The sequence below is a fragment of the Ramlibacter agri genome (genome assembly GCF_012927085.1).
GTDB lineage: Bacteria > Pseudomonadota > Gammaproteobacteria > Burkholderiales > Burkholderiaceae_C > Ramlibacter > Ramlibacter agri.
This window is the reverse complement of sequence record NZ_JABBFX010000002.1, coordinates 563473-677024: the sequence shown is the minus strand read 5'-3', so window position 1 is coordinate 677024 and position 113552 is coordinate 563473. Positions and strand designations below refer to the sequence as shown.

The 113552-nt window shown below is 69.0% G+C and carries 103 protein-coding genes (2 of these 103 only partly in view); 50 read left to right on the top strand and 53 right to left on the bottom strand.

Annotated elements, in window-relative coordinates:
* Both HHL11_RS21680 and tsaE read right to left on the bottom strand, forming a co-directional pair.
* A protein-coding gene (locus HHL11_RS21680) for an N-acetylmuramoyl-L-alanine amidase (protein ID WP_169420642.1) crosses the window boundary here: on the bottom strand, positions 1–1213 show its 5' portion. 140 nt of this gene lie to the left of the window's left edge; 1213 of the gene's 1353 nt are visible here — the first part of the coding sequence; its start codon is at positions 1211–1213; the stop codon falls past the left edge of the window.
* Positions 1210–1701 (bottom strand): tRNA (adenosine(37)-N6)-threonylcarbamoyltransferase complex ATPase subunit type 1 TsaE, encoded by a 492-nt coding sequence (gene tsaE / locus HHL11_RS21675; protein ID WP_425355223.1) that lies wholly within the window; start codon positions 1699–1701, stop codon positions 1210–1212. The genes HHL11_RS21680 and tsaE overlap by 4 nt, the downstream gene beginning before the upstream one ends.
* Between tsaE and queG the strand changes: the two genes are divergently transcribed.
* From queG to HHL11_RS21660, 3 genes are all read left to right on the top strand, one after another.
* The gene (gene queG, locus HHL11_RS21670; RefSeq protein ID WP_205964599.1) at positions 1684–2787 is read left to right on the top strand and encodes a tRNA epoxyqueuosine(34) reductase QueG; all 1104 of its coding nucleotides are present in this window, start codon (positions 1684–1686) and stop codon (positions 2785–2787) included. The genes tsaE and queG overlap by 18 nt on opposite strands.
* A gap of 149 nt (positions 2788–2936) precedes the next feature.
* Entirely contained in the window at positions 2937–3251 is a 315-nt protein-coding gene (locus HHL11_RS21665) for a helix-turn-helix domain-containing protein (RefSeq protein WP_169420639.1), read from the top strand.
* A gap of 103 nt (positions 3252–3354) precedes the next feature.
* Positions 3355–5163, top strand: a complete 1809-nt coding sequence (locus HHL11_RS21660) for a hypothetical protein (RefSeq protein WP_169420638.1) — start codon at positions 3355–3357, stop codon at positions 5161–5163.
* Here the strand turns inward: HHL11_RS21660 and HHL11_RS21655 are convergent, their stop codons facing one another.
* On the bottom strand, positions 5164–6066 hold the full coding sequence (locus HHL11_RS21655; RefSeq protein ID WP_169420637.1) for an AEC family transporter: 903 nt from the start codon (positions 6064–6066) through the stop codon (positions 5164–5166).
* A 56-nt stretch (positions 6067–6122) separates the two neighbouring features.
* On the opposite strand from HHL11_RS21655, the gene HHL11_RS21650 reads away from it, so the two are divergent.
* Genes HHL11_RS21650 through HHL11_RS21640 form a run of 3 tightly spaced genes read left to right on the top strand, consistent with a single transcriptional unit; the run spans position 6123 to position 8985 of the window.
* Positions 6123–7097 carry a tripartite tricarboxylate transporter substrate binding protein BugE gene (locus HHL11_RS21650; protein ID WP_169420636.1) on the top strand — a complete coding sequence of 325 codons (975 nt, stop codon included), beginning with the start codon at positions 6123–6125 and terminating at the stop codon, positions 7095–7097.
* On the top strand, positions 7094–7978 hold the full coding sequence (gene xerD / locus HHL11_RS21645) for a site-specific tyrosine recombinase XerD (RefSeq protein ID WP_169420635.1): 885 nt from the start codon (positions 7094–7096) through the stop codon (positions 7976–7978). The genes HHL11_RS21650 and xerD overlap by 4 nt, the downstream gene beginning before the upstream one ends.
* Before the next feature lie 29 nt (positions 7979–8007).
* The gene (locus HHL11_RS21640) at positions 8008–8985 is read left to right on the top strand and encodes a Bug family tripartite tricarboxylate transporter substrate binding protein (protein WP_169420634.1); all 978 of its coding nucleotides are present in this window, start codon (positions 8008–8010) and stop codon (positions 8983–8985) included.
* On the opposite strand, the gene HHL11_RS21635 is transcribed toward HHL11_RS21640, so the two are convergent.
* From HHL11_RS21635 to HHL11_RS21625, 3 genes are read right to left on the bottom strand one after another with little or no spacing between them, the layout of a single operon-like run.
* Positions 8982–9275, bottom strand: coding sequence for a hypothetical protein (locus HHL11_RS21635; protein ID WP_240980358.1), 294 nt, complete (start codon positions 9273–9275; stop codon positions 8982–8984). The two genes, HHL11_RS21640 and HHL11_RS21635, sit on opposite strands and share 4 nt — an antisense overlap.
* Positions 9276–9324: 49 nt before the next feature.
* Positions 9325–9612 carry a hypothetical protein gene (locus HHL11_RS21630; RefSeq protein WP_169420633.1) on the bottom strand — a complete coding sequence of 96 codons (288 nt, stop codon included), beginning with the start codon at positions 9610–9612 and terminating at the stop codon, positions 9325–9327.
* Between the two features lie 2 nt (positions 9613–9614).
* Positions 9615–10415: a ferritin-like domain-containing protein gene (locus tag HHL11_RS21625; RefSeq protein ID WP_169420632.1), complete on the bottom strand. Its 801-nt coding sequence runs from the start codon at positions 10413–10415 to the stop codon at positions 9615–9617.
* Between the two features lie 35 nt (positions 10416–10450).
* Here HHL11_RS21625 and HHL11_RS21620 point away from each other — a divergent pair, with 35 nt between their 5' ends.
* Together HHL11_RS21620 and hslO are read left to right on the top strand one after the other, a co-directional pair.
* Positions 10451–10978 carry a gamma carbonic anhydrase family protein gene (locus HHL11_RS21620; RefSeq protein WP_169420631.1) on the top strand — a complete coding sequence of 176 codons (528 nt, stop codon included), beginning with the start codon at positions 10451–10453 and terminating at the stop codon, positions 10976–10978.
* Complete coding sequence (hslO, locus tag HHL11_RS21615) at positions 10978–11940, top strand: Hsp33 family molecular chaperone HslO (RefSeq protein ID WP_169420630.1); 963 nt, start codon at positions 10978–10980, stop codon at positions 11938–11940. Before HHL11_RS21620 ends, hslO begins: the two co-directional genes overlap by 1 nt.
* Before the next feature lie 34 nt (positions 11941–11974).
* On the opposite strand, the gene HHL11_RS21610 is transcribed toward hslO, so the two are convergent.
* The 6 genes from HHL11_RS21610 to HHL11_RS21585 all read right to left on the bottom strand — a co-directional run bounded on the left by HHL11_RS21610 (position 11975) and on the right by HHL11_RS21585 (position 17455).
* Positions 11975–13096 (bottom strand): DUF6242 domain-containing protein, encoded by a 1122-nt coding sequence (locus tag HHL11_RS21610; RefSeq protein ID WP_169420629.1) that lies wholly within the window; start codon positions 13094–13096, stop codon positions 11975–11977.
* 291 nt (positions 13097–13387) lie between these two features.
* Positions 13388–13756, bottom strand: a complete 369-nt coding sequence (locus tag HHL11_RS21605) for a P-loop NTPase family protein (RefSeq protein WP_169420628.1) — start codon at positions 13754–13756, stop codon at positions 13388–13390.
* The gene (gene ftsB / locus HHL11_RS21600) at positions 13753–14004 is read right to left on the bottom strand and encodes a cell division protein FtsB (RefSeq protein WP_205964596.1); all 252 of its coding nucleotides are present in this window, start codon (positions 14002–14004) and stop codon (positions 13753–13755) included. The genes HHL11_RS21605 and ftsB overlap by 4 nt, the downstream gene beginning before the upstream one ends.
* Positions 14005–14036: 32 nt before the next feature.
* Positions 14037–15329 carry a phosphopyruvate hydratase gene (gene eno / locus HHL11_RS21595; protein ID WP_169420626.1) on the bottom strand — a complete coding sequence of 431 codons (1293 nt, stop codon included), beginning with the start codon at positions 15327–15329 and terminating at the stop codon, positions 14037–14039.
* 153 nt (positions 15330–15482) lie between these two features.
* A complete protein-coding gene (locus HHL11_RS21590) occupies positions 15483–15773 on the bottom strand; it encodes a DUF1330 domain-containing protein (RefSeq protein ID WP_169420625.1) in 291 nt (96 codons plus the stop codon).
* Entirely contained in the window at positions 15773–17455 is a 1683-nt protein-coding gene (locus tag HHL11_RS21585) for a CTP synthase (RefSeq protein ID WP_169420624.1), read from the bottom strand. The genes HHL11_RS21590 and HHL11_RS21585 overlap by 1 nt, the downstream gene beginning before the upstream one ends.
* Positions 17456–17534: 79 nt before the next feature.
* On the opposite strand from HHL11_RS21585, the gene coaBC reads away from it, so the two are divergent.
* From coaBC to HHL11_RS21570, 3 genes are all read left to right on the top strand, one after another.
* Positions 17535–18755: a bifunctional phosphopantothenoylcysteine decarboxylase/phosphopantothenate--cysteine ligase CoaBC gene (gene coaBC, locus HHL11_RS21580; RefSeq protein WP_169420623.1), complete on the top strand. Its 1221-nt coding sequence runs from the start codon at positions 17535–17537 to the stop codon at positions 18753–18755.
* A 31-nt stretch (positions 18756–18786) separates the two neighbouring features.
* Entirely contained in the window at positions 18787–19233 is a 447-nt protein-coding gene (gene dut / locus HHL11_RS21575) for a dUTP diphosphatase (RefSeq protein WP_169420622.1), read from the top strand.
* 173 nt (positions 19234–19406) lie between these two features.
* Positions 19407–19937, top strand: a complete 531-nt coding sequence (locus HHL11_RS21570) for an outer membrane lipoprotein (RefSeq protein ID WP_169420621.1) — start codon at positions 19407–19409, stop codon at positions 19935–19937.
* Between the two features lie 85 nt (positions 19938–20022).
* On the opposite strand, the gene HHL11_RS21565 is transcribed toward HHL11_RS21570, so the two are convergent.
* Entirely contained in the window at positions 20023–20514 is a 492-nt protein-coding gene (locus tag HHL11_RS21565; protein ID WP_169420620.1) for an FKBP-type peptidyl-prolyl cis-trans isomerase, read from the bottom strand.
* A gap of 19 nt (positions 20515–20533) precedes the next feature.
* On the opposite strand from HHL11_RS21565, the gene HHL11_RS21560 reads away from it, so the two are divergent.
* The 3 genes from HHL11_RS21560 to HHL11_RS21550 all read left to right on the top strand — a co-directional run bounded on the left by HHL11_RS21560 (position 20534) and on the right by HHL11_RS21550 (position 25352).
* Positions 20534–21661: a cupin domain-containing protein gene (locus HHL11_RS21560; RefSeq protein WP_169420619.1), complete on the top strand. Its 1128-nt coding sequence runs from the start codon at positions 20534–20536 to the stop codon at positions 21659–21661.
* Entirely contained in the window at positions 21658–22152 is a 495-nt protein-coding gene (locus tag HHL11_RS21555; protein WP_169420618.1) for a hypothetical protein, read from the top strand. The genes HHL11_RS21560 and HHL11_RS21555 overlap by 4 nt, the downstream gene beginning before the upstream one ends.
* 656 nt (positions 22153–22808) lie before the next feature.
* Entirely contained in the window at positions 22809–25352 is a 2544-nt protein-coding gene (locus HHL11_RS21550; RefSeq protein WP_169420617.1) for a two-partner secretion domain-containing protein, read from the top strand.
* Here HHL11_RS21550 and HHL11_RS21545 read toward each other — a convergent pair whose 3' ends face one another.
* The 6 genes from HHL11_RS21545 to HHL11_RS21520 form a co-directional block, all read right to left on the bottom strand.
* Entirely contained in the window at positions 25353–26129 is a 777-nt protein-coding gene (locus tag HHL11_RS21545) for an MBL fold metallo-hydrolase (RefSeq protein ID WP_169420616.1), read from the bottom strand. It abuts the gene before it with no gap.
* Entirely contained in the window at positions 26126–27202 is a 1077-nt protein-coding gene (bamC, locus tag HHL11_RS21540) for an outer membrane protein assembly factor BamC (RefSeq protein ID WP_169420615.1), read from the bottom strand. Before bamC ends, HHL11_RS21545 begins: the two co-directional genes overlap by 4 nt.
* A 24-nt stretch (positions 27203–27226) precedes the next feature.
* Positions 27227–28114 carry a 4-hydroxy-tetrahydrodipicolinate synthase gene (gene dapA, locus HHL11_RS21535; RefSeq protein WP_169420614.1) on the bottom strand — a complete coding sequence of 296 codons (888 nt, stop codon included), beginning with the start codon at positions 28112–28114 and terminating at the stop codon, positions 27227–27229.
* A 31-nt stretch (positions 28115–28145) separates the two neighbouring features.
* Positions 28146–28682 (bottom strand): class I SAM-dependent methyltransferase, encoded by a 537-nt coding sequence (locus HHL11_RS21530; RefSeq protein WP_169420613.1) that lies wholly within the window; start codon positions 28680–28682, stop codon positions 28146–28148.
* A gap of 2 nt (positions 28683–28684) precedes the next feature.
* Positions 28685–29491 (bottom strand): SDR family oxidoreductase, encoded by an 807-nt coding sequence (locus HHL11_RS21525; RefSeq protein ID WP_169420612.1) that lies wholly within the window; start codon positions 29489–29491, stop codon positions 28685–28687.
* Between the two features lie 167 nt (positions 29492–29658).
* The gene (locus tag HHL11_RS21520) at positions 29659–30882 is read right to left on the bottom strand and encodes an MFS transporter (protein ID WP_169420611.1); all 1224 of its coding nucleotides are present in this window, start codon (positions 30880–30882) and stop codon (positions 29659–29661) included.
* 160 nt (positions 30883–31042) lie between these two features.
* Here HHL11_RS21520 and HHL11_RS21515 point away from each other — a divergent pair, with 160 nt between their 5' ends.
* From HHL11_RS21515 to HHL11_RS21475, 9 genes are all read left to right on the top strand, one after another.
* Positions 31043–33007, top strand: coding sequence for a DNA topoisomerase IV subunit B (locus tag HHL11_RS21515; protein WP_169420610.1), 1965 nt, complete (start codon positions 31043–31045; stop codon positions 33005–33007).
* A gap of 1 nt (position 33008) precedes the next feature.
* Positions 33009–33560 (top strand): GNAT family N-acetyltransferase, encoded by a 552-nt coding sequence (locus tag HHL11_RS21510; RefSeq protein WP_169420609.1) that lies wholly within the window; start codon positions 33009–33011, stop codon positions 33558–33560.
* Entirely contained in the window at positions 33557–34411 is an 855-nt protein-coding gene (locus tag HHL11_RS21505; protein WP_169420608.1) for a lytic transglycosylase domain-containing protein, read from the top strand. Before HHL11_RS21510 ends, HHL11_RS21505 begins: the two co-directional genes overlap by 4 nt.
* A complete protein-coding gene (locus HHL11_RS21500) occupies positions 34408–35565 on the top strand; it encodes a GGDEF domain-containing protein (RefSeq protein ID WP_169420607.1) in 1158 nt (385 codons plus the stop codon). The genes HHL11_RS21505 and HHL11_RS21500 overlap by 4 nt, the downstream gene beginning before the upstream one ends.
* Positions 35566–35569: 4 nt before the next feature.
* Positions 35570–37903, top strand: coding sequence for a DNA topoisomerase IV subunit A (parC, locus tag HHL11_RS21495; protein WP_169420606.1), 2334 nt, complete (start codon positions 35570–35572; stop codon positions 37901–37903).
* A gap of 30 nt (positions 37904–37933) precedes the next feature.
* Positions 37934–38728 (top strand): SDR family NAD(P)-dependent oxidoreductase, encoded by a 795-nt coding sequence (locus HHL11_RS21490; RefSeq protein WP_169420605.1) that lies wholly within the window; start codon positions 37934–37936, stop codon positions 38726–38728.
* Positions 38729–39352 carry a class I SAM-dependent methyltransferase gene (locus tag HHL11_RS21485; RefSeq protein WP_169420604.1) on the top strand — a complete coding sequence of 208 codons (624 nt, stop codon included), beginning with the start codon at positions 38729–38731 and terminating at the stop codon, positions 39350–39352.
* 234 nt (positions 39353–39586) lie between these two features.
* The gene (locus tag HHL11_RS21480) at positions 39587–39982 is read left to right on the top strand and encodes a GreA/GreB family elongation factor (RefSeq protein WP_169420603.1); all 396 of its coding nucleotides are present in this window, start codon (positions 39587–39589) and stop codon (positions 39980–39982) included.
* Positions 39979–40860: a universal stress protein gene (locus HHL11_RS21475; RefSeq protein WP_169420602.1), complete on the top strand. Its 882-nt coding sequence runs from the start codon at positions 39979–39981 to the stop codon at positions 40858–40860. Before HHL11_RS21480 ends, HHL11_RS21475 begins: the two co-directional genes overlap by 4 nt.
* On the opposite strand, the gene HHL11_RS21470 is transcribed toward HHL11_RS21475, so the two are convergent.
* The 4 genes from HHL11_RS21470 to HHL11_RS21455 are packed head-to-tail and all read right to left on the bottom strand — an operon-like array spanning position 40857 to position 45667.
* Positions 40857–41309 (bottom strand): RidA family protein, encoded by a 453-nt coding sequence (locus HHL11_RS21470; protein WP_169420601.1) that lies wholly within the window; start codon positions 41307–41309, stop codon positions 40857–40859. The two genes, HHL11_RS21475 and HHL11_RS21470, sit on opposite strands and share 4 nt — an antisense overlap.
* A 26-nt stretch (positions 41310–41335) precedes the next feature.
* Positions 41336–42235, bottom strand: a complete 900-nt coding sequence (locus tag HHL11_RS21465; protein WP_169420600.1) for a transglutaminase family protein — start codon at positions 42233–42235, stop codon at positions 41336–41338.
* Positions 42235–44850: a circularly permuted type 2 ATP-grasp protein gene (locus HHL11_RS21460; protein WP_169420599.1), complete on the bottom strand. Its 2616-nt coding sequence runs from the start codon at positions 44848–44850 to the stop codon at positions 42235–42237. Before HHL11_RS21460 ends, HHL11_RS21465 begins: the two co-directional genes overlap by 1 nt.
* Before the next feature lie 52 nt (positions 44851–44902).
* Positions 44903–45667, bottom strand: coding sequence for a metallophosphoesterase (locus HHL11_RS21455; protein WP_169421215.1), 765 nt, complete (start codon positions 45665–45667; stop codon positions 44903–44905).
* A 45-nt stretch (positions 45668–45712) separates the two neighbouring features.
* Here HHL11_RS21455 and HHL11_RS21450 point away from each other — a divergent pair, with 45 nt between their 5' ends.
* Positions 45713–46144, top strand: a complete 432-nt coding sequence (locus HHL11_RS21450) for a PAS domain S-box protein (protein WP_240980357.1) — start codon at positions 45713–45715, stop codon at positions 46142–46144.
* Here the strand turns inward: HHL11_RS21450 and HHL11_RS21445 are convergent.
* Complete coding sequence (locus tag HHL11_RS21445) at positions 46116–49550, bottom strand: transglutaminase family protein (protein WP_169420598.1); 3435 nt, start codon at positions 49548–49550, stop codon at positions 46116–46118. The genes HHL11_RS21450 and HHL11_RS21445 overlap by 29 nt on opposite strands.
* A 248-nt stretch (positions 49551–49798) precedes the next feature.
* Here HHL11_RS21445 and HHL11_RS21440 point away from each other — a divergent pair, with 248 nt between their 5' ends.
* The 18 genes from HHL11_RS21440 to HHL11_RS21355 all read left to right on the top strand — a co-directional run bounded on the left by HHL11_RS21440 (position 49799) and on the right by HHL11_RS21355 (position 71709).
* A complete protein-coding gene (locus HHL11_RS21440; RefSeq protein WP_169420597.1) occupies positions 49799–51400 on the top strand; it encodes a protein kinase domain-containing protein in 1602 nt (533 codons plus the stop codon).
* Positions 51400–52344: a serine/threonine-protein kinase gene (locus HHL11_RS21435; RefSeq protein WP_169420596.1), complete on the top strand. Its 945-nt coding sequence runs from the start codon at positions 51400–51402 to the stop codon at positions 52342–52344. The genes HHL11_RS21440 and HHL11_RS21435 overlap by 1 nt, the downstream gene beginning before the upstream one ends.
* Entirely contained in the window at positions 52331–53215 is an 885-nt protein-coding gene (locus HHL11_RS21430; RefSeq protein WP_169420595.1) for a response regulator, read from the top strand. The genes HHL11_RS21435 and HHL11_RS21430 overlap by 14 nt, the downstream gene beginning before the upstream one ends.
* Entirely contained in the window at positions 53212–53574 is a 363-nt protein-coding gene (locus HHL11_RS21425) for a response regulator (RefSeq protein ID WP_169420594.1), read from the top strand. Before HHL11_RS21430 ends, HHL11_RS21425 begins: the two co-directional genes overlap by 4 nt.
* A 13-nt stretch (positions 53575–53587) precedes the next feature.
* On the top strand, positions 53588–55888 hold the full coding sequence (locus tag HHL11_RS21420; protein ID WP_169420593.1) for a chemotaxis protein CheA: 2301 nt from the start codon (positions 53588–53590) through the stop codon (positions 55886–55888).
* Between the two features lie 187 nt (positions 55889–56075).
* Positions 56076–56834: a substrate-binding domain-containing protein gene (locus HHL11_RS21415; RefSeq protein WP_169420592.1), complete on the top strand. Its 759-nt coding sequence runs from the start codon at positions 56076–56078 to the stop codon at positions 56832–56834.
* Between the two features lie 15 nt (positions 56835–56849).
* Entirely contained in the window at positions 56850–58433 is a 1584-nt protein-coding gene (locus tag HHL11_RS21410) for a methyl-accepting chemotaxis protein (RefSeq protein ID WP_169420591.1), read from the top strand.
* Positions 58434–58631: 198 nt separating this feature from the next.
* Positions 58632–59141 carry a chemotaxis protein CheW gene (locus HHL11_RS21405; protein WP_169420590.1) on the top strand — a complete coding sequence of 170 codons (510 nt, stop codon included), beginning with the start codon at positions 58632–58634 and terminating at the stop codon, positions 59139–59141.
* 28 nt (positions 59142–59169) lie between these two features.
* Positions 59170–60363 carry a methyl-accepting chemotaxis protein gene (locus tag HHL11_RS21400; protein ID WP_169420589.1) on the top strand — a complete coding sequence of 398 codons (1194 nt, stop codon included), beginning with the start codon at positions 59170–59172 and terminating at the stop codon, positions 60361–60363.
* 61 nt (positions 60364–60424) lie between these two features.
* Entirely contained in the window at positions 60425–62143 is a 1719-nt protein-coding gene (locus tag HHL11_RS21395) for a methyl-accepting chemotaxis protein (RefSeq protein WP_169420588.1), read from the top strand.
* Between the two features lie 2 nt (positions 62144–62145).
* Positions 62146–63024 (top strand): CheR family methyltransferase, encoded by an 879-nt coding sequence (locus tag HHL11_RS21390; protein WP_342593256.1) that lies wholly within the window; start codon positions 62146–62148, stop codon positions 63022–63024.
* 7 nt (positions 63025–63031) lie between these two features.
* Positions 63032–63643 carry a chemoreceptor glutamine deamidase CheD gene (gene cheD / locus HHL11_RS21385; protein ID WP_169420587.1) on the top strand — a complete coding sequence of 204 codons (612 nt, stop codon included), beginning with the start codon at positions 63032–63034 and terminating at the stop codon, positions 63641–63643.
* The gene (locus HHL11_RS21380) at positions 63640–64680 is read left to right on the top strand and encodes a protein-glutamate methylesterase/protein-glutamine glutaminase (protein ID WP_169420586.1); all 1041 of its coding nucleotides are present in this window, start codon (positions 63640–63642) and stop codon (positions 64678–64680) included. Before cheD ends, HHL11_RS21380 begins: the two co-directional genes overlap by 4 nt.
* Before the next feature lie 118 nt (positions 64681–64798).
* Positions 64799–67195, top strand: a complete 2397-nt coding sequence (locus HHL11_RS21375) for a DNA internalization-related competence protein ComEC/Rec2 (protein WP_342593255.1) — start codon at positions 64799–64801, stop codon at positions 67193–67195.
* Between the two features lie 128 nt (positions 67196–67323).
* The gene (locus HHL11_RS21370) at positions 67324–68751 is read left to right on the top strand and encodes a circularly permuted type 2 ATP-grasp protein (protein WP_425355222.1); all 1428 of its coding nucleotides are present in this window, start codon (positions 67324–67326) and stop codon (positions 68749–68751) included.
* A 5-nt stretch (positions 68752–68756) separates the two neighbouring features.
* Positions 68757–69710 carry an alpha-E domain-containing protein gene (locus tag HHL11_RS21365; protein WP_169420584.1) on the top strand — a complete coding sequence of 318 codons (954 nt, stop codon included), beginning with the start codon at positions 68757–68759 and terminating at the stop codon, positions 69708–69710.
* Positions 69707–71221 carry a tetratricopeptide repeat protein gene (locus HHL11_RS21360; protein ID WP_169420583.1) on the top strand — a complete coding sequence of 505 codons (1515 nt, stop codon included), beginning with the start codon at positions 69707–69709 and terminating at the stop codon, positions 71219–71221. The genes HHL11_RS21365 and HHL11_RS21360 overlap by 4 nt, the downstream gene beginning before the upstream one ends.
* 122 nt (positions 71222–71343) lie before the next feature.
* Positions 71344–71709: a hypothetical protein gene (locus tag HHL11_RS21355; protein ID WP_169420582.1), complete on the top strand. Its 366-nt coding sequence runs from the start codon at positions 71344–71346 to the stop codon at positions 71707–71709.
* A 30-nt stretch (positions 71710–71739) separates the two neighbouring features.
* On the opposite strand, the gene HHL11_RS21350 is transcribed toward HHL11_RS21355, so the two are convergent.
* From HHL11_RS21350 to HHL11_RS21330, 5 genes are read right to left on the bottom strand one after another with little or no spacing between them, the layout of a single operon-like run.
* A complete protein-coding gene (locus tag HHL11_RS21350) occupies positions 71740–72363 on the bottom strand; it encodes an HD domain-containing protein (RefSeq protein WP_169420581.1) in 624 nt (207 codons plus the stop codon).
* A complete protein-coding gene (gene mltB / locus HHL11_RS21345; protein ID WP_169420580.1) occupies positions 72360–73463 on the bottom strand; it encodes a lytic murein transglycosylase B in 1104 nt (367 codons plus the stop codon). Before mltB ends, HHL11_RS21350 begins: the two co-directional genes overlap by 4 nt.
* 4 nt (positions 73464–73467) lie before the next feature.
* The gene (locus tag HHL11_RS21340; RefSeq protein WP_169420579.1) at positions 73468–75477 is read right to left on the bottom strand and encodes a transglutaminase TgpA family protein; all 2010 of its coding nucleotides are present in this window, start codon (positions 75475–75477) and stop codon (positions 73468–73470) included.
* Positions 75471–76448, bottom strand: a complete 978-nt coding sequence (locus HHL11_RS21335; RefSeq protein WP_169420578.1) for a DUF58 domain-containing protein — start codon at positions 76446–76448, stop codon at positions 75471–75473. The genes HHL11_RS21340 and HHL11_RS21335 overlap by 7 nt, the downstream gene beginning before the upstream one ends.
* A gap of 9 nt (positions 76449–76457) precedes the next feature.
* A complete protein-coding gene (locus HHL11_RS21330; protein ID WP_169420577.1) occupies positions 76458–77378 on the bottom strand; it encodes an AAA family ATPase in 921 nt (306 codons plus the stop codon).
* Between the two features lie 47 nt (positions 77379–77425).
* Here HHL11_RS21330 and HHL11_RS21325 point away from each other — a divergent pair, with 47 nt between their 5' ends.
* From HHL11_RS21325 to HHL11_RS21315, 3 genes are read left to right on the top strand one after another with little or no spacing between them, the layout of a single operon-like run.
* The gene (locus tag HHL11_RS21325) at positions 77426–78379 is read left to right on the top strand and encodes a histone deacetylase family protein (protein WP_169420576.1); all 954 of its coding nucleotides are present in this window, start codon (positions 77426–77428) and stop codon (positions 78377–78379) included.
* 11 nt (positions 78380–78390) lie between these two features.
* Positions 78391–79170: an enoyl-CoA hydratase gene (locus HHL11_RS21320; RefSeq protein WP_169420575.1), complete on the top strand. Its 780-nt coding sequence runs from the start codon at positions 78391–78393 to the stop codon at positions 79168–79170.
* Positions 79167–80474: a mechanosensitive ion channel family protein gene (locus tag HHL11_RS21315; RefSeq protein ID WP_342593254.1), complete on the top strand. Its 1308-nt coding sequence runs from the start codon at positions 79167–79169 to the stop codon at positions 80472–80474. Before HHL11_RS21320 ends, HHL11_RS21315 begins: the two co-directional genes overlap by 4 nt.
* On the opposite strand, the gene HHL11_RS21310 is transcribed toward HHL11_RS21315, so the two are convergent.
* From HHL11_RS21310 to HHL11_RS21285, 6 genes are all read right to left on the bottom strand, one after another.
* A complete protein-coding gene (locus tag HHL11_RS21310; RefSeq protein WP_169420574.1) occupies positions 80458–82659 on the bottom strand; it encodes a S8/S53 family peptidase in 2202 nt (733 codons plus the stop codon). The two genes, HHL11_RS21315 and HHL11_RS21310, sit on opposite strands and share 17 nt — an antisense overlap.
* Before the next feature lie 24 nt (positions 82660–82683).
* The gene (locus HHL11_RS21305; protein ID WP_169420573.1) at positions 82684–83703 is read right to left on the bottom strand and encodes a phosphatase PAP2 family protein; all 1020 of its coding nucleotides are present in this window, start codon (positions 83701–83703) and stop codon (positions 82684–82686) included.
* A 139-nt stretch (positions 83704–83842) separates the two neighbouring features.
* A complete protein-coding gene (locus tag HHL11_RS21300) occupies positions 83843–85630 on the bottom strand; it encodes an adenylate/guanylate cyclase domain-containing protein (RefSeq protein ID WP_169420572.1) in 1788 nt (595 codons plus the stop codon).
* Positions 85631–85705: 75 nt separating this feature from the next.
* Complete coding sequence (locus HHL11_RS21295) at positions 85706–86998, bottom strand: TRAP transporter large permease subunit (RefSeq protein ID WP_169420571.1); 1293 nt, start codon at positions 86996–86998, stop codon at positions 85706–85708.
* Positions 86995–87480, bottom strand: a complete 486-nt coding sequence (locus HHL11_RS21290; RefSeq protein WP_240980356.1) for a TRAP transporter small permease — start codon at positions 87478–87480, stop codon at positions 86995–86997. The genes HHL11_RS21295 and HHL11_RS21290 overlap by 4 nt, the downstream gene beginning before the upstream one ends.
* 7 nt (positions 87481–87487) lie before the next feature.
* The gene (locus HHL11_RS21285; protein ID WP_169420570.1) at positions 87488–88501 is read right to left on the bottom strand and encodes a TRAP transporter substrate-binding protein; all 1014 of its coding nucleotides are present in this window, start codon (positions 88499–88501) and stop codon (positions 87488–87490) included.
* 239 nt (positions 88502–88740) lie between these two features.
* On the opposite strand from HHL11_RS21285, the gene HHL11_RS21280 reads away from it, so the two are divergent.
* From HHL11_RS21280 to HHL11_RS21265, 4 genes are all read left to right on the top strand, one after another.
* The gene (locus tag HHL11_RS21280; RefSeq protein WP_169420569.1) at positions 88741–89490 is read left to right on the top strand and encodes an electron transfer flavoprotein subunit beta/FixA family protein; all 750 of its coding nucleotides are present in this window, start codon (positions 88741–88743) and stop codon (positions 89488–89490) included.
* Positions 89490–90422 (top strand): electron transfer flavoprotein subunit alpha/FixB family protein, encoded by a 933-nt coding sequence (locus HHL11_RS21275; protein ID WP_169420568.1) that lies wholly within the window; start codon positions 89490–89492, stop codon positions 90420–90422. Before HHL11_RS21280 ends, HHL11_RS21275 begins: the two co-directional genes overlap by 1 nt.
* Positions 90423–90515: 93 nt before the next feature.
* Complete coding sequence (locus tag HHL11_RS21270) at positions 90516–92306, top strand: acyl-CoA dehydrogenase (RefSeq protein ID WP_169420567.1); 1791 nt, start codon at positions 90516–90518, stop codon at positions 92304–92306.
* 50 nt (positions 92307–92356) lie between these two features.
* A complete protein-coding gene (locus HHL11_RS21265; protein WP_169420566.1) occupies positions 92357–93328 on the top strand; it encodes an NAD(P)H-dependent flavin oxidoreductase in 972 nt (323 codons plus the stop codon).
* On the opposite strand, the gene HHL11_RS21260 is transcribed toward HHL11_RS21265, so the two are convergent.
* Together HHL11_RS21260 and HHL11_RS21255 are read right to left on the bottom strand one after the other, a co-directional pair.
* Complete coding sequence (locus tag HHL11_RS21260; protein WP_169420565.1) at positions 93310–94323, bottom strand: cytochrome d ubiquinol oxidase subunit II; 1014 nt, start codon at positions 94321–94323, stop codon at positions 93310–93312. The genes HHL11_RS21265 and HHL11_RS21260 overlap by 19 nt on opposite strands.
* 10 nt (positions 94324–94333) lie before the next feature.
* Positions 94334–95698 carry a cytochrome ubiquinol oxidase subunit I gene (locus tag HHL11_RS21255; protein WP_169420564.1) on the bottom strand — a complete coding sequence of 455 codons (1365 nt, stop codon included), beginning with the start codon at positions 95696–95698 and terminating at the stop codon, positions 94334–94336.
* A gap of 78 nt (positions 95699–95776) precedes the next feature.
* Here HHL11_RS21255 and HHL11_RS21250 point away from each other — a divergent pair, with 78 nt between their 5' ends.
* Positions 95777–96901, top strand: a complete 1125-nt coding sequence (locus tag HHL11_RS21250) for a PA0069 family radical SAM protein (protein ID WP_205964511.1) — start codon at positions 95777–95779, stop codon at positions 96899–96901.
* Here the strand turns inward: HHL11_RS21250 and HHL11_RS21245 are convergent.
* The 16 genes from HHL11_RS21245 to HHL11_RS21170 form a co-directional block, all read right to left on the bottom strand.
* A complete protein-coding gene (locus HHL11_RS21245) occupies positions 96898–97443 on the bottom strand; it encodes a hypothetical protein (protein ID WP_169420563.1) in 546 nt (181 codons plus the stop codon). The two genes, HHL11_RS21250 and HHL11_RS21245, sit on opposite strands and share 4 nt — an antisense overlap.
* 177 nt (positions 97444–97620) lie before the next feature.
* A complete protein-coding gene (gene dnaJ / locus HHL11_RS21240) occupies positions 97621–98769 on the bottom strand; it encodes a molecular chaperone DnaJ (protein WP_169420562.1) in 1149 nt (382 codons plus the stop codon).
* Positions 98770–98843: 74 nt separating this feature from the next.
* Positions 98844–100787, bottom strand: coding sequence for a molecular chaperone DnaK (dnaK, locus tag HHL11_RS21235; protein WP_169420561.1), 1944 nt, complete (start codon positions 100785–100787; stop codon positions 98844–98846).
* Between the two features lie 97 nt (positions 100788–100884).
* A complete protein-coding gene (grpE, locus tag HHL11_RS21230) occupies positions 100885–101448 on the bottom strand; it encodes a nucleotide exchange factor GrpE (RefSeq protein WP_169420560.1) in 564 nt (187 codons plus the stop codon).
* A gap of 180 nt (positions 101449–101628) precedes the next feature.
* Positions 101629–101979, bottom strand: coding sequence for an FKBP-type peptidyl-prolyl cis-trans isomerase (locus HHL11_RS21225; RefSeq protein ID WP_169420559.1), 351 nt, complete (start codon positions 101977–101979; stop codon positions 101629–101631).
* A 20-nt stretch (positions 101980–101999) separates the two neighbouring features.
* Complete coding sequence (locus HHL11_RS21220; protein WP_169420558.1) at positions 102000–103166, bottom strand: fumarylacetoacetate hydrolase family protein; 1167 nt, start codon at positions 103164–103166, stop codon at positions 102000–102002.
* On the bottom strand, positions 103163–103486 hold the full coding sequence (locus HHL11_RS21215; protein ID WP_169420557.1) for a winged helix-turn-helix transcriptional regulator: 324 nt from the start codon (positions 103484–103486) through the stop codon (positions 103163–103165). Before HHL11_RS21215 ends, HHL11_RS21220 begins: the two co-directional genes overlap by 4 nt.
* A 95-nt stretch (positions 103487–103581) precedes the next feature.
* Positions 103582–104073 carry a MarR family winged helix-turn-helix transcriptional regulator gene (locus tag HHL11_RS21210; protein ID WP_169420556.1) on the bottom strand — a complete coding sequence of 164 codons (492 nt, stop codon included), beginning with the start codon at positions 104071–104073 and terminating at the stop codon, positions 103582–103584.
* Between the two features lie 3 nt (positions 104074–104076).
* Positions 104077–105768 carry an acyl-CoA dehydrogenase family protein gene (locus HHL11_RS21205; protein WP_169420555.1) on the bottom strand — a complete coding sequence of 564 codons (1692 nt, stop codon included), beginning with the start codon at positions 105766–105768 and terminating at the stop codon, positions 104077–104079.
* A 4-nt stretch (positions 105769–105772) separates the two neighbouring features.
* Positions 105773–106507: an ABC transporter ATP-binding protein gene (locus HHL11_RS21200; RefSeq protein ID WP_169420554.1), complete on the bottom strand. Its 735-nt coding sequence runs from the start codon at positions 106505–106507 to the stop codon at positions 105773–105775.
* 1 nt (position 106508) lies between these two features.
* A complete protein-coding gene (locus HHL11_RS21195) occupies positions 106509–108269 on the bottom strand; it encodes a branched-chain amino acid ABC transporter ATP-binding protein/permease (RefSeq protein ID WP_169420553.1) in 1761 nt (586 codons plus the stop codon).
* Position 108270: 1 nt separating this feature from the next.
* Positions 108271–109335, bottom strand: a complete 1065-nt coding sequence (locus HHL11_RS21190) for a branched-chain amino acid ABC transporter permease (RefSeq protein ID WP_169420552.1) — start codon at positions 109333–109335, stop codon at positions 108271–108273.
* A 120-nt stretch (positions 109336–109455) separates the two neighbouring features.
* On the bottom strand, positions 109456–110592 hold the full coding sequence (locus HHL11_RS21185) for an ABC transporter substrate-binding protein (RefSeq protein ID WP_169420551.1): 1137 nt from the start codon (positions 110590–110592) through the stop codon (positions 109456–109458).
* Between the two features lie 25 nt (positions 110593–110617).
* On the bottom strand, positions 110618–111382 hold the full coding sequence (locus HHL11_RS21180; RefSeq protein ID WP_169420550.1) for an SDR family NAD(P)-dependent oxidoreductase: 765 nt from the start codon (positions 111380–111382) through the stop codon (positions 110618–110620).
* Complete coding sequence (locus tag HHL11_RS21175; RefSeq protein WP_169420549.1) at positions 111379–113250, bottom strand: feruloyl-CoA synthase; 1872 nt, start codon at positions 113248–113250, stop codon at positions 111379–111381. Before HHL11_RS21175 ends, HHL11_RS21180 begins: the two co-directional genes overlap by 4 nt.
* Positions 113247–113552 carry the 3' end of a crotonase/enoyl-CoA hydratase family protein gene (locus tag HHL11_RS21170; RefSeq protein ID WP_169420548.1) on the bottom strand. It continues 471 nt past the right edge of the window, so the window shows 306 of its 777 coding nt (coding positions 472–777); the start codon falls outside the window, past its right edge — the gene reads right to left on this strand; its stop codon occupies positions 113247–113249. Before HHL11_RS21170 ends, HHL11_RS21175 begins: the two co-directional genes overlap by 4 nt.

Genomic DNA, 113552 nt, shown 5'->3' with positions numbered 1-113552 from the left:
TTTCCACCAGCACGCTGGGGATGTCCGGCGCCTTCAGCACCGCGAAGCCGGCCTGTTCCACCGAGCCCTTGTGCAGGCGGCCCACGGTGCCCATTTCGCCGAGCAGGGCGCTCCCCAGCTTGAGGCTGTCGTTGATCTGCGCGGTGGTGCTCATATCGAGCATCGCGCGCATCACGTGCTGGTCCTGCGCCTTGATGTTCAGGCCGCCCACCAGGTCCGCCTTGTTCTCCTTGTCCGCCATCCAGCGCGCCGCGCTGCTGGAGGCGCCGGACTGGCTCAGCGCGAACACGCTGGCGCCGCGCGCCGTGGGCGTCATGAAGGCGTCGGCGTGGATGCTGACGAACAGGTCGGCCTGCACGCGCCGCGCCTTGTCCACCCGCGTGCCCAGGGGCACGAAGAAATCGGCATCGCGCGTGAGGAAGGCCCGCATCGGGTTGCCGTTGATGCTCATGTTGTTGATGCGCTCGCGCAGCAGGTGCGCGATCTGCAGCACCACGTCCTTCTCGCGCGTGCCGCCCGGGCCGATGGCGCCCGGGTCCTCGCCACCGTGGCCCGGGTCCAGCGCCACGATGATCAGGCGGTCGGTCTTGGCATTGGCGAGCGCGGGGACCGCGGGCTTCGCCACTTCGGAGGCGGGGACCTGCACGGCGGCGCGCGGCGGACGCTGCGTCTGCTGCGCGATGAGCTCGCCCAGCGGATCGGGCACGGGCGCGGCGGCGATTGCAGGGGCCGGTGCCGGCGCGATGGCCAGCGGCTTGTCCTGCTCCTTCATGCGCTCGGCGATCAGCGCTTCCAGCGGGTCCACCGGCCTGGGCGGATAGAAGTCCACCACCAGCCGGTGCTGGTAGGCGGCCACCGGCTGCAGCTGGAAGACCTGCGGCAGCGCCGCCTGCTTCAGCGCGATGGTGAGGCGCACGGTGTTCGGGCCGGCCTGGGCGATGCGGATGCCGGCGATGAAGGGATCGTCGGCCTTCACCTTGCCCACCAGCTCGCGCAGGGCCGGGTCGAGCGCGATGCCTTCCAGGTCCAGCGTCATGCGGTCCGCCGCCACCTGCTGCTTGCTGGCCAGCAGGGTGTCGGACTCGATGGTCAGGCGCGTGTAGTCGGGGGCTGGCCACAGGCGCACGGCGACGATGCCGGCGCCCCGGGCGATCTGCTGGGCGCCGAGCAGCAGCACCAGGGTGCCGGCGTTGAGGATGGAGCGCCGCTTCATGCCAGCAGCTCCAGTCCGCGTTCCGTGTTCGGCGTGACGGTGACGAGGCGGTGCGCGTCGTCGTCGTCCAGCACCACGTGCACGTCGAGGTCCGGCGTGGGCAGCACGGCCGCGGCCTTGTCGGGCCACTCGGCGATCTTCAGGCCAGGGCCGGCGAAGATGTCGCGGAAGCCCGCGTCCTCCCACTCGCGCGGGTCGTCGAAGCGGTAGAAATCGAAGTGCCAGGCCGGGAACTGCGGCAGCACATAGGGCTCCACCACGGCATAGGTCGGCGACTTGATGCGGCCCTGCGCACCCAGTGCGCGCAGCAGGTGGCGCACCAGGGTGGTCTTGCCGGCGCCCAGGTCGCCATGCAGCGCGATGAAGGCGCCGGCCAGCGCCGGGCTGCGGGCCAGCCTTTCGGCGAAGGCCCGCGTATCCTCCTCGTCCGCCCAGCGCATGCGGGTGGGCGTTCCTACAATCGAAGCGTGATGTCCAACGGCGCTCAGAGCGACGGTCCTTTCCTGGTGGCCCAGATCCGGCAATGGGCCAGTGAGCTCGGATTTTCCCAAATCGGCGTGGCCGGCGTCGACCTTTCCGCAGCCGAACCCGGGCTTCTTGCGTGGCTGTCCAACGGATTCCACGGCGAAATGGCCTACATGGCAAGCCATGGCGTGCGCCGCGCACGCCCCGCGGAACTGGTGCCGGGCACGACAAGCGTGATTACCGCACGCATGGATTACCTTCCCGCCACAACGCCCCAGGGCTGGCAGGCCATCGAATTCGATCGCCTCGCGCGTCCGCAGGAGGCGATCGTCTCGCTTTACGCGCGGGGCCGCGACTACCACAAGGTGCTGCGCTCGCGGCTGCAGAAACTCAGTGAGCGCATCGCGCAGGCGGTGGGCCCCTTTGGCCATCGCGTCTTTACAGACTCGGCGCCGGTGCTGGAAGTGGAGCTCGCCGCGCGCAGCGGGCAGGGCTGGCGCGGGCGCCACACCCTGGTCCTCAACCGCGAAGGCGGCTCGATGTTCTTCCTGGGCGAGATTTACGTGGACTTTGCATTGCCGCCGACCGAAGCGGCCGGCGACCACTGCGGCACTTGCACGGCCTGCCTGGATGCCTGCCCCACGGGCGCCATCGTCGCGCCCTACCGGCTGGATGCGCGGCGCTGCATCTCCTATCTCACCATCGAGCATCCCGGCGCCATCCCCGAGGAGCTGCGGCCCCTCATGGGCAACCGCATCTACGGCTGCGACGACTGCCAGCTGGCCTGCCCCTGGAACAAGTTCGCGGGCCGCGCGGAGCTGCCGGATTTCGAGGCCCGCCCGGCCCTGGTGGGCCGCCAGCTCGTCGAACTGTTCGCGTGGAGCGAGGACGAGTTCCTGCGCCACACGGAAGGCAGCCCGATCCGCCGCATCGGGCACGAGCGCTGGCTGCGCAACATCGCGGTAGCGCTGGGCAATGCGCTGCGCCAGGCCGACGACCCGGCCCTGCGAGCGGCCTTGCAGGCGAGGCTCTCCCATCCCTCTCCGGTGGTACGCGAGCACGTGGAGTGGGCGTTGCGCGCACCGAAGCTTGGTGGTAACGTGAAGTAACGGGAGGCAACGAGGTTCGATTTCGTTCGGAGGGACCGCCCATGGTTGCTCGCGATGTATCGGGTATCGAAATTTCGATCCAGGCGCCGCCTCCCCACCCCCGAGCCGCCGGGCGCTCCTGTGCGCTCGCGCCGCGCACCTTGCGCAAGGTGCAGGACTTCATCCACGCCAACCTTGCCGCGGACTTCGCCATCGAGGACATCGCGCGCGCGGCCTTCCTCAGCCCGCACCACCTCAATCGCGGCTACCACCGGACGACCGGCCAGAGCCTCTGGCAATACGTGCTGCGGGCGCGGGTGCAGATGGCCCGCGACATGATCGCCGCCGAAGCGCAGGCCACGCTGGCGGAGATTGCGGAGCGTTCCGGCTTCGGCAGCTACGGCCAGTTCATCGCCGCTTTCCGCAAGGCCTTCGGCCAGACCCCGGGCGACTACCGCCGCCAGCTCGAGTACACGCTGCAATAAGCGCGGGATTCGCAAGCGCGGCGCACGATTCCGCAGTCGGCCCGCCGCGGGCCGGGCATAGATTCGCGAACTGACGCATCGCATCGTGCCCGGAGGTAGTGCCATGAGAGAAGCCACGCGGTCCCCGTCTCCCAAGTCCCTGCGCCTCGCGCTGCTCTTTTCGCTGGCCCTGGCCGGCACGCTCGCCGCGTGCGGCGGTGGCGGTGGCGGCGGCGGCGATTCGGCGGCACCCGCTCCAGCGCCCGCGCCGGCGCCTTCACCCGCGCCCGCGCCGTCCGCCACGGTCAGCGGCACCGCCGCCAGCGGCGCGCCGCTGGCCAACCAGCTGGTCACGCTGAAGGACAGCGCCAACAAGACCGCGACGGCGACCACCAGCGTCAGCGGCAACTTCACGCTGGACACGTCGAGCCTCGCGCCGCCCTTCCTGCTGCAGGTGGGCAACCTGCTGAGCGCGAGCACCGACGCGAACCGCAGCGCCACGGTGAACGTCACACCGCTCACCGACCTGGTGGTGCGCTCGTACTACAAGGTGCAAGGCCAGTCGGCCGATGGCAGTTTCGCCAACCCGGTAAGCGTGCCGGCGCCGACGCGGCGGCAGCTGCAGTCCGTGGGTGACACGCTGTTCCCGCTGCTGCAGCTGGCCATCGGCGCCAACGGCTCGCCGGTCGGCAAGACCTTCGACCTGTTCTCGATGCCGTTCCGGGCCGACGGCAGCGGCACCGACAAGTTGCTGGACCACACCCGCGTGAGCTACGGGACGGTCAACGTGGTGCTGGTGCTCGACGCCGGCGCCGCCACCCAGACCACGGCGCTCTCGTTCCTCACGGCGACCAGCTCGATCACGGCAAGCTCCACGACCACCAATGGGACGGTGACGACCACGGCTTCCAGCACCTCGGTGGCGGCGGTCAGCAACGCGCAGATCGCCGCCGTCGATGGCATCAACGCGACGCTGTCCGCCTTCGCTTCGGTCGTCAACAGCAAGTCCAGCACGCTGACCGCCAGCGACATCGTCTCGTTCTTCGATCCGAACCTGCTGAATGAGGGCCTGAACCGCGACCAGTTCCTCGCCGGCGTGGTGCAGCAGTTCCAGGGGCTGAGCGTCGCGCTGTCGGTCGACAAGCTGCTCGCGCTCGATCCGGGGGCCGGCACGGCGCAGGTCCAGCTCAAGTTCGTCGCCACGCAGAACGGCCAGACGCAGATCGAGCGCAACACCTTCAATTTCCGCCTCTCGGGCAGCAACTGGCTGCTGGCCGGCGATGGCCGCATCGCATCGCTCTCGGTGCAGGCCGAAGGCCGCAGCAACCAGGGCACCTTCACCGGCATGAACGGCCCGGCCGTGAACCTCGACGTCAGGCCGGTGCATGGAGCCGTGGCTTCGGTGACGGCCACCGCCAGCTTCGGCATTCCGGCCTTCACGCAAGGCGCCACCGACGTGCGCCCGGGCGGCGTGCAGCTGGACGCCTTCTTCTCCAACACCGGCCCGCTGGCGCCGCCGCTGCCCGCGGCCGGCACGCCCGTGACGATCACGCTGCAGAAGACGGCAGGCGGCTCGGTGGCCTACACGCTGCCGCTGAATGCCTTCACCACCGAGTTGATCCACGTGAGCAGCCCCACGGCCACCAGCCTGCGCTTCGGCACGGTGACGGTGAGCTGGAACCAGCCGACCACCTATTCGGTGGAGCGCACGCAGCTGTCGGTGATCGTCTTCACCGACGACCCGTCCCTGAGCACCGGCTTCCAGTGCGTGGATGACGGCGGTGTGCTGGCGCCGACGGCCACATCGGGCACCGTCAACATCGCCTCCACCTGCAACGGCCAGCCGGTGCGCTTTGCCAACATCAACGTCAGCACCAACGGCCCCAACGGGGAACGTTCGCAGGTGATCTACCAGGTGACGGCGGGGCCGTGATCAGCGCAGCACGCCCAGCGCGAAGGGCAGGCTCGCCAGCCCCAGGACCGTCGACAAGGTGACCAGCCCCGCGACCAGCGCGCCGTTGTAGCCCATGCGCGAGGCCAGCACGTAGCAACTGCTGGCCGTCGGCAGCGCCGAGAAGGCAAGCAGCACGGCGCGCTGCGTGGGATCCAGCCGCAAGGCGAAGCCCAGGCCGGCCGCCACCAGCGGCAGCAGCAGGTGCCGGATCGCGAGCACGCCCACGGCCAGCGCTTTCGCCTGCGCCAGGTGGCCGAACTGCATGCCGGCGCCGGCCGCCATCAGGCCCAGGGCCAGCGAGGCGGCGCCGATGCGGTTCAGCGTCGGGTCCAGCCAGCCCGGCACGTGCAGCCCCAGCAGGTTGCACGCCAGGCCCGCGAAGGTGGCGATGATCAGCGGGTTGCGCACCAGCGCGGCGAAGAAGCCGGTCTGCGCATGGCGGGCCATCGGCCACACCGCGCCGATGTTGAACAACGGCACGCACACGCCAATGAGCACCGCGATCAGCTGCAGGCCCTGCGCGCCCGCCAGCCGCTCCGACAGCGCGAGCGCGATGAAGGAGTTGAAGCGGAAGGCCACCTGCGCGCTGGCGGCGTGTTCGCGCCGGTCGACGTGCCGCAGACCCGGCCACCAGGGCAGGCTGTAGGCGAGGGTGATGCCCGCCAACCCCAGCAGCAGGCCGGCCGCCGCGAGGCCGGACACGGCGCCCACGTCCAGTGGCGTCCGGGCGATGGACTGGAACAGCAGCACCGGGAACAGGAAGAAGTAGACCAGGGTCTCCACCTGGTCCCACGTGGGACGGGCGAGCGGGGTGAAGCGGCACAGCAGGTAACCGCAAAGGATCAAGGAGAAGTCGGGAAGCAGGAGTTGCGCAAAATTCACGCGCCCGAGGATATAGGATGCTTGGGTTTGCGACCCTCAATCAAATGGAGACACGAATGCATCGCCGTACCTGGATCGCCGCTTCCGCGGGCCTGTTCGCCGCGCTGGCCGCTCCCGCCTTTGCCCAGGGCTACCCGGGCAACAAGACCATCCGCCTGACCGTCCCGTTCGCGCCGGGCGGCACCACGGACATCATCGCCCGCGTGATGGCCGAGCCCCTGGGCAAGGCCCTGGGCACCACCGTGATCGTCGAGAACAAGGCAGGTGGCGGCGGTGTCGTCGGCGCCGCCGATACGGCGCGTGCCGCGCCGGACGGCTACACGCTGGGCATCGCCACCGTGTCGACCACCGCGGCCAACCCGGCGATCAACCCGAAGACGCCGTACAACCCGGTCACCGATTTCACGCCCATCGTCAACATCGCGGCCACGCCCAACGTGCTGGCCGTCAACCCCCACTTCCCGGCCAAGGACTACAAGGCCTTCCTGGAGGAGGTGAAGAAGAACCCGGGCAAGTACTCGTTCTCCTCCTCCGGCACCGGCGGCATCGGCCACCTGCAGATGGAGCTGTTCAAGGCGATGTCGGGCACCTTCATCACCCACATTCCCTACCGCGGCGCCGGCCCGGCCCTGAACGACACGGTGGCGGGGCAAGTGCCGATGATCTTCGACAACCTGCCGTCCGCGCTGCCCTTCATCAAGGAAGGGCGCCTGGTGCCGATCGTGGTCGCCGCGCCCCAGCGCCTGAAGGAACTGCCCAACGTGCCGACCTTCAAGGAAGTGGGCCTGGAGCCGGTGAACCGCCTGGCCTACTACGGCATCGTCGGCCCCAAGGGCATGCCCAAGGACGTGGTCGAGAAGATCCACGCCGCCGCCGTCAAGGCGCTGCAGGACCCGGCCGTGCGCAAGCGCATCGAGGACACCGGCTCCATCATCATCGGCAACACGCCCGAGCAGTTCTCCGAGCAGATCAAGGCGGAGTTCGACGTGTACAAGAAGGTGGTGGAGAAGGCCGGCCTGAAGCTGGATTGAGCGACGACGCCATCGACGCCTTCGTCGACGCCCTTTGGCTCGAGGAAGGCCTCTCGCGCAACACGCTGGCGGCGTACCGGCGCGACCTCGCGCTGTATGCCCGCTGGCTGGCGGAGCGGGGCAAGCGCCTGCCGGCCACCGACGAGGCGGACCTGCAGGGCTACTTCGCCGCCCGCCATGCGCAGACCAAGGCGACTTCGGCCAACCGCCGGTTGACCGTCTTCAAGCGCTACTTCCGCTGGGCGCTGCGCGAGCGCCTGATCACCGATGACCCGACCCTGCGCCTGCAGTCGGCCAGGCAGCCGCTGCGGGTGCCCAAGACGCTGACCGAAGCCCAGGTCGAGGCGCTGCTGGACGCGCCTGACGACGAGACGCCGCTGGGCCTGCGGGACCGCACGATGCTGGAGCTGATGTACGCCAGCGGCCTGCGGGTGAGCGAGCTGGTGGGCTTGCGCGTGTTCGAGCTGAGCCTGAACGAAGGCATCCTGCGCGTCACCGGCAAGGGCAGCAAGGAGCGCCTGGTGCCCTTCGGGCAGGTGGCGCGCGACTGGATCGTGCGCTACCTCGCCGAAGCGCGGCCCGCCATCCTGGCCGGCCAGCAGACCGAGGACCTGTTCGTCACGGCGCGCGGCCATGGCATGACGCGCGCGATGTTCTGGGTGCTGGTGAAGAAGTACGCCGCGGCCGCCGGAATCCGGGTGCCGCTGTCACCGCATACACTCCGGCATGCCTTTGCCACGCACCTGCTGAACCACGGCGCCGACCTGCGCGCGGTCCAGATGCTGCTTGGCCATGCCGACATCTCCACCACGACGATCTACACCCACGTCGCCCGCGAAAGGCTGAAGGTGCTGCACGCGCAGCACCATCCGCGCGGCTGACGGGGGGAGTCGAGAACCCTCAGGACCTTATGCAAACGACCCGACGCGCGCTGCTGCTGTCCGGCGCGGCATCCGCTGCCGCCCTGGCGCTGCCCGCCTTCGCGCAGAACTACCCCACCAAGCCGATCCGCATCCTCGTGGCCTACCCGGCCGGCGGCGTCAGCGACGCCATCGCCCGCACGCTGGGCGACCGCCTCTCGGTCCAGATGGGCCAGCCGGTGGTGGTGGAGAACAAGGCCGGCGCCGCCGGCATCATCGGCATGGAAGCCGTCGCCAAGGCGCAGCCGGACGGCTACACGATCGGCTTCTCGGCGATCAGCCCGCTGGTGCTGAGCCCGCACCTGCAGAAGGTGCCCTACAACCCCGACGCGGACCTGGCGCCGGTGGCCAGCGTGTTCTATTCGCCGGTGCTGCTGCTCGCCACGCCGGCCAGCCGCGCGCATGACTTCCGCGACCTCCTGGGCGGCGCCAAGGACCGCCCCGGCTCCGTGCGCTGGGCTACGTCGGGCAACGGCTCGCTGGGCCACCTGATGCTGGAGCAGCTGATGGCGCAGGCCAAGGTGCAGATGGTGCACATCCCCTACAAGGGCGGCGGCCAGCAGCTGACGGACGCCCTGAGCGGCCAGTTCGAGATCCTGTCCACCAACGCCGGCCCGACGCTGACCGACCACATCCGCACCGGCAAGCTGCGGCCGCTGGCGGTGGGCGCGCCCAAGCGCCTGGACTCGCTGCCCATGGTGCCGACGCTGGCCGAACTGGGTTACCCGCGCGCCAACATGTCCTCGCTGTTCGGCGTGTTCGCGCCGGGCAAGACGCCGCAGCGGATCATCGACCGGCTGAACACCGAGGTGAACGAGGCGCTGAAGACGCCGGAACTGCGCAACCGCCTGCTGTCCACCGACAACGTGCCCACGGGCGGCAGCGCGCAGGATTTCGCCAAGGAGATCGACCGCGAGTCGGTGGCGAACGCGGCGATCATCAAGGCGGTGGGGATCAAGGGCGACTAGGGCTGATCGGGCTCGCGGTCCGGGCCCGAAGGGCGTCCCAGCTTGATCGCGGGGTCGATGCGCCGCTTGTAATGGGCGTAGTCGGCCGGGGCGTCGGCCACGCCGGCCGCGCCCACGTTCTGCGGCAGCTCCGACTGGATGGTGACGTGGCTCAGGGGCTCGCCGGCATTGCGGCGCGCCCGCAGCTGCTCGGCGAAGCGCAATGCCTCCGAAAGCTGGTCAGAAGGGAAGCACTCGCTGCGCGCGAGCGGCTGTTCGCCGGCATGCTCCAGCCAGAAGACGGCGATCATCGGGCAGGAAGGGGAGGGGTGTGTTCCACCCCACCAGTATGACGCAGCGCTAGTGCCGACAGGCTTCTACCGCTTCCTCCAGCACCTGCTTGCCGCCCTCGAAAGCCTGCACCTGCACGCGGCCGCAGCCGGGCGCCGTCTCGGCCGTGCGCCGGGTGACGATGCGCAGGCCGCGCGGATCGATGCCGCTGGATTCTCCGTAGATCAGCGCGAGCTGGACGACGCGGTCCTGGAAGGCCTTGGCCTCGGAAGAAGCGAGCCAGCGCTCGAGCGGCTGGACCGGCTGCGCCAGGGCCGCCGTGCAGGCGCAGCTTGCGGCGAGCCAGGCCGCGCGCACCTTCAGTCCTTCCCCGCCGCCAGCAGCGCGAGCTCGTCCAGCGTGAAGCCCGCGCGGCGCCGCGCCTCTTCGTTGAAGGGCGGATACAGCCGCGGCGCGGCGTAGCGCTCGACCAAAACGCCGTAGTGGGCCAGCGGGTCCAGGCCCTCGCGTTCGCAGAGGACGCGGTACCAGTGGTTGCCGATGGCGACGTGGCCGACCTCGTCGCGCAGGATCACGTCGAGAATGTCCACGGCCCGCAGCGCAGCGGGCGAGCCCACCTGGCGCAGCTTCTGCTGGATCTGCGGGGTGGCGTCGAGGCCGCGTGCCTCCAGCGTGCGGGGCACCAGGGCCATCCGGGCCACGATGTCGCCAGCCGTCTTCTCGCACATGATCCACAAGCCGTCGTGGGCCTGGAAGTCGCCATAGGCGTGGCCCAGCGTGCCGAGATGGTCCGCCAGCAGGCTGAAGTGGTACGACTCCTCGGCCGCGACCCGCAGCCAGTCCTCGTGGAATTCGCGCGGCATGCCTTCGAAGCGCCAGGCGGCGTCCAGCGCGAGGTTGATCGCGTTGAATTCGATGTGCGCGATGGCGTGCAGCAGGGCCGCCAGGCCCTCGGGCTTGGCCGGCGAGCGCCTCGGCACCCGGGCGGGATGGACCAGCTCCGGCCGCGCCGGACGGCCGGGCAGCGGCTGCTCAGGGATGGGGGCAGTGGGGGAAAGGCTGCATTGCCCGACATTTGCATGCAGCGCGGTCGCGAGCGCCGCCTTCTGGCGGGGATCGGCGCAGCAGAGGGCCTGCAGAGCCTGCTGGCGAAGGTCCATCCCTAGAATTGTAGTTTTTGGCAAGAACGAGAACGATGGCCATTTACGAATTGGACGGCAAGGCTCCCAAGCTGGGCCCGGGAGCCTGGGTCGCCGACAGCGCACAGGTGATCGGCGAAGTCGAACTGGGGGCCAACGCCAGCATCTGGTACGGCGCCGTGGTCCGCGGCGACACCGGCGAACTGATCCAGGTCGGCGACAACAGCAACATCCAGGACGGCTCGGTGCTGCATGCCGACTTCGGCTGGCCGCTGATCGTGGGCAACAACGTCACGGTGGGCCACCAGGTGATGCTGCATGGCTGCACCATCGGCGACGGTTCGCTGGTCGGCATCCAGGCGGTGGTCTTGAATGGGGCGAAGATCGGCCGCAACTGCGTGGTTGGCGCCGGCGCGGTCGTCACCGAAGGCAAGGAGTTCCCGGACAACTCGCTGATCGTGGGCGCACCGGCCAAGGCCATCCGCACGCTGGATGCAGCGGCGGTCGCGAAGTTCGCGCCGCTGGCGCCGCACTACGTGGAAAACGCCCGACGCCACGCCAAGGGCCTGAAGAAGATCGCCTGATGTCCGAATTGCACAAGTTCCTGTTCGACGGGATACCCGTCCGCGGCATGGTCGTGCGTCTCACCGACGCCTGGACCGAAATCCTGCAACGCCGCCGCGCCGACGATGCGGCCAGCACCTGGCCCTGGCCGGTGATGGAGATGATGGGCGAGATGGCCGCGGCCGGCGCCCTGATGCAGGCCAACATCAAGTTCAACGGCGCGCTGATCATGCAGATCTTCGGCGAAGGCCCGGTGAAGGTGGCGGTGGCCGAAGTGCAGCCGGACCTGAGCCTGCGCGTCACCGCCAAGGTGGTGGGCGAGGTGGCGGCCGACGCCCACCTGCAGGAGCTGGTGAACGTCAACGGCCGCGGACGCTGCGCCATCACGCTGGATCCCAAGGACAAGCTGCCGGGCCAGCAGGCCTACCAGGGCGTGGTGCCGCTCAACGCCTCGCACGGCCACGAGCGGCCGCGCCTGGCCGACGTGCTGGAACACTACATGCGGCAATCCGAGCAGCTCGATACCAGGCTGGTGCTGGCGGCCAACGAGTCGGTCGCCGCGGGCCTGCTGATCCAGCGCCTGCCGGCCGAAGGCGAGGGCAACATCGGCGGCCAGAAGATGGAGCTGGAAGAGCAGCTGGAGCACTTCAACCGCATCGCCACGCTGGCGGGCAGCCTGTCCGGCGACGAACTGCTGTCGCTGGATGTCGAGACCATCCTGCGGCGCCTGTTCTGGCAGGAGAAGCTGTTGCGCTTCGACGCGATGACGCCGCGCTTCGCCTGCACCTGCAGCCGCGAGCGCGTGGCCGGCATGATCCGCGGCCTGGGCCAGGAGGAGGCCGGCAGCATCCTCGCCGAGCGCGGCGAGATCGACGTGTCCTGCGATTTCTGCGGCGTGCACTACCGCTTCGACTCGGTGGACTCGGCGCAGCTGTTCATGGCGGCCGGGGACCGGCCGCCGGGGTCGTCGACGATGCAGTGAGGGCGCGGCGCGTTTGCGCCGCGCCGTGGCACGGTCAGGGGATCGTGCGCACCACCTTGCGCTGCGAGGTGCCCGAGCCCGCGGTGACGTACATCCGGCCGTCCACGACCACGCCACCGGCGGTCAGGGTCATCAAGTCGATCTTGTGTGGCTCATAGGACCAGGTGATGCCGTCGCTGCTGGACACCGTATTCGAGGCGCCGGTCAAGGCGGGGCCGTCACCGGCGAACACGATGCGACCGTTCAGCAAGGCGCAGGCTCCGGATTGCGTCTGGTTGGCGGTCCTCAGCGGCGAATTCTCATCGACAGGCAGGCGGGTCCAGGACGTGCCATCGGTGGACCGATACACGGAGATCCGGTCCACGCTGACGTTGTGGCCGCCCGTCACGATCATGGCGCCGCTGGCATCCGCGACGGCGCAGAAGTCATAGCGATTCTCGAATCCGTGTGCCGACGCGAGCGTCCAGGTCACGCCCCCATCGGTGGAGCGCCAGGTGTCGTCGTACCAGGTCATGCCGAGGCGTCCTCCCAGCACGTAGAGAGCGCCGTTGCTCCAGAGCATTTCGTGGCTTTCGCGGCCCGGGAAGGGCGCCGCCGCGGTGCGTTGCGTCCAGGTCGTGCCGTCGAAGTACCACACCGCGGGGCTGGCCGCGCCCGTGGCGTCCGTGCCGCCGGACAGGTAGATGCCCACGCCGTCGGAGGCGAGCGCGAAGCGGCGCAGATCACCGGTCGGCCCCGCGCCGGGCACGAGCGTCCAGCCGGCGCCGCCGTTGGTGGATGCCCAGGTTTCCACCGTGTGGCTGTTGTAGCCCCGGGTGATGACGTAGACGGTGTGACCGATGCCGCCGACGCGGAAGTCCTGGAGGAAGGGCGCCGTGGTCGTCATGAGCTCCCAGCCCGAAAAGCTGAAGGCAGCCGGGTCGGTGACGATAGGCATGAGGCCCGAAGCGTAGGAATAGCTGGTTCCCTCCACGCGCATGCGCGCCTGGAAAAGATACGATCCGGCCTTGGTCAAGGTGCCCGAGAGCACGCCGCTGGCAGGATCCATCGAGATGCCGGGCGGCAGGCTGCCAGATTCGATCGCGAAACGGACGGAACTGGCGCACGCCGCCGGAACGCCGCTGATCGTGGGCGTGACGACGCGCGCGGACCCCACGGGACCGTCCAGGGCGCCGTCATAGCTGTAAGAGACGCGCAGGGTGTCCTGCGTGCACGGAGCGGCCGGCGGTTGCGTGGTGGTGGTGCCATTGCCGCCGCCCGCTGACGGATCGGTTGCGCTGCTGCCTCCGCTGCCACCGCCGCCACATGCGGCCAGTAAAAGGACCAGTGCGCTGCATGCGGCGCTTCGAAGCGAATTCAAAATTTTCCCCTCCCGTGGGAATACGTGCAAAACGTCAATTGTCGAGCGGGGCAGCTGGCGTGCCCATCCCTCAAGTGGAGTGCATGCTCAGAAGAGGCGCCGGAACAGGCGGTGCTCGCACTCCGGGTCGCTGCATTTTTCGCAGGACCATTGCCAGTTGCCGGTGGGAGCTGCGGGTGGGCGGCCAAGGGCCGCGAGCGCGCTTTGCAGGCGTTGCGGACCGAGCCCGTAGACCACCTGGTAAACAGTGCCCGCCTCGTGCAAGGCGTTGCGCAAGTGCGCGTCTTCGGCGGCGTGGACTTGCGAGCCCGGAAGGTCGAGGCCCATGACGAGCACGATGTCGCCTTGCCGGGGAGCGCCTTCGGAAACCAGGAAATCGGGGAAATGCGCAGCGAGCTCGCGCGCCAATTGCGTCTTGCCGGTGCCTTGCGCACCGACGACACGGACGGTCTTCACTTCACGATCTGGACGTAGACCTCGTTGGGCTTGACCATGCCCAGCTCGGAGCGGGCCTTCTCCTCCACGGTCTCCAGCCCTTCCTTCAGGTCGCGCACCTCCGCGCGCAGGCGCTCGTTGCCTTGTTGCGCGGCGGTGTTCCTGGCCTTCTGGTCTTCCAGCTTCTGCTGCATCTGGCGGACCTCGGAGACGGAGCCACGGCCGAACCAGAGCTGGCCCTGCACCACGCCCAGCAGGGCGATCAACAGGACTGCAACGATCCGGCCGTTCACCTGTGGGCCTAGGCCTTGCGCAGGTTGTAGAAGGCGGAGCGGCCGGGGTACTGCGCCACGTCGCCCAGGTCTTCCTCGATGCGCAGCAGCTGGTTGTACTTGGCCATGCGGTCCGAGCGCGAGAGCGAGCCGGTCTTGATCTGGCCGGCGTTGGTGCCCACGGCGATGTCGGCGATCGTGGAGTCTTCGGTCTCGCCCGAGCGGTGCGAGATGACGGCCGTGTAGTTGGCGCGCTTGGCCATCTCGATCGCGGCGAAGGTTTCCGTCAGCGTGCCGATCTGGTTGATCTTGATCAGGATCGAGTTGGCGATGTTCTTCTCGATGCCTTCCTTCAGGATCCTGGTGTTGGTGACGAACAGGTCGTCGCCCACCAGCTGCACGCGCCGGCCCAGGCGCTCGGTCAGGGCCTTCCAGCCGTCCCAGTCGCTTTCGCCCATGCCGTCCTCGATGCTGATGATCGGGTACTTGCCGACCCAGCTCTCCAGCGTGTCGATCCACTCGCCGGCGGAAAGCTTGCGGCCTTCGGAGCCGGACAGGTCGTACAGGCCTTCCTTGTGGAACTCGCTGGCGGCGCAGTCCAGGCCCAGGGCGATCTGCTCGCCGGGCGTGTAGCCGGCCTTTTCGATGGCCTGCAGGATCATCTGGATGGCTGCTTCGTGGTTCTCCACGTTGGGCGCGAAGCCGCCTTCGTCACCGACGGCGACGCTCATGCCCTTGTCGTGCAGGATCTTCTTCAGCGCGTGGAACACCTCGGCGCCGTAGCGCAGCGCCTCGCGGAAGCTGGGCGCCCCCACGGGGATGATCATCAGCTCCTGCAGGTCGAGGTTGTTGTTGGCGTGCGCTCCGCCGTTCACCACGTTCATCATCGGCACCGGCAGCTGGCAGCCGTTCATGCCGCCGAAGTAGCGGTACAGGGGCAGGCCGGACTCTTCGGCCGCGGCGCGGGCGACGGCCATCGAGACGGCCAGCATCGAGTTGGCGCCCAGGCGGCTCTTGTTCTCGGTGCCGTCCAGGTCGATCAGCGTCTTGTCCAGGAAGTTCTGCTCGGAGGCATCGAGGCCCAGCACCGCTTCGGAGATCTCGGTGTTGATGTGCTCCACGGCCTTCAGCACGCCCTTGCCCAGGTAGCGCTTCGGGTCGCCGTCGCGCAGCTCGATGGCTTCGCGCGAGCCGGTGGAGGCGCCGGACGGCACCGCCGCGCGGCCCATGGTGCCGGACTCCAGCAGGACGTCGCATTCCACGGTGGGGTTGCCGCGCGAGTCCAGGATCTCGCGGCCGACGATGTCAACGATTGCGCTCATTCAAGTTTCTCTCTTGGTTTTCAAAACAGCCGGACTGCCGGACGCAAAAGACGCAAAGGTTGCGCAAAGGTCGCAAAGAGACAAAAGACCTTTTCATGAATTCTTTTGCGGCTTTTGCGTACTTTGGCGACCTTTGCGTCCGGAAGTCCGTTTTCAGACGCCCTCGATCAGCACCATGCGCATCACGGCGGCGCCTTCGCGGGCCTGCTTGGCGGCTTCGTATTCGGTGGAGTCGTAGAAGGCGCGCGCCTTCTCGACGGAGGGGAATTTCAGCAGCACCACGCGCTTGGGCGACCAGTCGCCCTCCAGCACGTGCACCGCGCCGCCGCGCACGCACACCTCGGCGCCATGCACCTGCATGGCGATGGTGGACAGCTTCTTGTACTGCTCGTACTGCTGCGGGTCGGTGACTTCGACGTTGGCAAGGACGTAGGCGCTGGCCATTACGCGACCACCTTCAGGGGCTTGTTGCCCTTGTTCGTGACGCCGGCCTGGTGTTCGCAGGCGGCGCGGATGAAGGCGTTGAACAGCGGATGGCCGTCCCAGGGCGTGGACTTGAACTCGGGGTGGAACTGCACGCCCATGAACCAGGGGTGCACCGCGCGCGGCAGCTCCACGATCTCGGTCAGGTGCTCGCGCTGCGTCAGCGCGGAGATCACCAGGCCGGCGGCGCGCAGCTGGTCCAGGTACTGCACGTTGGCTTCGTAGCGGTGGCGGTGGCGCTCGGTCACGACGTCGCCATAGATCTCGTGGGCCAGCGTGCCAGGCGCGACGTCGGAGCTTTGCGCGCCCAGGCGCATGGTGCCGCCCAGGTCGGACTGGGCGTTGCGCGTCTTGACGGTGCCGTCGGCGTCCTTCCACTCGGTGATCAGCGCGATCACGGGGTAGGGCGTGTTGGGCTCGAACTCGGTGCTGTTGGCGTCCTTGAGGCCGGCGACATCACGCGCGTACTCGATGGTCGCGACCTGCATGCCCAGGCAGATGCCCAGGTACGGCGTCTTGTGCTCGCGGGCGAAGCGGGCGGCGGCGATCTTGCCTTCGACGCCGCGCTTGCCGAAGCCGCCCGGCACCAGCACGGCGTCGTACTTGGCGAGCGAGTTCACCGCTTCCGGCGTGATGGTCTCGGAGTCGAGGTAGTCCACCTTCACCCGCACGTGGTTCTTCAGGCCGGCGTGGCGCAGCGCCTCGTTCAGCGACTTGTAGCTGTCCGACAGGTCGACGTACTTGCCGACCATGGCGACGTTCACTTCGCCCTTCGGGTGCTCCACCTCGTACACCAGGTCGTCCCAGCGCTTCAGGTTGGCCGGCGGCGTGTTCAGGCGCAGCTTGTCGCAGATCAGGCCGTCCAGGCCCTGCTCGTGCAGCACGCGCGGCACCTTGTAGATGGTGTCCACGTCGGGCATCGAGATGACGCCCCACTTCGGCACGTTGGTGAACAGGCTGATCTTCTCGGCTTCGTCTTCGGGGATGACGCGGTCGGCGCGGCACAGCAGGGCGTCCGGCTGGATGCCGATCTCGCGCATCTTCTGCACGGTGTGCTGCGTCGGCTTGGTCTTCAGCTCGCCGGCGGCCTGGATGAAGGGCACGTAGGTGAGGTGGACGAAGGCGGCGTTGTTCTGGCCCAGCTTCAGGGCCATCTGGCGGGTGGCTTCCAGGAAGGGCAGCGACTCGATGTCGCCCACGGTGCCGCCGATTTCGACGATCGCCACGTCCACTTCGCTGGGCGTGCCGATGCCGGCGCCGCGCCGGATGAATTCCTGGATCTCGTTGGTGACGTGGGGGATGACCTGCACGGTCTTGCCCAGGTAGTCGCCGCGGCGTTCCTTCTCCAGCACCGACTTGTAGATCTGGCCGGTGGTGAAGTTGTTGGCCTTGCGCATTCGCGTGGTGACGAAGCGCTCGTAGTGCCCGAGGTCGAGGTCGGTCTCGGCGCCGTCGTCGGTGACGAACACCTCGCCGTGCTGGAACGGCGACATCGTGCCCGGATCCACGTTGATGTAGGGATCGAGCTTGATGAGGGTGACTTTGAGGCCCCGCGACTCCAGGATCGCTGCGAGGGAGGCTGAGGCGATTCCCTTGCCCAGGGAGGACACCACACCGCCGGTGACGAAGACGAATTTGGTCATGTCAGGTCGGGAGGTGCGCTCCCGAGGAGGTGGTAAAGCGAGATTATAGAGGTGCCCGGCCTCGTTACACTCCAGCACCATGAATGACCTGGCTGGCAAGCACATCGTCCTGGGGCTCACCGGCGGCATCGCCTGCTACAAGTCGGCGGAGCTGACGCGCCTGCTGGTGAAGGAAGGCGCCACCGTGCAAGTGGTGATGACGGAGGCGAGTGAGCAATTCATCACGCCCGTGACCATGCAGGCGCTGTCCGGCCGGCCGGTCCATTCCTCGCAGTGGGACGCGCGCGAGCCGAACAACATGCCGCACATCAACCTGTCGCGGCAAGCCGACGCCATCCTCATCGCGCCCTGCAGCGCGGACTTCATCGCCCGCCTGGTGCAGGGCCGTTCGGACGAATTGCTCAGCCTGCTGTGCCTGGCGCGGCCCATCGACAAGGTGCCGCTGCTGGTGGCGCCCGCCATGAACCGCGAGATGTGGGCCCACCCGGCCACCCAGCGGAACATGGAGCAGCTGGCCGAAGACGGCGCGCGCATCCTGGGCGTGGGCAGCGGCCTGCAGGCCTGCGGCGAGACCGGCGACGGCCGCATGCTGGAGCCGCAGCAGATCCTGGAGGACCTGGTCACCTTCTTCCAGCCCAAGCTGCTGGCCGGCAAGCGCGTGGTTGTCACGGCCGGCCCCACCTTCGAGGCGCTGGACCCGATCCGCGGCATCACCAACCATTCCAGCGGCAAGATGGGTTTCGCCATCGCGCGCGCCGCGCACGAGGCGGGCGCCGAGGTCACGCTGGTGTCCGGGCCCGTCAGCCTGCAGACGCCGCGCGGCGTGCTGCGCGTGGACGTGAAGTCGGCGCGCGATATGCTGGCCGCCACGCTGGCCGAAGTGCCGGCGGCGGACATCTTCGTCGCCACGGCCGCCGTGGCCGACTGGCGCCCGGCCACCAGCGCCGAACAGAAGATCAAGAAGGACGGCACCGGCGCCGCGCCCACCGTGGCCTTTACCGAGAACCCCGACATCCTCGCGACCGTGGCGAAGGACGAACGTGCCAAAAGCGGCCGCCTGTTCTGCGTCGGCTTCGCCGCCGAAAGCCACGACCTCGCCAACCACGCCAAGGCCAAGCGCGAACGCAAGGGCATTCCGCTGCTGGTGGGCAACATCGGCCCGCTCACTTTCGGCCAGGACGACAACCAGATGATGCTGGTGGACGCCAACGGCGTGCAGGAGCTGCCGCGCGCGCCCAAGCTGGAACTGGCCCGCAAGCTGGTCGGCGAGATCGCGCGCCGCCTGCCCGCCCAACGCTGAACTCTCAACGCTTAACGCTTAACGCACGCGCATGCAGATCGACGTCAAGATCCTCGACCCGCGCCTGGTCGACAACCTGCCCACTTACGCCACCCCCGGCAGCGCCGGCCTGGACCTGCGCGCCTGCCTCGATGCGCCGCTGGTGCTGGAGCCCAATGCCTGGCAACTGGTGCCCACCGGCATCGCGATCTGGCTGAAGGACCCGGGCTATGCCGCGATGATCCTGCCGCGCTCGGGGCTGGGCCACAAGCACGGCATCGTGCTGGGCAACCTGGTGGGCCTGATCGACAGCGACTACCAGGGCCAGCTGATGGTGAGCGCCTGGAACCGCAGCGACACCGCGTTCACGCTGCAGCCGATGGAGCGGCTGGCCCAACTCGTCATCGTTCCGGTGCTGCAGGCGCAGTTCAACGTGGTCCAGGAGTTTCCCGCGACCGAGCGGGGTGCGGGCGGTTACGGCTCGACGGGCAAGCACTAGTTCACACTGGTTCGGCACGGGTCGGACGCGGCCGACATACTGTCCATCTGTCTCCTACGGCAAGGCGCGCGGATGCCTGCAATGCATCGCGACCTTGGCCAGCTTCAATGAAGCCACACAAGGCCGCCCGCATGAGCAGGCGTCCGGTGCCGTTTCAAACCAAGGAGAAGATCATGTCCAAGCTCACCCGTGTTTCCGCCCTGGTGGTCAGTGCCGGAGCCGTTGCCATGCTGGCGGCCTGCGCCGACTACCCGACCTACGGCTACAACAGCGGCCCGGCCTATACCGCGACGACGACCACCACGACCTACCCGGTCGGCCAGTATCCGGTGCAGCAATATCCGGTGGCCGGCATTGAATACGGCCGCATTTCCAGCATCGAGTACATGCCGGTCGGCACGCGCGCGTCGGCGGGCCCGAACATCCTGGGCGCCGTGGTGGGCGGCCTGGCGGGTGCGGCCCTGGGCAGCACGATCGGTGGCGGCGCGGGGCGTACGGCGGCGACGGTGCTGGGCGGCGTGGCCGGTGCGGCCATCGGCAACCAGGTCCAGCGCAACCACGAGGGCTACACCACGACGGCGGGCTATCGCATCGTCATGCAGTCCGACGCCGGCGTGATCCGCACGTTCGAGGTGCCGGCCACGGGCGACCTGCACGTGGGCGACCGCGTGCGCGTGGACAACGGCGTGATCTATCGCGCGTAAGCAGCCGGGGCAATGAGAAACGCGGCCGATGGCCGCGTTTTCTTTGGGCGCCCTGGTTTCCCGCCTTCGCGGGAATGACGAAGCGTCAACCGATGCGGAAGAAGCCCGTCCCGACCGTCCCCGCGCCGGTCTCCTCTTCGGTCGCCTCGCGCACCGCCTCCACCTTCAGGTGCAGGCGCAGCGCGATGCCGGCGAGCGGATGATTGCCATCGAGCACCACGTGCTCGGGGTAGACCTCGGTGACCGTGTACATCAGGTCCTTCGGCGCGTCCGCACTGGTGGCGCCGGGCGGCAGGCCTTCGTAGGTCATGCCTTCCTCGACTTCGGCGGGGAAGAGGTCGCGCGGTTCCAGGAACACCTTCTGTTCGTCGTAGTCGCCGAAGGCGTCCTCCGGTTCCAGGTGCAGGTCGAGGCGGGCGCCGGGCTCGTGGCCTTGCAGCGCCTCCTCGATCTTGGCGAGCAGGTCCTTGCCGCCCACGAGGAATTCCACCGGTTCGTCCAGGCGATCGAGCTCCTCGCCCAGGGTGTCCTTCAGCGTCCAGGTCAGCGCGACGACGCAGTGCGAGGTGATTTCCATAGGAGAATTGTCCCACCGAATGGACATCGACAGCCCCCTCACCCTGCTCGGCGGGCTCACGCCGGCGCAGTTCATGAAACGCCACTGGCAGAAGAAGCCCCTGCTGGTGCGCGGAGCCATCCCCGGCTTCCAACCCTTGCTGGCGCGCAAGCAGCTGTTCGAGCTTGCCGGCCGCGACGAAGTGGAGTCGCGCCTGGTCGCGCGCGAAGGCCGCTCATGGCGCCTGCAGCGCGGGCCCTTCACGCGCCGTGCCTTGCCGCCGCTGGACCAGCCCGCGTGGACGCTGCTGGTGCAGGGCGTGGACCTGCATGCCGCCTCCGCCCACGAACTGCTGCAGCGCTTCACGTTCGTCCCCGCCGCGCGGCTGGACGACCTGATGATCAGCTGGGCCAGCGACGGCGGCGGCGTCGGCCCGCACTTCGACAGCTACGACGTGTTCCTGCTGCAGGCGCAGGGACAGCGCCGCTGGCGCATCGGCCGCCAGCAGGACCTGTCGCTGCGCGACGACCTGCCGCTGAAGATCCTCGCGAACTTCGAGCCCGAAGCGGAGTACGTGCTGGAACCCGGCGACATGCTGTACCTGCCGCCTCGCTACGCGCACGATGGCATCGCCGAAGGCGAGTGCCAGACCTGTTCGATCGGCTTCCGCGCGCCCGCGAAGGCGGAACTCGCGCGCGAGCTGCTGCAGCGCATTGCGGACGAGGCCGGTGAGCTCGAAGAGCGCATCTACCGCGATCCCGCGCAGCCGGCCACGGCGGCCGCGGGCGCCATCCCGGAAGGCCTGCGCGCTTTCGCGCAGGACGCATTGGCCGCGGCCTTGAAGGACTCGTCGGCCCTGGACCGCGCGCTCGGCGAATACCTCACCGAGCCCAAGGCGAACGTGTGGTTCGAAGCGGGCAGCGTGCCGCGCAAGCTGCAGGCGGTGGTGCTGGATGCGAAGACGCGCATGCTGCATGACGCGCAGCACGTGTTCGTCAACGGCGAGTCGTGGCGCGCCGCCGGCCGCGACGCCACGCTGATGCGCAAGCTGGCGGACCGCCGCCGCCTCGAGCGCGCCGAAGTCGAAGGCGCGAGCGAAGGCGCGCGCGAACTGCTGCGCGCGTGGTGCGAAGCCGGCTGGGCCCATGCGCAGGGGAGTGCACGATGAACGACGAAAGCAAGCTGCCATCACGGCGCTTCGAAGGGCGCGAGGATTTCCGCCAGCTCGTTCGCGATGCGCTTGCATGCGCCGCGCGCGAGGGCTGGACCGAGATCATCCTCAGCGACGCGAATTTCGAGGACTGGCCGCTCGGCGAACGCGCGGTGGCCGAGGCGTTGCAGGCCTGGTCGCGCACGGGCCGCCACATGGTGCTGCTCGCGAAGAACTACGAGCACGTGGTGCGGCAGCACGCGCGCTTCGTGCAGTGGCGCGGCCTGTGGTCGCACGTCGTCACGGCGTATGCGTGTCCCTCGGCGGATGCATTGGAAGTGCCCAGTGCGCTCTGGAGTCCCGCGTGGGTGCTCGAAAGGCGCGACCCCGAACGAAGCAACGGCTACTGCGGCAGCGAGGCGGACAGACGCGTACTTTTGCGCGAATCGCTCAACGAATGGCTGAGGCAATCGAGCCCCGCTTTCCCTTCGACCACGCTGGGACTGTAGAGTCTCGGGGTAATCCCCGATAAATCTTTCACAAGTAGCTATAATGGCTGGCTGAGCTGGAAAGCGCTCGAGCCTTTTCCACTCGGTCACTAGCGGCGTCAACAGCCGCCGGGACACTTTCCGGAAAATCTGACCCATCCCCTGAAGGAAACCTGAAATGAAGAAATCGCTCGTTCTGGCCACGCTGGTTGCCGCCGCTGCACTCGCCGCTTGCGGCAAGAAGGAAGAGCCGGCTCCTGCTCCGGCTCCGGCTCCCGCCGCTGCTCCCGCTCCGGCTCCGGAACCCGCGCCGGCTCCCGCCGCCGCTGCTCCGGCTGCTGCCGACGCCGCCGCTGGTGCTGCTTCCGCCGCTGCTGGTGCTGCCTCCGCTGCCGCGGGCGCCGCTTCCGCTGCTGCCAGCGCCGCCAAGTAAGCCCTCCGGCTTCTCGGATCAAAGCCGCCTTCGGGCGGCTTTTTTCATGGGCGCATGCACGCAGAAGTTCCCGGCCCAGTGCGGGTGTAGTCATCGTCCGACACGCAGTCGCGCCTTCGCGCCGTCCAGGCAGCGGGGGCGCGCGCGAACACTCTTCCCATTGCCAGACGTTGCGATGGGAAAGAGGATGTTTCGCAGGCCCTGTTCTTCCCGGCTGTTCGCACGGCGCGCACTCGCAGGCGCGGTGGCAGCTGCATTCGGCACCGTCTCGCTGGCGCAACCCGTCGGGATGAGCGTGCTCCACGGCACGGCAACGCTCCAGCAGGACGGCGCGCACACCACCATCACGACCGGCAATGGAGCCGGCACGCGCCACTCGGCCATCGACTGGCGCAGCTTCTCCGTACCCGCCCAAGGCAAGGTCTACTTCGCGCAACCGGACGCGCTGAGCACCTCCATCAATCGCGTCACGGGGCCCGACCCGAGCAGCATCCTCGGCACGCTGGGCTCCAACGGCAGGCTCGTGCTGGTGAACCCGGCCGGCATCGCCGTGGGACCGGGCGCGGTAGTGGACACGGCCGGCTTCACCGCATCCACGCTGCCCATGTCTACCGCGGACATGATCGCGGGCCGGCTGAACTTCGGCGCCGGCGACACGGCTGGCGCCGGCGGCGGCAAGCTCTCCGTGGAGGGCCAGGTGCTGGCGAAGAATGGCGACGTGGTGCTGATCGGCCCGCAGGTGCAGGTGGGCGCGCCTGCCGTCGTGCGAGCGCAGGGCGGTGACGTCATCCTGGCCGCGGGCCGCAAGGTGTACCTGACCGGACGCGGACTGGAGGGCATCCGCTTCGAAGTGCGCGCACCCAGCGACCGCGCCATCAACCTCGGGCGGCTGGAGGGCGACTCGGTCGCCATCTTCGCGAGCCTGCTGCAGCACAGCGGCTCGATCAGCGCGCAAGGCGCCCAGGCCGAGAGCGGCAAGGTGGTGCTGCAGGGCGGCGCGCAAGCGGAGATTGCGGGCAGCATCCGGGCCACTGCGCCGGCACAAGGCGGCAGCGTGCTGGCGAGCGCGGAGCGCCTCGTGTTGAAGTCCTCGACGTCCATCGACGTGAGCCACGCCAACGGCGGCGGCGAGATCCTGCTGGGCGGCGGCTGGCAGGGCGGCGACGCGCGCATCCGCAACGCGCAGACGGTCGACGTGGAAGAGGGCGCGCTGCTCAAGGCCGATGCCACGCTGCACGGGCCTGGCGGTACGGTGGTGGCCTGGAGCGAGGACACGACGCGCTTCGGCGGCACGCTGAGCGCGCTCGGCGCGGGGCCGGGCGGCGCCGGCGGGCGCGCGGAAGTGTCGGGGCGGCGGCAGCTGGTCTTCCGCGGCAAGGTGGACCTGGGCGCGGCCGACGGGCCCAAGGGCAGGCTGCTGCTGGATCCCGACGACGTGACCATCCAGGGCGGCAACGACCCGCTGCCACTGCTCGACCCGCTCGGCGACCTCGCCGCGCAGGTGACCGGCGCCTACACGGTCTACCAGGGCGACCTGCAGGCCCTGAACGCGAACGTGGACATCCAGGCGAACAAGAGCATCAAGGCGAACGGCAGCTTCACCAGCAACGAGCTGCTGATCGCGCCCGACCGCGACCTGCGCCTGGAAATCGTGGGCTCGGGCGGCGGCAGCGGCATCCAGCTCGCGGGCATGCCGATCCGCACCCAGGGCAGCGGCAAGGTGGAGCTCGTCACCGCGGGCAACGGCCACAACATCGACACGGACCGCATCACGACGGCGGGCGGCACGATCACGCTGAGCGCCGCGGGCTCCAATGTGCACGTGAACGCGGCACTGGCATCGGCGGGCGGGGCGATCAGCATCGCGGGCAAGAACGTGAACCTGTCAGGCAGCCAGGTGTTCGGGGCCGGCACGCAGGTGGACATCAGCGCCAGCGGCAAGATCGACAGCGATGCGGCCATCGTCCTCGGCGCGGGGGCCGTGCTCGCGACCGGCAGCTCGGACCTGCACAACCTCGCCTCGGGTTCGCTCGCGGGCAGCGGGACCCTGGCCCTGGGCGGCGGCAAGCTGCAGAACGACGGTGCGCTGCGGCCCGGTGGCCCGGGCGCGGTCGGCGACCTGCGGGTGCTCGGTGATCTCGACATCACGCCGGCGACGCAACTGGAGATCGACGTGGCGGGCCCCGGCAGCTACGACCGCTTGCTGGTGAGCGGCAATGCCAAGCTGGATGGCATGCTGTCGCTCAACCCGCTGGGCGGCTACGCGCCCGCCGCGGGCGACGGTTACGGCGTGCTGCAGGCAGCGGCGATCACGGGCCGCTTCAGCCGGTTCACCGCGCCGGCTTTCCCGGGCTTCAACTGGCAGGCCCAGGGAACGCAGGTGCTGGTGGGGGCGGGAGCGCCAGCGCCAGCACCAGCTACTGGTGACTTATCCGCTGGTCCGGGCAACGGCAACGGCAATGGCCAAGGCAACGGCAACGGCAACGGCCAAAGCAGCGCCAACGCCAACGGCCAGGGCAACGGCCAGTCCGGCAACGGCGCCGGCCAGTCCACCGGCGGAAAGCCGAACAAGCAGGAAGGCGGCGCCGGCGACCTGGCGCCCGTCGCCGCCGCGCCTCTCGCGCAGCAGCCCGAGCCGGTGCAAGCGGCCATCCGCGAACCGCTGGCGGCCACGCAGGAATACCTCGCGGCCGCAGCGAACGCTCAGCCCCTGAGTTCCAGCCTGGAGACGCAGGACCGCGGCAAGCGCCGCGTGGTGCTCACGCCCGTGGCGTGCCGCACGGAATGATCAGGCGGTGAGCCAGCCGCTGCCGGTGGCGCCGTCGGCGACGTAGATGTCGTCCGCACCGCAGGCCAGGGCCTCGGCCAGCGCGGCGCGCACCAGCTCCGGCTTGTTGTTCTGCTCGCTCAGGTGCGCCGCCACCACCTGCTGCAAGCCGCTGGAGAGCAGCCCCTGCGCGATCAGCGCGGCGGCGCTGTTGGCCAGGTGGCCCCAGGCGCCGGCCACGCGGCGCTTCAGGAAAGGCGGATAAGGGCCATCCATCAGCATGGCTTCGTCGTGGTTGCACTCCAGCAGCATGGTGCGGCAGCCGGCCAGCTCCTGCATCACGTGCGCGCTCGCGTGGCCCAGGTCGGTCAGCACGCCCAGGCGCGTGTCGCCGTCGGTGCAGGTGAGCTGCAGCGGTTCGCGGGCGTCGTGCGGTACGGTGAAGGGCCGCACCTGCAGCGCGCCGATGGCGATGGCCTGGCCGTCGCGCGCGATATGCAGCAGCCCGTCGAGGTCCGGCTCGCGCACGCCGGCGTAGGTGCCGGCGCTCATGTAGACGGGAATGCGCTCGCGCAGCGCGAGCCGCTGCGCGCAGCCGATGTGGTCGGCGTGTTCGTGGGTGATGAAGATGGCGTCGATCTGTTCGGCCATCATGCCGGCGGCGCCCAGGCGCTTGTCCAGCTCGCGGATGCCCAGCCCGCAGTCCACCAGCAGGTGGACCAGCTGGGTGCCGCAGCGAGCCTGGATCACCGTGGCATTGCCTGAGCTGCCACTCCCCAGGCTCTTGAAGCGGATCACTTCAAGTCGTCGGCGATGACCTGGACGATGCGCTGCGCATTGGCCGAGGTCTCCGGCGCCCCGCTGGCGTTCAGCACGGACACCGTGGTCTTTTCGCCCTCGGTCTTCAGTGCGATGCGGTACTTCAGCGGCTGCTCCGTCTTGCTGCTGCTGAACAGCTTGCCGAAGAAGCCCGGGTCCTTCTTGTCCGCGTTCGGCGGCACGTAGCGCACGAAGTACGTGCCCTGGCTGCGGTCGCGGTCTTCCACTGTGAAGCCGGTGCGGTCCAGCGCCAGGCCGACGCGGCGCCAGGCGCGGTCGAAGCCTTCGTCCACCACCACCACTGGCTGGTTGTTCACGGTTGCCACGCGCGAGGTCGGCTTGTCCGGCGAGCTGGCGGCGGCGGCGGCCACCTGCTGCTGCGGCACGCCCAGCTTGACCATCAGGCGGCGCAGGAACTCGGCTTCCAGCTCGGGGTCGCTCGCGCGCGGCTGCCAGACGGTCTGGTCCTTCTGGTTGTTGCTGTAGACCTCGACCATGCCGCGGTGGCTGATGAAGATCTCGGTGCCGCCGTTGGCGGAACGCTCGAAGCGGGTGCGGAACTTGTCGCGCTCGGAGGTGGAATACAGCGAGTCGAGCATCTTGCCCAGCGACTGGCGGATGAAGTCCTGCGGGAGCTTGGCGCGGTTCTCGGCCCAGTCCGTTTCCATGATGCCCAGGTTCGGCTGGTCCATCGCCAGCAGGAAGCCGTTCTCCTGCCAGAAGTCGCGCACCGGGCCCCACAGCTGGTCGGCCGGGCGGTTCACCACCAGCCAGCGCTGGTTGCCGTCACGCTCCACGCGCACGTCGCCGATGGCTGTGGCGGCCGTCGGCAGGTTGGGCACGGAGGTGCCGACCTGGTAGGCGTTCGCAGAGACCGCGCCGCCGGGCACGACGTAGCGCGACTCGCGCGACAACTGCGTCAGGTCGGGCGGCACTTCGAGCGACACGCCCTTGCCCGCGCTCTTGTAATCGACCTTGTCGCCTTCCAGCGAGGAGCAGGCGGCGAGGGTGGCAACCAGGGCCAGCAGGCCCAACTTCAACTGAAACTTCACGTTCGGAATCCTTCCAGGTCTTGCTCAGGCCAGCACGCCGGCGGCGCGCAGCGCGCCTTCGACGACGGCCTCGTTGGCCTTGGCCAGCGGCGTCATCGGCAGGCGAATGGCGCCGCCCATGAGGCCCATGCGGGCCATGGCCCACTTCACGGGAATCGGGTTCGCCTCGACGAACAAATGCTTGTGCAGCGGCATCAGCTGGAACTGGATCTCCATCGCCCGCTTGCGGTCGCCGGCGATGGCGGCCTTGCACAGCTCGTGCATCTGGCGCGGCGCCACGTTGGCCGTCACGCTGATGTTGCCCTGGCCGCCGCACAGCATCAGCGCCACGGCGGTCGGGTCGTCCCCGGAATAGATGGCGAAGCCCTGGGGGGCTTCGCGGATCAGCCACTGCGCACGCTCGATGTTGCCGGTGGCTTCCTTGATGCCGACGATGCCGGGCACCTGCGCCAGGCGCAGCACGGTGTCGTGCTGCATGTCCGCCACGGTGCGGCCGGGAACGTTGTAAAGCACCATGGGCAGGTCGCCGGTCGCTTCGGCGATCGCCTTGAAGTGCTGGTACTGGCCTTCCTGCGTGGGCTTGTTGTAGTAGGGCACGACCTGCAGTTGGCAGTCGGCGCCGACCTTGCGCGCATATTTCGCGAGCGCGATGGCTTCCGCGGTGCTGTTGGCGCCGCAGCCGGCCATGATCGGAACGCGGCCCTTGGCCTGCTCCACGGAGACGCGGATGATCTCCTGGTGTTCCTCGACGTCGACGGTGGGCGACTCGCCGGTGGTGCCGACCACGCCGATGCAGTCGGTCCCTTCGGCGATGTGCCAGTCGACGAGCTTGCGCAGCGCCGGATAGTCGACGCTGCCGTCCTCGTGCATCGGCGTCACGAGGGCCACGATGCTGCCTGTAATCGGAGTCATTAACGGTTCCCGGGGAATGCGCGATTGTAGGCTAGAGCATGTATCGGCCCGGTGTAGCCCCGGGGACGGCGCGGACGGCGGCGATCCGCTGGACGAAGCGGTCCGGGGCGGCCAGGAAGCCGCCCTCGTAGGCGACTACCCGCAGGCCCTGGCAGGCCTGCAGCAGCTCGCCCGGAGCCAGCAGGAAATCCGGGCGGCTCGGCTTGCCGACGGTCTCGTTGCCCCGGGCGAAGGTCTCGTAGACCAGGACGCCGCCCGGGGCGACGGCGGCCACGATGTCCGGAAGGCGCGGGCGCCACAGGTAATTCGTCACGACCACGCCGGCGAAGCTGCGGCCGGCGAAAGGCCAGGGGCCGTCCTCGATGTCGGCCAGCACGGCTTCGCCGGTGTCGCGCACCGCTTCGATCGCGTCCGGGTCGCGGTCGACGCCGGTGACGGGATGGCCTTGCTGCGCGAACCAGCGCATGTGGCGGCCGCGCCCGCAGGCGACGTCCAGCACGGCGCCGCCCGCGGGGACCAGATGGGTCCAGCGGCGGACCCAGGCCGAGGCTTCTTCGGTCCCGTGCATGCTCAATGCGGCCTGACTTCCTGCTTCAGCGCCTGCAGCGCGATGCCTTCCACCACGCCCGGCACCAGCAGCTTCATGAAGCGCCCCAGCTTGCCCTTGGCGGTCATCACCACTTCGCGCCGGCGCTGCTCCATGCCGTCGACGATCAGGCGCGCGCATTCCTCCACGCTCATCGCGCCTTCTTCCTTCAGGCCGCTGGAGCCGGCGGCCTGGCCCTGGGCGTTGTAGCCGCGGTAGCGGATCTGGGTGGCGACGACGCCGGGGTAGGCCGTGGTCACGCTGACGCCGGCGCTTTTCAGCTCCGCCCGCAGCGCCTCGAAGAAGCCGGTCATGGCGAACTTGCTGGCGCTGTAGGCGGTGCGCCCCGGCACGCCCACCAGGCCGGCCAGCGAACCGACCGCCACGATGCGGCCGCGGCTTTGCTTCAGGTGGGGCAGGGCGGCGTGGGTGCACCAGACGGAGCCCCACAGGTTCACCCGCATCAGGTCTTCGTACCAGTGCAGGTCTTCCGCCTTGACGTCCTCGAACAGCGCCTGCGCCGAGATGCCGGCGTTGTTGATCAGGCTGTCGATCCGGCCGAAGCGTTCGACGGCGGCGGCGACCAGGCCGCGGCACTGCGTCTCCTGCGCGACATCCATGGCCATCGTGAGCACCTGCGCGCCGCGCTCGCGGCACTGGGCGGCGACGGCGTCCAGCTTCTCCTGGCTGCGGCCGGCGAGGACAAGGGCGGCCTGGGCTTTCGCGGCCAGCTGGCGGGCGACTTCCGCGCCTATGCCGTCCGAGGCTCCGGTGATGACGGTGACGTTCATGGGCGGGAATGTAACCCGGCCTCCGCCTTTGTCATCCCGGGCTTCACCTCACTGGAAGCACGCCCAGATCATGTTCCCCACCGTCACCATCATCCGGGGCTGCGCATAGAGCGCAAACACGGCCAGCAGCACCACCACCGCGGCGCCATAGGCCAGCGCCTTCTTCATCACGCCGCCTGCGGCACGGTCCCGCGCGCGATCGGCGCTTCCCGCACCGGCAGGTTCACCAGCGCCGCGAACACGCCCAGCGCGATCGCCAGGTACCAGACGATGTCGTAGCTGCCGGTCCGGTCATACAGGTAGCCGCCCAGCCAGACGCCGAGGAAGGAACCGATCTGGTGGCTGAAGAAGACGAAGCCGCCCAGCATCGACAAATGCGCCACGCCGAAGATGTTGGCAATGACCGCGTTGGTCGAAGGCACCGTCGACAGCCACAGCAGGCCGATGACCGCGGAGAACAGGTACACCGACAGCGGCGACAGCGGCGCCGCCAGGAACAGCGCGATCGCGATCGAACGCCCCAGGTAGATGGAAGCCAGGATCTTGCGCTTGGCGAAGCGCTGCCCCAGCATGCCCGCGGCATAGGTGCCGAACACGTTGAACAGGCCGATCAGCGCCAGCGCGTAGCTGGCCACCTGCGGCGACATGCCCTTGTCCTTCAAATAGGAGGGCATGTGCACGCCGATGAACACCACCTGGAAGCCGCAGACGAAATAGCCCGCCATCAGCAGCTGGAAGCTGGGGTACTTGAAGGCCTCGCCCAGCGCCTGCAGGATCGTCTGTTCGCGCTTCGGCGCGACGCCGCCGCCGAAGCCCGGCTCGCGCAGGCCGAAGGCCAGCGGAACTATCGCCAGCACCACGAAGGACAGCATCACCAGCGCCTGCTGCCAGCCGAAGCGGTCGATCAGGAAGCCTTCCACCGGCACCATCAGGAACTGGCCGAAGGAGCCGGCCGCCGCCGCCACGCCCATCGCCCAGGACCGGCGCTCCGGGGGAATCTGGCGGCCGATGATGCCGTAGATCACGGCGTAGGTCGTGCCGGCCTGCGCCATGCCGATCAGGACGCCTGTGGTGAGGGTGAAGACAAAGGGATCGCGCGACAGCGCCATGCCCGCCAGGCCCAGCGCATACAGCACCGCTCCCATCAGCAGCACCCGGAACGCGCCGAAGCGGTCCGCCAGCATGCCGGCGAAGATGCCGGCAAAGCCCCAGGCCAGGTTCTGGATGGCCAGCGCGAAGGCGAAGGTCTCCCGCGTCCAGCCCTGGGCCTGCGTGATCGGCTGCAGCCACAGGCCGAAGCCGTGGCGGATGCCCATGGACAGGGTGACGATGAAGGCGCCGCAGGCGAGCACCTGCGCCATCGAGAGCTTGGGAGCGGGCGGATTCTGCATCGCGAGATTGTCGGGGCCGGAATCGGGGATCGCTTGCCGCGGGCCGGACAACCCTGTTGAAATCTTTGGTGCCCATTGATGATGGCGCGGCATGAATGCGACAAACAACTGGATACGCATCCAGTGGCGCAGGAAGCCGTGGCTACAATGCGCCTCGCATATGGCGACGAAACCATCCGAGTATTCCGAAGGTTCCATCCGGGTGCTGAAGGGCCTCGAGCCCGTCAAGCAGCGGCCCGGCATGTACACGCGTACGGACAACCCGCTGCACATCATCCAGGAAGTCCTGGACAACGCGGCGGACGAAGCCCTGGCCGGACACGGCAAGCGCATCAAGGTCTTCCTGCACACGGACGGCTCCGTGAGCGTGGAGGACGACGGCCGCGGCATCCCGATCGGCCTGCACCCCGAAGAGAAGGCGCCGGTGATCGAACTGGTCTACACGCGCCTGCACGCGGGGGGCAAGTTCGACAAGGGCAAGGGCGGGGCCTACAGCTTCTCCGGCGGCCTGCACGGCGTGGGCGTGTCGGTGACCAACGCGCTGGCCAGGCGGCTGGAAGTCACCAGCTTCCGCGAGGGCGAGGCGGGCAGCATGGTGTTTGCCGGCGGCGACGTCGAGGAAAAGCTGAAGAAGCGCAAGATCGGCCCCGAGGACCGCAAGCAGGGCACCACGGTCCGCGTCTGGCCGGACGCCAAGTACTTCGAGACGACGGCCTTGCCGATGAACGAGCTGGCCCACCTGCTGCGCAGCAAGGCGGTGCTGATGCCGGGCGTCACGGTGTCGCTCACCGACGAGAAGAAGAAGGACACCCAGACCTGGCAGTACAAGGGCGGCCTGCGCGACTACCTGATGCAGACGCTGACGGCCGACCCGGTGATCCCGCTGTTCGAGGGCGAGGGCTTCGCCGACAGCAACGACAACTTCGCCGAAGGCGAGGGCGCCTCCTGGTGCGTGGCCTTCACCGAAGACGGCCAGCCGGTGCGCGAAAGCTACGTCAACCTGATCCCGACCACCGCCGGCGGCACGCACGACAGCGGCCTGCGCGACGGCCTGTTCAACGCGGTCAAGAGCTTCATCGAGTTGCACAACCTGCAGCCCAAGGGCGTGAAGCTGCTGCCCGAGGACGTGTTCGCCCGCGCCTCCTACGTGCTCTCCGCCAAGGTGCTGGACCCGCAGTTCCAGGGCCAGATCAAGGAACGCCTGAATTCGCGCGACGCCGTCCGCCTGGTGTCGAGCTTCGTGCGGCCGGCGCTGGAGCTGTGGCTGAACCAGCACGTCGACTACGGCAAGAAGCTGGCCGAACTGGCCATCAAGGCTGCGCAGTCGCGCCAGCGGGCCGGCCAGAAGGTCGAGAAGCGCAAGGGCTCCGGCGTGGCCGTGCTGCCCGGCAAGCTGACCGACTGCGAAAGCAAGGACCTCGCGCACAACGAGGTCTTCCTGGTCGAGGGCGACTCCGCCGGCGGCAGCGCCAAGATGGGCCGCGACAAGGAAAGCCAGGCCATCCTGCCGCTGCGCGGCAAGGTGCTGAACACCTGGGAGGTCGAGCGCGACCGCCTGTTCGCCAACAACGAAATCCATGACATCTCCGTGGCGATCGGCGTCGATCCCCATGGTCCCAGCGATAACGTGGACCTGAGCGGCCTGCGATACGGCAAGATCTGCATCCTCTCGGACGCCGACGTCGACGGGTCGCATATCCAGGTGCTGCTGCTCACGCTCTTCTTCCGCCACTTCCCCAAGCTCATCGAGTCGGGGAACGTCTACATCGCGCGGCCGCCGCTTTTCCGCGTGGACGCGCCGGCGCGCGGCAAGAAGCCGGCGTCCAAGATGTACGCGCTGGACGAAGGCGAGCTCACGCACATCCTCGACAAGCTGCGCAAGGAAGGCGTGGGCGAGGGCAAGTGGAGCATCAGCCGTTTCAAGGGCCTGGGGGAGATGAGCGCCGAGCAGCTGTGGGAAACCACGCTGAACCCCGACACCCGCCGCCTGCTGCCGGTGCAGCTGGGCAAATTGGATTTCTCCGGCACCGAGTCGCTGATCACCAAGCTGATGGGCAAGGGCGAGGCCGCGGCGCGGCGCGAGCTGATGGAACTGCACGGCGACGCCGTCGAAATCGACATCTGACATGCACCCGGCCGCATCCGCCAACGATACCGCCGCCTTGCGCGTGCGGCTGCGGCCGACCATGCAGAGCGACATCGCCTTCGTGCTGTCGCTGGAGCAGGACCCCGAAAACCTGCCCTTCATCACGCCCTGGGAACGGACCCAGCACGAGGCGGCCATCCGCTTCCCGGACTTCCGCCATTTCATCGTGGAAGCCGGTCCGGGCCTGGAGGCGGCCGGCTTCGTCATCCTGATCGGCTGCCGCAGCCCGCACCAGTCGCTGGAGCTGAAACGCATGGTGGTGCGGTCCAAGGGCCGCGGCCTCGGCCGCGCCTCGCTGCGCGTGGTGAAGAAGGTGGCTTTCGACGACCTCGGCGCGCACCGCCTGTGGCTGGACGTGAAGCAGCGCAACACGCGCGCCAAGGCCTTGTACGACAGCGAGGGCTTCGTCGTCGAGGGCGTGCTGCGCGAGGCGGTGAAGCTGGACGACGGCTTCGAATCGATGGTCGTGATGTCCATGCTGGCGAACGAGTTCCGGCAGCGGCGGGCGCAAGGCCTGGAGTTGCGCGGATGAAGCGCGGGCTGGCGTTCGCGCTTGCAGCAGCCCTGATGCTGGGCGCCGCTGCGGCGCGAGCCGAAGTCTGGGGCTACGTCGACGAAAAAGGCGTGGCCCATTTCGCCGCCGAGAAAGTGGACGAGCGCTACGAGCTGTTCTTCCGCGGCGGCGAGAGCTTCGACACCAGCGCCGGCCTGCAGCAAGGGACGCCGCGGCCGGTGGCCGTGCCCACGGCGCCGGCCAAGCTGGTCGCCTTCTTCGAGATCTCGTCCACCTACAAGATCGTCAAGCCGCACCTGCGCGCCGCCGCCAGCGAGCAGGGGCTGGACTTCGAGCTGCTGCAGGCGCTGATCGCCACCGAGTCCGGCTTCGACACCGGCGCCGTCTCGCCCAAGGGCGCTGTGGGCCTGATGCAGATCATGCCGGCCACCGCCGAACGCTATGGCCTCACCGGCGACCGCAAGGCGCCCGTGGAAAAGAAGCTGACCGACCCGCGCACCAACGTGCGGCTGGGCGCGCGCTACCTGCACGACCTGATGAAGATGTTCCCCGGCCAGCTGGAGCTGGCCCTGGCCGCCTACAACGCGGGCGAGGGCGCCGTGCAGCGCGCCGGCAACCGCATCCCCAACTTCCGCGAAACGCAGAACTACGTGAAGACCGTGATGCAGCTGTACCAGATGCTCAAGCCGCCCGCGTCGCTGGGGGGTGGCGGCTCGAATCCGCGCGTGCCGACGCGCGTGCGCATGGAACTGCCGGGCACGTCCGCCGAGGACAACGTGCCGGTCGGCGGCGCGCGCGGGCGCGGCAACCTGCCGGCGGGCATGAGCGCCGGCGCTCCTTCTTCCCCCGATCCCGTCGCGGCCCGATGACCGACCGCCTCGAAGCCGCGCCTTTGTGGCTGGGCGCCTGCGTGGGCGCGCAGCTGCTGGTCGTTGTCCTCTGCGTCGTGATGGCCGTGGCCTGGCGCGAGCGCCCGCTGCTGCTGCACGCGGCGGCCACCCTGATGTCGGCGCTGGCGCTGCAGGCGCTGCTGGCGCACTGGCCGGTGCAGCCGCGCGCGGTGCTGCTGCTGGTGCTGGCGCTCGCGGGCCTGCAACTGCTGGACCTGGTGAGCCATGCCGGCGGACTGCGTACGCGCCGGCGCTGGCTGCTGGGCGCCAGCGCGGTGGCTCTGCCGGTGCTCGCGGCGCTTTCCACCTTCAGCGCCTGGTTCGCGGCAGGCGGCGTGCTGCTGTGGCTCGTCGTGGTGCTGCTGGTCCTGCAACGCGCCTGGTTGCAAAGCCAGCCCTGGGCCTGGTGGCTGGCGCCCGGCTTGCTGGCGCTGCTGGCGGCTGCAGGGAGCACGCTGCTGGAACAACCGCTGGCCGGCATGGCCGAGGCACTGGAGCTGGCCGTGCTGCTGACGTTGTGGACCGGCTGCATCTACATCGGCACCAGCTGGCGCGGCCGCCTGTATGGCGAGACCCGTGCGCGCATCCAGGCCCGCAACACCATCGACCCGCTGACCGGCCTGGCCACGCCGCTGGTGCTCGCCGAGCGCGTGCAGGCGGCGCGCCACCTCACCAAGCGCTACGGGCATCCGAGCGTGCTGATGATCGTGCACATCGAGAACCTGCCCGCGATCGCGCACGAGTTCGGCCCCGAGACGGCGGAGGCTGCCGTGCTGGCCGCCGCCAGCCGTGTGCGCGAGGCGCTGCTGCGGGACGGCGACGTCGCCGCGCGGTTGGCGCACGCCCGCATCGGCGTGCTGGCCGAGGGGGCGGCGCCCGGCCAGGCCGCAGCCACCGTGGCCACGCGCATCCTGTCCGCGGGCCTGAAGGAGCCGCTGGCCGCCGCGCCGGCGGAGTACCTGCGCTTCCGCATCGCGCTGGGCCCGGTGCCCGTCGACGAGATTCCTCCCAAGCTGCTGCTGCATCGCCTCAACGCCCGGCTCGACGCCGAGCTGCAGGCGCGCAACGAGCGGCGCATCGCAACCCTGAGCCAGGACGAGATGCTCGTCCGGACCGACTTCAGCACCCTGTAGAGCCATGGAGCAAGAACTACTCACCCTAGCCGATGACGGCGACGATGGCAGCGGCCTCGACCTGGCCACCTACGCCCAGCGCGCCTACCTGGAGTACGCCCTCAGTGTCGTGAAGGGCCGCGCGCTGCCCGACGTGGCGGACGGCCAGAAGCCGGTGCAGCGGCGCATCCTGTACTCGATGTACCGCATGGGCCTGGGCTTCGGCGCCGGCAATGCGGGCGCCAAGCCGGTGAAGAGCGCGCGGGTGGTCGGCGACGTGCTGGGCCGCTTCCACCCGCACGGCGACCAGGCCGCCTACGACGCACTGGTGCGCATGGCGCAGGACTTCGCGCAGCGCTACCCGCTGATCGACGGCCAGGGCAACTTCGGCAGCCGCGACGGCGACGGCGCGGCGGCGATGCGCTACACCGAAGCGCGCCTGGCCAAGATCTCCAACCTGCTGCTCGACGAGATCGACGAGGGCACGGTCGAATTCGTCCTCAACTACGACGGCAGCACGCAGGAGCCGGTGGTGTTGCCCGCGCGCCTGCCCTTCACGCTGCTCAATGGCGCCAGCGGCATCGCCGTGGGCCTGGCCACCGAGATCCCCTCGCACAACCTGCGCGAAGTGGCCGAGGCCTGCGTGGCCTTGGTCAAGAACCCCAAGCTGCCTGACGAGGACCTGCTGGCCCTGGTCCCCGGCCCGGACTATCCGGGCGGCGGCCAGATCATCTCCAGCGCGACGGACATCGCGGAGGCTTACGGCACGGGCCGCGGCTCGCTGAAGGTGCGGGCGCGCTGGAAGATCGAGGAGATGGCGCGCGGCCAATGGCAGCTGGTGGTCAACGAGCTGCCGCCCGGCGTGAGCACGCAGAAGGTGCTGGAGGAGATCGAGGAGCTCACCAATCCCAAGGTCAAGGCCGGCAAGAAGGCGCTGACGCAGGACCAGGTGCAGCTGAAGGCCTCCATCCTGGCCGTGCTGGACACGGTGCGCGACGAGTCGAGCAAGGACGCGCCGGTGCGCCTGGTGTTCGAGCCCAAGACCAGCAAGATCTCGCAGGACGACCTGGTCAACTCGCTGCTGGCGCACACCTCGCTGGAAACGTCCGCGCCGATCAACCTGACGATGGTGGGCCTGGACGGCAAGCCGGTGCAGAAGTCGCTGCGCCAGATGCTGGAAGAGTGGATCGAGTTCCGGCATCGCACCATCGAGCGCCGCTCGCGGCACCGCCTGGACAAGGTGCTGGACCGCATCCACATCCTCGAGGGCCGGCAGCTCGTGCTGCTGAACATCGACGAGGTGATCCGGATCATCCGCAACAGCGACGAGCCGAAGCAGGCGCTGATGGAGCGCTTCAAGCTCTCCGAGCGGCAGGCCGAGGACATCCTGGAAATCCGGCTGCGCCAGTTGGCGCGCCTGGAAGCGATCAAGATCGAACAGGAGCTGAAGGAACTGCGCGGCGAGCAGGAGAAGCTGGAAGAGATCCTGGGTTCGCCGGCCACGCTGCGCCGGTTGATGGTCAAGGAGATCGAGGCCGACACCAAGACTTTCGGCGATGCGCGCCGCACGCTGATCCAGGCCGAGAAGAAGGCCGTGGCCGAAGTGAAGGTGGTCGACGAGCCGGTGACGGTGGTGGTGTCGCAGAAGGGCTGGGTCCGCGCGCGCCAGGGGCATGGGCACGAGGCTTCGAGCTTCGCGTTCAAGTCCGGCGACGGACTGTATGGCACCTTTGAATGCCGCACGGTCGATACCTTGCTGGCTTTCGGCAGCAATGGCCGCGTGTACTCGGTGCCCGTGTCGGTGCTGCCGGGCGCGCGCGGTGACGGCCAGCCGCTGACGACCTTCGTCGAGCTGGAGTCGGGCACGCAGCTGGTGCACTACTTCGCGGGTTCGGCCAAGGACTGGCTGTTGCTGTCCAACTCCGGCGGCTACGGCTTCCTGGCGCAGGTGGAGAACATGGTGTCGCGGCAGAAGGGCGGCAAGTCCTTCCTGTCGCTCGGCACTGGGGAGACGGTGTGCCGTCCCTCGCAGGCCAACGTGCCGCCGCAGGCGCCGGCCACGCATGTGTGCTGCGCGTCCACGGGCAAGCGCATCCTGACCTTCGAGATCTCCGAGCTGAAGCCCATGGCCAACGGCGGCCGCGGCCTGATGCTGATGGACCTGGAGGCGAAGGAGGAACTCGCCGGTGCGGCCGCCTATTCGCGCTCGGTCCGCATCATCGGGCTGGGACGCGGCGACAAGGACCGCGAGGAAGTGCTGGAGATCCGGTCGCTGAACAACGCGAGGGGTTCGCGCGGCCGCAAGGGCAAGCAGGCCGATCTGGGCTTCAAGCCGCTGTCGGTGGTGCGGGTGGAGTAAAAAGGCGTTCCCGACGAAGGAGGGAACGCCATGGACCTGCAACTCAAGGGCAAGCTTGCCCTCGTCTCCGGCAGCACCGCCGGCATCGGCCGCGCGATTGCGACGGCGCTGGCCGCCGAGGGCGCGGCCGTCATCGTCAACGGGCGCTCCCAGGCCTCGGTCGACCAGGCGGTGCGCGAAATCGCCGCGGCCACGGGCAACATCAGCGTGCGCGGCTTCGCCGGCGACCTGGGCACGGCTGCCGCGGCCGAACAGGTCGCGAAGGAGCACCCCGGCATCCAGATCCTGGTCAACAACCTGGGCATCTTCGAACCCAAGTCCTTCGAGGAGATCCCGGACGCCGACTGGATGCGCTTCTTCGAGGTGAACGTGCTGAGCGGCGTGCGCCTCGCGCGCCTCTTGCTGCCGGCGATGCGCCAGGCCAACTGGGGCCGGATCATTTTCATCTCCAGCGAAAGCGGCATCCAGATCCCGGCGGAGATGGTGCATTACGGCGTGACGAAGACGGCGCAACTGGCGGTGGCGCGAGGCCTCGCGGAGTCGCTGGCGGGCACCGGCATCACGGTCAACAGCGTGCTGCCCGGGCCGACGCGCTCGCGCGGTGTCGGCGATTTCGTCGAGGCGCTGGCGCAAGGGCAGGGCAAGAGCGAGGCGCAGGTCGAGAAGGAATTTTTCCAGACAATGCGGCCGACCTCGCTGATCAAGCGCTTCGCGACGCCGGAAGAAGTGGCTTCGCTGGTGGCCTATGTCGCCAGTCCGCTCGCTTCGGCCACCACGGGCGCCGCGCTGCGGGTCGATGGCGGCGTCGTCAAGAGCGTGTTCTGAATGATCTTGCCTGAGCACCTGCAACGTATCACCACCGGCACGCTGGCGCACTACAACGAACGGGCCGAGGCCTTCTGGGAAGGCACGCGCGACCACGATGTCACGCAGAACATCGCTGCGCTGCTGCGCCACATCGAGGGCGCGCCGCCATTCCGCATCCTCGACTTCGGTTGCGGCCCGGGGCGTGATCTCGCGGCACTGCGTGCGCGTGGACACGAGCCGGTGGGCCTCGAAGGTTCGCCGCCGCTGGCCGCGCTGGCGCGGGTCCACAGCGGCTGCGAGGTGTGGGAGCAGGATTTCCTCGCGCTGGACCTGCCCGGCGACCATTTCGACGGAGTCTTTGCCAACGCCTCGCTGTTCCACGTGCCGCGCGAAGCCTTGCCGCGCGTGCTGAGCGAACTGCATGCGACGCTGAAGCCGGGCGGCGTGCTGTTCGCGTCCAATCCGCGCGGGAAGGACGAGGAGGGCTGGTACGGCGGGCGCTACGGCGCCTTCCACAGCCTCGAGGGCTGGCGCGCCTTCCTGGCGGCGGCGTCGTTCCAGGAACTGGAGCATTACTACCGACCCGAAGGACTGCCGCGCGAGCAGCAGGCCTGGCTCGCCAGCGCCTGGCGCAAGCGCTGATTCTGGCAAGGATTGCAAGGGCATTGCCCCACGCGGGCGCGTTGCGGCCTAGACTCGAGCGCATGACTCTTTCGCGCATCATCACCACCCGCCGCCGCGCCCCGCGCGTGGCGCAGGTGCGCGCGCGAACGCCGGCAGCACTTCCCTGAGCCCGGCGATTCACACTTTTCCCCTCTAGCGCCAAATCGAATCGCCGGGCCAGCTCCAAGCGCACAGCTTCAAGGAGACCCGGAAGTGGAAACCACTCTCCAGCGGGAGCGCACGCTCACGCATATCGATCACGTCCGCCTTGCGCGCCTGCCGTGCAGCGAGGCCATGCAGGAAATGCTCGCTGGCAGCGAGCTGGTGGCGCCGCGCGCGGTGCCTCCCACGCTCGTCACCATGCGCACGCAGGTGCTGCTGCGTGACCTGGCCTGGGATGCGCCGCCCTACGAACTGACGCTTTGCTATCCCGAGGATGCCGACCCATCGCGCGGCCTCATCTCCGTGCTGTCGCCGGTGGGCAGCGCGCTGCTCGGGCTGCAGGTCGGCGACACCGCGCGCTGGCATGGACCGCAGGGCCGCTGGGGCGAAGCCCGCATCCTCGCCGTGCTGTTCCAGCCCGAAGCCCATGGCGACTTCGGCGCATGACGGCGCGGCTCGATGCGCCGGTCCTCGCGCTGGTCGATGGCAGCGCGCCGGCGGCCAACGCCGCCTGGCGTGCCGCGCTGGTGGCGCGCGACCATCGCGTGCCTTTGCGCCTGCTGCACTCCGGCGCGGCTGGTGGTGAACACGATGCGCCGCGGCTTGCCGCTGCATTGCGGGAGCGGCTGGTCATCACGGTGGAAACGCCGCCATGCGAGGGCGATCCGCTCACGCACGCCGTGCGTGCGGCGCGCGAAGCCAGCCTGCTGGTGATCGGCTCGCGGCGCGGCAACCCGCTGCGCGAATTCGTGCTGGGCACGCAGGCCGAGCGCTTGCTGCGCCTGTGCCGCGGGCCGGTGCTGGTGGTGAAGCGTCCCGTGACCGCCGGCTACCGGCGGGTGCTGGTGCCGGTGGACCTGGGCGCCGAAGCCAGCCATGTGATCGCGACCGCGGGCCTGTTCTCGCGCGACCCGCGCATGGAAGTGCTGCATGCGCTGCGCCTGGATGCGGAGGCCACGCTGCGGCTGGCCGACGCCTCGCACGAGGTGCTGCGGCGCCAACGCGGCACCGCGGAGGTGCGGGCGCGGCTGTCGCTTCAGGAACTGATCGCGGATGCGGGAGCAGGGCCGAACGGCGCGCGGCTCGCCGTGACTTTCGGCGACGCGGCTGCGTCCGTCCTGGCGCGCGAGCGTGCCATGCGCGCGGATCTGGTGGTGCTGGGCAAGCGGCAGCGCGGGATGCTGGCCGATTTCTTCCTGGGCGGCGTCACGCAGCGGGTGCTGGCAGCGGCGCGCGCCGACGTCTTGATCGTCGTCACCCCCGCGCAGGCGGGGGCCCGGGGTGCCGAAGCGAGCGGCCGGAGGCCGCTCGTCCGCGAAGCCTAGACTTCCGCGACCAGTTCGATCTCGACGCAGGCGCCCATCGGGATCTGCGCGACGCCGAAGGCGCTGCGGGCGTGGGCGCCCTTGTCGCCGAAGACCTGGCCCAGCAGTTCGCTGGCGCCATTGGTCACCAGGTGCTGCTCGGTGAAGTCGGGCGTGGAGTTCACCAGGCTCATCACCTTGACGATGCGCTTGACCTGGTTCAGGTCGCCGATGGCCGCGTGCAGCGTGCCCATCAGGTCGATCGCGATGGCGCGCGCGGCGGACTTGCCCTCGTCGGTCTGCAGGGTCTTGCCCAGCTGGCCGACCCAGGCCTTGCCGTCCTTCTTGGCGATGTGCCCGGAGATGAAGACGAGGTTGCCGGTGCGCACGAAAGGCACGTAGGCCGCGGCCGGGGCTGCCACCGGCGGCAGCGTGATGTTCAGTTCCTTCAGTTTTTCGTAGATGTCCATCGCACTCTCCTTGGAATGCGCCGATTCTAGGCAGCAGGCGCTTCCGATGGGGAGACCGTGACAGCCACGCGCAAGGAGTGGTTCGCGCCGCCGTGGATCACGCCGCGCATCGGCGAGACGTCGGAGTAGTCGCGGCCGATGGCCAGGGTCACGTAATCCTCGCCCGGCGCGCGGTCGTTGGTGGGGTCGAGGTCGGCCCAGGTGCCGGCCGCGCCGCCGCCTTCGCCCGGCAGGTAGACCGAGACCCAGGCATGCGAGGCATCGCTGCCCACCAGCCGCGGCTGCCCCGGCGGCGGCTCGGTCAGCAGGTAGCCGCTGACGTAGCGCGCCGGCAGGCCCAGGCTGCGCAGGCCGCCCAGCATCACGTGCGCCAGGTCCTGGCAGACGCCCTTGCGCAGGGCCAACGCCTCCAGCGCCGGCGTGTTGACGTCGGTCGCCGTGGTGGCGTATTCGAAATCGGCGTGGATGCGGTGCATCAGGTCCTGCGCCGCTTCCAGCAGCGGCCGCCCCGGCGCGAAGCTGGCTTGCGCATACGCGGCAAACAGGTCGTCGCGCGGCACGTAGGGCGAGGCGAACACGAACTCGGCGGCCGGGTCGTAGCGCGAGCCGCGGTGGTAGCGCATGCGCTCGCGCACATCCTCCCAGGCCAGCTCGCACTCCGGCGCCGGCGCGGCCGAGGTCGAGACCAGGCTTTCGGCCAGCACGCGCAGCTGCTCGTGCATCACCTGCAGGCTGAAGAAGGTGCGGGTGTTGCCGAAGACATCGACGGCTTCCACCTGCTGCGCGGGCAGCGGGTCGACGGTGAGCTTGTGGTCCAGGAGCCGCTGGTGCCCGCCGTGCGCGGGCTTCAGGTGCGCCATGTGCTGCGCGGTGCGGACTGCGGGCACGTAGTCGTAAGCAGTCTCGTGCAGGACGTGGAGAAGCATCAGGCGCCCACCGAATGGCGGCTCGAATCCGCGTGCGCGAAGTAGCGCGCCGTGAGTTCGTCGGACAACCGGTACGAAGCATCGACGCACTGCCGCAGCAGTTCCAGCAGGCGCGCGGGCTGGCCCTGTGCATCGCGCTGGCACAGCGCGTCCAGGGTCCAGGCCTGCGGGTCGGGCAGGATCATCGCCATCACCGGCATCTTGCCCGGCGGCATGTTCGCCAGCTTGGCGAGCCGGCCGCGCAGCGTCTGCGCCACCCAGCCCAGCGAGCGCGGGTTGTCGCGGTCCAGCACCAGCAGGTCCAGCAGCGCGGGGATGTCGTGGCGCTGCTGGTAGCTGGCGTGGAAGGTGATGGTGCTGTCGAACAGCGCCACCACGGCTTCGTAGCCCGCTTCGTCCTCCACCGCGCCGGTCTCGAAGGCGCACAGCAGCGCCTGCGCGAGGAAGCCCAGGCGCTCCAGGTGGCGGCCGGTGGAGAGCAGCCGCCAGCCGTCGTCGCGCGTCATGCGGTCGGTCTGCGCGCCGGTCATCGCGGCGGTGTGCGCCGACAGCAGTTCCAGCACGCGCAGCGCGTCGACCGAGGAGTAATCGCCCTCGGTGCCGCAGGCCGCGCAGCCGCGCCGGAATTCCTGGTCCGCCTGCACGATCTGGTTCCACTGCTCCTGCGACAGCCGCTCGCGCACGCCCGAGGCGGCGCCGCGCAGCGCGGACAGGTTGTAGCCCACGCTGTTGGCGCCCTGCACGTCGCCCAGCGCAGCGACCAGCGAGCGCTCGAACACGCGGCGCGCCTGCGTGGCCGGTGGCACCGCGGCCAGCACCAGCGCGTTGGCGGCGGCCAGCTCGCCCAGCCAGGCCAGCAGCGGCTGCGAGTTCTGGTCCTCGCCGTTGAGGCTTTCGATGGCAAGCCGTGCGAGCCGCGCCGTGTTCTCGGTGCGCTCGGTGTAGCGGCCCAGCCAGAAGAGGTTCTCCGCCGCACGGCTGGTCACGGTGCGGTTCCGGTGCGGCGTGTCCACCGCCGGGTGCTCGTGCTGCAGCAGGGTGGACGTATCGACCGTGCCTTCGGTCAGCACCCAGGTGTCGGCGCTGCTGCCTCCGCGCTGCATGGAGGCGATCTCCGACTCCGCGGTGGCGATGCGCGTCAGCCCGCCGGGCAGCACGCGCCAGCCCTGCGCGCCGTCGGACACCGCGAACACGCGCAGCAGCAGCGAGCGCGGCACGATGCGGTCGCCCGCGGCGGCGCTTTTCCAGGTGGGCATCTGCGACAGCGGCAGGTAGGCCTGCACCGTGTGCAGGTCGGGCTCGCGCACGATGCGGCCGGCCCATTCATCCAGCTGGCGCCGCGCCAGGTTCTTGCCCAGCACCGCGCCGGCTCCGGCGCCGGCATAGGTCGCCTTGATCACGTGCTGGCCCAGTTGCGGCAGCACGGCTTCCATCGCCGCGCGCTCGCCGCACCACCAGGTGGGCAGCGCGGGCAGCTTCAGTTCCTCGCCGAGGAGATGGCGGCTCAGGGCCGGCAGGAAGCCGAGCAGGGCGGTCGATTCGAGGAAGCCGGAGCCGGGCGCGTTGGCGACCAGCACGTTGCCGGCGCGCACCGCCTGCAGCAGGCCGGGCACGCCCAGGTGCGAATCGGCGCGCAACTGCAGCGGGTCGAGGAACTCGTCGTCCAGGCGCTTCAAGACGCCGTGCACCGGCTCCAGCCCCTTGAGCGTCTTCAGGTACAGGCGCTGGTCGCGCACGGTGAGGTCGCTGCCTTCGACCAGCGTCAAGCCCAGGTAGCGCGCGAGGTAGGCGTGCTCGAAGTAGGTCTCGTTGTACGGGCCCGGCGTCAGCAGCACGATGCGCGGCTCGCCGCCGCCGGCGGGGCAGGCCCGCACCAGGCTTTCCAGCAGGGCGCGATAGGTGGCGGCCAGGCGCTGCACCTTCAGCTCGCGGAAGGCCTCGGGGAACAGGCGCGAGGTGATCAGCCGGTTTTCCAGCAGGTAGCCCAGGCCGGAGGGCGCCTGCGTGCGCTGCGTCACCACCCACCAGGCGCCATTCGGGTCGCGCGCGATGTCGAAGGCGGCGATGTGCAGGCGGCGGCCACCCGCCGGTTCGGCGCCGTGCATGGGCCGCAGGTAGCCTGGATGGCCCAGTACCAGCGCGGGCGGCAGCAGGTTACGCGCCAGCAGCTGCTGCGGGCCGTAGACGTCGGCGAGGATGCGTTCGAGCAGCCGCACGCGCTGCAGCACCCCGGCCTCGATCTTCTGCCAGTCGGCGGGCGTGAGGATCAAGGGGAACAGGTCCAGCGACCAGGGCCGCTGCGGCCCGCCGGCATCGGCGTAGACGTTGTAGGTGATGCCGTTGTCGCGCACCTGCCGCTGCAGGTTGACGGTGCGGCGGTTCAGGTCGGCGAAGCCTTCGTGGCCCAGGTGCTCGAAGAAACGCGACCAGGCCGCCGTGGGCAGGGCCTGGGGCGGCACGTGGTTCGCCAGCTCGGACGGTTCGCGCGGGGCGGAGATGCCGCCGCGCAGTTCGTCGTAGTGCCCCCGGGCCGCGGGCGGCGCCAGGGCGGCGGCGAGCGCGGCCGGCGTTTCACCGGCCTGCGCGCCGAACAGCGATTCGTTGGTGCGGTCCACAGCGTGCCGATTCTCCCATCCCGCGCGGGCGGGAGCCACGCGCGCGTCGCGCTCAGCCGACGTTCACCACCAGGCCGGGGTCGAAGTTGGCGTTTTCGTCCACCTCGTTGCGCCGATAGCCGCGCGGGTTGCACAGCACCCGGGTGCCGTCCACGAGGTAGTCGAAGCTGTCATGCGTGTGCCCGTGCACCCACAGCGCGGCGCGCCCGCCTCCCAGCAAGTGCTCGGCGCGCGACACGAAGCAGGCGTTGACCGGCGAGCCCTCGAAGCGCGGGTGCACGCTGCGCGGCGAAGGCGCATGGTGGGTGATGACGACCGTGGCGCCGTCGAAAGGCTGGTCCAGCCGCTGGGCCAGCCAGGCGGCGTGGCGGTCGAACATCGCCGCGGAGTCGCGTGGCGTCAGCAGCGCGGGCGCGCCGTCGCTGACGCGGATGCGCTGGAAGTCGCGCATGAAGCGGCTCGCGGCTTCCTCCGCGGCGGCGCGCTGCGCTTCATCGCCGAACAGCTCGAAGTCGGTCCACAAGGTCGTGCCCAGGAAGCGCACGCCCTCCCAGCGGAATTCGTCCTCGTGCAGCAGGTGCACGTCGCTGCCGGCGCAGAGGGCTCGCAGCTGGGCCACCGTGCCGTCCAGGCTGCCGCCGTAGAACTCGTGGTTGCCTGGCACGTACAGCACCGGCTTGCCCAGCGAGCGGGCCCAGGCCACGGCTTCCGGTGGCCGGGCGATGTCGCCGGCCAGGATGACCAGGTCGGCGTCCGTCGCCGGCGGCGCGAAGCCGGCCTGGCTCAGGTGCAGGTCGGAGAGGATGTGCAGCTTCAGGCCCATGGCCGGGCCTCGTCTCCGCAGGGTGCTACATTGGATCGCATGAGCATCATGGAACAGGCCTGGTGCCTGCCGCAGGCCGTGCTGGACCAGGCCGCGGAAGCCATCATATTCGCGGACCGCGAAGGGCGCATCCAGCTGTGGAACCGCGGGGCCGAAGTGCTCTTCGGCTATGCGCCCAGGGAGGCCGTGGGCCAGAGCCTCGACATCATCATCCCCGAGCGCTTCCGGCCGGCGCACAACCAGGGCTTCCGCGAAGCCATGGCCAGCGGGCAGCTGCGCGCCGCGAACCGCGTGCGCACCACGCGCGCCATCGACAAGTTCGGCGGCCGCATCTACGTCGAGATCAGCTTCTTCCTGGTGAAGGACCCGGCCGGCGGCGTCGTCGGCGCCGGCGCGATCGGGCGCGACGTGACGCAGGCCTTCCTGGAGAAGCAGGCGGCGCTTACGCGGGCCGGCGCAAGTCCAGCGTGAACGGGAACTCGCGGCTGCCGGGCACGTTGATGTTGGCGGGTGGCACCTCCAGCCGCCCCGGCGTGTGCCCCATGCGGAAGAAGCGGGCCAGGCGCCGGCTTTCCGCCTCGTAGGCGTTGACCGGGAAGCTCACGTAGTTGCGCCCGCCCGGGTGGGCCACGTGGTACTGGCAGCCGGCCACCGAACGGTTCATCCAGGTGTCGACCAGGTCGAAGGTGAGAGGTGCATGCACTCCGATGGTGGGGTGCAGCGCGCTGGACGGCAGCCAGGCGCGGTAGCGCACGCCGGCCACGAACTCGCCGGCGGTGCCGGTGGACTTCAGCGGCAGCGGGCGGCCGTTGACCGTCACCACGTAGCGGCTCTCGTTCATGCCGTCGACCTTGACCTCGATGCGTTCCAGCGAGGAGTCGACGTAGCGCACGGTGCCGCCGGTGGCGCCTTCTTCGCCCATCACATGCCAGGGCTCCAGGGCGTTGCGGATGGTCAGCTCCATGCCCAGTGCCTGCAGCTGGCCGGCCACCGGGAAGCGGAAGGCGAAATGCGGCGCGAACCAGGCCGGGTCGAAGGCGAAGCCGGCCATGCGCAGCTCGCTCAGCACGTCCTGCAGGTCCATCCAGACGAACGTGGGCAGCAGCCAGCGGTCATGCAGCTCGGTGCCCCAGCGCGTGACGGGCGCGCGGCAGGGCTCGCGCCAGAAGCGCGCCACCAGCGCGCGCAGCAACAGCTGCTGCACCACGCTCATGCGGGCGTGCGGTGGCATCTCGAAGGCTCGCAGCTCCAGCAGGCCGAGGCGGCCGGTGGCGCTGTCCGGCGAGTACAGCTTGTCGATGCAGAACTCGCTGCGGTGCGTGTTGCCGGTGACGTCGACCAGGATGTTGCGCAGCATCCGGTCCACCAGCCAGGGCGGCATCCTGTCGCCGTGCAGCTCGCGGTTGCGCTCGATCTCCTTCAGCGCGATCTCCAGCTCGTACAGCTGGTCGTTGCGCGCCTCGTCCACCCGCGGCGCCTGGCTGGTCGGGCCGATGAACAGGCCGCTGAACAGGTAGGACAGGCTGGGGTGGTTGTGCCAGTACACCAGCAGGCTCGCCAGCAGCTCCGGCTTGCGCAGGAAGGGCGAGTCGGCCGGCGTGGCGCCGCCCAGCACGAAGTGGTTGCCGCCACCGGTGCCGGTGTGGCGGCCGTCGGTCATGAACTTCTCGGCGGAGAGCCGGGTTTCGAAGGCGGCGTCGTACAGGAACTCGGTGTGCTGCACCAGCTCGCCCCAGTCGTGCGCCGGGTGGATGTTGACCTCGATGACGCCCGGGTCGGGCGTCACCTGCAGCAGCTTCAGGCGCGCATCGCGCGGCGGCGGGTAGCCTTCCAGCACGATCTGCACGCCCTGGCCTTCGGCCGTCGCTTCCACCGCGGTGAGCAGCTCCAGGTAGTCCTCCAGCTTGGCCAGTGGCGGCATGAAGACGTAGAGCATGCCGCTCTTGCCGCCGTGCTGGCTTTCCGCCTTGGGGCCGTTGGCCCGCTGCGGGTCGCGCGCCTCGACGCACAGCGCGGTGCGGGTGGTCCAGGGCGCCGACTCCTGGCGCTGCGGCATGCGCTCGATGCCGGTGCTGTTCGGGCGGGTGCCGGAAGCGGCGCCGCGGTCCTGGAACTGGCGCGGGGCTTCGCTCGCAGGCGTGGTTGCGAACTGCCCGCGCAGCGCTTCATGCGCAGGCAAGGGCGGCACCGCCGCCATCGGGTCGCGCGGGACCACGAACGGGTAGTCGGCCGGCGTGACCCACGGCAGGCTGTCCAGGGGCAACCGGTAGCCCATGGGCGAATCGCCGGGGAGCAGGTACATGCGGTCGTCGCGGAAGAACCAGGGCCCGGTGGTCCAGGGTGCGCCCCGCAGCGCGGGATTCTCGCGCTCGGCCGGCTGCAGCGGCAGCGCGTAGCCAATCGGGGTGTCGAGCTTCTGCCCGAACACGCGGCGCAGGCGCACGCGCTCCTGTTCGTCGTCCAGCCGCGACTCGAAAGGGTCGACGTTCACCGGCAGCTTGCGCTCGCGCCAGAGGTAGTAGAAGGCGTCCTCGTAGCCGGGCTGCACGTACTTGTCGGTGACGCCCAGCCGGCCGGCCAGCCCGCGGATGAAGCGCTGCGCGTCTTCGGCTTCGTAGCGCGCCGGCACGCGTTCGTCGGCGAACAGCTGCGGGTTCTTCCACACCGGCTGGCCATCGGCACGCCAGCAGATCGACAGGGCCCAGCGCGGGAGCTGCTCGCCCGGGTACCACTTGCCCTGGCCGAAATGCAGGAAGCCGCCGTCGGCGTACTCGGCGCGCAGCTTGTGCACCAGTTCGGTGGCGTAGCCCCGCTTGGTGGGGCCGAGGGCGTCGGTGTTCCATTCCGGGGCGTCGCGGTTTTCCACGGCGACGAAAGTGGGCTCGCCGCCCATGGTCAGGCGCACGTCGCCGGCCTGCAGCTGGCGGTCGACCGCTTCGCCCAGGGCCAGCACCTCGGTCCACTGCTCCTCGGTGTAGGGCTTGGTGACGCGCGGCGACTCGTGGATGCGCGTCACCTGCATGTGGTGGCTGAATTCCACTTCGGCGTCGTCGACCAGGCCCTCGATGGGCGCGGCGCCCGAGGGCTGCGGCGTGCAGGCGAGCGGGATGTGGCCTTCGCCGGCCAGCAGGCCGGAAGTGGGATCCAGGCCAATCCAGCCGGCGCCGGGCAGGTAGACCTCGCACCAGGCGTGCAGGTCGGTGAAATCCACCTCGGTGCCGCTGGGTCCGTCCAGCGCCTTCACGTCCGGCTTCAGCTGGATCAGGTAGCCGGAAACGAAGCGCGCGGCCAAGCCCAGGCGGCGCAGCAGCTGCACCAGCAGCCAGCCCGAGTCGCGGCAGGAGCCGCTGGCCAGCTCCAGCGTCAGCTCCGGCGCCTGCACGCCGGGCTCCATGCGGATCAGGTACTTCACGTCCTGCTGCAGTTGCTGGTTCAGGGCGACCAGGAAGTCGATGGTGGCGCGCGGCCGGCGATCGATCTTCTCCAGGTAGGCCTTCACGCGCGGCGTCAGCGGCTCCGCTGCGAGGTAGGGCGCGAGCTCCTGCGCCACCAGCGGTTCGTACTCGAAAGGGAACTTCTCGGCCTTGGGTTCCAGGAAGAAATCGAACGGGTTGTAGACCGCCATTTCGACCACCAGGTCCACGGTCACCTTGAACTCGGTGGTCTTTTCGGGAAACACCAGCCGCGCCTGGAAGTTGGCGAACGGGTCCTGCTGCCAGTTGATGAAGTGCCTGGCGGGCTCCACGCGCAGCGAATACGAGACGACCTTGCTGCGGCAGTGCGGGGCCGGGCGCAGGCGCACCACCTGCGGGCCCAGGGCCACCGGCCGGTCGTACTTGTAGTGCGTGACGTGGTTCAGGGCGGCGTGGATGGACATGGCCGGACCATCGTAGCAATTGGCAAGCCAGGGCTGGTGTGACTGCAGATGTTGCAAGCCTCCGCGGACCGGGGTCGCTTGGGCGCTACACCCCCGTCAGCTAGCGCACCGTTCGGGCGTCCAGCCGCGCCTCTGGTCCCGCATGGTGTTGCTTGTATGCTGCTCGGCCTTTAGGGTAAGGGCTTACGTGAAAAAGTTTGCGTTGAGTTGCTTGTAACCATTTGCGTCTTCCGGTAGCCTGTAACCAAATGCGACAACCCGTAGAAGCACGCCCCTCAGCCGAAGCGCCCATGGCGCCGCCGCGGCTCGGCGACTTCCAGCCGTCGACGGAACTCGCCATGGACACGTCGGCCGAAGGCCTGGTCGTGGCGACTTTCCTGTATGCCCGGATGCACCAGTTCAGCGCCGTCTGCCAGGCCCTGAATGCCGAAGATGCAGCTGCGTTCGTCACCGAAGTCCGCCGGATGCTGACCGATGCCGTCACCAAGCTCGGTGGCGAGGTCGCCCAGCGCCGCCCCGATTCCATCCTCGCCGTCTTCAGCAACAAGCCCGACGACAAGAAACCCAACCATGCCCAGCGCGGCCTGCACGCCGCGATCCTGGCGGTGCACGAGGCCGTCCAGCTGGCCCAGGGCATGGCCTCGCGGCCCCAGTTCTCCCATGTGCCGGTGCCAACCCTGGCGGTCGGCGTGCACCTGGGCGCCGCCGAAGTCTCCCGCCGCAAGAAGGAAAGCGGCATGGTGCAGGCCTTCGGCGAGGCGGTGGAAGTCGCCCGCCTGCTGGAGGTGACCGCCACCGACCTGGGCTGGAGCGTCGCCACCTCGTCCGGCACCCGGCTGGCCGCTGCGGGTCGCGCCGAGGGCGGCCGCATCGGCTCGGTCGCGCTGCCGGACGACAGCTTCATCGACGTGGTGGAAATCACCGGCCTGGTGCCCCGCAAGGGCTCGCAGACGCCGCCTCGGGTCTTCGACATGCTGCGCGAATCGCTCGCCGCCAACCACCAGACGCGCAAGCGCGCCGCCGCCGCGCCTGCCCCGGGCACCGGCCCGGGCGGCCACTTCCTGATCGAGGGCTACCGCGTCCTGCGCAAGATCGGCGAGGGCGGCATGGCCTCCATCTTCCTCGCGCAGGCCGCCGATGGCGGCCCGCCGCAGGTGCTGAAGGTGATGCGCCTGGACCGCGCGGTGGAAGCCGACGGCCTGCAGCGCTTCATCCAGGAATTCGCGCTGCTCGCGCAGGTGCACCACCCGAACGTGGCGCGCATCTTCAAGCAGGACTTCTCCATCGCGCATGCCTACATCGCGATGGAGTATTTCCCTTTGGGCGACCTGCGCCAGCGCATGAAGGCCGGCCCCATCCCGCCGGCCACCGCGCTGCAGTACATCAAGCAGACGGCGGCCGGACTGGACGCCATCCACCAGGTGGGCATCGTCCACCGCGACCTCAAGCCGGACAACCTCATGCTGCGCCAGGACGGCACGCTGGCCCTCGCCGATTTCGGCGTGGCCAAGCAGGTGTCCATGAAGATCACCGATACGGGAGACGGCGACATCGTCGGCACGCCTTACTACTTGAGCCCGGAGCAGGCCCTCGGCCAACCGGTCGACGCCCGCTGCGACATGTACAGCCTGGGCGTGCTCGCTTACGAGCTGCTCACCGGCCGCAAGCCCTACCACGCGAGTTCCGCGCAGGAGCTGCTGCATCAGCACATCTCCGCGCCGGTGCCGATGCTGCCCGCGGACCACGCGCACCTGCAGCACGTGCTGGAGGGCCTGATGGCCAAGGACCGCAACCAGCGCTACCCGGACGCCGGCACCCTGCTGGCCGACCTGGCGCAGATGGGATTGTGATGCACGGCAGTCCTTCCAGTTTCGCAGCGCTCGAGTCCGGCCAGGACTGGGGCCTGGCCTCCGCGCCGCAGGGCAGCGGCACCGAGCTCACCGGCCTGGGCGGCAGCGTGCTGCTGTCCCTGGCCGGCTACCGCCTGCTGCGCCGCATCGGCGAAGGCCGCCGCTCCGTCGTCTGGCTGGCCCAGGACGAGCAGAGCAAGTCCGAAGTCGCGCTGAAGGTGGGCGAGCGCGCGCTGGCCGCTTCCTTCGCCCGCGAGTACGACGTCGCGCGCCAGCTCTCGCATCCCAACATCGTGCAGGTCATCGAGCACGGCTGCGCCGGCAACGTGGCTTTCCTCGCCATGGAGCACGTTGCGGGCGGTTCGCTCGCCGCCTGCACCGGCCAGGTGCTGGAACCTGCGCTGGCGGTGCACGTGGCCTGCGAGGCCGCGAGCGCCGTGGCGCAACTGCACGCCGCGGGTCTGGTGCACCGCGACGTCAAGCCCGCCAACTTCCTGCTGCGCGGCGAAGAGGCGCTGGTGCTGGCCGATTTCGGCCTGGCCAGCGCCATCGACGCGCAGCACGCCGCCCGCCCCGGCGCGCTGTACGGCACGCCGCGCTACGTGGCCCCGGAGCAGCTGCAGAGTGCGCCGGCGCGGCCGGCCGCGGACGTCTACAGCCTCGGCGTGATGTTGTACGAAATGCTCTGCGGCAAGGCGCCCTTCACCGGCGCGACGCTGGTCGAGGTGCTGGCCCAGCACCTGGTGGCGGCGCCGCCCGCGCTGCCCGAGCGCCTGGCCTGGCTGCAGCCGCTGGTCGACGCGATGCTCGCCAAGGATCCGGCGTGCCGCCTGCCCGATGCGGGCGCGGTGCTGCAGGCCCTTGGCGCCCTCGGATTCCCGGATTCCCCCCGACCGGCCGCAGCCGGAATGAGATCGGCAAGAGGTTCCCTTGACGCTCAATGAACAGTACCTGGTCGACGTGATCGGCTTCAACGCCGTGGAGCGTTCGATGCTTGCCAGCATCTTCGCGCTGGCAGCGCGGCGCGACCCCGGATTCGTGCAGTACGACCCTGCCACCACCGCCAGCGGCTCCGCCGACATCTACCTGGTCGATGCCGACAACGCCGAGGCGCTCAACGAGTTCCGCATGCTGTCCAAGCGGGCCAACCTGCCGGCCGTGCTGGTCGGCGCGGCGCCGGACGACCTGGGCTTCCCGGTGCTGGCGCGGCCGCTGCAGTGGGCGCGCCTGCTGCAAGCGCTGGAAGAAGTGGTGACCACCACCGGCAGCGGCGCGAGGCGCAAGGACGACGAGGGCACGTTGCCGCTCGGCCTGAGCGTGCCGGGCCTGGCCCGCACGAACACCAACTCCGGCCACTCACGCCCGATGGTGGACCCCGCCGAAGCCGCCGCGGCGAAGAAGCGCGCGCTGGGCGACACCGTGCTGGTCGTCGACGACAACGCCACCGTGCGCATGTTCATGAAGGCGAAACTCGCGCCCTTCAACTTCGAGGTCGACTTCGCCGAGACCGGCGAGGAGGCCGTGGGCCTGACCGGCACGCGCGAATACGCCTGCGTGTTCCTGGACGTGGTGCTGCCCGGCATCGACGGCTACCAGGTCTGCAAGCTGATCAAGGCCAACAAGCAGGCGATCAAGAAGACCGCGGTGGTGATGCTCACCAGCCGCAGCTCGCCGTTCGACAAGCTGCGCGGCTCGCTGGCGGGCTGCGACGAATACCTGACCAAGCCTCTCGACGAGGACCGGCTGCTGGAAGTCATCGCGAAGTTCCTGCCTTCCAGCCGCAAGCGCGACAAATCCCGGAGCAAACAACAATGAGCAAATCGATTCTCGTCGTGGACGACACGCGCTCCATGCGCGCGATGGTCGCCGCCGTGCTGGAGGGCGCGGGCTACGAAGTGGCGCAGGCCGGCGACGGCGTGGAGGCGCTGGAGCTGGCGCGCGCGCGCGTGTTCGACCTGGTCGTCACCGACCACAACATGCCGCGCATGGACGGCGTGACCCTGGTGCGCGAACTGCGCGCGCTGCCGAACTACGACCCCGTGGCGCTGATCGTGCTGTCCACCGAGGCGGGCCCGGAGCTGAAGCAGAAGGGCCGCGAAGCCGGCGCCACCGGCTGGATGGCCAAGCCCTTCGACCCGCAGCGCATGCTGGACATCGTCAGCAAGTTCATCTGAGCCCGAGACTGCCATGTACCAGCCCACCAATGCATTCGGCGACCCCGGCGCCTTCCGCACCATCTTCTTCGAGGAGGCGCTGGAGCACTTGGCGAACGTGGAAGGCATCCTGCTGCGCATGGACACCGATGCGCCGCATCCGGACGACCTGAACGGAATCTTCCGGGCCGTGCACTCGATCAAGGGCAGTGCGGCGATGCTGGGATACGCCGACATGGCGGGCCTCACGCACCTGCAGGAAAACCTGCTGGACCTGCTGCGCAAGGACGAGCGCGCGCTGGAGACCGACGACATCGAGGCGATGCTGAAGGCGGTCGACGTGCTGCGCTCGCAGGTGATGCACCACCGCGGCCAGCAGCCGCAGGCCGCGGACGATTCGGAAGTGACCGCGCTGCTGCGCGAACGCGTGGCGCAGCCCGCCAGCGACGCGCGCGGCACGAAGGCCGGCGAAGTGCAGCGCAAGTTCCGGGTGGCGCTGCAGCCGCTGGAAGCCGCCATCGACGACGGCGAACTGGAGATGATGCTGGGCGGCCTGTCCGACATGGGCACCGTCACCAACCAGCAGGTGGACAACCGCGCCGGCGGCTCGGTGCGCTTCGAGGTGCTGCTGCAAGGCGCAGCGGCCGACCTGCAGAGCGTGCTGTCGCTGGTGGTGGCGCCGGAGCTGATCACCATCGAGACGATCACCGACGCGCAGCCGGCCGCGACCGCGCATGGCGCGGTGCCGCACCTGCACGCGGTGCCGCCGGCGGCGCCCGCGGCGCTGCCGCTGGGAGACGACGACGAGTTCTTCGTTGACCCGGCGGAGTTCCGCCGCAAGGCCAGCGCCGCTACGGCCGCGGCCCTGGCAGCCGCGGAACAGGAGTCGAACGAGGAAGAGGACGACGATTCGATCGAGCTGTTCGTCACGCCGCAGGACCTGAAGCAGGCGCCGCCGCTGCCGGACGACCATGGCATCGACCTCTTCGTGACGCCGCAGGACCTGAAGAAGGCGGTGAAGCCGGCGGCCGATGCCGGCGTCGACCTGTTCGAGTCGCCGCAGGACTTCCACAAGGCGCGTCGCGCCCGCCCCGAGAAGGCCGAGCCCGCGCCGCAGGCGCAGTCCGCCGCGCCAGTGGCACACGACGCCAGCTACATCCGCGTGGCCACCGAGAAGATCGACCTGCTGGTGAACCTGGTGGGCGAGCTGGTGATCACCGAAGCGATGCTCGCGCGCAGCGGCGCGCTGGCCGACGCCAGCTCCAACGACGCGCGCTACACCAGCAACAGCGGGCTGGCGGACCTGTCGCGCCACACGCGCAACCTGCAGGAGGCGGTGCTCGCCATCCGCATGCTGCCGATCAACAACGTGTTCCAGCGCTTCCCGCGCCTGGTGCATGAACTCTCGGCGCAGCTGGGCAAGCGCGTCGAACTGAAGGTCTCCGGCGAGGGCACGGAGCTGGATCGCGGCCTGATCGAGAAGATCTCCGATCCGCTCACGCACCTCGTCCGCAACGCCATTGACCATGGGCTGGAGCGACCCGAATCACGGGTCGCCGCCGGGAAACCGGCCGTGGGCACCGTCACCCTGCGCGCCAGCCAGCGCGGGGGGAACATAGTCATCGAGGTCACGGACGACGGCCGGGGCCTGGACCGCGAGCGGATCCTGGCGCGCGCCATCGAGCGCGGCATGCCCATCGCGCCGGACGCGCCCGATGCGGAGGTCTTCAACCTGATCTTCGAAGCGGGCTTCTCCACCGCCGAACGCGTGACCGAGATCTCCGGGCGCGGCGTCGGCATGGACGTGGTCCGCCGCAATATCCAGGCGCTGGGCGGCACCATCGACCTCTCCTCCACCGCGGGGCAGGGCTGCAAGGTGACCGTGAGCGTGCCGCTGACGCTGGCCATCATGGAAGCGATGACGGTCTCCATCGGCGCCGAGACCTACGTGCTGCCGCTGGCGGCCGTCGTCGAGTCGCTGAGCGTGAAGGCGTCCGACATCCACACGCTGCCCGGCACCGGCGACACGCTGCGCGTGCGCGAGGAATACCTGCCGGTGCTGCACCTGGCGCGCCTGTTCCCGCCGCAGCAGCCGCGCGGCGAGGGCGCCGGCGGCATTGCCGTCATCGTGGAAACCGAGGGCAGCAACGCGGCCCTGATCGTCGACGAACTGGTGGGCCAGCAGCAGGTGGTGGTCAAGAGCCTGGAAGCCAACTTCCGCCGCGTGCCCGGCCTGGCCGGCGCCACGGTGATGGGCGATGGCTCGGTGGCGCTGATCCTGGACGTCGCGCACCTGATGCGCATTTCGAGCCGCGAGGAAGCGATGCTCGCATGAAGGATCTCTAGGGAGGTCTCCTTGGGTGTTTTCGGGGCGGCGCAAGCCGCCCCTTTTTCTTGTGCGCGGCCGGCAACAATTGCACGCAGTCATTTTGCTTAAGCGCAACGTTCTAGTGTTTACTTATTGAAACATCCGCCGGCCTCGGCGATGCTGGTCCCGCCATAACGAAATCGTTGGAGAGACCATGAAAGTGCAAGCCCGCTCCGTGCTGCTGGCCGCCTTCGCGCTGGCCGGACTTCCCTCCCTCGCGCTCGCCGACACCGTGCGGCTGGCCGGCGCCACCACGGTGCTGAACGTGGTCGTCGCGCCCAACCGCGCCACGGTCGAAAAGGCCACCGGCCACCAGCTGGAGATCAACGCCAATGCCACCGGCAAGGGCCTGGTGGACCTCGCCGAAGGCCGGGCCGACGCCGCGATGGTGTCGGAGCCGATGGACATCGCGCTGGCCGCGGCGGAGGTCGCGGGGAAGAAGATCGACGGCGCGACGCTGCGCATGCACGAGATCCGCAAGGACGAGATCGTCTTCATCGTCCATCCCGCCAACCCGGTGAAGAAGCTGACGCTGGCGCAGCTGGGTGACATCCACACCGGCAAGATCACCAACTGGAAGCAGGTGGGTGGCAAGGACATGCCGATCACCGTGTACTCGGATGCGCTCACCGGCGGCACCCGCGCGATGATCAAGAAGATCGTGATGAACAACCAGGACTACGCGGCCAGCGTCAAGTCGCTCACTTCGGTCTCGCGCATCGCGGACCTGGTGCCGGGCGACGAGGCGGGCATCGGCGGCCTGGGACGCGGCTTCGTCAAGGCCGATGGCAAGGCGGTGATCGTGGAGACCTCGCGCATCGAGCGCCCGCTGGCCTTCGTGACGGTGGGCGAGCCGCAACCCAAGGTGCAGCAGGTGATCGCCGCGCTGCGTACCGCCGGCAACGCCCGCTGACGGGGCGGAGGCGACATGTCCGGACGCCAACTGAGCGTGGGGGCGCGGCTCGCCCTCGGCTTCGGCATCGTGCTGGGCCTGCTGGCGGCGGTGGCGTTGACCAGCCTGGGCCAGCTCGCCGGCTTCAACCGCAACGTCGAAGCGCTGGCCACCACGCGGCTGCTGCAGCTGATCACGGTGGCGCAGGCCAGCGACTCGCTGGGGCAGATCACCCGCAGCACCGGCAACGTGCTGGTGCTGGACGACGAGAAGCAGGTCAAGGCCGAACTCGTCGCGGTGCGCCAGCATCGCGAGCACATCGCCGAACTCCTGAACCGCCTGGGCAAGACGGTGCTGCCGGGGCGCGAGCAAGACCTGCTGAAGGAGATCGCCGATGCGCGCGCGGCCTACCTGCCGCAGGAGGACGCCTTCCTGCAGCACGCCGAACACGGCGACTACAGCAGCGCCAAGGACGTGCTGCTGAAGAACGTGCTGCCCGCGCAGGCGCGGCTGCTGGACGCGATGGACCGCTTCGAGCAGTTCCAGGTCTCGCTGGCGGCGGACGAGGCGCGCGTGGCCGCCGATGCCTACCACGGCACGCGGCTTTCGATCGTGGCGTTGTCGGTGGTCGCGCTGCTGGTCGGCCTGGCCGCGGCCTGGCTGATCATCCGCCGGCTGCGGTCCGAGCTGGGCGGCGAACCCGCTTACGCCCGTGCGGTGGCCGTGCGCATTGCGGGCGGTGACCTCACCGGCGAAGTCCGTACTGACGCGCGCGGCGGCGACAGCCTGCTGCACGCCATGGGCAAGATGGCCGGCAACCTGCGCCAGCTCGCCGGCGCCGTGGCCGCCGGGGCGCACACGGTCTCGGAAACCAGCACCCAGATCGCGCAGGGGCACGTGGACCTGTCGCAGCGCACCGAGGAGCAGGCCGGCACGCTGGAGGAGACCGCCACCGCGATGGACGAACTGACGGCCGCTGTCAGCCGCAACGCCGAGAGCGCGCGCCAGGCCAGCCAGTTCGCGGTGAGCGCCTCGGAAGTCGCGCGGCGCGGCGGCGAAGCGATGGGCCAGGTGGCCCGCACCATGGGCGGCATCACGGCGTCGTCGAACCGGATCGCCGACATCACCGGCGTGATCGACGCCATTGCGTTCCAGACCAACATCCTGGCGCTGAACGCCGCGGTGGAAGCCGCGCGCGCCGGCGAACAGGGCCGCGGTTTCGCCGTGGTCGCGGCGGAGGTGCGCAACCTCGCCCAGCGCAGCGCCGCAGCGGCGCGCGAGATCAAGGCGCTGATCGCCGATTCGGCCGGCCAGGTGGAGGCGGGCGCGCAGCAGGTCGAGGCCGCGGGCGGGACGATGGAGGAGATCGTCGCCTCGGTGAAGAAGGTGAGCGAGCTGATCGGCGAGATCGCCGCCTCCAGCCAGGAGCAGAGCGTAGGCATCGAACAGGTGAACCGCGCCGTGAGCCAGATGGAGCAGGTCGTGCAGCAGAACGCCACGCTGGTGGAGCAGGCGAGCGCCGCGACCGAGGCGATGAAGGAGCAGGCCGGTTCGCTGCTGGAAGCCGTGGCGCGCTTCCGCCTGCGGCAGGAGGGCGCAGCCATGCCGGCGTTGGCATGAAACAGGCGTCGCGCGCAGGCGACAGTGAGGCCCGCCGTTCGGGCTGCGCGAGGGCCCTTCCATCCTGCCAAAGCGCATACGGAAGGCCGCTCTCCGCAAAAATTGACAGGAGGCTGTCCGTAACAATTGATGTCGATTGCAACAGACGTGCACACATGGCATGCTGTCCTGGACAGTGAAAAGACGGAGAAGACGCAGATGCAGACCCAAGCGCAGACAGGTAACGGCAAGCAGGCCAAGGCCGCGGAGGGCCAGGCCAGCGAGTTCCTCACCTTCCGCCTCGGCCAGGAAAGCTATGGCATCGAGATCCTGAAGGTGCAGGAAATCCGCGGCTACGAAACGCCGACGGCCATCGCCAACGCGCCCGCCTTCATCAAGGGCGTCATCAACCTGCGCGGCGTGATCGTCCCCATCCTGGACCTGCGCATCAAGTTCAACCTGGGCCAGGTGAGCTACGACGAATTCACCGTCGCCATCATCCTCAACGTCGCCGGCCGCGTGGTGGGCGTGGTGGTGGATGCGGTGTCCGACGTGCTGACGCTGTCGTCCGAAGCGATCCGGCCGACGCCGGAATTCGCGTCGACCACCTTCGACACGAAGTACATCACGGGCCTGGGCACGGTGGAAGAGCAGATGATCATCCTGCTCGACATCGAGAAGCTGATGACCGGCGCCGACATGGCCCTGGTCGACAGCGCCGTCCACTGAAGCGCGGGACACGCGGCCGCAAGCACCCATGGACAGCCTCGCCGCGCCGGCGCGCAGCCGGGGTCTGGTCCGCCGTACGGAGGACCTGTTGCGGGTGCTCACCATCCGCCAGCGCCTGATCTGGACCTTCGTCATGCTGCTGGCGCTGATGCTGGCCGTGGCGGGCGTGGGCGCCTGGCAGATGGAGCAGATCGAGGCCGGCAGCGGCGGTGCCAGCCGCGGCAAGGAACTTCTGGCGATGGTGTGCGCCGCCGGCTTCTGCATCCAGTTCAGCTTCTGCTACTTCGTCATCGCCTCCATCGTGCGGCCGGTGAAGGTGGCGGTGAAGAGCGCGCGCAAGGTCGGCCAGGGCGACCTCACGGTGCAGGTGCGGGCCGAGGGCGGCGACGAGGTGACCGAGCTGTTCCACGGCCTCAACGAGATGACGCAGAACCTGCGCCAGCTGGTAGGCGAAGTGGTGGGCGGCGCCCACCGCGTGGCCGACACCAGCGACCAGATCGCGCAGGGCAACGTGGACCTGTCGCAGCGCACCGAGCAACAGGCCAGCACGCTGGAGGAAACCGCCAGCGCGCTGGAGCAGCTGACGTCCACCGTGGCGCAGAACGCCGACACCGCGCGCCGGGCCAGCGAACTGGCCGTGAACGCGGCGGAAACGGCGCGCAAGGGCGGCGACGTGGTGGAGCAGGTCGTCAGCACCATGGACGACATCTCCGATGCCTCCAAGAAGATCGCCGACATCATCAGCGTCATCGACGGCATCGCCTTCCAGACCAACATCCTGGCGCTGAACGCCGCGGTCGAAGCCGCGCGCGCGGGCGAGCAGGGCCGTGGCTTCGCGGTGGTGGCCGCGGAGGTGCGCAACCTCGCGCAGCGCAGCGCCGCGGCGGCGAGGGAGATCAAGGGCCTGATCGCCGACTCGGTCCGGCAGGTGCAGGCGGGCGGCGCGCTGGTGGACGCCGCCGGCCACACGATGGTGGACGTGGTGCTCTCGTTCAAGAAGGTGAGCGACCTGATCGCCGAGATCGCCGCCGCCAGCCGGGAGCAGAGCGAAGGCATTGGTCAGGTGAACACGGCGGTGGCCCAGATGGATCGCGTGGTGCAGCAGAACGCGGCGCTGGTGGAGCAGGCTTCGGCCGCCACCGAGTCGATGAAGGAACAGTCGGGCGCGCTGCTGCGCCTGGTGGCGCGCTTCCGGCTCGGGCAGGGCCGGGCCGCGGCTTGATGTTTGTCGGGGGGAGCGCCCGCGCCAAGGCGGGCGACGTCGAAGGAAGCGAAAGAAGAAAATGAAAGTCTGGCAGAAGATCCTGGTCGCACCGGCCGTCACCATCGTGTTCCTGCTGGCGCTGGGCGCGGTGTCCTACGTCATGCTCACCCGGCAGAACAATGCCCTGGAGGAGCTGGCCCGCAACCGCATGAGCGCCTTCCAGACCGCGGCCGACGCCGCGGGCGACATCGCCGAGGTGCACTCCAACGTCTACCGCCTCTTCACCTGGATCGCCAACTTGAAGGACGACCAGATCAAGAAGGTGAACCAGGAGCAGCGGCAGAAGATCGCGGCCGTGGTCAAGAGCCTGGGCGACCTCAACGCGCGCGTGCAGTTGGTGCCGGCCGAGAAGGCGCTGGTGGCCGACGTGCTGCCCAAGATCGAGAAGTACCGCAAGCTGATGGACGACGCGATCGACATCAGCTCGGCGGACGTGGCCACCGGCGCCATGTCGATGCAGGCCGCCGACACCCAGTTCCAGGAAATCGGCAAGGACATGGACAAGCTGGTGGCGCTGGAGAAGTCGCTGGCGCAGGAAAGCTACGACAGCGCCGCCGCCGCCTTCCGCATGGCGCTGGCCTGGCTGGGCGTGATCGTGGTGGCCGCGGCAGTGGCCGCCTTCGGCATCGCGCTGGTGATGAGCCGCGTGATCGTGCGGCCGCTGCAGGTGGCCATGCGCGCGGCCGACCGCATCGCCGGCGGCGACCTCTCGGGTGACATCGAGGTCCGCACCCAGGACGAGACCGGCCAGCTGCTGCAGGCGCTGCAGACCATGCTGCGCAACCTGCGCGACCTGGTGGGCCAGGTGTCCGGCGGCGCCCATGCGGTCGCCGACACCAGCGCGCAGATCGCGCAGGGCAACCTGGACCTGTCGCAGCGCACCGAGGAACAGGCGACGACGCTGGAGGAAACGGCCAGCTCGATGGAGGAGCTGACGTCCACCGTCAGCCAGAACGCCGCCAACGCGCGCCAGGCCAACCAGCTGGCGTCCAACGCATCCGACGTCGCGCGCAAGGGCGGCCAGGTGGTGGGCCAGGTGGTCAGCACCATGAACGGCATCTCCGATGCGTCGAAGAAGATCGCCGACATCATCGGCGTGATCGACGGCATCGCCTTCCAGACCAACATCCTGGCGCTGAACGCGGCGGTGGAAGCCGCCCGCGCCGGCGAGCAGGGCCGCGGCTTCGCGGTGGTGGCCGCCGAGGTGCGCAGCCTGGCACAGCGCAGCGCCGGCGCGGCCAAGGAGATCAAGGAACTGATCGGCGACTCGGTCGGCAAGGTCGACGCCGGCACGCGCCTGGTGGCCGACGCCGGCAAGACGATGGACGAGATCGTGTCCTCGGTGAAGAAGGTCAGCGACCTGATCGCCGAGATCGCTGCCGCCAGCCAGGAGCAGAGCTCCGGCATCGAGCAGGTCAACACCGCCGTCACGACGATGGACCAGGTGGTGCAGCAGAACGCCTCGCTGGTGGAAGAGGCCTCGGCCGCCGCCGAAGCCATGAAAGACCAGGCACGCTCGCTGCTGGAGATGGTGGCGCGCTTCCGCCTGGGCGACGCGCAGTCCCGGCCGCGCGCCGCCGCACCGGCGCCCGCGCCGGCTCCGGCTCCGGCCGCCATCGCGCCCATCGCCACCCGCTCGAAGGCCGCGCCCGCGATCCCGGCGCGCGCCAATCCCAAGCTGCCCTTCGCGCCGACCGAGCCGCGCCTGGCCGCCAACGGCGACTGGAAGGAGTTCTGAACGTGCATCCCCGCGCCGCCTTCGCCTCCACCCTGCCGGGCCTGCTGCCCGACCTGGGTGCCGGCGCCGCGGCCCTGCTGAACGACCCCGACTTCGAGACGGTGCGCGAGCTGATCGCGCAGTACGCCGGCATCAAGCTCAGCCCGCAGAAGCGCAACATGGTCTACAACCGGCTGCTGCGCCGGCTGCGCGCGCGCGGCACCACCAGCTTCGGCGAGTACCTGGCGCTGGTGCAGGCGCGCGACTCGGACGAGCGCGAAGCCTTCGTCAATGCGCTGACGACGAACCTGACCGCGTTCTTCCGCGAGCCGCACCACTTCGACCTGCTGGCCGGCTACGCGCGCGAGCGCCGCGACAAGCGCAAGCTGCGCGTGTGGAGCAGCGCCTGCTCCACCGGCGAGGAGGTGTGGTCGATCGCCATGGTGCTGCGCGAGCAGGACTGCCCGGGCGAGGTGCTGGGCACCGACATCGACACCGACGTGCTGCAGACGGCGGCCGGCGGCGTGTACCGCCACGACCGCATCGCCGGCATGCCGGCCGAGCGCCTGCGCAAGCATTTCCTGCGCGGCACCGGCAGCAACGACGGGCTGGTCAGCATCCGCCCCGAACTGCGCTCCGGCGTCAAGTTCGCGCAGCTGAACCTGCAGTCGGAAGCCTGGCCGGCGCAGGAGCCTTTCGACGTGATCTTCTGCCGCAACGTGGTGATCTATTTCGACCGCGATTCGCAGAAGCGGCTGCTGGCACGCCTGGCGCAGCTGCTGGTGCCGGGCGGCCTGCTGATGGTGGGCCACTCGGAAAGCTTCCCCTCGGCGCATCCCGGCTTCCGCTCGTGCGGCCGGACTGCGTACGAGCGCTTGGCGGGCCACATGGGACAGGGTTGAATCTGCAGTGAGCGAAACGAGCAGTCCGGTCCGCTATTTCGACCGCGAGTTCCAGGTGGACGCGGTGAAGATCCTTCCCGGCCAGTACCACGCCTCTTCCGGCCCCGGCACCATCACCACCGTGCTCGGCTCCTGCGTCTCCACCTGCCTGTGGGACCCGGGTTCGCGCATCGGCGGCATGAACCACTTCATGCTGCCCGGCGACACGGCTTCGCCCAGCGCGGCCTGGGCCGCGTCGGCGCGCTTCGGGGTCTACGCCATGGAAGTGCTGATCAACGACATGGGCAAGCTCGGCGCCGACCGCCGCCGGATGGTGGCCAAGGTGTTCGGCGGCGCCCGCGTGCTGGCCGGCTTCGACAAGCTGGACGTCGGCGCCAAGAACGCCGAGTTCGTGCTGGAGTTCCTGAAGGTGGAAGGCATCCCCGTCGCCGCCCAGGACCTGCTGGACGTGCATCCGCGCAAGGTGCACTTCTTTCCCGCGACCGGCAAGGTGCACGTCAAGCGCCTGAACGTCACGCCCAACGACCAGGTGCAGCTGCGCGAACGCGAGTACCTGCGCGAGCTCACCCGCAAGTCGGGTGGCGGCGAGGTCGAGATCTTCGAGGCCAGGCGCCGATGATCCGCGTCCTCGTCATCGACGATTCCGCCGTGATGCGCGCCTTCCTCGGGCGCGTGGTCGGCGCGCAGCCGGACATGGAGCTGGCGGGCGTGTCGCCCGACCCGCTGATCGCCATCGACCGCATCCGCCGCAACCCGCCGGACGTGATCACGCTCGATGTCGAGATGCCGCGCATGAACGGCCTCGACTTCCTGCGCAACCTGATGGCGGTGCGGCCGCTGCCGGTGATCATGATCTCCTCGCTCACGCGCGAGGGCGCCGAGACGACGGTGCGCGCGCTGGAGCTGGGCGCGGTGGACTTCTTCCCCAAGCCCGCCAGCTTCGACCAGCTGGAAAGCGGGGCCCAGGAGATCGCGGACAAGATCCGCGCCGCCGCCGGCGCCCGCGTGGTGCGGCACCGGCGCGCGCCGCAGGCGCCCAGCGGCTTCGCCCCGCTGGGCCCGCGCGTGATGACGCAGGCCGCGGCGCTGCACCGGGTCATCGGCATCGGCGCATCCACGGGCGGCGTCGAGGCGCTGCGCGAGGTGCTGACCGAACTGCCGGAGTCGATGCCGCCGATCCTGATCGCGCAGCACATGCCGCCCGGCTTCACCGAGACCTTCGCGCGCCGGCTCGACGCGCTGTGCAAGATGGACGTGAAGCAGGCCGAGGACAACGAAGTGGTGCGCAACGGCGTGGCCTACATCGCGCCCGGCGGCCGGCACCTGATGCTGGCGCGGCGGGGCATCGGCTATGCGCTGCGCGTCACCGACGACCCGCCGGTCAATCGCCATCGGCCTTCGGTGGACACCTTGTTCCGCTCGATCGCGCGCACTGCCGGTGGGCAGGCCGTCGGCGTGATGCTCACCGGCATGGGCGCCGATGGCGCCGATGCGATGCTGGAGATGCGCCGCGCGGGCGCGCACACCATTGCGCAGGACGAGGCGAGTTGCGTCGTCTTCGGGATGCCGCGGCAGGCGATCCAGGTCGGGGCGGCGAAGGAGGTGATGGCATTGGGCGACATTGCAGGGCGCCTGGAAAGCCTGGTCAGCGTGTAACCTGTAGGGTGCGCAGCTCCGCTGCGCACCACGCGCCAACGCATCGAGCGGTGCGCAGCGAGCTGCGCACCCTACATCTGGAGGATGCCACGCGAACCATCCCGCGCGTTGATGGGGCGTGAGCAAACCCACGGGCATCGCCTCCACCTTGCTCGGCGCGGTGCTGGGGCCGGCGCTGCAACTGCAGCAACCTTCTCTGTGGACGGCCTCGCTCTACGTTGCACTGGTCGCTGGTGGTGCAGCCGCCTTTCTGTTCAACAAGTGGATCCCCCGCGGCTGGCCCCGCCGCATCGCCTTGCTGCTCGCCGCTGCCTGCATCACTTTTGCCACCACCGGCTGGCGCGCCTGCGCCTACCTGGAAGACCAGCTCGATCCCGCGCTCGAAGGCCGCGACCTCGTCCTCACCGGCATGGTCGCTGCCATGCCGCACCGCAGCGAGGGCGGGCTGCGCCTGCGCTTCGAAGTGGAGTCCGCCCGAGCCGCTGACCAGCCCGTCACGCTCCCGCCGCAGGTGCTGCTTGGCTGGTACGCTAACGACGGCGCGCAGCCCGAGGACCTGCGGCCCGGCGAGCGCTGGCAGCTCGCCGCGCGGCTGAAGGCGCCGCACGGGCAGGTGAACCCGCACGGATTCGACTACGAGCTGTGGCTGTGGGAGCAGGGCTTGCAGGCCACCGGCTATGTGCGCGCCGGCCCGCGCGACCCGCCGCCGAAGTTGCTGTCGCGCACCTGGTGCCACCCGATCGAACAGTTGCGCCACGCGGTGCGCGCTTCCATCTATGCGCACGTCGAAGATCCGCGCCTGGCCGGCGTGCTGGCGGCGCTGGTGGTGGGCGACCAGGGCGCGATCGAGCGCGCCGACTGGGACGTGTTCCGCGCGACCGGGGTGGCCCACCTCATGAGCATCTCTGGCCTGCACGTGACCATGTTCGCCTGGGCGGCGGCACTGGCGGTGGGCTTGGCCTGGCGGCGCAGCGCCACCCTGTGCCTGGCGTGGCCCGCGCAGCACGCCGCGCTGGTGGGCGGCGTCGCCCTGGCCACGGCCTATGCGGTGTTCAGCGGCTGGGGCGTGCCGTCCCAGCGCACCATCTGGATGCTCGGATGCGTGGGCCTGCTGCGCCTTGGTGCACGCGCCTGGCCTTGGCCCGAGGTCTGGCTGCTGGCCTGCGCCGTCGTGGTCGCCATCGATCCCTGGGCGCTGACGCAGGCCGGGTTCTGGCTCAGTTTCGTCGCGGTGGGCGTGTTGTTCGCCACCGGGCGCGAGCCACAGGCGAAACCCGAGGGCGAATCGCGCTGGCGCCGCTTGCTGCATTCGCTGCAAGGCCTGCTGCACGAACAGTGGGTGGTGACGGTGGCGCTCACCCCCTTGTCGCTGCTGCTGTTCGGGCAGGTCTCGGTGGTGGGCCTGCTGGCGAACCTGGTCGCGATCCCCTGGGTGACGCTGGTCGTGACGCCGCTCGGCCTGGCCGGCGTGTTCCTGCCCTGGCTGTGGACGCCGGCCGCCTGGGCGGTGGACCTGCTCGCGTCGGGCCTGCAGTGGATGGCGTCCTTGCCGCTCGCCACCTGGTCGGCGCCGGCGCCGCCAGTCTGGGCCGGCGCTGCGGGCGTGCTGGGGGGCCTGCTGCTCGCCATGCCCTTGCCCTGGAGCGCCCGCCTGCTCGGCGCGCCGTTGCTGCTGCCCGTGCTGCTTTGGCAGGCGCCGCGACCGCCGCCGGGCGAGTTCGAACTGCTGGCCGCCGACGTGGGGCAGGGCAACGCCGTGCTGGTGCGCACCGCGCACCACACGCTGGTCTACGACGCCGGCCCCGGCTACAGCCGCGACGCCGATGCCGGCCAGCGCGTGCTGGTGCCGCTGCTGCGCGCCTGGGACGAGCGCATCGACATGCTGATGCTCAGCCACCGGGATTTCGACCACACCGGCGGCGCCGCGGCGGTGCTGCGCATGCAGCCGCAGGCCGCGCTCCTCAGCTCGCTGGAAGACGGGCACGAATTGCTGGCGCTGCACCCCGGCACGCGCTGTACGGCCGGCCAGGGCTGGGAATGGGACGGCGTGCGCTTCGAGGTGCTGCACCCGCCGGCCGAAGACTACGAAGCGAAAGCCAAGTCCAACGCCATGAGCTGCGTGCTGCGCCTGGCCAATGGCCGCGCGACCGCGCTGCTGGCGGGCGACCTGGAGCGGCCGCAGGAACGCGCGCTGCTCGATCGGCAGGCGGACGTGCGGGCCGACCTGCTGCTGGTGCCGCACCATGGCAGCAAGACTTCGTCCAGCGAGGACTTCCTGTCCGCCGTGCAGCCGGCCGCCGCCCTGGTCCAGGCCGGCTACCGCAACCGCTTCGGCCATCCGGCGGCCGAGGTGGTGGCGCGCTATCGCTCGCATGGAATCCGGCTGGTGCTGTCGGCGGCCTGCGGCGCGGCCCGCTGGCGCTCCGCAGCGCCGCGGCAGGTGCAGTGCGAGCGCGTGCTGGACCCGCGCTACTGGCGCCATCGGCTGCCGCAAGCGCCCGCCGGCGAGGAGTGACGCGGGAGCGCCCCGAAAGAGGCAAGGAACTTGCTATCCTGTAACCCGGAGAGCGCCCCATGCATAAATTCGACGAGATGTTCGCCCAGTTGACCGGGACCGGACCCTTCCAGTTCCAGTCGCAGACCATGGGCGGGCAGACGCAGTCGCAAGTGCAGGGCGTGCGCGACCACTACCGCACCTATGCCCAGTGGCTGGCGCGCCAGCCGCGCGAAATGATGCAGTCCCGGCGCGAGGAGGCGGAGGTCATCTTCCGCCGCGTCGGCATCACCTTCGCCGTCTATGGCGCCAAGGACGAAGACGGCGCCGGCACCGAGAGGCTGATCCCCTTCGACCTGATCCCGCGCATCATCCCGGCGGCCGAATGGCGGCGCATGGAGCAGGGCCTGGTGCAGCGGGTGACCGCGCTCAACCGCTTCATCCGCGACGTCTACCACGATCAGGAGATCGTCAAGGCGGGCATCGTCCCCGAGTCGCAGATCGTGGGCAACGCCCAGTTCCGCGCCGAGATGATGGGCGTCGACGTGCCCAACGACATCTACTCGCACATCGCCGGCATCGACATCGTGCGCGCGCCCAACGCCCAGGGCGAGGGCGAGTACTACGTGCTGGAGGACAACCTGCGCGTGCCCAGCGGCGTCAGCTACATGCTGGAAGACCGCAAGATGATGATGCGGCTGTTCCCGGAGCTGTTCAGCAGCTACCAGGTGGCGCCGGTGATGCACTACCCGGACCTGCTGCTGGAAACGCTGCGCGCCTCCGCGCCTTCCACCACCGACGATCCGACCGTGGTGGTGCTCACGCCCGGCATGTACAACAGCGCCTATTTCGAGCACGCCTTCCTCGCGCAGCAGATGGGCGTGGAGCTGGTCGAAGGCCAGGACCTGTTCGTGCGGGACGGCTTCGTCTACATGCGCACCACGCGCGGGCCGAAGCGGGTGGACGTGATCTACCGGCGCGTCGACGACGACTTCCTCGACCCGCTCGTCTTCCGTCCGACCTCCACGCTCGGCTGCGCCGGGCTGCTGAACGTCTACCGCGCCGGCAACGTGGCGCTGTGCAACGCCATCGGCACCGGGGTGGCCGACGACAAGTCGATCTACCCCTACGTGCCCAGGATGATCGAGTTCTACCTGGGCGAGAAACCGATCCTCTCCAACGTGCCCACCCACATGTGCCGCGAGCCCGAGTCGCTCAAGTACGTGCTGGCGCACCTGAAGGACCTGGTGGTGAAGGAAGTGCACGGCGCCGGCGGCTACGGCATGCTGGTGGGCCCGGCGGCCACGCAGCAGGAGATCGAGGATTTCCGCAAGCAGTTGATTGCCACGCCGGAGCGCTACATCGCGCAGCCGACCTTGTCGCTTTCCAGTTGCCCCACCTTCGTCGACGCGGGCATCGCGCCGCGCCACATCGACCTGCGGCCGTTCGTGCTTTCGGGCAAGGAGGTGCAGATGGTGCCCGGCGGCCTGACGCGCGTCGCGCTCAAGGAAGGCTCCCTGGTGGTCAATTCCTCCCAGGGTGGCGGCACCAAGGACACCTGGATCCTGGAAGTCTGAACAACATGCTGTCTCGCACCGCCGACCACTTGTTCTGGATGGCCCGCTACACGGAGCGGGCCGAGAACACCGCCCGCATGCTGGATGTCAACTACCAGACCTCGCTGCTGCCGCAATCGGCCGCGGTGTCGAAAGTAGGTTGGCAGGGCGTGCTTTCGATCAGCGAGCTGATGCCGTCCTACGTCGCCAAGCATGGCGAGGTGGACCCGCAGAACGTCATGCAGTTCATGGTGAAGGACGAGAGCAACGCGTCTTCCATCGTGTCCTGCCTGAAGGCCGCGCGCGAGAACGCGCGGGCCGTGCGCGGCTCGCTCACCACCGAGGCCTGGGAGACGCAGAACCAGACCTGGCTGGAGGTCAACCGCATGCTGCGGCTGGGCGATTTCGAAAAGGACCCGGGCCAGTTCTTCGAGTGGGTCAAGTTCCGCTCGCACCTGTCGCGCGGCGTCACGGTCGGCACCATGCTGATGGACGAGGCGCTGCACTTCATGCGCCTGGGCACCTTCCTCGAGCGCGCCGACAACACGGCACGGCTGCTGGACGTGAAGTTCCACGCGGTGCAGAGCGACTTCTTCGGCGCCGCCAGCGAGAAGGACCAGGAGTACGACTTCTACCACTGGAGCGCCATCCTGCGCAGCGTCTCCGGCTTCGAGATCTACCGCAAGGTCTACCGCGACGTCATCAAGCCCGAGCGCGTGGCCGACCTGCTGATCCTGCGGCCGGACATGCCGCGCTCGCTGCACGCCAGCCTGAACGAGGTCGTGTCCAACCTGGCGATGGTGGCCAACGACCAGTCCTCCGAAACGCATCGCCGCGCCGGCAAGCTGCGCGCCGAGCTGCAGTACGGGCACATCGAGGAGATCCTCGCCAACGGCCTGCACGCCTTCCTCACCCAGTTCCTGGACCGCGTGAACGACCTGGGCATGCGCATCAGCCGCGACTTCCTGATTCCCGCATGAGCGCGGAAGCGGGGAACCTGCTTGCGGTTCTCCAACGCGAGCCGGATTCGCTGCCGGTCCGCCTGGCCCTGGCGCGCGCCTGCCGCGCCGCCGGCGACCTGCTGACCGCGACAGCCTGGCTCAGCGACGCGATGCGCATTGCGCCGCAGGCACTCGAGCCGGTGCAGGAACTCGCCGACCTCCTCCTCACGCAGCAGCGCTACGTGCAGGCGGTGCCGCTCTACACCCGCTTGCTCGATGAATTCGGCGTGCGCAGCGCCGCCAACCTGCTGCACGCCGGCTTCTGCCGGGAGCACAGCGGCGATGTAGCCGCCGCCGCCGCCCTGTATCGCGCGACGCTGGAGGTGGAACCGGCGCTGGTGGAAGCCCACGTGGACCTGTCCGGCGTGCTGTGGCGGCTGGAAGATTTCGACGGCGCCCTGGCGCACGCGCGCCGCGCGGTGGAACTGGCGCCGGCGCATCCCTATGCGCAGCGCATCCTGGGCACCGCGCTGCTGCACCTGGAACGGCTCGACGAAGCGGAGCAGCACCTGCGCCGCGCGCTGGAGCTGCAACCGGGCTTCCACCTGGCCGAACTGGATCTGGCCTTCACGCTGCTGCTGGCCGGCCGGCTGGAGGAGGGCTGGCCCTTCTACGAGCGGCGCTGGCGCGACCCCGCGCGGCTGCCGCGGCCTGCTTTCTGGCAGCCTGGCTCCGAGTGGCCGGGGCCGGCGCAGCCGCTGCAGGGCCAGGCGATCGGCGTCTACGCGGAACAGGGGCTCGGCGACGTGCTGCAGTTCGTGCGCTACCTGCCGCAATTGCAGGCGCTGGGCGCGCAGGTGCGCTGCGTCGTCCAGCCCGAACTGGTGCCGCTGGTCGAGGCGAGCTTTCCCGGCGTCGAATGCCTGAAGCCGGGCGTGTCGTTCAACGTGCACCTGCATGCGGCGCTGCTGGAGTTGCCAGGGCGCTTCGGCACGACTCTTTCCAGCATCCCCTCGGCGGTGCCTTACCTGCGCGCGCCGGAGGAGGCGCGCGTGCGCTGGCGCGAACGCCTGGCGCCGTGGGCGGGCCAGCGCAAGGTGGGCCTGGCCTGGTCCGGCTCGCAGGTGCAGGTGAACAACCGCAACCGCGCCGTGCCGCTCAGCCTGCTCGCGCCGCTGCTGGGCCAGCCCGGCGTGCAGTGCTTCAGCCTGCAGAAGGGCGAGGCGGGCGCCAACACGGACCTGCAGCCCGCGCCGGGCGAACTGCCGGACTTCACCGGCGACTGGGCCGACTTCGCCGACAGCGCCGCGATGATCGAGCAGCTGGACCTGGTGGTCACGGTGGACACCGCCATCGCCCACCTCGTCGGCGCGCTGGGCAAGCCGGTGTGGATCCTGCTGCCGCCCAACGCCGACTGGCGCTGGCTGGTGGACCGCGCCGACTCGCCCTGGTATCCGACCGCGCGCCTCTTCCGCCGCGCCGCCGGCGAGGACCGTTCGGCACAGATCGCGCGCCTCATGCGCGCCTTCGAAGCCTGGCTTTCCTCGTAGGCTGGGTTGCGCGACCAGCGCACCCCAGCAACACCGGCCTGCGCCAGATGCGTCCAGCGACTACAAGCCCCCGCGCCGCCGCTCCCTAAGCTTTTTTGTCGTCAAGCCATGGGAGTCCGATGATGTTCTCTGCTGCCGATGCGCGCATGCTCAAGCGCGATGCGCTCGCCTGCTGGAAGCTGGGGCCGCTGGCGCGGCCGGTGCAGGTGGTGGCCCGGGGCGCGCCGCTGCAGTTCTGGTGCCGCGGCCCCTTCACGCAGCACAAGTTCCTTGCCGGGCGCAGCCTGCCGGAAGTGGAGTGCATCCTGGGCCTCGAAGCGGGTGCCCTCGCCGGCGGCGCGGATGTCTACGACATGACGCGCATGCCGCAGGCCAACGAGTTCGAGGTGGACGAAGCCGCGACCGAGGTGCCCCGCTGGCGGCCGGCCGGGTGTTCCTTCGTGACGGTGCGCAAGCTCGCTTCCATCGGGCCGGGTGGGTGCTTGTAGTTTCGTAGGGTGCGCAGCTTGCTGCGCACCCTACAGAGATGCGAGCGAGCGCCGCAGGTTGTCCCGCGCCCGCTGCTCCAGCGCGTCGTGATATGCGCTGGTGACAAAAATCCGCGGCCGGTCCAGAAAGGAGCGCAGCACCTGCGTCCGCCGCGCGCGGAATTCGTCTTCCGGCACGTGCGCGTACTCCGCCCGGATCTGCCGCTCGTATTCGTCGAAGCGAGCCGCCGATGCGCCGAGGATCGCCAGGTCGATATCCAGCAGCAAGGCCGCATCGGGATCGTCACCGGCTGCCTGGTGCGCCTTCGTCGCCAGCACCAGGTCGCGCACGCGGTCCGCCACCTCGGGCGCGCAGCCGGCGGCCCTCACGCTGTCGTGCGCCCATTGCGCGCTGCGCTCCTCGTTGTCCTTGCGCTGCGGCTCGTAGACGGCGTCGTGGAACCACAGCGCCAGTTCCACTTCGGCCGGATGCCGCGCCAGCGAGCCGGCGGCGTCGAAATGCGCCAGGCATCCGCGCAGGTGCTCCAGCGTGTGGTAGTGGCGCTGCTGCTCGCTGTATGCGGCGACCAGCTGGTTCAGCAAGCCGCCGCTGATTTCCTGCGCGCCGAGCTCGCCCCACAGGCGCTGCCAGGAGGCCGCGGTGATGCTGTTCATGGCGATTGCCTCCCCTGGCGCGGCATGGCTTCCTTCACCTCGCGCCCCAGCTCGATCACGGCCATCGCGTAGTAGCTGGACCAGTTGTAGCGCGTGATCACGTAGAAGTTCTCGGTGCCGGCCACGTAGGTGGGCGGGTCGCCGCCGTTCTGCAGCTCGATCAGCGCCAGCGGCCCCTTGTGCTCCAGCGCCGCGCCTTCCAGCACCACGCCCTTGGCCTGCATGCTGGCCACGGAGAACGTGGGCAGGATGTCCGGCGCGAGCAGCGCGTCGAGGTCCAGCTTCGCCGCGTCGAAGCTCACCGGGTAGTACGTGGGCATGCCGGGATTCCAGCCATAGCCCTTGAAGTAGTTGGCCACCGAGCCGATCACGTCGTCGGCGCTGCCGGCGAGGTCGATGCGCTTGTCGCCGTCGTAGTCCACGCCCCAGCGCACCAGGCTGCTCGGCATGAACTGCGGCATGCCCATGGCGCCGGCGTAGCTGCCGCGCGGCTTGCGCGGGTCGATGCGCATGCTGTTGCAGTAGGTGAGGAAGGCTTCCAGCTCGCCGCGGAAGTACTTGGCGCGCTCCGCGGCGCGCGGGTGGTTCGGCGGGAAGTCGAAGGCCAGCGTGGCCAGCGAGTCGAGCACGCGGAAGTCGCCCATCTGCTGGCCGTAGATCGTCTCGACGCCGACGATGCCGACGATGATCTCGGCCGGCACGCCGAACTGCTGCTCGGCCCGTTCCAGCGCTTCGCGGTTCTCTTGCCAGAAGCGCACGCCGGCGCCGAGGCGCACCGGGTCGATGAAGCGGCTGCGGTACACGCGCCAGTTCTTGGGCGTGCCGGTCGGCGCGGGCTCCATCAGGCGCGCCACCACGGGCAGCTTCTGCGCCTGGCCGACCATCGAGCGCACCCATTCCAGCGGCAGGCCGTCGCGGGCGGCCACCTCGTCGGCGAAGCGCAAGGCATCTTCGCGGTCGGCGTAGGGGACGCCGGACTGCGCCTTCTTCGCCTTGGACTTGGCGGCATGGGCGGGCTTGGCGCCCTCGGGCGCCGCGCACGCGGGCAGCGTGAGCGTCACGGCGCAGAGCAGGGGGAGCAGGAATCGCAGGGAAGCCATCGGTTCAGGTCGGCCAGGGAAGCTGTTGGAATTCACGCCGCAGCGCCTGCAGCGAGGCGCCCGGCTGACGGGCATAGCGCTGCGCTTCCAGGCGCAGCAGCCAATCCGCCAATCGTCGCGCATCTTCGCCGAAGCGGGCCGTGACAAGATTCGCGATCTGGCGGGGCGCGACGTTGTGGCCCGTTTCCAGGCCGGCGGCGCGCAGGCGCTTGCGGGCGCGGCCCAGCAGGCGCAGCCAGGGGTCGTGCTGCAACCGGTCCCACCAGGTCCAGGCGGCGCCCGCCAGGGCGGCCACCACGATGATCGCCAGCAACAGGTAGCTCAGGTCCTCCCAGCTCGGCGACTCGAAGCCCAGATTGCGCAGCAGGTTCAGCTGCCGGCTCTGCGTGTAGTTCAGGATCCACTGGTTCCAGCCGTTGTTCATCGCCTCCCAGGCCGCGCGCATCGAGGCCACGAGGTTGGGACTGACGGTGTCCATGGCATTGGCGAACACGCCGCGCGGCGGCAGCAGGCGCTCGAAGGTGCCGGTGCGGCCCGGCGCGACCGCCGAGGTCGGGTCCACGCGCGTCCAGCCGCGGCCGTCGAACCAGACCTCGGCCCAGGCATGCGCGTCGCTCTGCCGCACGATCCAGTAGTTGTCGACGTTGTTCCGCTGCCCGCCCTGGTAGCCGGTGACGATGCGCGCCGGGATGCCCAGCGCGCGCACCAGCACCACGAAGGACGACGCGATGTGCTCGCAGAAGCCTTCCTTCTTGTCGAACCAGAACTCGTCGGCCGTGTCCTGCCCGTACTGCCCCGGCTCCAGCGTGTAGCGGTAGCCGCCGGTGCGCAGCCGGTCCATCACCGCGTCGACGAGGACGGCGGAGTCGGCGCCCGGATGCTCGCGCTGGATCTCGCCGGCCAGCTCGATCGTGCGCGGGTTGAAGCCCGCCGGCAGCTGGCGGTACTCGGTGAGCACGGCGGCGCGCCGGCGCGGCCCGTAGCGGAACTGCGGGTAGCTTTCGGCGGTGTAGCGCAGCAGGTCGACGACGGGCCGCGAGGCCACCCATTGCAGGTCGCCGCTCATGGCCGCGACCAGGCCGGGCGCTTGCGGCGGCTGCACGGCGGCGTCCAGCGTCAGCAGCCAGGGCCGGTTGTTCGGCTCCATCGTCAGCTCGTAGCGGATCGGCGTGCCGGCAACCTGGAGCATGGGCTCCTCGATGCGGATCGGCGGGAAGCGGGCCGCCAGGCGCGGCGCCAGCGGCCGCCACTCGCGGCCGTCGAAATCGGCGAACACCGGTCCGCGGAAGTACAGCTGGTCCTGCGGCGGCGGGTTGCCTTGCCACTTGACGCGGAAGGCGATGCTGTCGTCCAGCGCCAGCTGCGCCACGTTGCCGATCTGCATCTGCGAGGACAGGCCGCTGCGCCCCGTCATCGCATCGCTCGGAATGCCCCACAGCGGCGCGAAGCGCGGGAACAGCACGAACAGCAGCGCCATCACCGGTGCGCCCAGCAAGGCCATCCAGCCGGCGGTGCGCGCCGCTTCGGCCAGCGAAGGCCGGCCCACCGGCATGTGGGCATTGACCAACGCCGTCAGCAGTCCCAGCAGCGCCACCAGCATCGCGGCCGCCACCGGCAGCGACTGCGAGAAGAAGAAGTTGGTGAGCATCGTGAAGAAGCTCAGGAAGAACACCACGAAGGCGTCGCGTCGCGCGCGCAGTTCCAGCGTCTTCAGCGCCAGCAGCACCACGATCAAGGTCACGCCGGCGTCGCGCCCGAGCAGCGTGCGGTGCGTCAGCCAGGTCGCACCCAGGGTGGCGGCCAGCAGGCCGAACAGCCACCACTTGCCGGGCAGCGGCTTGCCCTGCACGGCCAGCGTGCCGCGCCACAGCAGCACGCCCGCGGCCAGCAGCGTGCACCACCAGGGCAGGTTGCCGATGTGGGGCAGCAGCACCCAGCCGATCACGACCAGCAGGAACAGCGTGTCGCGCGCGTCGCGCGGCAGGGCGGCCAGGCGCAAGCGCAGGTTCAGCATAGGGCCAGCGCCTCCAGGCAGCGCCGCTTGTGGGCTTCGCCGCTCCCGGGCTTGATTTGCAGTCCGGGCAGGCGCAGGCCGTAGTCCTGGTCCAGCTTGTCGGCCTGCAACACCCAGGCCGCCAGGCGCGAGATGCGTCCTTCGCGGTCCTGGTGGCCGGCGCCGGCGAAGTCCAGCCACAGCTCATAGCGCTGCGCCTGCATGGTGTCGCGGCTCACGAGTTCATCGGACTTGGCCGCCTTCTTCCACACCACCAGCTTCAGCGGGTCGCCGCGCCGGTAGGCGCGCACGCCTTCGAATTCGCCGGTGCTCTGTGCGCGGGCCGCGGCGGCGCCGCCGGCGCGCGGCTCGCCCGGCGGCAGCGGCGGCGGATGCAGCTCGGGCGCCGGGTAGACCAGCACCTGCGCGGCCGGCCGCCACACCGTCCAGACGCGGAAGGTGCCCAGCGGAAAACGGGTCTCGGCCGTCAGCGGCGGCACCCGGTGCAGCCCGCGCTTTTCGGGCCGGAAGGCGACCTGCACCGTGCAGCTGCCTTCGGCGGGCACGTCGGTCCAGGTCCAGTGGTCTTCGTGGGTCGCGTCCAGCACCGCCAGCCCGATGCTGTGCCGCACCGACTTGCGCGCGTTGCTCAGGACCACCGACAGGGTGGCGGCGGTGCCGGCGAACTGCTGCGCCGGCGTCTGCAGGTTCAAGGTCAGCCCGCGCAGGGTCGCGTGGCAGACGTGCATGCCCACCAGGGCGCTGCCGGCCAGCAGGAAAGTGAGCAGATAGCCCAGGTTCAGCTGGTAGTTGATGGACCCGACCAGCAGCACGAGCAGGGTCAAGGCCAGCATCCAGCCCGGACGCGTGGGCAGGATGTAGACGTTGCGCTGGGTGAGCGTGTAGGTATCGGTGAGGGGCAGGCGGGCCTGCCACCACTGGCGGAAGCGGCGGCGGACCAGGGAGAGCGGGTTCAGGGTGGCGGCATCCACGCGCGTTTCTCAGGGAAGTGCGACGCCTTCCAGCATCGCCCGCACCTGTTCGACGGGGCCGCGGCCGGCGTCGCCCACGGGCACCAGGCGGTGGGCCACGGTCTGCGGGAAGATGGCCTGCACGTCGTCCGGCGCCACGTAGTCGCGGCCCGAGAGCAGCGCCTGCGCCTTGGCCGCGCGGATCACCGCGATGCCGGCGCGCGGGCTCAGGCCCTGCAGGAACCAGCGGCCGCTGCGGGTGGCGGCAATCAGGTCCTGCACGTAATCGAGCAGCGGGTCGGCCGCATGGATGTCCAGCACCTGCTGCTGCAAGGCCTGCAGCTCGATCGGCGCCAGCGTGTTTTCCAGGTGCTCCACCATGTCGCGCCGGTCGGCGCCGGTGAAGAGGGCGCGCTCCGCCGCGCGGTCCGGGTAGCCGAGGGAAATGCGCATCAGGAAGCGATCGAGCTGCGACTCGGGCAGCGCGAAGGTGCCCAGCTGGTCGTGCGGGTTCTGCGTGGCGATGACGAAGAAGGGCGAGGGCAGGGCGCGCGTTTCGCCTTCCACCGTCACCTGGTGTTCCTCCATCGCCTCCAGCAGCGCGCTCTGCGTCTTGGGGCTGGCGCGGTTGATCTCGTCGGCGAGCAGCACCTGCGCGAACACCGGGCCCGGATGGAAGACGAAGCTCTCCTTGCCGCGGTCGTAGATCGACACGCCGGAGAGGTCGCTGGGCATCAGGTCCGCGGTGAACTGCACCCGCGAGAACTGCAGCCCGAAGGCCCGCGCCAGCGCGTGAGCGAGGGTGGTCTTGCCGACCCCGGGCACGTCCTCGATCAGCAGGTGGCCGCCCGCCAGCAGGCAGGCCACGCAGTCCCGCACCTGCGCGGGCTTCCCGACGATCACCGTGTTAAGCTGGCCGAGGAGCGTTTTGAGTTTTTGTCGTGCATCCATAAAGGCATGACCTTATCCCAATTTGGCGGGTGCCGAAGGGGGGACCGATGAACAAGACCGGGTATTTCTCGCATCCGGACTGCAGGCGCCACGACATGGGGCGGGGACACCCGGAGTGTCCCGAGCGGCTCGATGCGATCGAGGACCGCCTGCTTGCCTCCGGCGTGGGCGACGCGCTCGAGCGGCGGGAGGCGCCGCTGGCGAGCACCGAACAGATCGAACTGGCGCACGAGCGCATGCACGTCGCGGGCGTCCGCGGCCTGGCCGAAGAACTGCGCGAGCAGGAGGACGCGGGCGGCATCGACCATGTGCACATCGACCCGGACACGGCCATGAACCGCCACACCTGGAACGCCGTGCTGCGCGCGGCCGGTGCGGCGCTGGCGGCCACCGATGCCGTGATGGCCGGCGAGGTCGAGAACGCCTTCTGCGCCGTGCGCCCGCCGGGGCACCACGCCTGCCGCGACCGCGCGATGGGCTTCTGCTTCTTCAACAACATCGCGATCGCGGCGCGCTATGCGCTCGAGCGCCATGGCTTGAAGCGCGTGGCCATCGTCGACTTCGACGTGCACCACGGCAACGGCACCGAGGACATCCTGGCCGGCGACGAACGTGTGCTGATGGTGAGCTTCTTCCAGCACCCCTTCTATCCGTACAGCGGCTTCGGCCCGCATGCGGCCAACATGGTCAACCTGCCGGTGCCGGCCTATACCAAGGGCCCGGCCGTGCGCGAGCTGGTCGAGGAGCAGTGGCTGCCGCGGCTGGAGGCGTTCAAGCCGGAGATGATCTTCATCAGCGCCGGCTTCGACGCCCACCGCGAGGACGACCTCGGCCAGATGGGCCTGGTGGAAGCCGACTACGCCTGGATGACGAAGCAGCTGCGCGCGGTGGCGCAGCGCCACGCCAAAGGCCGCATCGTGTCCAGCCTGGAAGGCGGCTACAACCTCGATGCGCTGGGCCGCAGCGTCGAAGCGCACCTGCGCGCCCTCGCCGACCTGTAGGAAGAAGCAACATGGAAGACCAGGTGCTGCTGGAGCGCAGGGATGCGCGCGGCGTCGTCACGCTCACGCTCAACCGGCCGGCGAGCTTCAATGCGCTCAGCGGGGAGATGATCGCCGCGCTGCAGGCCGCGCTGGACCGCATCAAGGATGACGAAAGCGTGCGCGTCGTGGTGCTGGCCGCCGAGGGCAAGGCCTTCAGCGCCGGCCACCACCTGAAGGAAATGATCGCGCGGCCCGCGCTGGACTACTACCAGCAGCTGTTCGCGCGCTGCAGCCGCATGATGCTGTCCATCCAGAAGCTGCCGGTGCCCGTCATCGCGCGGGTGCAGGGCCTGGCCACGGCGGCCGGTTGCCAGCTGGTGGCCCAGTGCGACCTGGCGGTGGCATCGGAGGACGCGAGCTTCGCCGTCAGCGGCGTCAACTTCGGCCTGTTCTGCGCCACGCCCAGCGTGCCGCTGCTGCGCAACGTGGGCGCCAAGCAGGCGATGGAGATGCTGCTGACCGGCGAATTCATTTCCGCGGCCGAGGCGCAGGCGCGCGGGCTGGTGAACCGCGCCGTGGCGGCTGCGCAACTGGATGCCGGGGTGGAGCAGCTGGTCGCCAGTATCCTCGCCAAGCCGCGCCTCGCGCTCGCCATGGGCAAGGAACTCTTCTACCGCCAGCGCGAGATGGGCGCCGAAGCCGCCTACCAGCTGGCCAGCCAGACCATGGCGGCCAACATGATGGAGGACTGCGCCCAGGAGGGCGTGGCTGCCTTCACGCAGAAGAGAAAGCCGAACTGGACATCGTGACGGAAAGAGAAGTACAAGGGCTGGACGACCTCGGGCGTTTCATCCACGACCTGGACACCGGGTCCACGGCCTGGGACATCTGGGCCCTGGTCGGCTGCCTCGTGATCGCCTTCGCGATCTGCTGGCTGAGCGGCCGCCGCCGCAAGGCCGATTCCATCTGGTACGGGCGCGCGCTGTTTGACGGCGTGCTGTTCCCGCTGCTTGCGCTGGCCTTCACCTATACCGCGAAGCTCGTCGTGGGCGAATACCACGCCGTGCCGCTGCTGCGCATCGTGGTGCCGGTGCTGGCGGCGCTGGCGGGCATCCGGCTGGTCGCGCGCGTGTTCACGGTGGTCTTTCCGTCCTCGGCGCTGGCGCGGCTGGTGGAGCTGTTGATCTCCTGGGTTGCCTGGGCGGCGGCCGCGCTCTGGATCCTCGGCCTGTTGCCGGTGGTGATGGAGGAGATGGAGAAGATCCAGTTCTCCTTCGGCAAGTCCAACATCAACCTGCTGTCCATCGTGCAGGGCGTGCTCTCGACCAGCTTCGTGCTGGCGCTGGCGCTGTGGGTGTCGGCGGCGCTGGAGCAGAAGGTGCTGCGCGACACGGTCACCGACCTGTCGCTGCGCAAGGTGGCCGCCAACGCCATCCGCGCCGTGCTGCTGCTGCTCGGCGTGCTGTTCGCGCTGTCGGCGGTGGGCGTGGACCTGACGGCCCTATCCGTGCTGGGCGGCGCGCTCGGCGTGGGCCTCGGCTTCGGCCTGCAGAAGCTGGCGGCCAACTACGTCAGCGGCTTCGTCATCCTGTTCGAGCGCAGCCTGCGCATCGGCGACACGGTGCGCGTGGACAACTTCGAAGGCGTGGTGGTCGACATCAAGACCCGCTACACCTTGATTCGCTCGCTGGGCGGCCGCGAGTCGGTGGTGCCGAACGAGAAGCTGATCACCGAGCGCATCGAGAACCTGTCGCTGGCCGACCCGCGCGTGCTGCTGACCACGCAAGTGGCGGTGAGCTACGACGCCGATCCGCAGCAGGTGAAGCAGATCCTGCTGGACGCCGCCACCGGCGCGCCGCGCGTGCTTGTCACGCCGGGCCCGAGCGTGCAGTTGAAGGCCTTCGGCGCCGACGGCCTGGAGTTCGTGCTGGCCTTCTGGATCGAGGACCCGCAGAACGGGCAGGGCGGCGTGATCTCGGATGTCAACTTCCGGGTGCTGGCGGCGCTGCGGGCGGCGGGGATCGATATTCCGTATCCGCAGCGGGTGGTGCACGTGCATTCTCAGGGGCTGCCGTTGACCGACAGCCGGTCTTCGCCTAGGGAAGCTTCCTGAGCCGTCCAGCCCCGACGCGCTCTGGTCCTTCGGTGTACGGGTTGCGCTGGTCTGCCTTGTCGCGTAGTCCTTTCTGCAAATCGGCAGGCGGCGGGTTTCCATTCAACAGTTCGTTGAACAGGCGCCGGGCCGCGACCGGATTGGCCACGCTGGTTCCTTTCAGGCGGACTGTATCGCCAGTCCGCGTGCCCGCCGCCCGAAGTCCGTGCTCCGTGAGACTTTCTTCCGAAACGGTGGCGACATCCGGTCCACTGCGTCCGTGCCCCAGCCTGCCAGGACCGGAACTGGAGTACTCCGCTGGCGGCCGGTTGAGAGATTGGGCATCGAGGTAGCCACCGACCACGACGGCATGGACGGCGTGCGAGTAACTGCCCAAGGTGTTCTTCGGCGTAACGTAGTCGAGATCCGGATCGTCAAATCGCGACTGCTTGCCGCGTCCCTGGAAGGAGGGGTCGTCCCGTTCGATCCAGGCGTCTATTTCCACAGTGCCGCTGCCCTGGTTGCAGATTTCGACGGTCCAGATGCCTGCTGGCGCCAAATTGCCACTTCCTTGCGTTCCCGCCACGCAAAGCAGCGCCATGGTCCCGTACTTGCCCTGCGGCGTGCTCGTTGGATAGACGATCCCGCAGATCGCCGGACCGGCCGTGCCCGGAGCCGGGAACCCGAACCAGCTGGTGCCGATGGTCACCAGCGGAGAAACGGGTCCCAAGCCCGCCGGAGGGATCAATCGCACGGCGAGCGCCGTTGGCTGCCCGAATTCATCGGTCGGCGGTAGCCAGACTTCCATGAAGGAGTGCGTCTTGTCGTCTGGGGCGACGCTCCAGCGCAGGGCCTTGCTTCCCTCCGACCGAATGCGCACTTGGGCATGTATCTCTGCATCGTAGGCATTCCCGGCCGCAACCATCACGGCGCAATCGGGGCGCTGCTCGAGGAAGTCGTCGATGGCCACCTCCACGGGCGAGGTGCCGTCGTGCGGTCCTGCGAACGTCCCGTATGAAAGGTTGATGACTACGGGACACTTCGTCTCGGGGTTGACTGTAGCGTCGCTGGTGCGTGCGTCGATGTAGCGGAGCGCGTCGATGACGTACCTGTGCAGGCCGCCGCCGGTGGGATCGTCGACCGCGCTGCGTGGCAACTGGACGAAGATGATTGGGGCGGCAGAGGCAAGATCGGCGGCGGCGGCGGTCCCAGGGGTTGCCACCGGGTTCGGCGCGCCGGCGGCGAGATCGGTGACGACGGATCCGTGTGTCCACCGCGCTTGCACGGCACCGTATCCCGCATCCGCGTAACAACCGTCTTCATCCAGCTCGCCGTTGGAGGAGGTTCGGGGCGTCAGGTATCCATCCACGTCGTCCTGTGCGAGTTCGACGCCGTAACCCATGGGTTGGGGCACGCGCCATGCCGTTCCTGATGCCTCGCCGCTTTGGTCCCAGAGAAAGCGCACGCGAGACTTCCACTGGCCATGCACGTTGTCCCAGTAGCGAAGGTTGCCATGGGCAAACGGACAGCCGTCGTCGATGATCGCGATGCAAGGCGCACGTACCGGTGCTGGTTGCTGTGGTTGACCGACCTGGCTTTGAAGAATCTTGCTTTCGCGGATCTGGGCTGCTGCTGCGCGCGGCATCGAAAGAAGCGCACGTACCTGAATCGGTGGAGAACCTGGAAATGTCCAGGGCTTGCCAAAAAAAAGGATGAATTGCGGCGATACCTGCGCAGTCAAGGTGTAGCGGTGGGCCTTGGTGTTGGCAATCTGTCGCAGATACACCTCCGGCACCGTCGCGCCCCACTCCTTGAGCAACCGGTCCAGCAGCGGGGTCACGACCAACTGCTTGGCCCTGTTCCGTTGCATCGCTTCTTCGGATCGCGATTGCTCTTGCTCAACGCTATTGCCGTGAGCTCGTTGTTCGGCGAGGTTGCGCAATTCGTGACGCAAACGGGAGAGAAGGGCCGTCCTCTCCGATGCAGGCTGCGCCGCCGATTGCGCTGTCATGTGAGGCTCGGAGTCGTACTCGATCAACAGCGGGAGAGTGACTGGCTTGGTTCCATCTCCGAAGCCGCTGAAATCGGTTGCGTAGCCCCAGATCACATAGGGGTCCAGGCCGTCGATGTCGGACTCGAATTTCCATCCGAATTGCGACTTCATTGGCGACGGCGCGCGGAGAAGAGGAAGCCAGGCCAGGTCCATTTGGTTCGTCTCGTTCTCGATTTCTCAGTTCCATTCGAGAACGGCCTGGTCCCACATCCACTTCAACACTCCCTTGCGAGCGACGCCCTTCAGCGGATCGTGTTCCTGGCCCTCGGCTGTCAGATCGTCGCTGGGCAGGAAGTCCTTTTTCGTCGACATCCCGGTCGTCGTGAAGGTCCGCTCCAGCCAGCCGGCATGGGCGCCGGCCTTGTTGGGTCTCGCCATTCCCGGAATCTGGGTGGTGCTGCACATGTAGGCCAGATACTCACCCACCGTCGCGCCGAGCACCCGCCCGGCCATGCTGTCCATCGGGAAGTGGACGCCGGCCACCGTGCGATTGGTGGCGATCCGTCCGGCCAGCGCGTTGAGTTGACTCCAGATCGCGGCGCCGTTCGTCCCCGGTATGAGGCAACCAAGTACATGGGCGACAGCGTAGGCCTCGGTTGCATGCCCGCTCGGAAACGTGGAATGCTCGGGCGTGGGCACCATGGGCTGGATCTTGGCGGTATGGGCGACCGGGCGCGGGCAGTTGAATGCCTGCTTGAAGCGCATGGCGGCCATCGAGGCGAACGCCAACGTGAGTTCAATCAGCTCGTAGGTGTACTTTCGGCGCGTGGGCTGAAGGTTGGCCACAGCACTCCAGAAAGGCGTTTGCGGCACGAGCTGGGAGATGATTTCATTCAAGCGATCTTCCCTGTAGCGCGCCCAGTTGAAGACGAGATCCAATTGGTCCGCAAACAGTTGAGGATCCTCCGGGCGATCGAGCTGCACGATTGCCGTGGATACCCAATTCGTTTTCAAGCTGCGGTGCACGAGGCGAGCGCCGGTGGGCCTCGCGGCACCTTGCGGCAACAGTTCGAATGCCACATCCGATATCAACTCCAGCAGGCACACGTTGAACCGGATGAGTGGCTCCCATCTGGCCATGGGCGCCGTGTCGTCGATCAGTTCGTGAATATTGTCAGGTTTCCATTGGGTATCGAGCTCGACGCCGAAGGGCGAAGTAATGATCCCACCCCGGCTGAGAATCAGCGCGTCTGCCAACACCGGATCCGCGGGAGGCTGAGGCGCGGCGCGTCCGCCGCTTCCCCATCCGCCCCACCCACCCCAGCCTCCCCACCCGCCCCAGCCACCCCATCCACTCATTTTTCTTCCCCTCCGGCCCGCGGGCCGCTGTAGCCGGCTAGGCCGGGATCCCCGCATCGCGCAGTGCCTGCGCGATGCGGTTGCTGATGCCGAAGGCGCGGCCCGGCGTGCGGGCGAGGAAGCGCCGTACGGTGAAGCCAGGGTCGCGCGCCAGCAATTCGGCGGCGCTTGCGCGCGCTTCCTCCGCGCGCCCGGCCAAGGCCAGGGCCGCGGTGAGCGCGCGATGCGTGGAAAGGTGGCTGCGATTGAGTTGCAGCGAACGGCGTGCGAGCACCACGGCCTGCTCGTAGTGGCCGGCCGTCAGTGCGGCCGAGGCCGAGAGGGCGTCGTAGAAGTAGCGCAGGGGATCGAGAGGCGACAGGCGCTGCGCGCGGTCGCACGCCTCCATGGCTGCGTGGCCCTCGTCCCGGAAGGCGTGCAACACGCCATTCAGCAGCCAGGCCAGCGAGTCGTTGGGGTTCAGGTCGAGGGCGCGCATGTAGCACTCGCCAGCTGCGTCGAAGTCGCGCAGGATGTTGGCCCGCGCGAAGCCCTCCATCGTGTGCGCGAGCGAGCAGTGCGCGTCGGCCTCGATGGCGCGCGCGGTCTGCTCCAGCGCCACGGCAGCATCGGCCTGCGGATTGGCGGACCAGCCCTGCTGCACGTTCAACACGTGCCACTTGGCCAGCCAGGCGCGCGGCACCGGATGCCGGCCGCTGCGTTCCACCAGGTATTCCAGGATGCTCCGCGCCCGCTCGAAATCCGCGTTGCCCGTGCGATGCATCATCGTCACACCGCCGATCAGCAGGGTATAGCTGTGCAATGTGGGCAGGGGCAGCGTGCGCGCCTTTTCCACCTCGGCCCGGTCGATGGCATCCATCACCCCGGCCACGATGGCGCCCAGGTGGCCGCGCTCGGGATCGAACAGTTCCTCGACGGGGGGACGCAGCACTTCGCTCCAGAGCACGTTGCCCGACACCACGTCGCTCAAGTCACACACCACCGTTGCGCGGCCGCCGACCACGGCCAGCGTGCCGGCAAGCACGTAGCGGGCACCGAGGCGGGCGCCGATCTCCTCGCACGACAGGCCGCGCGCGGCCAACGCACGCGTCGAAAGCGGCGAGATGACGCGGATGCGATGGCTGCGGGAGAGCACGGAGACCACTTCGCCGGCCAGGGCCTCGCCCAGGCCGGCCGGCGCCTCACCGCCTCCGGGCTCCAGGGGCATGACGGCGATGGACGGCCCCATGAACGCCTCTTCGGAAGGGGCGGGCAGATGGATGGGCGTGGCATGCGCTTCTTCGACCCGGAAGCAGCGCACGGGCTGGGCGATGTGCTTGAAGTAGCATTCGCCCAAGTCGTGCAGTTCCCCGTCCACCGAAGGCACGAGCGCGTCGCGGGCCTCGGCCGACAGGATCACCTCGGTGGGTTGCCCGAGCGCGGCGATGCGCGCCGTGAGGTTGACGCCGGAACCATAAACGTCCAGGTCGTCGACCACGACGTCGGCCAAGTGGATACCGGTGCGAAGGCAGATGCTCTCTCCGCCTGGAAAGCCGGCGCTGCAGCGCGCGATGACGCGTTGCGCCTCGTACGCGGCCGCCACGGCAGGCGGCACGTCGGCGAATTCCAGCAGCATCCCGTCGCCCAGACTCTTCACGAGCCGGCCTCCGTTCTCTGGCAGCACGCGCGTGCGCATCTCGTCGACGAAGCGGCGCCAGCGGGCGATGAATTCGGATTCGTGCGCCTGCATGAGCCGGACCGATTCGACGACATCCACCACCACGATGGTCCGCCTGGCCCGTGTCAGTTCGAGCCAGGACTCCTCATCGTCTGCGGCGGGTTGCATCGTGCTTGTCCTCCGGCAGGTCGCGCATCCCCATTCTGGTGGATGGCCTGCAGAGCTTGCAAGCAGGGATCGGGCCTATCTCATCAGGGAGGGCAGCCACAGGCTGAGCTGGGGGAAGGCGATCAGCACTCCCAGCATCGCCGTCAGCACGAACACGAAGGGCCAGCAGCCGCGGTAGATGGCACCCAGCCCCACGCCCGGCAGCAGCGCGTTCAGCACGAACATGTTCATGCCCACTGGCGGCGAGATCAGGCCGATCTGCACCACCATCACGATCAGCACGCCGAACCAGATGGGGTCGTAGCCGAGGGCGGTGATGATGGGGAAGAACAGCGGGATGGTGAGCAGCACCATGGTGAGCTCCTCCATCACCGTGCCCAGCACCACATAGATCGCCATCATGGCCACCACGACCATCACCGGCGACAGCCCGCTGCCGGTGATCAGGTCCTTCAGGTCGCCCGGCATGGTGGTGAAGTTGACGAAGTTGGCGAACAGCGTCGCGGCGATCAGCAGCGTGAACAGCATGGCCGTGGTGCGCGCCGATTCCACCAGCACCTCGGTGAGCTGGGCGAAGCTGAGGCGCCGGCGCGCCACAGCGAAGAGGAAGGCACCGGCCGCGCCGATGCCCGCGCCCTCGGTGGCCGTGAAGAAGCCGCCGTAGATGCCGCCCAGCACCACGAGCACCAACACCAGCACGCCCCAGATGCCGCGCAGCGCGCGCCAGCGCTCCGGCCAGCCGCTGCGGGCGCCGGCCGGTGCATGCGCCGGGTCGCGCCAGGTGATCCAGGCGATGCCCGCCATCATCAGCGCCGCGGATGCGAGCCCGGGGATCACGCCGGCGGCGAACAGCTTGCCGATGTTGGTCTCGGTGATGATCCCGTAGATCACCATGATGGTCGAGGGCGGGATCATGATGCCCAGCGTGCCGCCGGCCGCGATGACGCCCATAGCCAATGTGTCGCTGTAGCCCAGGTTCTTCATCGACGGATAGGCCACCTTGCCCATGGTCGCCGCCGTCGCGATGGAGGACCCGCAGATGGCGCCGAAGCCGGCGCAGGCCGCCACCGTCGCGTGCGCCAGGCCGCCGCGCTTGTGCCCGATGAAGGCATAGGCCGCATCGAACAGTTCCTGCGCCAGGCCAGCCCGCGCCACGAAGTTCCCCATGAGGATGAACAGCGGGATCACGGACAGCGTGTAGGCGAAGCCGGTCTCGTAGACCACCTGCGCCGTGGAGGCCAGGGCCGGCTCCCAGCCGCGCGTGAGCCCGATGCCCACGATGCCGACGCCGCCCATGGCGAAGGCCAGCGGCATGCGCAAGACGGCGAGCAGGAAGATGGCGGCGAACCCGATCAGCGCCGCCGTCACAGGGCGGTCCCTTCGCCTTCGGCCAGCGCGGCCGGCGGCCGCACGACCAGCGCGATGTGCACCAGGCCGGCCAGCCCGCACATCACCGCCATGCCGTAGATGAAATTCGACTTGGCGAACTTCAGTTGCGCGGTGGTCTCCCCGCTGGCGGCGAACTCGCCGGCGGTCTTCCACATCAGCGCGGCCAGCCCCAGCAGGGCGGCGGCGATCAGCAGGTCGATCACCGCCTTCTGGATGCGCACCGCGTGCGGCGGCAGCGAGGCGTCGAGCGAGTCGAACACCACGTGTTCGCCGCGCAGCGACACCAGCGGCAGCGCGGCGAAGATCACCACCACCATCAGCAGCTCTGTGAGTTCCAGCGAGCCGGGGATGGAGTGGTCCAGGAACTTGCGCCCCGCGACGTCGAAGAAGGTCAGGACCATGATGGCGAACAGCGCCGCCCCGGAGAGCAGGCCGCAGGCCAGGCGCAGCAGCTGCTTCAAGCGCGGCCTACTTCGAGGCCTTGGCGATCTCGGAACGGAACTCCGCGAGCACCTTGTCGGCCTGCGGCAGGCCCTTGGCCTCCGCCGCCTTGACCCACTGCGACTCCAGCGGCGCCGTCTTCGCCTTGACGTCCGCGACGAACTTGGCGTCGGCCTTGGTGATCTGCACGTTGTTCGCCTGCATGAGCGCGTAGGCGCGCCGGTCCACCTTGTCCCAGTTGCGGCCGAACTGGCGGGCGGCCACCTCGCCGGAGGCGGCGTCGACGGCCTTCTTGTCCTCGGGCGAGAGCTTGTCGTACTTCGCCTGGTTCATCAGGAAGACGAAGCTGGTGTTGTACAGGCCGCCCGGGAAGGTGGTGGCGTACTTGATCAGCTTGTCGATCTTGAAGGACTCGGTCGATTCGGCCGGGAACAGCGTGCCGTCCATGACGCCGCCGGAGAGCAGTTCGTAGGATTCCGGCGCCGGCTTCAAGGTGACGTTCATCCCGAGCTGTTTGGAGATTTCGTTGACCATGCCGCCGCCCACGCGCCACTTCAGGCCCTGCAGGTCTTCCACCTTGGTCACCGGCCGCTTGGTGTTGAAGACGATGCCCGGGCCGTGGGTGAAATAGGCCAGCACGTGCACGCCCTGGTGTTCGGCGTTGAACTGCGGGTACTTCATGGCGACCCGGTTGAAGGCCACCGAGATCGGCTCGGAGCTGTCGCCGAGGAAGGGGAACTCCGCCATCTGCGTCAGCACGAAGCGCCCGGGCGTGTAGCCGTGCACGGTGAAGGAGACGTCGGCCAGCCCGTTCTTGACGGCGTCGAAGGTGCCGGGCGGGTTGGCCACCGCGCGTGGGAGGATGTTGCAACGGACCTTGCCGCCGCTGTTCTTCTCGACCTGGTCGCACCATTCCTTCTGGGCGACGCTCAGGGCGTGGGTGGGCGGCACCCAGCTCGACACGGTGAGGACGGTCTGCGCGCCGGCGGGCGCGCAGGCGAGGGCGGCGAGGGCCGCCGCCGGGACCAGGTGACGCTTCATCCGAGGCACTCCTGTGGTCATGCGAGGTGCGAAAGACTGTAAAGGTGGTGTGCGCCGGCCGCGGTCCAGAGTTACCCCAAGCACCTATAATCAGAAAAAAGCACGATCGTTCTTTTTGTCAAGCATCTCCGATCAGGCCGCAGGGATGCCGACAATCGGGGTGCAAGCCCCGCATAGAATTCACGTTTACGTAAACGTCAATTCGGATTCCCCCAACTCTCCTGAGGAGCGCCCCGAGCATGAAGGTCCTGGTCCCCGTGAAGCGGGTGGTGGACTACAACGTGAAAGTCCGAGTCAAGTCGGACGGCAGCGGTGTGGACATCGCCAACGTGAAGATGAGCATGAACCCCTTCGACGAAATCGCCGTCGAGGAAGCCGTGCGCCTGAAGGAGAAGGGCGTTGCCACCGAGGTGATCGCCGTGTCCTGCGGCGTCGCCCAGTGCCAGGAGACCCTGCGCACCGCCATGGCCATCGGCGCCGACCGCGCCATCCTGGTCCAGACCGACGAGGCCCTGGAGCCGCTCGCCGTCGCCAAGCTGCTGAAAGCTCTGGTCGACAAGGAGCAGCCCGGTCTCGTGATCCTGGGCAAGCAGGCGATCGACGACGACTGCAACCAGACCGGCCAGATGCTGGCGGCGCTGGCGGACCTGCCGCAAGCCACCTTCGCATCGAAGGTCGAAGTGGCCGACGGCAAGGCGAAGGTCACGCGTGAAGTTGACGGCGGTCTCGAAACCCTGTCCGTGTCGATTCCGGCCGTGGTCACCACCGACCTGCGCCTGAACGAGCCGCGCTACGTGACGCTGCCCAACATCATGAAGGCGAAGAAGAAGCCGCTGGAGACCGTGACGCCCGACGCCCTGGGCGTGGACGTCAAGCCCCGGCTGAAGACGCTGAAGGTCGCCGAGCCGCCCAAGCGCGGCGCCGGCGTGAAGGTGCCCGACGTCGCGACGCTGGTGCAGAAACTGAAGACTGAAGCCAAGGTGATCTGATGGCCGCCCTCGTCATTGCCGAACACGACAACGCCCACGTCAAGGGCGCGACCCTGAACACCGTCACCGCGGCCAAGGCCTGCGGCGGCGACGTGCACGTCCTCGTTGCTGGCGCGAATGCCGGTGAAGCCGCCAAGGCCGCCGCGCAGATCGCCGGCGTGTCCAAGGTGATCCACGCCGACGGCGCGCAGTTCGAACACGGCCTGGCCGAGAACGTCGCGGCGCAGGTGCTGGCGATTGCTTCGAACTACTCGCACATCCTGTTCCCGGCGACCGCCAGCGGCAAGAACATCGCCCCGCGCGTGGCCGCCAAGCTGGACGTCGCGCAGATCAGCGACATCACCAAGGTCGACAGCCCCGACACCTTCGAGCGCCCGATCTACGCCGGCAACGCCATCGCCACCGTGCAGAGCACGGACAAGGTGAAGGTGATCACCGTGCGCACGACCGGCTTCGACCCGGCGGCCGCCACCGGTGGCAGCGCCAGCGTCGAGAGCGCCAGCGCCGTCGCCGACACCGGCAAGAGCACTTTCGTCGGAGCGGAGATCGCCAAGAGCGACCGCCCGGAGCTGACCGCCGCCAAGATCATCGTCTCCGGTGGCCGCGCTCTGGGCTCGAGCGAGAAGTTCCACGAAGTGCTGGAGCCGCTGGCCGACAAGCTGGGCGCCGCCATCGGTGCCTCGCGCGCCGCGGTGGACGCCGGCTACGCGCCCAACGATTTCCAGGTCGGCCAGACCGGCAAGATCGTCGCGCCGCAGCTGTACATCGCCCTGGGCATCTCCGGCGCGATCCAGCACCTGGCCGGCATGAAGGACTCCAAGGTGATCGTCGCGATCAACAAGGACCCGGAAGCGCCGATCTTCAGCGTGGCCGACTACGGCCTCGAGGCCGACCTGTTCACGGCCGTGCCGGAACTGATCGCGAAGCTGTAAGAAAGCAGTACGCCCTCCTCGCCGCGAGGAGGGTGCCCCGGGGGAGAGCTGGCGATGATCCACGCTTCCCCCCGCATCCCCAGGAGACTCCCCATGACCTACCGCGCTCCCGTCAAGGACATGCTGTTCGACATCGAGCACCTCGCTCGCATCGACCAGGTTGCGCAGCTGCCCGGCTTCGAGGAGGCCGGCCTCGATACCGCCCAGGCCGTGCTCGAGGAGTGCGCGAAGTTCAACGAAGGCGTGGTCGCGCCCCTGAACGTGGACGGCGACAAGAATCCGTCCAGCTGGAAGGACGGCCAGGTCACCACGACGCCCGGCTTCAAGGAGGCCTATCGCCAGTACATCGAAGGCGGCTGGCAGGCGCTGCAGCATCCCGCCGAATACGACGGCCAGGCGCTGCCCAAGACCATCGCGGCAGCGTGCATCGAGATGCTGAACTCGGCGAACCTGAGCTTCGCCCTGTGCCCGCTGCTGACCGACGGCGCCACCGAGGCGCTGCTGACGGCCGGCTCCGACGCGCTGAAGGACGTGTACCTGCGCAAGCTGGTGAGCGGCGAGTGGACCGGCACCATGAACCTGACCGAGCCGCAGGCCGGCAGCGACCTGGCGATGGTGCGCAGCCGCGCCGAGCCTCAGGGCGACGGCACCTACAAGGTGTTCGGCACCAAGATCTTCATCACCTATGGCGAGCACGACATGGTGGACAACATCGTCCATCTGGTGCTGGCCCGGGTTCCCGGCGCGCCGGAAGGCGTCAAGGGCATCAGCCTGTTCGTCGTGCCCAAGTTCATGGTGAACCAGGACGGCTCGCTGGGCGCGCGCAACGACGTGCACTGCGTCAGCATCGAGCACAAGCTGGGCATCAAGGCCTCGCCGACGGCCGTCCTCCAATACGGCGACAACGGCGGTGCCATCGGCTATCTCGTGGGCCAGGAGAACCGCGGCCTCGAGTACATGTTCATCATGATGAACGCCGCCCGCTACGCCGTGGGCGTGCAGGGCATTGCGGTGGCCGAGACGGCCTACCAGAAGGCCGCGGCCTACGCCAAGGACCGCGTGCAGTCGCGCCCGGTGGATGGCTCCGTCAACGGCTCCGCCACCATCGTGCACCACCCGGACGTGCGCCGCATGCTCATGACCATGCGCGCACTGACCGAAGGCTGCCGCGCGATGGCCAGCGTGGCCGCCGCTGCCTACGACGCGGCCCACCACGCGGCCGACGCCGCGGTGCGCCAGCAGAACCAGGCCTTCTACGAATTCCTGGTGCCGCTGGTCAAGGGCTACAGCACCGAGATGAGCCTGGAAGTCACTTCGCTGGGCGTGCAGGTGCACGGCGGCATGGGCTTCATCGAGGAGACCGGCGCGGCGCAGTACTACCGCGATGCCCGCATCCTCACCATCTACGAAGGCACGACCGCCATCCAGGCCAACGACCTCGTGGGCCGCAAGACTGCGCGTGACGGCGGCCAGGTGGCCCAGGCCGTCGCCGGCCAGATCGAGAAGACCGAAGGCGAGCTGGCCAGGAGCGGCAGCGCCGAAGCGCGCGCCATGGCCAAGCGCCTGGCGGCGGCCCGCAAGGCTTTCCTCGATGTCGTGGCCTACGTCGTGAAGGAAGGCAAGGCTGCGCCCAACGCCGTGTTCGCCGGCTCCGTGCCCTACCTGATGCTGGCCGGCAACCTGGTGGCGGGCTGGCAGATGGCGCGCTCGCTGCTGATCGCGGAAGGCCTGTTGCAAAAGGGACAGGACGCCGCCTTCATGCGCGCGAAGATCGCCACTGCGCGCTTCTATGCCGACCACATCCTGTCCCGCGTCCCGGGCCAGCGCGATGCGATCGTGGAAGGCGCCGACAGCGTCACCGCGCTGCCCCTCGAAGCGTTTTGATATGTAGGCTGGGTTGCGCGTCAGCGCATCCCGGCAATCCAGGAGTCCCGATGTCCCGACTGCCCGCCGTCCTGCAGAACCTGCCGCTGCCCGTCATCGCCTCGCCGATGTTCATCGTCAGCAACCCCAAGCTGGTGATCGAGCAGTGCAAGGCGGGGGTGGTCGGCTCCATGCCCGCGCTCAACGCGCGGCCGGCGGCGCAACTGGACGAGTGGCTGCACGAGATCACCGAGACCCTGGCCGCGCACAACCGCGCCCACCCGGAGCGGCCGGCGGCGCCCTTCGCCATCAACCAGATCGTGCACAAGAGCAATGACCGGCTCGAGCACGACATGCAAGTGGTGGTGAAGTACAAGGTGCCGGTCGTCATCACCTCGCTGGGCGCGCGCGTCGACGTCAACGAGGCGATCCATTCCTACGGTGGCGTCGTGCTGCACGACATCATCAACAACTTCTTCGCCCGCAAGGCCGTGGAGAAGGGCGCCGACGGCCTGATCGCGGTGGCGGCGGGCGCGGGCGGCCACGCGGGCGTCAAGAGCCCGTTCGCGCTGATCCAGGAGATCCGCCAGTGGTTCGACGGCCCGCTGGCGCTTTCCGGCTCCATCGCGACGGGCGGCGCGGTGCTGGCCGCGCAGGCCATGGGCGCGGACTTCGCGTACATCGGCTCGGCCTTCATCGCCACGCACGAAGCGCGCGCCAGCGAGGCCTACAAGCAGGCCATCGTCGAAGGCAGCTCGGACGACATCGTCTATTCCAGCCTGTTCACCGGCGTGCACGGCAACTACCTGAAGCCCAGCATCGTGGCCGCCGGCCTGGACCCGGACAACCTGCCCGAGAGCGACCCGAGCAAGATGAGCTTCGGCGGCGACGCCAAGAAGGCCTGGAAGGACATTTGGGGCGCCGGCCAGGGCATCGGCGCCGTGACCGCGGTGACGCACACGGCGGAGTTCGTCGCGCGCCTGAAGCGCGAGTACGCCGAGGCGAAGGCGCGGCTGGGCGTTTCCTACTTGTCGCCGGCGTAACTGAGTTCCGTGGCCGTTCCCCAGAACACCCGGTACATGAAGATCGTGTAGATCACGATCGCCGGCAGCGTGATGGCCACGCCGACGAACAGGAACACCAGCGAGTTGTGCGCGGCGGCGGCCTGCCACACCGTCAGGTGTTCGATGACGATGTACGGGTAGATGCTGTACGCCAGCCCCAGGAAGGCCAGCACGAAGATCAGCACCGTGCTCGCGAACACCACCCAGCCATAGCCCGCCTCCACGATCTGCTTGCGGCCGGCGACATGGAAGGCCGCAAAGAAGGCGGCGGCGCAAGCCACCGGAATCGGCAGCAGGCCGATGAACTGCGGCAGCGCGAACCAGCGCTCGAACACGTTGGGGCTCACGACCGGCGTCGCCAGCGAGATGCTCACCAGCGCCACGCCCATGGGCCACAGCACCAGCCGCGCCCAGCGCGTGGCCTTGGCCCGCAGCTCACCCCAGGTCTTCATGATCAGCCAGCCCGCGCCCAGCATGGCATACGCGGTGGGCAGCGTCACGGCGATGCCCAGCGAGAACAGGCGCGCGTAAAGCCCGTGGTCGAACGCCGTGAGGTAGCTCCCGAGCATCCAGCCCTGCGCCGCCGCCGCTGTCAGCGAGCCGAGCGAGAACAGGCGGTTCCACATCGCCTTGTGCGCATCGCGCGCCTTGACGCGGAAGTCGAAGGACACACCGCGCAGGATCAGCCCGATCAGCATCACGGCCACCGGCAGGTACAGCGCCGTCAGCACGACGCCGTGCGCCTGCGGGAAAGCCACCAGCAGCACGCCGATGCCCAGCACCAGCCAGGTCTCGTTGGCGTCCCAGAACGGGCCGATGCTGGAGACCATGACGTCCTTTTCGTCGTCGGTCGCGAAAGGCAGCAGCAGGCCGACACCCAGGTCGTAGCCATCCAGCACCACGTAGGCGAGCAGGGCCAGGCCCATGATCGCCATGAAGATCAGGGGCAGGACGGTGTTCCAGTCGAGTGCCATGCTGCGCTCCTCAGGCCGAGCCGCCGACGGGCAGGGCCGCCTTGGGGCTCTGGGGCGACTGCGCAGTGGGCATCGCCGGGTGCTCGGACATGTACATCAGCACCAGCACGTAGGCGACGAGCAGGAAGGCATACAAGGCCAGGTAGGCGATGAGGGTGGAAAGCACCACGCCGGGCGGATGCGGCGCCACGGCGTCCGCGGTGCGCAGCAGGCCGTAGACCAGGAAAGGCTGGCGGCCCACCTCGGTGACGGTCCAGCCCGCGATCGTGGCCACCCAACCGGCGAAGGTCATGCCGGCCTGCAGGCGCAGCTGCCAGCGGGCGAACGGCCGCTGGCGCCACAGCGACCACGCCGAGGACCAGGACACGGCCAGCATCAGCAAGCCCATGCCGACCATGACGCGGAAGCCCCAGAACACCGGCAGCACCGGCGGGTGCGCATCGGGAAACTGGTCGAGGCCTTTGAGCGTCGCGTTCGGGTCGTGGGCCAGGATGATGCTGGCCAGCCGCGGCACCTGGATCGCGAAGTCGGTGCGGCCCTCCTTTTCGTTGGGCCAGCCGATCAAGGTCAGCGGCGCGCTGGTCTCCGTGTGCCAGATGGCTTCGATGGCGGCGATCTTGGCCGGCTGGTGCTCCAGCGTGTTGAGGCCGTGCGCATCGCCCGCGAAGATCTGGATCGGGATCGCCACGGCCGCCGTCACGACGCCGGCGCGCAGCGCGCGGCGTGTGCCGCCGTTGGCGGTGCCGCACAGCATCTGCCAGGCCGAAAGCCCGGCCACCAGGAAGGCCGCGGTGAGGACCGAGGCCAGCACCATGTGCGCCAACCGGTAGGGGAAGGACGGATTGAAGATGATCGCCAGCCAGTCCTCGGCGAAGTACTGGCCGTTGGCGAAGCTGTGGCCCTGCGGGGTCTGCATCCAGGAGTTGAGGCTCAGGATCCAGAACGCCGACAGCGTGGTGCCGGCCGCGACCATCAGAGTCGCCGTCAAGTGCACGCGGCCCGAGACGCGCGTGCGTCCGAACAGCATGATGCCCAGGAAGGTCGCCTCGAGAAAGAAGGCGGTCAGCACCTCGTAGCCAAGCAGCGGGCCGGCGATGTTGCCGACCTTCTCCATGTAGCCGGGCCAGTTGGTGCCGAACTGGAAACTCATGGTCAGGCCGGTCACCACGCCGATCGCGAAGGTGAGCGCGAAGACCTTGGTCCACAGGTAGTACGCCTCCTCCCACTGGCGCGCTTCGTCCTGGTTTGCCGCGCGGCTGTTGCGGACCCGGAAGTACACCAGGAACCAGCTGAGCGCGATGTTGATGGCCGGGAAGAGGATGTGGAAACCGATATTGGCGGCGAACTGCAGCCGCGAGAGCATCAGGGTGTCCATGCGCGGGCGTCCTCCCAAAGGGCCCTGGAATCCTAGTGGATTCGCCCATTCCCGGGGAAAATGCGAGATACTGGATGGATGAACAGTATCGACCGCTCCACCGGGAATACCGTGGATGAGGTGCGGGTGCCGGTGCAGGCCATCAAGGGCCGCGGCAGCGCCACCCGCCTTGCGCACCGCTTCGAGCGCGAAGAGCGCGAGGCCTTCGACGATGGCTGGGAGCCGTCGGAGGAGGAGGGCGCCACGCCGGCGCCGCCCGCCACGCAGGTGATCTGGGAAAACGCGCGCAGCGTCATTTCCAGCAACGACTCGCCGGACATCTATTTCGACCGCTCGCTCAATCCCTACCGGGGCTGCGAACATGGCTGCATCTATTGCTACGCCCGGCCCACGCACAGCTACCTGAACCTGTCGCCGGGCCTGGACTTCGAAACGAAGATCATCGCCAAGCGCAACACGGTGGACCTGCTGCGCGCGGAGCTGGCGCGCAAGGGCTACCAGCCGCAGCTGCTGGCCATCGGCACGGCCACCGACTGCTACCAGCCGGTGGAACGGGAGCTGCGCCTCACGCGCGGCGTCATCGAGCTGATGCACGAGACGCGGCATCCCTTCGCGCTGGTCACCAAGTCCAGCGGTGTCGAGCGCGACCTGGACCTGATCGCGCCGATGGCGGCGCAGGGCCTGGCGGCGGTGTACGTGACCATCACGACGCTGGACGCGGAGCTGGCGCGCAAGCTGGAGCCGCGCGCCGCGGCGCCGCACCGGCGCCTGCGCGTGCTGAAGACGCTGGCGGAGCACGGCATCCCTTGCGGAGTGAGCCTGGCGCCGCAGATCCCCTTCCTCAACGAGGACATGGAGCAGGTGCTCGAGGCGGCCTGGGAGGCCGGTGCGCGCGAGGCCTTCTACCACGTGATCCGGCTGCCCTGGGAGGTGGCGCCCCTCTTCAAGCAGTGGCTGGAGCTGCACTACCCGCAGCGGGCCGCACGCGTGATGCATCGCATCCAGGACATGCGTGGCGGCAAGGATTACGACAGCGATTTCGCCACGCGCATGAAGGGCAGCGGCGCCTGGTCGGAGCTGATCGCGCAGCGCTTCCGCAAGGCAGTGGACCGCATCGGCTTCAATGCGAAGCGGGAGCGCCCGCGCTTCCCGGTCGACCTGTTCCGGCCGCCGTCACCGCCCGGGCAGGGCAGCCTGTTTTAAGGCAACAACGCCAACCCGAGCCCGAACACCAGCGCGCCCACGACCGCGCCCAGGATGTTCGACTGCAGCTGCGCCGGCCCTGGCAGGCGGCGCAACGCGACGTGCCACACCCACACCACCGGCACCACGGCCAGCACCAGCATCAGCGTGGGCACCTGCCAGCGCATGAAGTTGGGCCAGGGTGGCAGCAGGTTGCGCGGGCGCTGCTGCCACAGCGCTTCCGCCGGCAGGTCCTGCACCCAGAGGCCGCAGGCGAGGATGGCCGCGCCGAACACCAGCACGGTGATGGCGAGCCGGATGGTGCGGCGCCATCCCAGCAGGCTGAGGATCATGCCGCTGCCGCCAGCCAGCAGGGCCGCCGTGGACAGCGCCGCCAGCAGCGATTCGCCCGTCGTGGCCAGCCGCCACAGGCCCGCGTTGCAGGCCAGTCCGATCCACAGGCTCGCCACCGCCACCATCCGCGCCGGATGCATGGCCTGCCGCGCCTCGCCGGGCAGGAGGAGGGTGGAGTAGCCTGTCGTGCGGAACAGCTTCAGGGCCATGACCGCATTGTGACGGGGACGGCCGAGCTTGCCATCGGGGGTGTCCTGCGGGAGCCACAAACCGGTCTCGTCATGCCCGCGGAGGCGGGCAACCAGGGCGCCCAAGGAAAAAGCGGCCTTGCGGCCGCTTTCTCGAATGTCCTGGACCCCCGCCTTCGCGGGGGTGACGAGGTGGGACTAGGCGCTGAAGAAACCCTTCAGCTTGTCTGCCCAGGTTTCCTCGGCCGGCGAGTGCTTCGCGCCGCCCTTCTTGAGGGACTCGTCCAGTTCCTTCAGCAGCTTGCGCTGGTGTTCGGTCAGCTTCACCGGCGTTTCCACCACGATGTGGCAGTACAGGTCGCCGGGGTAGCTGGAACGCACGCCCTTGATGCCCTTGCCGCGCAGGCGGAACTGCTTGCCGGCCTGGGTGCCTTCGGGGATGTCGATGGCCGCCTTGCCGTCCAGGGTGGGCACCTCGATCTCGCCGCCCAGCGAGGCCCGCGCGATGCTCACCGGCACCACGACGTGCAGGTCGTCGCCATCGCGCTCGAAGATCGCGTGCTTCTTCAGCCGGATCTCGATGTACAGGTCGCCCGGAGGGCCGCCATTGGTGCCCGGCTCGCCGTTGCCGGCGCTGCGGATGCGCATGCCGTCGTCGATGCCGGCGGGGATGCGCACTTCCAGCGTCTTCTGGCGCTTGACCTTGCCCTGGCCGTGGCAGGTCTGGCAGGGCTCGGGAATGATCTTGCCGGTGCCGCGGCAGTGCGGGCAGGTCTGCTGCACGCTGAAGAAGCCCTGGCGCATCTGCACCACACCCGCCCCATGGCAGGTCGTGCAGGTCTTGGCCTGGGTGCCGGGCTTGGCGCCGGAGCCGTGGCAGGTCTCGCATTCGTCCCAGCTCGGGATGCGGATCTGCGCGTCCTTGCCCTTGGCCGCCTCTTCCAGCGTGATCTCCATCGCATAGGAGAGATCCGCGCCGCGATAGACCTGGCGGCCACCGCGCGCGCCACCGCCGCCGCGCTGCTGGCCGAAGATGTCGCCGAAGATGTCGCCGAAGGCTTCCGCGAAGCCGCCGAAACCTTCCGCCCCGGGGCCCCCACCGCGCATGTTCGGGTCGACGCCCGCATGGCCGAACTGGTCGTAGGCCGAGCGCTTCTCGGGCTCCGAGAGCATCTCGTAGGCTTCCTTGGCCTCCTTGAACTTGGCCTCCGCTTCCTTGGCGCTGTCCCCCTGGTTGCGGTCAGGGTGGAACTTCATCGCCAGCTTGCGATAAGCCTTCTTGATCTCGTCCTCGCTGGCGTTCTTCGGGACGCCCAGGACTTCGTAGTAATCGCGTTTCGTAGCCATGTTTCTTGACTGCTACAGCGAAAACGCCGCGTTGACGGATACCCGTCGAACGCGGCGGCTCGATGCGGGCAGGATCAGCCCTTCTTGACTTCCTTCACTTCCGCGTCCACGACGTTGTCGTCGTTCGCCGGGCCGGACGAGGCGCCAGCCGCTTCCGCACCCGGGGCCGCGCCTTCCGCGGCGCCGCCTGCAGCCTGCTGCGCGGCGTACATCTGCTCGCCCAGCTTCTGGCTGACCTGCATCAGCGCGTTGGTCTTGGCCTCGATCTGCTCCTTGTCCTCGGACTTCAGGGCTTCCTCGAGCTCCTTGGCCGCCGCTTCGATCTTGGACTTCTCGCCCGCGTCGATCTTGTCGCCGTACTCGGTGAGCGACTTGCGCACGCTGTGCAGCATGGCGTCACCCTGGTTGCGAGCCTGGACGGTCTCGAGCTTCTTCTTGTCCTCGGCCGCGTTCACCTCGGCGTCCTTCACCATCTTCTCGATCTCGCCTTCGGACAGGCCCGAGTTCGCCTTGATGGTGATCTTGTTTTCCTTGCCCGTGCCCTTGTCCTTGGCGCCCACGTGCAGGATGCCGTTGGCGTCGATGTCGAAGCTCACCTCGATCTGGGGCAGGCCGCGCGGCGACGGCGGGATGCCTTCCAGGTTGAACTCGCCCAGCAGCTTGTTGCCGGTGGCAATGTCCCGCTCGCCCTGGAACACCTTGATCGTCACGGCCGGCTGGTTGTCGTCGGCGGTCGAGAAGGTCTGCGCGAACTTGGTCGGGATCGTGGTGTTCTTCTTGATCATCTTCGTCATCACGCCGCCCAGGGTCTCGATGCCCAGGGACAGCGGGGTGACGTCCAGCAGCAGCACGTCCTTGCGCTCGCCCGAGAGCACCTGGCCCTGGATGGCGGCGCCGACGGCCACGGCCTCGTCGGGGTTCACGTCCTTGCGCGGCTCCTTGCCGAAGAACTCCTTGACCTTGTCCTGCACCTTGGGCATGCGGCTCATGCCGCCCACCAGGATCACGTCCTGGATGTCGTTGACCGACACGCCGGCGTCCTTGATGGCGATCTTGCAGGGCTCGATCGTGCGGGCGACCAGGTCGTCCACCAGCGCTTCCAGCTTGGCGCGCGTGAGCTTGATGTTCAGGTGCTTCGGACCGGAGGCATCTGCCGTCACATAGGGCAGGTTGATGTCGGTCTGCGTGCTGTTGGACAGTTCGATCTTCGCCTTCTCGGCGGCTTCCTTCAGGCGCTGCAGGGCCAGCACGTCGTTCTTCAGGTCGACGCCCTGTTCCTTCTTGAACTCGGTGACGATGTAATCGATGATGCGCTGGTCGAAGTCCTCGCCGCCCAGGAAGGTGTCGCCGTTGGTGGACAGCACTTCGAACTGCTTCTCGCCCTCGACGTCGGCGATCTCGATGATCGAGATGTCGAAGGTGCCGCCGCCGAGGTCATACACGGCGATCTTGCGGTCGCCCTTGCCGTGCTTGTCCAGGCCGAAGGCCAGGGCCGCGGCGGTGGGCTCGTTGATGATGCGCTTGACGTCCAGGCCCGCGATCCGGCCGGCGTCCTTGGTGGCCTGGCGCTGCGAGTCGTTGAAGTACGCGGGCACCGTGATCACGGCTTCCGTCACTTCCTCGCCGAGGTAGTCCTCGGCGGTCTTCTTCATCTTGCGCAGCACTTCGGCGGAAACCTGCGGGGGCGCCAGCTTCTTGCCGCGCTCTTCCACCCACGCGTCGCCGTTGTCGGCGGCCACGATCTTGTAGGGCATCAGGTCGATGTCCTTCTGCACTTCCATCTCGGTGAACTTGCGGCCGATGAGGCGCTTCACCGCATAGAAGGTGTGCCGCGGGTTCGTGACGGCCTGGCGCTTGGCGGAAGCGCCAACGAGGATCTCGCCGTCTTCCTGGTACGCGATGATCGAAGGCGTGGTACGGGCGCCCTCGGAGTTCTCGATGACCTTGACGTTGTTGCCTTCCATGATGGCAACGCACGAGTTCGTCGTACCGAGGTCGATGCCGATGATCTTCGCCATGTTGTGTTCTCCTAGTCTCTTGGCAGGGCAAGCTCGCCCTGTGGATCAATCTGTTGAGTAGTTGTGGATATCCGTTACGGATTCAAGGCTCGGCCGATCATTTCGGCGCGGCCACCGTGACCAGGGCCGGGCGCATCGTGCGGTCGGCAATGGAGTAGCCCTTCTGCAGCACGGCCACCACGGTGTTCGCTTCCTGCTCCGCCGGCACCATCGAAATCGCCTGGTGCAGGTGGGGGTCGAACTTGGTGCCGGCGGCCGGGTTGATCTCGATCACCTTGTTGCGCTCGAGCGCGGCTTTCAGCTGGCGCAGCGTGGCTTCGGCGCCTTCGCGGATCTGTTCCACGGTGCCGCCGGAGTGGGCCAGGCCGGCTTCCAGGCTGTCGGCCACGGGCAGCAGGCTTTCGGCGAAGCCTTCCACGGCGAACTTGCGGGCCTTGGAGACTTCTTCGTCGGCGCGGCGGCGGATGTTCTGCATCTCGGCCTGGGAGCGCAGCAGCTGGTCGCCCAGCTCCTTGTTCTTCGCTTCCAGTGCGGCGCACTGGGCCTGCCAGTCGGTCGGGGCGGCCTGCTGGCCGGCGGCGTCATTGGCGGCAGCGTTGCCGGCTGCCTCGGGGGCAGCGTCGAGCGGACGGTCGCTCTCGGTCTGGACGTTGTCGGGCATCTCTTGGGAAAGGGGTGTTCTGGAAAGACGCCGGGCAATTGGGGGCGCGAAAGACCCTTTCAAGGCACGGCCATTGAAAAAATCACGCACCCGGCGACGGGGCGTGATTTTGACATCGGGCAGGCCCGGAGGGGCCCTGGTGGCTGGGTTGCGGCGAAGCCGCACTCCAGCGAACCTGTCTTATCGCGTCTCGATCAGCTCGACGTCGAACTTCAGGGTCGCGTTCGGCGGGATCACGCCGCCGGCGCCGCGGGCGCCATACCCCAGCTCCGGGGGGATGACCAGGGTGCGCTTGCCGCCCACCTTCATGCCCGCCACGCCTTCGTCCCAGCCCTTGATCACCATGCCGGCGCCCAGGGAGAACTCGAAAGGCGAGTTGCGGTCGCGGCTGGAATCGAACTTGGCCCCCTGCACGCCGTTGTTGTACAGCCAGCCGGTGTAGTGGACGCGGACGTCGTTGCCGGGCTTGGCCTCGGGGCCGCTGCCCACGAGCTCGTCTTCGTATTGCAGGCCGCTGGGGGTGGTGATCATGGGTTTCTTTCTTGGGTGTGTCAGAGGAGCCCGCGGCGGGCCAGGTCGCGCATGAGGGCGCCCGCGCCATAGCGCCAGGGGGCCACGCGATCGGAGTGGTTGACGCGGTTCGCCAGTGTACCGAGGCGCGGCGTGGCGATGGCGACCAGGTCGCCCACGGCGTGGGTGAAGCCCTGGCCGGGACCGTGGCGGTCCTGCGTGGGCGCGAACATGGTGCCCAGGAACAGCACGAAGCCGTCCGGGTACTGGTGGTTGGCGCCTATGCCTTGCGCCACCAGGTCCAGCGGGTCGCGGCTGATCCTGCCCAGGCTGCTGGAGCCTTCCATGACGAAGCCTTCGGGGCCCACGACCTTCATCGCCAACTCGCACTGGCGCACGTCGTCGATCGTGAAGTGCGCATCGAACAGGCGCAGGAAGGGCCCGATCGCGCAACTGGCGTTGTTGTCCTTGGCCTTCCCGAGCAGCAGGGCGCTGCGGCCTTCGAAGTCGCGCAGGTTGACGTCGTTGCCCAGCGTCGCGCCCACGGTTTCGCCGCGGCCGTTGACGGCCAGCACGATTTCCGGCTCGGGGTTGTTCCACTCGCTCTTGGGATGGATGCCGATCTCGGCGCCGGTGCCCACCGCGCTCATGGGCTGGGACTTGGTGAAGATCTCGGCATCGGGGCCGATGCCGACTTCCAGGTACTGCGACCACAGCTTGCGCGCGACCAGCACTTCCTTCAGCTTGTCCGCGTCCGGCGAGCCGGGCCGCACGCGCGAGAGGTCGTCGCCGATCACGGCCACCACTTCCTTGCGTACCGATTCGGCCAGCGCCGGGTTGCCGCGCGCCTGCTCCTCGATGACGCGTTCCAGCATCGAGGCGACGAAGGTGACGCCGGCCGCCTTGATCGCCTGCAGGTCGCAAGGCGCGAGCAGGTACGGCGTGTCGTCGACGCGCTTGTCGGCATGGCTGTTGGCGATGACCTTGGCGAGCGGCGCGATCCTGGCGCCCTGGTGCGCGCGCACCGCGGCGGCCGCGTCGGGCAGTTCCAGCAGCGCGCTGCAGGTGGGGGCGAGCTTCGACAGGTCGACCAACTGGTCGCCTTCGACTTTGACCAGCACCGCGCCCTGGCCTTCGACCCACACGCGGCCGACCAGGGTGGCTTGCTGCGCATCGGCGGGCAGCGTCGCCGCGAGGAATTCGTTCATGGCGGGGTCCCTAGTTTCTTCTTCGCCTGGGCGGCGGTCCACTTGGCGGCGAAGGGTTGCAGTTCGGCCAGGCGCTTCAGCAGGTCGGCGCCGCTGGCGGTGACGCTGTAGCCTTCGCCGTTGTGCTGCAGCAAGCCGGCCTCGCGCAGTTCCTTGATGCGGGTGTTGAGCGTGTTGGGCGTGATGCCGCCCACGCTGTCCTGCAGCAGTCGGAAAGTCTGCGGATGGCCGTCGCGCAGCGCCCACAGCACCCGCATGGCGTAGCGCGCTTCCAGCAGTGCGAACAGCTGGTGGGTGGCTGCATTTTCCTTGGGGCTCATGCTCCTGGCTTCTCCGCCGGCGGCAGGCCGGGGAAGCGAGTGTACGCAGGCGCCGCTACATAAACAATAGCGGGACTACAACGGATTGCGCGGCGTCAATCCGGCTGGTAGATCTTCTTCAAGAGCTTGATCAGCGTCTTCAGTTCGGCCGGCGACAGGCGCCCGGCCACGCCGGCTTCCAGCTCGCTGGCGGTCTTCTCGGCGTCGCGCACCAGCTTTTCGCCGCCCGGCGTCAGGTGCAGGCCCATGGCCCGGCCGTCGCGCGGATGCGGCAGGCGCGACACCAGCTCGCGCTTTTCGAGCGCATTCAGCATGCCCACCAGGTTGGGCGGCAGGATGCCCAGCGCGCTGCACAGCTGGCGCGAGGTGATGCCCGGGTTATGGGCCACCAGCGACAGCACGGAAAAATCGACCGGCCGCAGCTTGTACGGCGCCATGGCCTCCAGGAACACTTCGATCACGGACAGGGCCGCGCGGCGGGCGTTGTAGCCCAGCAGCGTTTCCAGGTAGCTGGAGTCGATCGTCTCCACCGAAGGGACTTCGCGGGCGCCGTTGGCGGGAGGGCGGGGCAGGCGGAGGCGGGGCATGGTTCAGGCCGCCAGCGGCTGGCCGCATTGGGTGCGCAGGATGGCCATGCGCATCTCGAACTCCGGCAGGATGCGCAGCCGCGCGGCGGCGGCGGGCTGGGCCCAGCGCGGGCTGCTGCCTGCGGGCGCGCGGGTGATGCGCTCCCAGGCCCAGCCCAGGAGGGCGAGTCCCACGGCGCGCAGGTAGTCGTCAGCGGCTTCACAAGCCAGCGTGGGATCCTGCGCTGCAGCCAGCGCGCGCGTCACCTCGCGCAAGGCCGCGAAGCGCTCGCGCGTGGGCGCGTCATCCAGTTCGGTTTCCAGGGAGGCGAGCACTGCAGCCAGCGCCTGGCCGCCATCGGGCAGCACCTTGCGCGCCAGCAGGTCGATGGCCTGGATCTCGTTGGTGCCCTCGTAGATCATGGTCACGCGGCTGTCGCGCACGATCTGCTCGATGCCCCATTCCTTGACGTAGCCGTGGCCGCCGAACACCTGCAGGCAACGGCTGGCGCCGCTGAAGCCCTGCTCGGTGCAGATGGACTTCAGCACCGGCGTGACCAGGCTGCACCACTGCTGCGCCGCGGCACGGCGGCTGGCGTCGGGGTGGTGCTTCGCCAGGTCCAGTTCCAGCCCGGTGCGGTAGGCGAGCAGGCGCAGGCCGTCGATCCAGGCCCGCTCGGTGTCGAGGATCCGGCGCACCGCGGGGTGGCGGATGATCGGATCGGCCGCACCTTCACCGCGCAGCGCGCCCGGCGCGCGCATCTGCGTGCGCTCCTGCGCGTAGGCCTCGGCCTTCTGCCAGGCGGCATCGAGCAGGCCGATGCCTTGCAGCGCCACGTGCAGCCGCGCCGCGTTCATCATCACGAACATCGCGTTCAGGCCGCGGCCGGCATCGCCCACGCGCCAGCCGGTCGCATTGTCGAAGCGCATCACGCAGGTGGGGCTGCCGTGCAGGCCCATCTTCTCTTCGATGCGATCGCAGTGGACCGTGTTGCGGCTGCCGTCCTGCAGAAGCTTCGGCGCGAGGAACAGCGACAGCCCCTTCGGCCCCGCCGGCGCGCCTGGCTCGCGGGCCAGCACCAGGTGCACGATGTTGTCCGTGAGGTCGTGCTCGCCGCCGGAGATGAAGATCTTGCTGCCGCTGATGCGGAAGCTGCCATCCGCCTGCGGCACCGCTTGCGTGCGCGCCAGCCCGAGGTCGCTGCCTGCGTGCGGCTCGGTGAGGCACATCGTGGCCAGCCATTCGCCGCTGGCGATCCTGGCCAGGTAGGTGGACTTCAGTTCCTCGCTGCCATGGTGCTTGAGGCATTCGTAGGCGCCGTGCAGCAGGCCCGGGGCCATCGTCCAGCCGTGGTTGGCGCCACTGAGCATCTCGTACAGCACGCCTTCCAGCACCCAGGGCAGGCCCTGGCCGCCGTCTTCGGTGGCGCAAGCCAGCGCCGGCCAGCCGGCTTGCCAGAACGCGCGGTAGGCAGCGGCGAAACCGGGCGGCGTGAGGACGCGCCCGTTGTCGAACTTGCAGCCGGGCGCATCGCCCACCGCTTGCAGCGGAGCGACCACGTCGGCGACGAACTTGCCGGCCTCTTCCAGCACCTGCGAGAGAAGGTCGCCATCGACTTCGGCGAACGCAGGCAGGGCAGGCAGGACGCGGTCCGCCTGCAGCACGTCGAACAGGAGATGGCGTTGGTCGTCGGTGGAAGGCCGGTAGGAAGGCATGCGCTCAGGCGGTTTGCGGGCGCGCTGCGCCCAGGTAGGTCTCGATCACGCGCGGGTCGCCCGCGAGCTCCTGCGCCGGCCCGTGCAGGCCGATCTCGCCGGTCTCCAGCACGTAGCCGTAGTCGGCCACGTCCAGCGCGGCGCGCGCGTTCTGTTCCACCAGCAGGATGCTGACGCCATCGGAGCGCAGGCGCTCGATGATGTGGAAGATGTCGCGCACCACCAGCGGCGCCAGGCCCAGGCTGGGCTCGTCCAGCATCAGCAGCTTGGGCCGTGACATCAGCGCGCGGCCCACGGCCAGCATCTGGCGCTCGCCGCCCGAGAGCGTGCCGGCCAATTGCGTGCGGCGCTCCTGCAGGCGCGGGAACAGCGTGTAGACGCGCTCCAGCTCGCTCTTCCAGTTGGGCACGCGCAGCTTCATGGCGCGGAAGCCGCCCAGCACCAGGTTGTCTTCCACCGGCATGGTGCCGAACAGCTCGCGCTTTTCCGGCACCAGGGCCAGGCCCATCATCACGCGTTCTTCCAGGTCGGCATCGGCGAGGTCGGCGCCGTCGAACACCACCTGGCCGCGGCAGGGCAGCACGCCCATCAGCGCGTTCAGGGTCGTCGACTTGCCGGCGCCGTTGGGGCCGATCACCGTCACCACCTGGCCGGCTTCCATCTGGAAGTTCAGCCCGGCCAGCACTTCCGCGCGGCCGTAGCCGGCGTGCAGGTTCCTCACTTCGAGCAGCAAGCCCATCTCAGTGCTCCGTTCCCAGATAGGCGGCGCGCACCGCGGGGCTGGCCTGCACTTCGGCGGGCGTGCCTTCCATCAGCTTGGTGCCGAACTCCATCACGACGATGCGGTCGGTCAGGCCCATCACGAAATCCATGTCGTGTTCCACCAGCAGCAGGCTCATGCCTTCGCTTTTCAGCTGGCGCAGCACGGCGCCCAGCGCCTGCTTCTCCTTGTGGCGCAGGCCCGCGGCCGGTTCGTCCAGCAGCAGCAGCGCGGGGTCGGTGCACAGCGCGCGGGCGATTTCCATCAGGCGCTGCGGACCGAGCGCCAGGTTGCCGGCCAGTTCGTGCATGCGGTCGGCCATGCCGATGCGCGCCAGCTGGCGCTCGGCTTCGGCGAACAGGCGGCGCTCTTCCTCGCGGTCCAGGCGCAGCATGGCGCGCACCGGGCCCGCTTCGCCGCGCATGTAGCCGCCCAGCGCGACGTTCTCCAGCACCGTCATGTCGGGGATCATCTTCACGTGCTGGAAGGTGCGCGACACGCCGCGGCGGGCAATGGCGCGCGAAGGCATGCCGCCGACCTGCTCGCCGCGGTAGGTGACCTGGCCCGAGGTGAGCGCGAGCACGCCGGTGATCAGGTTGAAGGTGGTCGACTTGCCGGCGCCGTTGGGGCCGATCAGGCCCATGATCTCGCCGGCGCGGATCTCGAAGCTGACGTCGTTGACCGCCACCAGGCCGCCGAACTGCTTGCGCACGGCCTGCACCTGCAGCAAGGGCTCGCCGGGCGTGGGCTTGGCGCGGGCGGGCAGCGGCGCAGCCTGTTCCCAGTCGCGCTTGCGTTGCGGGCGCGGCAGCCATTTCGAGACGAAGGTCCACAGGCCGTCGGGCGCGTACTTCAGCACCAGCACGATGATGATGCCGAACACGATGGTCTCGAAGTTGCCGCTGGTGCCGATCAGCTTGGGCAGCAGCACCTGCAGCTGGTCTTCCAGCAGCTTGACGACGCCGGCGCCGAGGAAGGCGCCCCAGACGTTGCCGACGCCGCCCAGCACCGCCATGAACAGGTACTCGATGCCCTTGGACAGCGAGAACGGTGTCGGGTTGACGGTGCGCTGGAAGAAGGCGAACAGCCAGCCGGAGACGGCGGCCAGCACCGCGGCGAGCACGAACACCGTCAGCTTGGCGCGGAAGGTGGAGATGCCCATCGCTTCGGCCATCGTCGCGCCGCTCTTGAGCGCGCGGATCGCGCGGCCCGGACGCGAGTCCAGCAGGTGCACGGCCGCCAGCGCCGCCAGCAGCGCGATCACCCACACCAGCACGTGCAGCCCGCGGCCCGTGCCGAGGTCATAGCCGAAGAGGTGCAGCGTGGGCACGCCCAGGATGCCGTCGTACTTGCCCAGCTGCTCCATGTTGCCCATGGTGTAGTACAGGGCCAGCCCCCAGGCGATGGTCGCCAGCGGCAGGTAGTGGCCGGACATGCGCAGCGTGATGGATCCGAGCACGAGGGCAACCACGACAGCGATCAGCACGCCGAGCACGAGGGCCGTCCAGGCCGAGCCGGTGGTCTGGGTCACCATGTAGGCGGCGGTGTAGGCGCCGATGCCGATGAAGGCGGCCTGGCCGAAGGAGATGAGGCCGGCCACGCCGGTCAGCAGCACCAGGCCCAGCGCCACGATGGCATACAGGCCGATGTAGTTGCTCTGGGTGATCCAGAAGTCGGGCACCGGCAGGGCCGGCAGCACCAGCATCACCAGCGCGAAGAGCGGGAAGGCGAAGCGCTGCATGTCAGTGCTCCTCCACGTGCGGGTCGCGCAGGGACCGCCACAGCAGCACCGGCAGGATGGAGCCGAAGACGATCACTTCCTTGAAGGAGCTGGCCCAGAAGGAGCCGAAGCTTTCCAGCAGCCCCACGCCCAGCGCGCCGACCAGGGCCAGCGGGTAGCTGGAAAGGCCCGCGAACACGGCGGCGACGAAGCCCTTCAGGCCGATGATGAAGCCGCTGTCGTAGAAGATGGTCGTGGTCGGGCCGATCAGCAGGCCGGACAGCGCGCCGATGAAGGCCGCCATCGTGAAGGCCAGGCGGCCGGCGCCGTTGGACGAGATGCCCTGCAGGCGGGCGCCGGTGCGGTTGACGGCGGTGGCGCGCAGCGCCTTGCCGGTGAGCGTGCGCTCGAAGAACAGGTACAGCAGCACGATGAGGGCGATGGAAGCCAGGAAGATGATCAACGTCTGGCCGGTGAGCGACAGCGCGCCCAGGTTGAAGCGCTGCTCCCAGAAGCTCGGATTGCGGAAGCCTTCGGCGCCGAAGAAGAACAGGCCCAGGCCGACCAGCGCGAAGTGCACGCCGACGGAGACGATCAACAGCACCAGCACCGAGGCATCGGCCAGCGATTCGTAGGCGAGGCGGTAGATCAGGTTGCCGAAGGGCGTGACCAGGGCCAGCGTCAGCGCCGCATAGAAGGCGACGGGCAGGCCGCGCGGCGCGGCCCAGAAGGAGACGAGCGCCAGGACGACGGGCAGGGCCAGCGTCTTCGTGACGGCCTTGGCGATGCGCTTGCCGCTGCGGCGCTGGCGGATGCCGTTGACCAGGTCGCCGAGCGCGGCCAGCACCGCGAGTGCCAGCAGGAACCAGACGGTGCCCGGCACCTGCTTGTACCAGGGCGTATCGGGCAGCTTGGGGGCGATGAAGAGGGCCAGCGTGAGCGCGCCGAAGGCGACGAACTCGCCTTGCGGGATGAAGATCACCCGCGTGACCGCGAACAGCAGCACGGTGGCCAGGGCCAGCAGCGCATAGACGGCGCCGTTGGTCAGGCCATCGAGCGCCAGGATGCTGGCGATGGAGAAGTCCATGGGGAAAAGTCGTTATGGATGTCAGGTTCCCTCCCCCGCTGGGGGAGGGCTAGGGTGGGGGCAGGCGCGCACGTGCCCCCACCCCGACCCTCCCCCAGCGGGGGAGGGAGGAAGGCCCCCTTACTGGGCGACGACGAACTTGCCGTCCTTCACCACCAGCATCACGCCGGTTTCGTTGGTGTAGCCCCAGTGGTCTTCCTTGGTCCAGTTCATCACGCCGTGCGCGAACACGGTGCGGCCCATGGTTTCCATGGCGTCACGCATGGCGGAGCGGAACTCCGGCGTGCCCGGCTTGCCCTTCTTCAGCGCGACCGGCACGATCTTTTCCATGGTGATGGCGAAGTCGTACGAGTGGCCGGCGAACTGGTTGCGGGAACCGGGGCCGTTGGCCTTCTCGTAGTTGGTCACGAAGTCGATGGACGCCTTCTTGGACGGGTGGCTGTCAGGCAGCTGGTCGGCGACCACCGCGGGGCCGGACACGACGAACGTGCCTTCGACGTCCTTGCCGCCGATGCGGACCAGGTCGGGCGTGGCCGCGGCGTGCGTCTGGTAGATCTTGCCCTTGAAGCCGCGCTCGACGATCGCCTTCTCGGGCATCGCGGCGCCGGAGCCGGAAGCGACGACCAGCATCGCGTCGGGGTTGGCCGACGTCAGCTTCAGCGCTTGCGGGGTGACGCTGGTGTCGGTGCGCGCGAAGCGCTCGACGCCGACGATCTTGATGCCGTTCTTGGCGGCCTCGGCTTCGGCGGCCTTCAGCCACAGTTCGCCGTAGGCGTCGGTGTAGCCCAGGAAGCCGACGGTTTTCACGCCCTGCTTCTTCATGTGCTGGAACATCGCGTGGGCCATCACGTCGTTGCCCTGCGGCAGGCGGAACAGCCACTGGTCCTGGCCCGGGGGCACGCCCACCGGCGAGGCGGCGATCTGCAGCACCTTGCTTTCGGCGGCAACGGGCGCCATGGCGGCGGCCACCGGCGTCAGGCAGGAGCCCAGGATCACGTCGACCTTGTCTTCGGTGATCAGGCGGCGCGTGTCGCTGACACCCTTGCCCGGGTCGGAGGCGTCGTCGAGGATGATCAGGTTGACCTTCTCGCCGGCGATGGTCTTGGGGAACAGCGCCAGCTGCTTCTGCATCGGGATGCCGAGGCCGGAGCCGGGACCGGTGAGCGACAGCACCACGCCGACGTTGATGTCGGCGAGGGCGGCCGTGGCAGCCGTGAGGGCCACGGCGGCGGCGATGAGCGTGCGGACCAGTTTCATTTTCTTTGTCTCCAGGTTGAAAGCTTCAGCGGGGCGCCATGCGAAGTGCGCCATCGAGGCGGATCACTTCACCGTTGAGGTGCGAGTTCGTGACGATATGGCACGCGAGCTGCGCGAACTCTTCGGGTTTGCCCAGGCGTTGGGGGAAGGGGATGGACTTGGCGAGCGACTCCTGCACCGGCTCCGGCAGTGCCTTCATCAGCGGCGTGGCGAACAGGCCCGGTGCGATGGTGCAGACACGGATGCCGTGCTGCGACAGGTCGCGCGCCATCGGCAGGGTCATGCCCACCAGGCCGCCCTTGGACGCGCTGTAGGCCTGCTGGCCTACCTGGCCGTCGAAGGCCGCGACCGAGGCGGTGAACAGCATGACGCCGCGCTCGCCGTCTTCCAGCGGCGCCTGCTTGGCGCATTCGGCGGCGAACAGGCGGCTGACGTTGTACGTGCCGACCAGGTTGATGTTCACCACGCGGGCGAAATCTTCCAGCGGCGCGGCGCTGCCGTCCTTCTGCACGACGCGCTTGGCCGTGCCGATGCCGGCGATGTTCATCAGGATGCGCGCCGGGCCGTGGGCGGCGGCCGCTTTCGCGATCGCCTGCAGCACGCTCTCCGCGTTGGTGATGTCGCACTGGATGCCGATGCCGCCGATTTCCGCGCCGACCTTTTCGGCCTGCGCGCCATTGACGTCGAGCACCGCGACCTTCGCGCCCAGGCGCGCCAGTTCGCGTGCCGTGGCTTCGCCGAGGCCGGAGGCGCCGCCCGTGACGAGGGCAGCCTGTCCCTGGATGTTCATTGCTTGTCCTTTTGCGGTGTCAGGGTGAAGGGGAGCTGGCCGTCGTGGAAGGCCTGCACCAGGGCGTCGCGGTGCTTCAGCACGGCGCGCTGGTTGATGGAGCCCTTGTCGGTGACCTCGCCCTTGTCGATGGAAGCCGGCTCGTGCAGCAGGTGCAGCCGCGCGACACGGTTGGCGCTGCCGGTGGCCTGCTTCGCGAGCGTGTTGACCACTTGCTGGAAGTGCGCCTGCACCTTGGCGCTTTCGACCACGTCCTTCATCGCTGCGCCGGCCGGCAGGCCGGCCAGTTCGCGGAGGGCGGGCGTGGGGTAGAGCAATGCGCCCACTTCGTTGCGGTTCAGGCCGGTGACCACGGCGTCCTGCACGTGGGGCGCGCCGGCGGCGATGATCTTCGCGCGCAGCGGGCCCACGCTGACGAAGGTGCCGGTGGCCAGCTTGAAGTCCTCGGCGATGCGGCCGTCGAACTTGAGGCCCTTGTGGATGTCGGCATCGTCGATCCACAGCACGGCGTCGCCGGTGCAGAAGTAGCCTTCGTCGTCGAAGGCTTCCTGCGTGGCCTCGGGGCTGCGCCAGTAGCCGCGCGTGATGTTCGGACCCTTGTAGCGGACTTCGATCTTGCCGTCGACGGGCACGAGCTTCAGTTCGACGCCCGGCGTGGGCAGGCCCAGGTAGCCGGACTTCACTTCCGGGCTGGTGATGAAGATGGCGAAGGGGGAGGACTCGGTCATGCCCAGGCCCGTGCCCATCACGATGCGCTCGCCGCAATGCGCCTCCTGCACCTCGTGCAGCAGGTCCCACACGGGCTGCGCCAGCGCGGCGCCGGCGTAGAAGAACATGCCGACACGCGACAGCAGCTTCTCGCGCAGCACCGGGTCGGCCTTCATCGCGTTGGCGATGGCCTCGAAGCCGGTCGGGACGTTGAAGTAGGCCGTGGGTGCGATCTCGCGCAGGTTGCGCAGCGTCTCCGCCATGCCGGCCGCGGTGGGCTTGCCGTCGTCGATGTAGAGCGTGCCGCCGTGGTACAGGACCAGGCCGACGTTGTGGTTGCCACCGAAGGTGTGGTTCCACGGCAGCCAGTCCACCAGCACGGGCGAGGTCTCGCCCAGCAGCGGCATCGACTGCATCATCTGCATCTGGTTGGCGCACCACATGCCATGCGTGTTGATCACCGCCTTGGGCGCCTTGGTGGAGCCGGAGGTGAACAGGAACTTGGTGATGGTGTCGGGGCCGGTGGCCTGCATCGCCGCGTCGACGGCTTGCGTGGGCGCGGTGGCCAGCAGCTCGGCGAACGAAGTCGTCTTGCGGCCTTCGAGGCTGCCTTCTCCCAGCACCACTTCGACATCGGCCGGCACCGTGGCGGCGATGGCCTTGCCATAGCGCGCGGCGTCGGCTGCGAACACCAGGCCGGGCGTCAGCGTGGCCAGCACATGGCGCAGCTTGTCGTAGTCCTGGCTGATCGTCGAATAGGCCGGCGACACCGGGCAGTGCGGGATGCCGGCATAGAGGCAACCGAGCGCGAGCAGCGCGTGCTCGATGCTGTTCTCGCTGAGGATCGCGACCGGGCGCTCGGCGCTCAGCCCGCGATCGAGCAAGGCCTGGCCGATGCGGCGCGCGGCATCCAGCGCTTCGCGATAGGTGACCTGGCGCCAGTCGCCGGTGCGGCCATCGGCCAGGCGCTCGCGCCGGGCCATGAAAACGTGGCTAGGCTTGGTTTCGGCCCAGTGCACCAGGCGGTCGGTCATGCGCCGCGCATGCGTGGTGTCCAGCGGAACTTCGGCGCGCAGGTAGCTGGTGCCGCCCTGGCCCTCGCGCAACAGGGCGCGGGTCACGCCGAAGCGCATGGGGCGGTAACGGGGCGTCGCGCTCATCCCTTGCTGACCTTCGCCGCGCGGCCTTCCAGGAAGTCGCGCACGCGCTGCTTGGCTTCCGGCGCGCTTTGCGCGATGGCCGCCATCAGGGCCTCGGTCAGGAAGCCCTGGTCCGCCGGCTGTTCGGCGATGCGCGGCAGCGCGTGCATCAGGGCGTAGTTGGTCAGCGGCGCGTTCTGCGCGACGCGCCTGGCGAGTTCGACGGCCTTGGTGAAGGCCTGGCCTTGCGGGACGAGGTACTGCGCAAAGCCGGCGCGCTCGCCGTCGACGGCGTTGTAGACGCGGCCGGTGAGCATCATGTC

Bases quoted from the DNA above. Each gene is read 5' to 3' on its own strand.
- HHL11_RS21340 (WP_169420579.1), bottom strand. From the start codon at position 75,477: ATGCTGAACCTGCGCTTGCGCCTGGCCGCCCTGCCGCGCGACGCGCGC.
- HHL11_RS21435 (WP_169420596.1), top strand. From the start codon at position 51,400: ATGCACGGCAGTCCTTCCAGTTTCGCAGCGCTCGAGTCCGGCCAGGAC.
- HHL11_RS21410 (WP_169420591.1), top strand. From the start codon at position 56,850: ATGTCCGGACGCCAACTGAGCGTGGGGGCGCGGCTCGCCCTCGGCTTC.
- HHL11_RS21225 (WP_169420559.1), bottom strand. From the start codon at position 101,979: ATGATCACCACCCCCAGCGGCCTGCAATACGAAGACGAGCTCGTGGGC.
- HHL11_RS21245 (WP_169420563.1), bottom strand. From the start codon at position 97,443: ATGGCCCTGAAGCTGTTCCGCACGACAGGCTACTCCACCCTCCTCCTG.
- HHL11_RS21490 (WP_169420605.1), top strand. From the start codon at position 37,934: ATGGACCTGCAACTCAAGGGCAAGCTTGCCCTCGTCTCCGGCAGCACC.
- HHL11_RS21485 (WP_169420604.1), top strand. From the start codon at position 38,729: ATGATCTTGCCTGAGCACCTGCAACGTATCACCACCGGCACGCTGGCG.
- dapA (WP_169420614.1), bottom strand. From the start codon at position 28,114: ATGACTCCGATTACAGGCAGCATCGTGGCCCTCGTGACGCCGATGCAC.
- queG (WP_205964599.1), top strand. From the start codon at position 1,684: ATGTCCAACGGCGCTCAGAGCGACGGTCCTTTCCTGGTGGCCCAGATC.
- dnaJ (WP_169420562.1), bottom strand. From the start codon at position 98,769: ATGGCTACGAAACGCGATTACTACGAAGTCCTGGGCGTCCCGAAGAAC.
- HHL11_RS21505 (WP_169420608.1), top strand. From the start codon at position 33,557: ATGAAGCGCGGGCTGGCGTTCGCGCTTGCAGCAGCCCTGATGCTGGGC.
- HHL11_RS21415 (WP_169420592.1), top strand. From the start codon at position 56,076: ATGAAAGTGCAAGCCCGCTCCGTGCTGCTGGCCGCCTTCGCGCTGGCC.
- HHL11_RS21190 (WP_169420552.1), bottom strand. From the start codon at position 109,335: ATGGACTTCTCCATCGCCAGCATCCTGGCGCTCGATGGCCTGACCAAC.
- HHL11_RS21395 (WP_169420588.1), top strand. From the start codon at position 60,425: ATGAAAGTCTGGCAGAAGATCCTGGTCGCACCGGCCGTCACCATCGTG.
- HHL11_RS21400 (WP_169420589.1), top strand. From the start codon at position 59,170: ATGGACAGCCTCGCCGCGCCGGCGCGCAGCCGGGGTCTGGTCCGCCGT.
- HHL11_RS21325 (WP_169420576.1), top strand. From the start codon at position 77,426: ATGAACAAGACCGGGTATTTCTCGCATCCGGACTGCAGGCGCCACGAC.
- HHL11_RS21620 (WP_169420631.1), top strand. From the start codon at position 10,451: ATGGCCATTTACGAATTGGACGGCAAGGCTCCCAAGCTGGGCCCGGGA.
- HHL11_RS21450 (WP_240980357.1), top strand. From the start codon at position 45,713: ATGAGCATCATGGAACAGGCCTGGTGCCTGCCGCAGGCCGTGCTGGAC.
- HHL11_RS21380 (WP_169420586.1), top strand. From the start codon at position 63,640: ATGATCCGCGTCCTCGTCATCGACGATTCCGCCGTGATGCGCGCCTTC.
- HHL11_RS21355 (WP_169420582.1), top strand. From the start codon at position 71,344: ATGTTCTCTGCTGCCGATGCGCGCATGCTCAAGCGCGATGCGCTCGCC.
- HHL11_RS21215 (WP_169420557.1), bottom strand. From the start codon at position 103,486: ATGAGCCCCAAGGAAAATGCAGCCACCCACCAGCTGTTCGCACTGCTG.
- HHL11_RS21195 (WP_169420553.1), bottom strand. From the start codon at position 108,269: ATGCAGCGCTTCGCCTTCCCGCTCTTCGCGCTGGTGATGCTGGTGCTG.
- HHL11_RS21175 (WP_169420549.1), bottom strand. From the start codon at position 113,250: ATGAGCGCGACGCCCCGTTACCGCCCCATGCGCTTCGGCGTGACCCGC.
- HHL11_RS21200 (WP_169420554.1), bottom strand. From the start codon at position 106,507: ATGGGCTTGCTGCTCGAAGTGAGGAACCTGCACGCCGGCTACGGCCGC.
- grpE (WP_169420560.1), bottom strand. From the start codon at position 101,448: ATGCCCGACAACGTCCAGACCGAGAGCGACCGTCCGCTCGACGCTGCC.
- HHL11_RS21180 (WP_169420550.1), bottom strand. From the start codon at position 111,382: ATGAACATCCAGGGACAGGCTGCCCTCGTCACGGGCGGCGCCTCCGGC.
- HHL11_RS21275 (WP_169420568.1), top strand. From the start codon at position 89,490: ATGGCCGCCCTCGTCATTGCCGAACACGACAACGCCCACGTCAAGGGC.
- HHL11_RS21530 (WP_169420613.1), bottom strand. From the start codon at position 28,682: ATGCACGGGACCGAAGAAGCCTCGGCCTGGGTCCGCCGCTGGACCCAT.
- HHL11_RS21220 (WP_169420558.1), bottom strand. From the start codon at position 103,166: ATGAACGAATTCCTCGCGGCGACGCTGCCCGCCGATGCGCAGCAAGCC.
- HHL11_RS21265 (WP_169420566.1), top strand. From the start codon at position 92,357: ATGTCCCGACTGCCCGCCGTCCTGCAGAACCTGCCGCTGCCCGTCATC.
- HHL11_RS21255 (WP_169420564.1), bottom strand. From the start codon at position 95,698: ATGGACACCCTGATGCTCTCGCGGCTGCAGTTCGCCGCCAATATCGGT.
- HHL11_RS21560 (WP_169420619.1), top strand. From the start codon at position 20,534: ATGGACATCGACAGCCCCCTCACCCTGCTCGGCGGGCTCACGCCGGCG.
- HHL11_RS21205 (WP_169420555.1), bottom strand. From the start codon at position 105,768: ATGCCTTCCTACCGGCCTTCCACCGACGACCAACGCCATCTCCTGTTC.
- HHL11_RS21360 (WP_169420583.1), top strand. From the start codon at position 69,707: ATGAGCGCGGAAGCGGGGAACCTGCTTGCGGTTCTCCAACGCGAGCCG.
- coaBC (WP_169420623.1), top strand. From the start codon at position 17,535: ATGAATGACCTGGCTGGCAAGCACATCGTCCTGGGGCTCACCGGCGGC.
- HHL11_RS21440 (WP_169420597.1), top strand. From the start codon at position 49,799: ATGCGACAACCCGTAGAAGCACGCCCCTCAGCCGAAGCGCCCATGGCG.
- dnaK (WP_169420561.1), bottom strand. From the start codon at position 100,787: ATGGCGAAGATCATCGGCATCGACCTCGGTACGACGAACTCGTGCGTT.
- HHL11_RS21625 (WP_169420632.1), bottom strand. From the start codon at position 10,415: ATGGACCTTCGCCAGCAGGCTCTGCAGGCCCTCTGCTGCGCCGATCCC.
- HHL11_RS21470 (WP_169420601.1), bottom strand. From the start codon at position 41,309: ATGGACATCTACGAAAAACTGAAGGAACTGAACATCACGCTGCCGCCG.
- HHL11_RS21565 (WP_169420620.1), bottom strand. From the start codon at position 20,514: ATGGAAATCACCTCGCACTGCGTCGTCGCGCTGACCTGGACGCTGAAG.
- HHL11_RS21185 (WP_169420551.1), bottom strand. From the start codon at position 110,592: ATGAAACTGGTCCGCACGCTCATCGCCGCCGCCGTGGCCCTCACGGCT.
- HHL11_RS21465 (WP_169420600.1), bottom strand. From the start codon at position 42,235: ATGCTTCTCCACGTCCTGCACGAGACTGCTTACGACTACGTGCCCGCA.
- HHL11_RS21590 (WP_169420625.1), bottom strand. From the start codon at position 15,773: ATGGCCAGCGCCTACGTCCTTGCCAACGTCGAAGTCACCGACCCGCAG.
- HHL11_RS21515 (WP_169420610.1), top strand. From the start codon at position 31,043: ATGGCGACGAAACCATCCGAGTATTCCGAAGGTTCCATCCGGGTGCTG.
- HHL11_RS21650 (WP_169420636.1), top strand. From the start codon at position 6,123: ATGCATCGCCGTACCTGGATCGCCGCTTCCGCGGGCCTGTTCGCCGCG.
- HHL11_RS21280 (WP_169420569.1), top strand. From the start codon at position 88,741: ATGAAGGTCCTGGTCCCCGTGAAGCGGGTGGTGGACTACAACGTGAAA.
- HHL11_RS21405 (WP_169420590.1), top strand. From the start codon at position 58,632: ATGCAGACCCAAGCGCAGACAGGTAACGGCAAGCAGGCCAAGGCCGCG.
- HHL11_RS21365 (WP_169420584.1), top strand. From the start codon at position 68,757: ATGCTGTCTCGCACCGCCGACCACTTGTTCTGGATGGCCCGCTACACG.
- HHL11_RS21350 (WP_169420581.1), bottom strand. From the start codon at position 72,363: ATGAACAGCATCACCGCGGCCTCCTGGCAGCGCCTGTGGGGCGAGCTC.
- eno (WP_169420626.1), bottom strand. From the start codon at position 15,329: ATGAGCGCAATCGTTGACATCGTCGGCCGCGAGATCCTGGACTCGCGC.
- HHL11_RS21640 (WP_169420634.1), top strand. From the start codon at position 8,008: ATGCAAACGACCCGACGCGCGCTGCTGCTGTCCGGCGCGGCATCCGCT.
- HHL11_RS21285 (WP_169420570.1), bottom strand. From the start codon at position 88,501: ATGAAGCGTCACCTGGTCCCGGCGGCGGCCCTCGCCGCCCTCGCCTGC.
- HHL11_RS21300 (WP_169420572.1), bottom strand. From the start codon at position 85,630: ATGCAACCCGCCGCAGACGATGAGGAGTCCTGGCTCGAACTGACACGG.
- HHL11_RS21500 (WP_169420607.1), top strand. From the start codon at position 34,408: ATGACCGACCGCCTCGAAGCCGCGCCTTTGTGGCTGGGCGCCTGCGTG.
- HHL11_RS21475 (WP_169420602.1), top strand. From the start codon at position 39,979: ATGACGGCGCGGCTCGATGCGCCGGTCCTCGCGCTGGTCGATGGCAGC.
- dut (WP_169420622.1), top strand. From the start codon at position 18,787: ATGCAGATCGACGTCAAGATCCTCGACCCGCGCCTGGTCGACAACCTG.
- HHL11_RS21555 (WP_169420618.1), top strand. From the start codon at position 21,658: ATGAACGACGAAAGCAAGCTGCCATCACGGCGCTTCGAAGGGCGCGAG.
- HHL11_RS21310 (WP_169420574.1), bottom strand. From the start codon at position 82,659: ATGGACCTGGCCTGGCTTCCTCTTCTCCGCGCGCCGTCGCCAATGAAG.
- HHL11_RS21320 (WP_169420575.1), top strand. From the start codon at position 78,391: ATGGAAGACCAGGTGCTGCTGGAGCGCAGGGATGCGCGCGGCGTCGTC.
- HHL11_RS21510 (WP_169420609.1), top strand. From the start codon at position 33,009: ATGCACCCGGCCGCATCCGCCAACGATACCGCCGCCTTGCGCGTGCGG.
- HHL11_RS21525 (WP_169420612.1), bottom strand. From the start codon at position 29,491: ATGAACGTCACCGTCATCACCGGAGCCTCGGACGGCATAGGCGCGGAA.
- HHL11_RS21635 (WP_240980358.1), bottom strand. From the start codon at position 9,275: ATGATCGCCGTCTTCTGGCTGGAGCATGCCGGCGAACAGCCGCTCGCG.
- HHL11_RS21520 (WP_169420611.1), bottom strand. From the start codon at position 30,882: ATGCAGAATCCGCCCGCTCCCAAGCTCTCGATGGCGCAGGTGCTCGCC.
- HHL11_RS21370 (WP_425355222.1), top strand. From the start codon at position 67,324: ATGGGCGGGCAGACGCAGTCGCAAGTGCAGGGCGTGCGCGACCACTAC.
- HHL11_RS21210 (WP_169420556.1), bottom strand. From the start codon at position 104,073: ATGCCCCGCCTCCGCCTGCCCCGCCCTCCCGCCAACGGCGCCCGCGAA.
- HHL11_RS21445 (WP_169420598.1), bottom strand. From the start codon at position 49,550: ATGTCCATCCACGCCGCCCTGAACCACGTCACGCACTACAAGTACGAC.
- HHL11_RS21330 (WP_169420577.1), bottom strand. From the start codon at position 77,378: ATGGATGCACGACAAAAACTCAAAACGCTCCTCGGCCAGCTTAACACG.
- HHL11_RS21260 (WP_169420565.1), bottom strand. From the start codon at position 94,323: ATGGCACTCGACTGGAACACCGTCCTGCCCCTGATCTTCATGGCGATC.
- HHL11_RS21585 (WP_169420624.1), bottom strand. From the start codon at position 17,455: ATGACCAAATTCGTCTTCGTCACCGGCGGTGTGGTGTCCTCCCTGGGC.
- parC (WP_169420606.1), top strand. From the start codon at position 35,570: ATGGAGCAAGAACTACTCACCCTAGCCGATGACGGCGACGATGGCAGC.
- mltB (WP_169420580.1), bottom strand. From the start codon at position 73,463: ATGGCTTCCCTGCGATTCCTGCTCCCCCTGCTCTGCGCCGTGACGCTC.
- HHL11_RS21250 (WP_205964511.1), top strand. From the start codon at position 95,777: ATGAACAGTATCGACCGCTCCACCGGGAATACCGTGGATGAGGTGCGG.
- HHL11_RS21420 (WP_169420593.1), top strand. From the start codon at position 53,588: ATGTACCAGCCCACCAATGCATTCGGCGACCCCGGCGCCTTCCGCACC.
- HHL11_RS21570 (WP_169420621.1), top strand. From the start codon at position 19,407: ATGTCCAAGCTCACCCGTGTTTCCGCCCTGGTGGTCAGTGCCGGAGCC.
- HHL11_RS21425 (WP_169420594.1), top strand. From the start codon at position 53,212: ATGAGCAAATCGATTCTCGTCGTGGACGACACGCGCTCCATGCGCGCG.
- HHL11_RS21270 (WP_169420567.1), top strand. From the start codon at position 90,516: ATGACCTACCGCGCTCCCGTCAAGGACATGCTGTTCGACATCGAGCAC.
- hslO (WP_169420630.1), top strand. From the start codon at position 10,978: ATGTCCGAATTGCACAAGTTCCTGTTCGACGGGATACCCGTCCGCGGC.
- HHL11_RS21660 (WP_169420638.1), top strand. From the start codon at position 3,355: ATGAGAGAAGCCACGCGGTCCCCGTCTCCCAAGTCCCTGCGCCTCGCG.